At 69.9% G+C, this 112,953-nt stretch carries 106 protein-coding genes and 1 riboswitch (1 of these 107 cut by a window edge); of the genes, 66 read left to right on the top strand and 40 right to left on the bottom strand.

Features of this window, described 5'->3' with window-relative positions:
- Positions 1–679 precede the first annotated feature (679 nt).
- The 3 genes from ACLQ2O_RS32465 to ACLQ2O_RS32475 form a co-directional block, all read right to left on the bottom strand.
- Positions 680–985: a type II toxin-antitoxin system PemK/MazF family toxin gene (locus ACLQ2O_RS32465; RefSeq protein ID WP_425839256.1), complete on the bottom strand. Its 306-nt coding sequence runs from the start codon at positions 983–985 to the stop codon at positions 680–682.
- Positions 985–1,221 carry a ribbon-helix-helix domain-containing protein gene (locus ACLQ2O_RS32470; RefSeq protein ID WP_425839259.1) on the bottom strand — a complete coding sequence of 79 codons (237 nt, stop codon included), beginning with the start codon at positions 1,219–1,221 and terminating at the stop codon, positions 985–987. The genes ACLQ2O_RS32465 and ACLQ2O_RS32470 overlap by 1 nt, the downstream gene beginning before the upstream one ends.
- A gap of 75 nt (positions 1,222–1,296) precedes the next feature.
- Complete coding sequence (locus tag ACLQ2O_RS32475; RefSeq protein WP_425839262.1) at positions 1,297–1,965, bottom strand: LON peptidase substrate-binding domain-containing protein; 669 nt, start codon at positions 1,963–1,965, stop codon at positions 1,297–1,299.
- 79 nt (positions 1,966–2,044) lie between these two features.
- On the opposite strand from ACLQ2O_RS32475, the gene hisD reads away from it, so the two are divergent.
- The 5 genes from hisD to ACLQ2O_RS32500 all read left to right on the top strand — a co-directional run bounded on the left by hisD (position 2,045) and on the right by ACLQ2O_RS32500 (position 7,329).
- Entirely contained in the window at positions 2,045–3,436 is a 1,392-nt protein-coding gene (gene hisD, locus ACLQ2O_RS32480; protein WP_425839265.1) for a histidinol dehydrogenase, read from the top strand.
- Entirely contained in the window at positions 3,436–4,554 is a 1,119-nt protein-coding gene (locus tag ACLQ2O_RS32485; protein WP_425839268.1) for a histidinol-phosphate transaminase, read from the top strand. The genes hisD and ACLQ2O_RS32485 overlap by 1 nt, the downstream gene beginning before the upstream one ends.
- Entirely contained in the window at positions 4,551–5,150 is a 600-nt protein-coding gene (hisB, locus tag ACLQ2O_RS32490; protein WP_425839271.1) for an imidazoleglycerol-phosphate dehydratase HisB, read from the top strand. Before ACLQ2O_RS32485 ends, hisB begins: the two co-directional genes overlap by 4 nt.
- Positions 5,147–5,788, top strand: coding sequence for an imidazole glycerol phosphate synthase subunit HisH (hisH, locus tag ACLQ2O_RS32495; RefSeq protein WP_425839274.1), 642 nt, complete (start codon positions 5,147–5,149; stop codon positions 5,786–5,788). Before hisB ends, hisH begins: the two co-directional genes overlap by 4 nt.
- 143 nt (positions 5,789–5,931) lie before the next feature.
- Positions 5,932–7,329: an alkaline phosphatase PhoX gene (locus tag ACLQ2O_RS32500; RefSeq protein WP_425839277.1), complete on the top strand. Its 1,398-nt coding sequence runs from the start codon at positions 5,932–5,934 to the stop codon at positions 7,327–7,329.
- On the opposite strand, the gene ACLQ2O_RS32505 is transcribed toward ACLQ2O_RS32500, so the two are convergent.
- The 10 genes from ACLQ2O_RS32505 to ACLQ2O_RS32550 form a co-directional block, all read right to left on the bottom strand.
- Complete coding sequence (locus ACLQ2O_RS32505; RefSeq protein ID WP_425839280.1) at positions 7,301–7,945, bottom strand: lysoplasmalogenase family protein; 645 nt, start codon at positions 7,943–7,945, stop codon at positions 7,301–7,303. The genes ACLQ2O_RS32500 and ACLQ2O_RS32505 overlap by 29 nt on opposite strands.
- Positions 7,946–8,072: 127 nt before the next feature.
- Complete coding sequence (locus tag ACLQ2O_RS32510) at positions 8,073–9,311, bottom strand: ATP-grasp domain-containing protein (RefSeq protein WP_425839282.1); 1,239 nt, start codon at positions 9,309–9,311, stop codon at positions 8,073–8,075.
- A gap of 12 nt (positions 9,312–9,323) precedes the next feature.
- Complete coding sequence (locus ACLQ2O_RS32515) at positions 9,324–10,604, bottom strand: MFS transporter (protein WP_425839284.1); 1,281 nt, start codon at positions 10,602–10,604, stop codon at positions 9,324–9,326.
- A complete protein-coding gene (locus tag ACLQ2O_RS32520) occupies positions 10,601–11,866 on the bottom strand; it encodes an ATP-grasp domain-containing protein (protein WP_425839287.1) in 1,266 nt (421 codons plus the stop codon). The genes ACLQ2O_RS32515 and ACLQ2O_RS32520 overlap by 4 nt, the downstream gene beginning before the upstream one ends.
- A 1-nt stretch (position 11,867) precedes the next feature.
- Entirely contained in the window at positions 11,868–12,245 is a 378-nt protein-coding gene (locus tag ACLQ2O_RS32525; protein ID WP_425839290.1) for a hypothetical protein, read from the bottom strand.
- Positions 12,242–14,632: an FAD-dependent oxidoreductase gene (locus ACLQ2O_RS32530; RefSeq protein ID WP_425839292.1), complete on the bottom strand. Its 2,391-nt coding sequence runs from the start codon at positions 14,630–14,632 to the stop codon at positions 12,242–12,244. Before ACLQ2O_RS32530 ends, ACLQ2O_RS32525 begins: the two co-directional genes overlap by 4 nt.
- 3 nt (positions 14,633–14,635) lie before the next feature.
- Entirely contained in the window at positions 14,636–15,988 is a 1,353-nt protein-coding gene (locus ACLQ2O_RS32535) for a class I tRNA ligase family protein (RefSeq protein ID WP_425839294.1), read from the bottom strand.
- On the bottom strand, positions 15,981–16,328 hold the full coding sequence (locus tag ACLQ2O_RS32540) for a cupin domain-containing protein (RefSeq protein WP_425839297.1): 348 nt from the start codon (positions 16,326–16,328) through the stop codon (positions 15,981–15,983). The genes ACLQ2O_RS32535 and ACLQ2O_RS32540 overlap by 8 nt, the downstream gene beginning before the upstream one ends.
- A gap of 313 nt (positions 16,329–16,641) precedes the next feature.
- Entirely contained in the window at positions 16,642–17,052 is a 411-nt protein-coding gene (locus tag ACLQ2O_RS32545) for a ferritin-like domain-containing protein (protein WP_425839299.1), read from the bottom strand.
- A complete protein-coding gene (locus ACLQ2O_RS32550) occupies positions 17,049–17,600 on the bottom strand; it encodes a cell division protein FtsK (protein ID WP_425839302.1) in 552 nt (183 codons plus the stop codon). The genes ACLQ2O_RS32545 and ACLQ2O_RS32550 overlap by 4 nt, the downstream gene beginning before the upstream one ends.
- Positions 17,601–17,733: 133 nt before the next feature.
- On the opposite strand from ACLQ2O_RS32550, the gene rimP reads away from it, so the two are divergent.
- The 6 genes from rimP to truB all read left to right on the top strand — a co-directional run bounded on the left by rimP (position 17,734) and on the right by truB (position 24,510).
- A complete protein-coding gene (gene rimP, locus ACLQ2O_RS32555; protein WP_425839305.1) occupies positions 17,734–18,288 on the top strand; it encodes a ribosome maturation factor RimP in 555 nt (184 codons plus the stop codon).
- Positions 18,288–19,280: a transcription termination factor NusA gene (gene nusA / locus ACLQ2O_RS32560; RefSeq protein ID WP_425839308.1), complete on the top strand. Its 993-nt coding sequence runs from the start codon at positions 18,288–18,290 to the stop codon at positions 19,278–19,280. Before rimP ends, nusA begins: the two co-directional genes overlap by 1 nt.
- 44 nt (positions 19,281–19,324) lie before the next feature.
- Positions 19,325–19,603: a YlxR family protein gene (locus ACLQ2O_RS32565; protein WP_425839311.1), complete on the top strand. Its 279-nt coding sequence runs from the start codon at positions 19,325–19,327 to the stop codon at positions 19,601–19,603.
- Between the two features lie 197 nt (positions 19,604–19,800).
- Positions 19,801–23,067, top strand: a complete 3,267-nt coding sequence (infB, locus tag ACLQ2O_RS32570; RefSeq protein WP_425839313.1) for a translation initiation factor IF-2 — start codon at positions 19,801–19,803, stop codon at positions 23,065–23,067.
- Positions 23,068–23,186: 119 nt separating this feature from the next.
- Positions 23,187–23,624, top strand: a complete 438-nt coding sequence (gene rbfA / locus ACLQ2O_RS32575; protein WP_425839315.1) for a 30S ribosome-binding factor RbfA — start codon at positions 23,187–23,189, stop codon at positions 23,622–23,624.
- Positions 23,605–24,510, top strand: a complete 906-nt coding sequence (truB, locus tag ACLQ2O_RS32580; RefSeq protein ID WP_425839318.1) for a tRNA pseudouridine(55) synthase TruB — start codon at positions 23,605–23,607, stop codon at positions 24,508–24,510. The genes rbfA and truB overlap by 20 nt, the downstream gene beginning before the upstream one ends.
- Before the next feature lie 251 nt (positions 24,511–24,761).
- Here the strand turns inward: truB and ACLQ2O_RS32585 are convergent, their stop codons facing one another.
- Positions 24,762–25,076: a PEP-utilizing enzyme gene (locus tag ACLQ2O_RS32585; protein ID WP_425839321.1), complete on the bottom strand. Its 315-nt coding sequence runs from the start codon at positions 25,074–25,076 to the stop codon at positions 24,762–24,764.
- A 58-nt stretch (positions 25,077–25,134) separates the two neighbouring features.
- Between ACLQ2O_RS32585 and ACLQ2O_RS32590 the strand changes: the two genes are divergently transcribed.
- The 3 genes from ACLQ2O_RS32590 to ACLQ2O_RS32600 are packed head-to-tail and all read left to right on the top strand — an operon-like array spanning position 25,135 to position 27,068.
- Positions 25,135–25,554 carry a hypothetical protein gene (locus ACLQ2O_RS32590; protein WP_425839323.1) on the top strand — a complete coding sequence of 140 codons (420 nt, stop codon included), beginning with the start codon at positions 25,135–25,137 and terminating at the stop codon, positions 25,552–25,554.
- A complete protein-coding gene (locus ACLQ2O_RS32595) occupies positions 25,551–26,174 on the top strand; it encodes a transcriptional regulator (RefSeq protein ID WP_425839326.1) in 624 nt (207 codons plus the stop codon). Before ACLQ2O_RS32590 ends, ACLQ2O_RS32595 begins: the two co-directional genes overlap by 4 nt.
- Before the next feature lie 9 nt (positions 26,175–26,183).
- A complete protein-coding gene (locus tag ACLQ2O_RS32600; protein ID WP_425839328.1) occupies positions 26,184–27,068 on the top strand; it encodes an NAD-dependent protein deacetylase in 885 nt (294 codons plus the stop codon).
- Between the two features lie 123 nt (positions 27,069–27,191).
- On the opposite strand, the gene ACLQ2O_RS32605 is transcribed toward ACLQ2O_RS32600, so the two are convergent.
- Positions 27,192–28,235 carry an SGNH/GDSL hydrolase family protein gene (locus ACLQ2O_RS32605; protein ID WP_425839331.1) on the bottom strand — a complete coding sequence of 348 codons (1,044 nt, stop codon included), beginning with the start codon at positions 28,233–28,235 and terminating at the stop codon, positions 27,192–27,194.
- A gap of 117 nt (positions 28,236–28,352) precedes the next feature.
- On the opposite strand from ACLQ2O_RS32605, the gene ACLQ2O_RS32610 reads away from it, so the two are divergent.
- The 6 genes from ACLQ2O_RS32610 (at position 28,353) to ACLQ2O_RS32635 (ending at position 37,269) form a co-directional block, all read left to right on the top strand.
- Positions 28,353–29,336 (top strand): bifunctional riboflavin kinase/FAD synthetase, encoded by a 984-nt coding sequence (locus ACLQ2O_RS32610; RefSeq protein ID WP_425839334.1) that lies wholly within the window; start codon positions 28,353–28,355, stop codon positions 29,334–29,336.
- Positions 29,337–29,453: 117 nt separating this feature from the next.
- Entirely contained in the window at positions 29,454–29,726 is a 273-nt protein-coding gene (gene rpsO, locus ACLQ2O_RS32615; RefSeq protein WP_425839337.1) for a 30S ribosomal protein S15, read from the top strand.
- Between the two features lie 273 nt (positions 29,727–29,999).
- Entirely contained in the window at positions 30,000–32,234 is a 2,235-nt protein-coding gene (locus tag ACLQ2O_RS32620; protein ID WP_425839340.1) for a polyribonucleotide nucleotidyltransferase, read from the top strand.
- A gap of 20 nt (positions 32,235–32,254) precedes the next feature.
- Positions 32,255–33,544, top strand: a complete 1,290-nt coding sequence (locus tag ACLQ2O_RS32625; RefSeq protein WP_425839343.1) for a M16 family metallopeptidase — start codon at positions 32,255–32,257, stop codon at positions 33,542–33,544.
- Between the two features lie 139 nt (positions 33,545–33,683).
- Positions 33,684–35,429, top strand: coding sequence for an ATP-binding cassette domain-containing protein (locus tag ACLQ2O_RS32630; RefSeq protein WP_425839346.1), 1,746 nt, complete (start codon positions 33,684–33,686; stop codon positions 35,427–35,429).
- Positions 35,430–35,664: 235 nt separating this feature from the next.
- Positions 35,665–37,269, top strand: a complete 1,605-nt coding sequence (locus ACLQ2O_RS32635) for an ABC transporter substrate-binding protein (protein ID WP_425839349.1) — start codon at positions 35,665–35,667, stop codon at positions 37,267–37,269.
- A gap of 38 nt (positions 37,270–37,307) precedes the next feature.
- Here the strand turns inward: ACLQ2O_RS32635 and ACLQ2O_RS32640 are convergent, their stop codons facing one another.
- Complete coding sequence (locus tag ACLQ2O_RS32640) at positions 37,308–38,504, bottom strand: RNA-guided endonuclease InsQ/TnpB family protein (protein ID WP_425839352.1); 1,197 nt, start codon at positions 38,502–38,504, stop codon at positions 37,308–37,310.
- Between the two features lie 56 nt (positions 38,505–38,560).
- Here ACLQ2O_RS32640 and ACLQ2O_RS32645 point away from each other — a divergent pair, with 56 nt between their 5' ends.
- From ACLQ2O_RS32645 to ACLQ2O_RS32680, 8 genes are all read left to right on the top strand, one after another.
- Positions 38,561–39,487 (top strand): ABC transporter permease, encoded by a 927-nt coding sequence (locus ACLQ2O_RS32645; protein WP_425839355.1) that lies wholly within the window; start codon positions 38,561–38,563, stop codon positions 39,485–39,487.
- Positions 39,480–40,373, top strand: a complete 894-nt coding sequence (locus tag ACLQ2O_RS32650; RefSeq protein ID WP_425839358.1) for an ABC transporter permease — start codon at positions 39,480–39,482, stop codon at positions 40,371–40,373. Before ACLQ2O_RS32645 ends, ACLQ2O_RS32650 begins: the two co-directional genes overlap by 8 nt.
- A gap of 184 nt (positions 40,374–40,557) precedes the next feature.
- Positions 40,558–41,553, top strand: a complete 996-nt coding sequence (locus tag ACLQ2O_RS32655; protein WP_425839361.1) for an ABC transporter ATP-binding protein — start codon at positions 40,558–40,560, stop codon at positions 41,551–41,553.
- Positions 41,554–41,668: 115 nt separating this feature from the next.
- A complete protein-coding gene (locus ACLQ2O_RS32660; protein ID WP_425839363.1) occupies positions 41,669–42,676 on the top strand; it encodes an ABC transporter ATP-binding protein in 1,008 nt (335 codons plus the stop codon).
- A gap of 5 nt (positions 42,677–42,681) precedes the next feature.
- Positions 42,682–43,128: a GNAT family N-acetyltransferase gene (locus ACLQ2O_RS32665; RefSeq protein WP_425839366.1), complete on the top strand. Its 447-nt coding sequence runs from the start codon at positions 42,682–42,684 to the stop codon at positions 43,126–43,128.
- Between the two features lie 621 nt (positions 43,129–43,749).
- Complete coding sequence (gene dapB, locus ACLQ2O_RS32670; RefSeq protein WP_425840161.1) at positions 43,750–44,496, top strand: 4-hydroxy-tetrahydrodipicolinate reductase; 747 nt, start codon at positions 43,750–43,752, stop codon at positions 44,494–44,496.
- Between the two features lie 190 nt (positions 44,497–44,686).
- The gene (locus tag ACLQ2O_RS32675; protein ID WP_425839369.1) at positions 44,687–45,127 is read left to right on the top strand and encodes a hypothetical protein; all 441 of its coding nucleotides are present in this window, start codon (positions 44,687–44,689) and stop codon (positions 45,125–45,127) included.
- A gap of 464 nt (positions 45,128–45,591) precedes the next feature.
- Positions 45,592–48,021 carry an ATP-binding protein gene (locus ACLQ2O_RS32680; protein WP_425839371.1) on the top strand — a complete coding sequence of 810 codons (2,430 nt, stop codon included), beginning with the start codon at positions 45,592–45,594 and terminating at the stop codon, positions 48,019–48,021.
- Positions 48,022–48,584: 563 nt separating this feature from the next.
- Here the strand turns inward: ACLQ2O_RS32680 and ACLQ2O_RS32685 are convergent.
- Positions 48,585–50,306 carry an alpha/beta hydrolase gene (locus tag ACLQ2O_RS32685; protein ID WP_425839374.1) on the bottom strand — a complete coding sequence of 574 codons (1,722 nt, stop codon included), beginning with the start codon at positions 50,304–50,306 and terminating at the stop codon, positions 48,585–48,587.
- 93 nt (positions 50,307–50,399) lie between these two features.
- Positions 50,400–51,026, bottom strand: a complete 627-nt coding sequence (locus tag ACLQ2O_RS32690) for a TetR/AcrR family transcriptional regulator (RefSeq protein ID WP_425839377.1) — start codon at positions 51,024–51,026, stop codon at positions 50,400–50,402.
- Between the two features lie 56 nt (positions 51,027–51,082).
- Between ACLQ2O_RS32690 and ACLQ2O_RS32695 the strand changes: the two genes are divergently transcribed.
- Genes ACLQ2O_RS32695 through ACLQ2O_RS32705 form a run of 3 tightly spaced genes read left to right on the top strand, consistent with a single transcriptional unit; the run spans position 51,083 to position 52,963 of the window.
- On the top strand, positions 51,083–51,373 hold the full coding sequence (locus tag ACLQ2O_RS32695) for an antibiotic biosynthesis monooxygenase (protein ID WP_425839379.1): 291 nt from the start codon (positions 51,083–51,085) through the stop codon (positions 51,371–51,373).
- A gap of 20 nt (positions 51,374–51,393) precedes the next feature.
- On the top strand, positions 51,394–52,380 hold the full coding sequence (locus ACLQ2O_RS32700; protein WP_425839382.1) for a VOC family protein: 987 nt from the start codon (positions 51,394–51,396) through the stop codon (positions 52,378–52,380).
- 31 nt (positions 52,381–52,411) lie between these two features.
- On the top strand, positions 52,412–52,963 hold the full coding sequence (locus ACLQ2O_RS32705; RefSeq protein WP_425839385.1) for a DinB family protein: 552 nt from the start codon (positions 52,412–52,414) through the stop codon (positions 52,961–52,963).
- Here the strand turns inward: ACLQ2O_RS32705 and ACLQ2O_RS32710 are convergent.
- The gene (locus ACLQ2O_RS32710) at positions 52,893–53,786 is read right to left on the bottom strand and encodes an alpha/beta fold hydrolase (RefSeq protein ID WP_425839388.1); all 894 of its coding nucleotides are present in this window, start codon (positions 53,784–53,786) and stop codon (positions 52,893–52,895) included. The two genes, ACLQ2O_RS32705 and ACLQ2O_RS32710, sit on opposite strands and share 71 nt — an antisense overlap.
- Positions 53,787–53,796: 10 nt before the next feature.
- Positions 53,797–54,183, bottom strand: coding sequence for a cupin domain-containing protein (locus tag ACLQ2O_RS32715; protein ID WP_425839391.1), 387 nt, complete (start codon positions 54,181–54,183; stop codon positions 53,797–53,799).
- Between the two features lie 52 nt (positions 54,184–54,235).
- Between ACLQ2O_RS32715 and ACLQ2O_RS32720 the strand changes: the two genes are divergently transcribed.
- Entirely contained in the window at positions 54,236–55,222 is a 987-nt protein-coding gene (locus ACLQ2O_RS32720) for a GlxA family transcriptional regulator (protein ID WP_425839394.1), read from the top strand.
- Positions 55,223–55,266: 44 nt separating this feature from the next.
- Positions 55,267–56,271, top strand: a complete 1,005-nt coding sequence (locus ACLQ2O_RS32725) for a phosphotransferase family protein (RefSeq protein WP_425839396.1) — start codon at positions 55,267–55,269, stop codon at positions 56,269–56,271.
- On the opposite strand, the gene ACLQ2O_RS32730 is transcribed toward ACLQ2O_RS32725, so the two are convergent.
- Together ACLQ2O_RS32730 and ACLQ2O_RS32735 are read right to left on the bottom strand one after the other, a co-directional pair.
- Positions 56,268–56,882 (bottom strand): GNAT family N-acetyltransferase, encoded by a 615-nt coding sequence (locus tag ACLQ2O_RS32730; RefSeq protein WP_425839399.1) that lies wholly within the window; start codon positions 56,880–56,882, stop codon positions 56,268–56,270. The genes ACLQ2O_RS32725 and ACLQ2O_RS32730 overlap by 4 nt on opposite strands.
- Positions 56,883–56,964: 82 nt before the next feature.
- Entirely contained in the window at positions 56,965–58,182 is a 1,218-nt protein-coding gene (locus ACLQ2O_RS32735) for a DUF418 domain-containing protein (protein ID WP_425839402.1), read from the bottom strand.
- Positions 58,183–58,369: 187 nt separating this feature from the next.
- On the opposite strand from ACLQ2O_RS32735, the gene paaA reads away from it, so the two are divergent.
- From paaA to ACLQ2O_RS32770, 7 genes are all read left to right on the top strand, one after another.
- Complete coding sequence (gene paaA, locus ACLQ2O_RS32740; RefSeq protein WP_425839405.1) at positions 58,370–59,293, top strand: 1,2-phenylacetyl-CoA epoxidase subunit PaaA; 924 nt, start codon at positions 58,370–58,372, stop codon at positions 59,291–59,293.
- Positions 59,290–59,568: a 1,2-phenylacetyl-CoA epoxidase subunit PaaB gene (paaB, locus tag ACLQ2O_RS32745; protein ID WP_184794187.1), complete on the top strand. Its 279-nt coding sequence runs from the start codon at positions 59,290–59,292 to the stop codon at positions 59,566–59,568. The genes paaA and paaB overlap by 4 nt, the downstream gene beginning before the upstream one ends.
- A complete protein-coding gene (gene paaC / locus ACLQ2O_RS32750; protein WP_425839409.1) occupies positions 59,565–60,305 on the top strand; it encodes a 1,2-phenylacetyl-CoA epoxidase subunit PaaC in 741 nt (246 codons plus the stop codon). The genes paaB and paaC overlap by 4 nt, the downstream gene beginning before the upstream one ends.
- Positions 60,299–60,778, top strand: coding sequence for a 1,2-phenylacetyl-CoA epoxidase subunit PaaD (gene paaD / locus ACLQ2O_RS32755; RefSeq protein WP_425839412.1), 480 nt, complete (start codon positions 60,299–60,301; stop codon positions 60,776–60,778). The genes paaC and paaD overlap by 7 nt, the downstream gene beginning before the upstream one ends.
- 26 nt (positions 60,779–60,804) lie before the next feature.
- Positions 60,805–61,890, top strand: a complete 1,086-nt coding sequence (gene paaE / locus ACLQ2O_RS32760; RefSeq protein ID WP_425839415.1) for a 1,2-phenylacetyl-CoA epoxidase subunit PaaE — start codon at positions 60,805–60,807, stop codon at positions 61,888–61,890.
- Positions 61,891–62,027: 137 nt separating this feature from the next.
- A complete protein-coding gene (locus tag ACLQ2O_RS32765) occupies positions 62,028–62,834 on the top strand; it encodes a metal-dependent hydrolase (RefSeq protein ID WP_425839418.1) in 807 nt (268 codons plus the stop codon).
- On the top strand, positions 62,831–63,550 hold the full coding sequence (locus ACLQ2O_RS32770) for a leucine-rich repeat domain-containing protein (protein WP_425839421.1): 720 nt from the start codon (positions 62,831–62,833) through the stop codon (positions 63,548–63,550). Before ACLQ2O_RS32765 ends, ACLQ2O_RS32770 begins: the two co-directional genes overlap by 4 nt.
- Here ACLQ2O_RS32770 and ACLQ2O_RS32775 read toward each other — a convergent pair.
- Both ACLQ2O_RS32775 and ACLQ2O_RS32780 read right to left on the bottom strand, forming a co-directional pair.
- Positions 63,547–64,077 (bottom strand): hypothetical protein, encoded by a 531-nt coding sequence (locus tag ACLQ2O_RS32775; protein ID WP_425839424.1) that lies wholly within the window; start codon positions 64,075–64,077, stop codon positions 63,547–63,549. The genes ACLQ2O_RS32770 and ACLQ2O_RS32775 overlap by 4 nt on opposite strands.
- Before the next feature lie 140 nt (positions 64,078–64,217).
- On the bottom strand, positions 64,218–65,405 hold the full coding sequence (locus ACLQ2O_RS32780) for a hypothetical protein (protein WP_425839427.1): 1,188 nt from the start codon (positions 65,403–65,405) through the stop codon (positions 64,218–64,220).
- Between the two features lie 349 nt (positions 65,406–65,754).
- Here ACLQ2O_RS32780 and dapA point away from each other — a divergent pair, with 349 nt between their 5' ends.
- The 3 genes from dapA to ACLQ2O_RS32795 all read left to right on the top strand — a co-directional run bounded on the left by dapA (position 65,755) and on the right by ACLQ2O_RS32795 (position 69,491).
- The gene (gene dapA, locus ACLQ2O_RS32785; RefSeq protein WP_425839430.1) at positions 65,755–66,669 is read left to right on the top strand and encodes a 4-hydroxy-tetrahydrodipicolinate synthase; all 915 of its coding nucleotides are present in this window, start codon (positions 65,755–65,757) and stop codon (positions 66,667–66,669) included.
- Positions 66,666–68,360, top strand: coding sequence for a ribonuclease J (locus ACLQ2O_RS32790; RefSeq protein ID WP_425839432.1), 1,695 nt, complete (start codon positions 66,666–66,668; stop codon positions 68,358–68,360). The genes dapA and ACLQ2O_RS32790 overlap by 4 nt, the downstream gene beginning before the upstream one ends.
- A 99-nt stretch (positions 68,361–68,459) precedes the next feature.
- Positions 68,460–69,491, top strand: coding sequence for a LacI family DNA-binding transcriptional regulator (locus ACLQ2O_RS32795; protein ID WP_425839435.1), 1,032 nt, complete (start codon positions 68,460–68,462; stop codon positions 69,489–69,491).
- 123 nt (positions 69,492–69,614) lie between these two features.
- On the opposite strand, the gene ACLQ2O_RS32800 is transcribed toward ACLQ2O_RS32795, so the two are convergent.
- Positions 69,615–70,697 (bottom strand): fatty acid desaturase family protein, encoded by a 1,083-nt coding sequence (locus ACLQ2O_RS32800; protein WP_425839438.1) that lies wholly within the window; start codon positions 70,695–70,697, stop codon positions 69,615–69,617.
- A 114-nt stretch (positions 70,698–70,811) separates the two neighbouring features.
- The gene (locus ACLQ2O_RS32805; protein WP_425839441.1) at positions 70,812–71,513 is read right to left on the bottom strand and encodes a GAF domain-containing protein; all 702 of its coding nucleotides are present in this window, start codon (positions 71,511–71,513) and stop codon (positions 70,812–70,814) included.
- A 135-nt stretch (positions 71,514–71,648) separates the two neighbouring features.
- Here ACLQ2O_RS32805 and ACLQ2O_RS32810 point away from each other — a divergent pair, with 135 nt between their 5' ends.
- Positions 71,649–73,181, top strand: coding sequence for an alkaline phosphatase D family protein (locus ACLQ2O_RS32810; RefSeq protein ID WP_425839444.1), 1,533 nt, complete (start codon positions 71,649–71,651; stop codon positions 73,179–73,181).
- Between the two features lie 47 nt (positions 73,182–73,228).
- Positions 73,229–75,280, top strand: a complete 2,052-nt coding sequence (locus tag ACLQ2O_RS32815) for a prolyl oligopeptidase family serine peptidase (RefSeq protein WP_425839447.1) — start codon at positions 73,229–73,231, stop codon at positions 75,278–75,280.
- Positions 75,281–75,369: 89 nt separating this feature from the next.
- On the opposite strand, the gene ACLQ2O_RS32820 is transcribed toward ACLQ2O_RS32815, so the two are convergent.
- Positions 75,370–76,734: an aminotransferase class V-fold PLP-dependent enzyme gene (locus ACLQ2O_RS32820; protein WP_425839450.1), complete on the bottom strand. Its 1,365-nt coding sequence runs from the start codon at positions 76,732–76,734 to the stop codon at positions 75,370–75,372.
- A 15-nt stretch (positions 76,735–76,749) separates the two neighbouring features.
- Positions 76,750–76,863: riboswitch (SAM riboswitch) on the bottom strand.
- Between the two features lie 285 nt (positions 76,864–77,148).
- On the opposite strand from ACLQ2O_RS32820, the gene ACLQ2O_RS32825 reads away from it, so the two are divergent.
- Entirely contained in the window at positions 77,149–77,916 is a 768-nt protein-coding gene (locus ACLQ2O_RS32825) for a DUF4184 family protein (protein WP_425839453.1), read from the top strand.
- On the opposite strand, the gene ACLQ2O_RS32830 is transcribed toward ACLQ2O_RS32825, so the two are convergent.
- A complete protein-coding gene (locus ACLQ2O_RS32830) occupies positions 77,917–79,017 on the bottom strand; it encodes a hypothetical protein (RefSeq protein WP_425839455.1) in 1,101 nt (366 codons plus the stop codon).
- Positions 79,018–79,427: 410 nt separating this feature from the next.
- On the opposite strand from ACLQ2O_RS32830, the gene ACLQ2O_RS32835 reads away from it, so the two are divergent.
- From ACLQ2O_RS32835 to ACLQ2O_RS32845, 3 genes are all read left to right on the top strand, one after another.
- Entirely contained in the window at positions 79,428–81,875 is a 2,448-nt protein-coding gene (locus ACLQ2O_RS32835) for a DNA translocase FtsK 4TM domain-containing protein (protein WP_425840164.1), read from the top strand.
- 2 nt (positions 81,876–81,877) lie between these two features.
- Positions 81,878–82,648 carry a hypothetical protein gene (locus ACLQ2O_RS32840; protein ID WP_425839457.1) on the top strand — a complete coding sequence of 257 codons (771 nt, stop codon included), beginning with the start codon at positions 81,878–81,880 and terminating at the stop codon, positions 82,646–82,648.
- 87 nt (positions 82,649–82,735) lie between these two features.
- A complete protein-coding gene (locus ACLQ2O_RS32845; protein ID WP_425839460.1) occupies positions 82,736–83,494 on the top strand; it encodes a RodZ domain-containing protein in 759 nt (252 codons plus the stop codon).
- Between the two features lie 41 nt (positions 83,495–83,535).
- Here the strand turns inward: ACLQ2O_RS32845 and ACLQ2O_RS32850 are convergent, their stop codons facing one another.
- Positions 83,536–83,667, bottom strand: a complete 132-nt coding sequence (locus ACLQ2O_RS32850) for a hypothetical protein (RefSeq protein WP_425839463.1) — start codon at positions 83,665–83,667, stop codon at positions 83,536–83,538.
- Between the two features lie 1,029 nt (positions 83,668–84,696).
- Here ACLQ2O_RS32850 and ACLQ2O_RS32855 point away from each other — a divergent pair.
- The 5 genes from ACLQ2O_RS32855 (at position 84,697) to ACLQ2O_RS32875 (ending at position 89,295) form a co-directional block, all read left to right on the top strand.
- Positions 84,697–85,830 carry a phosphotransferase gene (locus ACLQ2O_RS32855; protein ID WP_425839465.1) on the top strand — a complete coding sequence of 378 codons (1,134 nt, stop codon included), beginning with the start codon at positions 84,697–84,699 and terminating at the stop codon, positions 85,828–85,830.
- Positions 85,831–85,912: 82 nt separating this feature from the next.
- The gene (locus ACLQ2O_RS32860) at positions 85,913–87,619 is read left to right on the top strand and encodes a MiaB/RimO family radical SAM methylthiotransferase (protein ID WP_425839468.1); all 1,707 of its coding nucleotides are present in this window, start codon (positions 85,913–85,915) and stop codon (positions 87,617–87,619) included.
- A complete protein-coding gene (gene pgsA / locus ACLQ2O_RS32865) occupies positions 87,616–88,239 on the top strand; it encodes a CDP-diacylglycerol--glycerol-3-phosphate 3-phosphatidyltransferase (RefSeq protein ID WP_425839471.1) in 624 nt (207 codons plus the stop codon). The genes ACLQ2O_RS32860 and pgsA overlap by 4 nt, the downstream gene beginning before the upstream one ends.
- 152 nt (positions 88,240–88,391) lie before the next feature.
- Complete coding sequence (locus ACLQ2O_RS32870; protein ID WP_425839473.1) at positions 88,392–88,847, top strand: CinA family protein; 456 nt, start codon at positions 88,392–88,394, stop codon at positions 88,845–88,847.
- A gap of 163 nt (positions 88,848–89,010) precedes the next feature.
- Entirely contained in the window at positions 89,011–89,295 is a 285-nt protein-coding gene (locus ACLQ2O_RS32875; protein WP_184794210.1) for a helix-turn-helix domain-containing protein, read from the top strand.
- 8 nt (positions 89,296–89,303) lie between these two features.
- Here ACLQ2O_RS32875 and ACLQ2O_RS32880 read toward each other — a convergent pair whose 3' ends face one another.
- The 3 genes from ACLQ2O_RS32880 to ACLQ2O_RS32890 all read right to left on the bottom strand — a co-directional run bounded on the left by ACLQ2O_RS32880 (position 89,304) and on the right by ACLQ2O_RS32890 (position 95,264).
- Positions 89,304–89,804, bottom strand: coding sequence for a hypothetical protein (locus ACLQ2O_RS32880; protein WP_425839476.1), 501 nt, complete (start codon positions 89,802–89,804; stop codon positions 89,304–89,306).
- 92 nt (positions 89,805–89,896) lie between these two features.
- Positions 89,897–90,682 carry an Fpg/Nei family DNA glycosylase gene (locus tag ACLQ2O_RS32885; RefSeq protein ID WP_425839479.1) on the bottom strand — a complete coding sequence of 262 codons (786 nt, stop codon included), beginning with the start codon at positions 90,680–90,682 and terminating at the stop codon, positions 89,897–89,899.
- A 10-nt stretch (positions 90,683–90,692) separates the two neighbouring features.
- Positions 90,693–95,264: an ATP-dependent helicase gene (locus ACLQ2O_RS32890; protein WP_425839481.1), complete on the bottom strand. Its 4,572-nt coding sequence runs from the start codon at positions 95,262–95,264 to the stop codon at positions 90,693–90,695.
- Between the two features lie 91 nt (positions 95,265–95,355).
- Between ACLQ2O_RS32890 and ACLQ2O_RS32895 the strand changes: the two genes are divergently transcribed.
- Together ACLQ2O_RS32895 and ACLQ2O_RS32900 are read left to right on the top strand one after the other, a co-directional pair.
- Positions 95,356–96,420 (top strand): LppM family (lipo)protein, encoded by a 1,065-nt coding sequence (locus ACLQ2O_RS32895; RefSeq protein ID WP_425839483.1) that lies wholly within the window; start codon positions 95,356–95,358, stop codon positions 96,418–96,420.
- A complete protein-coding gene (locus ACLQ2O_RS32900; RefSeq protein ID WP_425839486.1) occupies positions 96,417–96,611 on the top strand; it encodes a DUF3046 domain-containing protein in 195 nt (64 codons plus the stop codon). The genes ACLQ2O_RS32895 and ACLQ2O_RS32900 overlap by 4 nt, the downstream gene beginning before the upstream one ends.
- A 77-nt stretch (positions 96,612–96,688) precedes the next feature.
- Here the strand turns inward: ACLQ2O_RS32900 and ACLQ2O_RS32905 are convergent, their stop codons facing one another.
- Positions 96,689–97,255 (bottom strand): GrpB family protein, encoded by a 567-nt coding sequence (locus tag ACLQ2O_RS32905; protein WP_425839489.1) that lies wholly within the window; start codon positions 97,253–97,255, stop codon positions 96,689–96,691.
- Positions 97,256–97,305: 50 nt separating this feature from the next.
- Positions 97,306–98,097, bottom strand: a complete 792-nt coding sequence (locus ACLQ2O_RS32910; RefSeq protein WP_425839491.1) for a hypothetical protein — start codon at positions 98,095–98,097, stop codon at positions 97,306–97,308.
- 243 nt (positions 98,098–98,340) lie between these two features.
- Between ACLQ2O_RS32910 and recA the strand changes: the two genes are divergently transcribed.
- A complete protein-coding gene (gene recA / locus ACLQ2O_RS32915; RefSeq protein ID WP_425839494.1) occupies positions 98,341–99,414 on the top strand; it encodes a recombinase RecA in 1,074 nt (357 codons plus the stop codon).
- Between the two features lie 1,543 nt (positions 99,415–100,957).
- Positions 100,958–101,452: a regulatory protein RecX gene (locus tag ACLQ2O_RS32920; RefSeq protein WP_425839497.1), complete on the top strand. Its 495-nt coding sequence runs from the start codon at positions 100,958–100,960 to the stop codon at positions 101,450–101,452.
- A gap of 95 nt (positions 101,453–101,547) precedes the next feature.
- On the opposite strand, the gene ACLQ2O_RS32925 is transcribed toward ACLQ2O_RS32920, so the two are convergent.
- Positions 101,548–101,895, bottom strand: a complete 348-nt coding sequence (locus ACLQ2O_RS32925) for a hypothetical protein (protein ID WP_425839499.1) — start codon at positions 101,893–101,895, stop codon at positions 101,548–101,550.
- Between the two features lie 347 nt (positions 101,896–102,242).
- Here ACLQ2O_RS32925 and ACLQ2O_RS32930 point away from each other — a divergent pair, with 347 nt between their 5' ends.
- The 6 genes from ACLQ2O_RS32930 (at position 102,243) to ACLQ2O_RS32955 (ending at position 107,447) form a co-directional block, all read left to right on the top strand.
- Positions 102,243–102,737 (top strand): NUDIX domain-containing protein, encoded by a 495-nt coding sequence (locus ACLQ2O_RS32930; RefSeq protein WP_425839502.1) that lies wholly within the window; start codon positions 102,243–102,245, stop codon positions 102,735–102,737.
- 213 nt (positions 102,738–102,950) lie between these two features.
- Positions 102,951–103,523, top strand: coding sequence for an Rv0909 family putative TA system antitoxin (locus tag ACLQ2O_RS32935; RefSeq protein WP_425839505.1), 573 nt, complete (start codon positions 102,951–102,953; stop codon positions 103,521–103,523).
- 192 nt (positions 103,524–103,715) lie between these two features.
- On the top strand, positions 103,716–104,210 hold the full coding sequence (locus ACLQ2O_RS32940) for a hypothetical protein (protein ID WP_425839508.1): 495 nt from the start codon (positions 103,716–103,718) through the stop codon (positions 104,208–104,210).
- A 401-nt stretch (positions 104,211–104,611) separates the two neighbouring features.
- Positions 104,612–106,423 (top strand): ribonuclease Y, encoded by a 1,812-nt coding sequence (gene rny / locus ACLQ2O_RS32945; protein WP_425839511.1) that lies wholly within the window; start codon positions 104,612–104,614, stop codon positions 106,421–106,423.
- Between the two features lie 100 nt (positions 106,424–106,523).
- Positions 106,524–107,015 (top strand): GNAT family N-acetyltransferase, encoded by a 492-nt coding sequence (locus ACLQ2O_RS32950; protein WP_425839514.1) that lies wholly within the window; start codon positions 106,524–106,526, stop codon positions 107,013–107,015.
- Between the two features lie 57 nt (positions 107,016–107,072).
- Positions 107,073–107,447 (top strand): nuclear transport factor 2 family protein, encoded by a 375-nt coding sequence (locus ACLQ2O_RS32955; RefSeq protein ID WP_425839516.1) that lies wholly within the window; start codon positions 107,073–107,075, stop codon positions 107,445–107,447.
- 12 nt (positions 107,448–107,459) lie between these two features.
- On the opposite strand, the gene ACLQ2O_RS32960 is transcribed toward ACLQ2O_RS32955, so the two are convergent.
- Positions 107,460–107,762, bottom strand: a complete 303-nt coding sequence (locus ACLQ2O_RS32960; RefSeq protein ID WP_425839519.1) for a DUF6458 family protein — start codon at positions 107,760–107,762, stop codon at positions 107,460–107,462.
- Between the two features lie 176 nt (positions 107,763–107,938).
- Positions 107,939–108,850: a LysR family transcriptional regulator gene (locus tag ACLQ2O_RS32965; protein ID WP_425839522.1), complete on the bottom strand. Its 912-nt coding sequence runs from the start codon at positions 108,848–108,850 to the stop codon at positions 107,939–107,941.
- 70 nt (positions 108,851–108,920) lie between these two features.
- Here ACLQ2O_RS32965 and ACLQ2O_RS32970 point away from each other — a divergent pair, with 70 nt between their 5' ends.
- Positions 108,921–109,646: an SDR family oxidoreductase gene (locus ACLQ2O_RS32970; protein WP_425839525.1), complete on the top strand. Its 726-nt coding sequence runs from the start codon at positions 108,921–108,923 to the stop codon at positions 109,644–109,646.
- A gap of 145 nt (positions 109,647–109,791) precedes the next feature.
- Here the strand turns inward: ACLQ2O_RS32970 and ACLQ2O_RS32975 are convergent, their stop codons facing one another.
- The 3 genes from ACLQ2O_RS32975 to ACLQ2O_RS32985 form a co-directional block, all read right to left on the bottom strand.
- Positions 109,792–110,955 (bottom strand): acyl-CoA dehydrogenase family protein, encoded by a 1,164-nt coding sequence (locus ACLQ2O_RS32975; protein WP_425839528.1) that lies wholly within the window; start codon positions 110,953–110,955, stop codon positions 109,792–109,794.
- A 93-nt stretch (positions 110,956–111,048) separates the two neighbouring features.
- Positions 111,049–111,624, bottom strand: coding sequence for a DUF1707 SHOCT-like domain-containing protein (locus tag ACLQ2O_RS32980; RefSeq protein WP_425839530.1), 576 nt, complete (start codon positions 111,622–111,624; stop codon positions 111,049–111,051).
- Between the two features lie 41 nt (positions 111,625–111,665).
- Positions 111,666–112,244, bottom strand: coding sequence for a DUF1707 SHOCT-like domain-containing protein (locus ACLQ2O_RS32985; protein ID WP_425839533.1), 579 nt, complete (start codon positions 112,242–112,244; stop codon positions 111,666–111,668).
- Positions 112,245–112,350: 106 nt separating this feature from the next.
- On the opposite strand from ACLQ2O_RS32985, the gene dxr reads away from it, so the two are divergent.
- Positions 112,351–112,953: the 5' portion of a 1-deoxy-D-xylulose-5-phosphate reductoisomerase gene (gene dxr / locus ACLQ2O_RS32990; RefSeq protein ID WP_425839536.1), read on the top strand. The gene runs 624 nt beyond the window's last position; the window shows 603 of its 1,227 coding nt (coding positions 1–603); the start codon lies at positions 112,351–112,353; its stop codon lies beyond the right edge, outside the window.

Raw genomic sequence — 112,953 nt, forward strand, 5'->3', positions numbered from 1 at the left:
CCACCACCACGCGGGCACCACCACGCGGGCACCACCACGCGGGCACCACCACGCGGGCACCACCACGCGGGCACCACCACGCGGGCACCACCGGGTGGGCACCAGCACGACTGCTTCGTTGTTTGACGACTGATGCGGTACATCGCGTTAGTCGTCGAACAGGGAAGCAGTGGAGGGAACAGACGAGGTCGTGGGGCTTGGGTGGAGAGGGTTTACCGGGGGCTCGAGGTTGGTGAGTCGGTCGGGGGAGTCAGGTGGCTTCCTGGGTGACCCGCGTGAAAGGTTCACCGCGGCGAGGTGGATGGGGGTCGTGCGAGGTCTGCGCGGCGGTGGTGGCTCGGGGGCGAGCGGGGAATCAGCGCGGGTTCAGGCCGGGGCCGGGTGGGGACTGGCCGACCAGCTCGTGAGCGCGGTTCTTGTACTCCTTGCGGCCGGTGTGTCACCGGAGATCTCCATCGGCGCGGAGTTCGGCCGGGGTCACACGGGAATCAGCGCGGGGTCGGACCGGGGTCGCGCGGCCGCCAGGCGGCGCATGGGGAATCTAGCGCCGGTTCACGCGGGGATTCAGCGTGGGGTTCAGCCCAGTAGGCGCGGGGATTCAGCGTGGGGTTCCGGCCCAGTAGGTGCGGGGATTCAGCGTGGGGTTCGGGCCCAGTAGGCGCGGGGGGTCAGCGTGGGCTCACAGGAGTTCCAGGTCGAAGGCCAGGGTGATGGCTTCGGCCAGCGACGGTTCCTGGTCGGGGAGGACGTAGCCGATCAGACGGCCCAGTTGGGCTTTGGGGATGGTTTGGATGTTGTCGCAGCTGATGGCGCTGGGGTGGTCGAGGCCGTTCTGGGGGCCGACCAGGATTTCGGTGGACAGGCCGCGGATGGTGCTGGTGATGGGGGCGACCGTCACGTTGGTGAGGCGGGGGCGGATCAGTTCGCGGGTGAGGACCACTACGGGGCGGGGCTTGTCGAGGCGGGCGATGTGGATGGGGCGCATCAGTCGAGGTCGGTGAGCACGGTTCCGGCGGCGGTGGCGGCCAGGCCGTCGAGGTCGGAGGGTTCGCCGTGCTCGGCGAGTAGGGCGAGGTCGCGGACGGCCAGCTCGCGGCGGCGTTCGCGTTCCATCGCGCGGGCCACGACCGAGGCGCGGGAGGGTGCTTTGTGGTCGTCGACGAGGCGGTCCATGAAGTCCACCAACTCGTCGGGCAGGCGTACGGTGATCTGTTTACTCATACCAAGAGCATACCGAGGTGGGATTCAACTCACCAGCCGTCGGCGCGCGGACCGAACCCGTCTGGGGGAGGCAGGTCAGTTCGGGTTCATCGTGGACCAGGACATCTCGGTGTCCGGGAGCGATGGGATGGCCTTCATCGCGATCAGCTCGGCGTCGAGGAGGCCGATCAGCTGGGCGAGGCGGGTGGTGGTGTCGGGGGCCTCGAGCAGCTTCTGGCGTTCGGGGGTGAGCAGGGTGGTGGCGGCCGACATCAGGTACGACAGGGTGCTGGGGTCGTCGGGGAGCGAGCCGATGTGCAGGCCGGGGCGGGAGATCTCGGTGACGGCGGCGGCGTAGCGGCGGAAGCGTTCGACGGCGATCGTCGCCGTACCGAGCGGGTCGTCGCCGAGCTCCTCGTCGAGCCACTCGACGTCGGCGACCAGGTAGTCGCCGCCGCTGTCCAGCTCGTCGACCTTGAAGCGGCGGTTGCCGGTCAGCGTGACCTCGACCGGGCCGTCGTCGGCGGGGTCGAGGGTGATCTCGGAGATGGTGGCCGCGCAGCCGGTGCCGTACAGCGAACGGAAGACCCGGTCGCCCAGCTCGTACCCGTCCCGGACCGCGATCGCGCCGCAGGCCATCTCGCCGCCGTTCTCGACCAGGTCGCGGATCACCGAACGCCCCTGGGCGTCCGTGATCGGCAGTGGGAGCACCAGCCCCGGAAAGATCACCGTCTCGACGGTGAGCAGCGGCAGCCGAGAGTCCATGAGGTCGAGCCTAGGGCAACCATCCACAGGTTGTACGCCGAGCCACGGCACAACTGGTGGGACCACTAGACTGGGGTCCATGATTCGCCGCGTCGACCTGCGGGGCCGAGTGGCGGCCGGAGAGCTCAACGATCTCCCTGCCGAAGTTCACGCCCTGGTGCCCCGAGCCGTGTTCGACGTCGAGAAGGCTCTCGACGTCGTCCGACCGATCTGTCTGGACGTCCGGCATCGTGGTCTCGAGGCGATCAGGGAGTACGGCGAGAAGTTCGACCAGGTCCGCGTCGAGGACGTGCGGGTGCCGGCCGACGCGCTGAAGACCGCGCTGGAAGGACTCGACCCGACCGTGCGGCTCGCCTTCGAGGAGTCGATCCGTCGCGTGCGCGAGGTCAGCCAGGACGAGCTCGGCGGCGACGTCGCGTCCGAGCCCGCGCCGGGTGGGCGGGTCACGCAGCGGCTCGTTCCGGTGCAGCGCGTCGGGCTGTACGTGCCGGGCGGGCGTGCCCCGCTGGCGTCCAGCGTCGTGATGAACGTCGTACCGGCTCAGGTCGCCGGCGTGCCGTCGCTGGCTGTGGCGTCGCCGCCGCAGAAGGAGTTCGGTGGGTTGCCGCACCCGACGGTGCTCGCGGTCTGCGCGATGCTCGGGATCGACGAGGTGTACGCGATGGGCGGCGCGCAGGCGATCGCCGGGTTCGCGTACGGCTTCGGTGCTGGTGTCACGGGGTGCCGGAAGGTCAACCTGATCACGGGTCCGGGCAACATCTACGTCGTTGCCGCGAAGCGGTTCCTGCTCGGGCAGGTCGGGATCGACTCCGAGGCCGGCCCGACCGAGATCGCCGTACTGGCCGATGGCACGGCCGACCCTGTGCACGTCGCCGCGGACCTGATCAGTCAGGCCGAGCACGACCCGATGGCGGCCAGCGTGCTGGTGACGCCGAGTGAGTCGCTGGCGGCCGCGGTCGCAGCCGAACTGCCGAGGCAGGTTGCCACGACCAAGCACGCGGAGCGGGTGACCGAGGCGCTGGGTGGGCAGCAGTCCGCCATCGTCCTGGTCGACGACCTCGACCAGGGGACTGCCCTGGTGGACGCGTACGCCGCTGAGCACTTGGAGATCCAGACCGAGGACGCCGAGGAGCGGGCCGGGCTGATCAACAACGCCGGTGCGATCTTCGTTGGTGGGTGGTCGCCGGTTTCGCTGGGTGACTACTGCGCCGGGTCGAACCACGTGCTGCCCACCGCGGGCTGCGCGTGCCACTCGTCCGGTCTGTCGGTGCGCAGTTTCCTGAAGGCGATGCACGTCGTCAACTACACGCGTGACGCGTTGCAGGAGGTTGCCGGACACGTTGTCGCACTGGCGAACGCCGAGGACCTGCCCGCCCACGGTGCCGCGGTGTCCGCACGCTTCCCTGAGACTGCGGCCCCCGCATCCGCGATGGACGTCGCCGGGACCGCGCAGTCTGCGGGGGACAGCTGATGGCGCGCTTCGACGGGCTGCCGTTGCGTGAAGAGCTCAAGGCGTTCGAACCGTACGGCGCGCCGCAGCTCGACGTGCCGTTCCTGCTCAACGTCAACGAAAACCCGTACCCGCCGAGCGACGCGGTCGTCGCGGACATCACCGCGTCGGTCGCCGAGGCCGCGCGCGGGCTGAACCGCTATCCCGACCGCGACTTCCTGGCCCTGCGTGCCGACCTGGCCGCGTACCTGGGTCGCGAGTCCGGCGCCCGGCTGACCGCCGAGCAGATCTGGGCGGCCAACGGGTCCAACGAGGTCATGCTGCATCTCCTTCAGGCCTTCGGCGGGCCCGGCCGGACGGCGCTGTCGTTCGCGCCGACGTACTCGATGTACCCGGAGTACGCCCGCGACACCAACACCGGCTGGGTGGTCGGCCGGCGGTCGCACGACTTCACGCTCGACCAGAGCAAGGCGCTGGCCGCGATCTCGCGGCACCGCCCGTCGGTCGTGCTGCTCGCCTCACCGAACAACCCGACCGGTACGGCGCTGCCGATCCAGCTGGTCGAAGCCGTGGCCGGCCGGACGGCGTCGATCGGGGCCGTCCTGGTCGTCGACGAGGCGTACGCCGAGTTCCGCCGCGCCGGGACGCCGAGTGCGACCAGCCTGCTCCCGTCGTACCCGAACCTGGCCGTCGCCCGGACCACCTCGAAGGCGTTCGCGCTGGCGGGTGCCCGGGTCGGTTACCTTGCCGCGAGCAAGCAACTGGTCGACGCGCTGCGGATCGTCCGGCTGCCGTACCACCTGTCCGCGGTGACCCAGGCGGTCGCGCGGGCAGCGCTGCGGCACTCCGACGAGCTGCTCGGCCGCGTCGACCAACTGCGCGTCGAGCGGGACGAGACGGTCGACTGGCTACGGGCGCAGGGCCTCAAAGCGGTCGACTCGGACGCGAACTTCGTCCTGTTCGGGACGTTCGCCGACCGGCACGCGGTCTGGCAGGCGCTGCTCGACGACGGCGTACTGATCCGTGAGACCGGCCCGGACGGCTGGCTGCGGGTCTCGATCGGCGCCGGTGGCGAGATGGCCGCGTTCCGCGCGTCCCTGGAGAAGGTGCTCAAGTCCGACATCGGAAGGCAAACATGAGCCGCACTGCCCGTATCGACCGGGAGACCAGTGAGTCGAAGGTGCTGGTCGAGCTCGACCTCGACGGCACCGGCCGGGCCGACATCTCCACCGGGGTCGGCTTCTACGACCACATGCTCAATGCGCTGGCCAAGCACGCGCTGCTCGACCTGCACGTGAACACGGTCGGCGACCTGGAGATCGACGCGCACCACACCGTCGAGGACACCGCGATCGGCATCGGCCAGGCGCTCAAGGAAGCGCTCGGTGACAAGAAGGGCATCCGCCGGTTCGGTGACGCGACCGTGCCGCTCGACGAGGCGCTCGTGCACTGCACGGTCGACCTGTCCGGCCGGCCGTACTGCGTGCACACCGGCGAGCCCGACGGCCAGGTCTACGCGATCATTGGCGGCGACTACGCCGGATCGCTGACTCAGCACGTGTTCGAGACGCTCGCGTTCAACGCCGCGATCTGCATCCACGTTCGCGTGCTGTCCGGGCGCGACCCGCACCACATCGTCGAGGCGCAGTTCAAGGCCTTCGCGCGAGCGCTGCGCGACGCGGCCGAGCACGACCCGCGGCAGCCGGGAATCCCATCCACCAAAGGCGCCCTGTGAGCAAGAAGGTCGTCCTGCTGGACTACGGATCGGGCAACATCCGGTCCGGTGAGCGGGCGCTGCAGCGCGTCGGTGCGGACGTCACCGTCACGGCCGACTACCAGCAGGCCCTCGATGCGGACGGCCTGCTGGTCCCCGGCGTCGGCGCGTTCGAAGCCTGTATGACGGGCCTGAGGGCGGTCCGCGGTGACGTCGTCGTGGACCGGCGGCTGACCGGCGGCCGCCCGGTGCTCGGGATCTGCGTCGGTCTGCAGATCCTGTTCGCCAAGGGTATCGAGCACGGCGTCGAGACCGAGGGCTGCGAGCAGTGGCCCGGCACGGTCGAGCGCCTCCGGCCGCACGCCGGCGAGCCGGTTCCGCACATGGGGTGGAACACGGTCGACGTCCCGGACGGCAGCACGCTGTTCGAGGGGATCGACAAGGAGCGCTTCTACTTCGTGCACTCGTACGGCGTCCGCGAGTGGGCGCTCACGGACACGCGGGAGTCCGTCACCCCGAAGGTCACCTGGACGTCGTACGGCGAGGACCGGTTCGTCGCCGCGGTCGAGAACGGGCCGCTGACGGCGACCCAGTTCCACCCGGAGAAGTCCGGCGACGCCGGCGCCGAGCTCCTGGCCAACTGGGTCCGCTCGCTCTGATCCCAGCGCGGGCGAAGCGTCGCCCGGAGGCGGCGGAACCGGTCGTCACCGTGAGTTCCTGACACTCGTTCTCTTGAAGTTTGGTTGTTGTTTACCGTACGTTCACTGGCGACAACTGCTTGTACTCACAAGGAGGATCCGCCGTGTCCGTAGACAATCCCCTGTCCAGGCGTCAGTTCGTCGCGCGAGCGGCCGCGGCCGGTGTTGCGGTCAGTGTGGCGGGGTCGGTGGAGGCGTTGTTCACCGCCGAACCTGCCCTCGGCACCTCGGGTCCGAAGATCGGGTACGGGCCGCTGATCGAGGACCCGTTGGGCATGCTCGACCTGCCTCGCGGGTTCAAGTACCAGATCCTGTCGCGGGAGGGCACCAAGCGGCCCGACGGCGGAACGATCCCGAGCCGGTTCGACGGGATGGGCGCGTTCCCGGACCGGCACGGCGGGTCGCGGCTGGTGCGCAACCACGAGTGCTACCCGGACGCCCCGATCCCGGTGAAGGGCCCGGCCGAGCGCACCTACGACCCGGGCGCGGGCGGCGGCAACAGCACGCTGATCGTGGACCGGCACAACCACACGACCAAGGAGTTCGTCGCCCTCGGCGGTACGGCGATCAACTGCTCCGGCGGCAAGACCCCGTGGCGCACCTGGCTGACGTGCGAGGAGACCGAGGACAAGGCCGGCACCCGCGGCTACACCAAGGACCACGGCTTCATCTTCGAGGTCGACCCGTACGACGACCGCCGCAACCGCAACCCCGTCCCGCTGAAGGCGATGGGCCGGTTCCAGCACGAGGCGGTCGCGATCGACCCGTCGACCGGCATCGTCTACGAGACCGAGGACGCGTTCGTCGCGCCGCTCGGCGGGTTCTACCGGTTCCTGCCGAACCGGCCGCGTGGCGGCTGGGGCAGCCTGCGCGCCGGTGGTGAGCTGCAGGCGATGCACATCCCGGACCTGCCGGACCTGTCCGTCGTCCAGGAGGCGGGCACCGAGTTCCGCAACGTGCAGTGGGTGAAGGTGCCCGACCCGCTGGCCACCACCGAGTCGGTGCGCGCGCAGGACTACGCCAAGCCGATCACCGGCGGGTACAAGCTCGAAGGCGCCTGGTGGGGTGAGCGGGACCGCTGCGCGTACTTCGTGTCGTCGTTCGCGCGGACCGACCTCGGGCCGAAGGTCGACCACGACGGGCAGGTCTGGAAGTACGACCCGCGCCGCAGGACGCTGCGGCTCGAGGTGATCTTCACCCGGCCGGCGCCCGGGTCGGACAACCCCGAGTTCGATGCTCCGGACAACATCACGATGTCGCCGTACGGCGGGCTGATGATGTGCGAGGACGGGATCGGCGACCAGCACATGCTCGGCACGACCGAGGACGGCGAGGTCTTCAAGTTCGCCAAGAACCGGGTCAACAACGGGACGCCGGAGGAGCCGGCCTTCGGGGAGCTGACCGGGGTCGGGTTCTCGGCCGACGGGCGGACGATGTTCTTCAACATCTACGACCCGGGCATCACCTACGCGATCACCGGGCCGTGGCGCCGTAGGCGCTAGTCGTCGAGCGCTGACGCGTGACGCCGGAGGTCAGCAGGTACTGGCCTCCGGCGTACGTCGCCATCGTGAGCGCGCTCCGGCCCGGGAAGTCGTGCCCGGCCAGCCGGAGCGCGATCAGCGCGTCCGAGACCAGGAACAGCGCGCCGCCGGCGCCGCTGCGCGGGTTGTGCCAGCGGGACACGACAGCCGTTGCCGTGAGCAACAAGGCGTACGCCGCGACCGGAACGCGCTGGGAGCCGAGGCCGCGGGACAGGACCGCGACCAGGGCGGCCCAGAGGGCGCCGTACGCCGCGACGACGCGCCAGGAACGCTGGGTGGACTCGGGCAGCATGAGCGCGAGGTAGCAGGCGTGGGCGGCGGCGAAGGCGGCGATGCCTGCTGACTGCAGCTCGGTCTCCAGCAACAGATCGCCGGCCGCCGAGGCCAGCAGTGCGCCCTGGAGCAGCGGTGGGGCCTCGCGGGTGCGGGACCAGGCGAGCAGGAGCGGCATGAGGGTGGCCTTGCTGGCTTGCCGAAGGATCTTCACGTCGAGGGCGACGGCGGCGACGTGGACGACGGAGGCGGCGCAGTAGGCGAAGAGGCCTCGTCGGGTGCTCACCAGATGGCTCAGGCTCATGCGAGCGAGTGTGCCGACCTGAGGTGAACAGCTGTGGACCGCTGCTGGGCCCGGGCGAATGCCCAGGCCCAGCAGCGTGGGAATCAGCGGATCGACTGGGGGGTCAAGGCTGATCCCGCGTCAGGTCCTACGGGGCGTCGATGACGATCGCGGCCTCCATCTCCAGCACGCGGCGGTAGTCGTCGTCGAGGGTCTGCGGGTCGCTGTGGATCAGGATCACCCAGGCCAGGCAGGTGAACAGGTCGACGGTCTCGGGGACAACCGCGTCCGGTTCGTGCAGGATCGACATCCAGTGGAACGACTTCAGGCTCGGGGCGTCGTCGAACACCTCGCGGTTGCGGAAGTACCCGTCCCGGTACGCCGAGACGAAGATCCCCCGCAGGTGCTGCACCAGGTCGAACCCGTCGCGCACCTCGCCGCGCACCCGGTGCGCGACCGTCCGCTTGATGTGGTTGTCACCCGTCGCCAGCTCGCTGACCATCTGGTGCCCACCACCGGCCGGCCGCGCCGCGACCTCGATCAGCCGCGGCCCGTCCGCGGTCATCATCACCTCGGCGTGCCCGCACCCGGTCCGGATGCCGACCGCGTCGAGCACCTGCTGCGTGTACGGCCAGAGCGCCTGGACCTCCGGGTCGTCCTCGGCGAGGAAGTCGATCCGGTGGTAGATGCCGATCTTGTCGCCGCGGCTGATCTTGGTGTAGCGGCAGACGTCGACCAGCGAGTGCTTGCCGTCGACGGTGTAGCTGTCGACCAGGTACTCGGTGCCTTCGGCGTACTCCTGGATCAGGACGGCGTCGTTGACCAGGCCCATCTTGTTGGTCCGCCCGAGCACCCGGTCGAACCGCTCGCGCCAGTCGCCGTCCTCGAACACGACGTACACCTCGTCACCGGCGGCGCTCTTCGGCGGCTTGATCACCAGCCGGCGGCCGAGCAGGTCGTTCTCCTTCAGCCAGCGCTCGGCCTCGACCGGGTCGGCGGTCCGGATCTGGCGCAGCCGGGGGACACCCGCGACGCGCAGCGCCTCGGCCATCTCCCACTTGTCACGCCGCGCGGACGCCAGCTCCGGCACGTTGCCGGTACCCGGGACCAGGATCTCGATCAGTTGGTCGGCCAGCTCGACCCCACTCTCGGCACCGGGGATCAGGTACTCCGGCTCGTACTGCCGAAGCTCCTCGGCCAGCGCGGCCACGTCGCCGGTGAAGTGGTGCACGTGCTCGAAGTCGTCCGGGTGCCAGCTCGTCGTGTACGCCGGCGGCGGCTCGAGCCCGCTCAGGACGGCGACCGGGATCTGCCCGGCCTCCTTGAAGGCGGCAGGGTATTCCTGCCCGGTGGACAACGGGTCCACGATGATCGTGTATTTGGACATCAAGTTCTCCTACTACGAGGTCTCGCTCGGCAGCGGCTCGGTGGCCGGGGTCATGTCCACTACTGGCTCGTTCACCGCGATGGGCTTGCCGGGCATCCCGATGGCGGCCAGGACGATCCCGATCAGGCCCGCGAGCCCGCACCACAGCCACACGTCGGTCCCGGAGTTGTTCCAGACCCACACGCCGAGGAACGGGCCGAGCGCGGAGCCCAGGCCGAACATGGCGTGTGCGGACCCGACGTACCGGCCGAGCAGCTTTGGTGGCGCGGCCATGCCCGGGTAGGCGAACATGGTCGGGCCCGCGATGATCTCGGCCAGCGTCCACAGCAGCGTGCCGATCACGAAGATCGCCACCCCGCCGGGCAGCGCGTAGAACGCCAGGCCGCCGCCGAGCAGGACGAAGCCCGCGATCACGACCAGCTTGGGCGCCCAGTGCTGGACCACCTTGGTCACCAGCAGCTCGCAGGTGATCACGATGAACCCGTTCAGCGCGACGACCGCGCTGAACCACCAGGTCGACAACCCGTCGGCCTTCATGTGCAGTGGCAGCACCGCGAGGTACTGCATGTAGATCGCGGCGTTGATGAACATGCAGACCAGGAACAGCACGTACTTGTAGTCCCGCAGCACGCTCAGGTAGTTGCCCGCAGCAACAGACTCGGCGGGTGCGTCCTGGACGGTCTCGTCGGCAGCGGCAGCGCCCCGCCGCTTCGGCAGCGCGATGATCGCGACCGCCGCGTAGGCCAGCGCGGCCAGGGCCTCGCCGATGAACAGCAGGTCCCACGAGATCGCGACCAGCGCCGCGCCGACCAGCGGTGCGGCGGTGGCGCCGACGTTCATCGTCAACCGGTAGACCGCGAAGATCATCACCTGGCGGTGCTTCGGGGTCAGCTCGGTCAGCAGCGCCGCCGAGGCGGGCCGGTAGAACTGCCCGACCGCACCGGCCAGCGCCACCACGATCAGGACGGCCGTGTAGCTCGGCACGTAGGCGATCGCCAGCACGAACCCGGCCATGCCGAACATGCTGATCAGTACGGCGGCCCGCGGCCCGATCTTGTCCGACAGCGAGCCGCCGATGATCAGACCGACGACCGTGCCGCCGCCGTACACGCCCAGCGCCGTACCGGCCTGGACGTCGGTGAAGCCCTTCGACGTGGTCAGGAACAGCACCAGGAAGACCTGCAGGAACCAGCCGAGCTTGTTGACGAAGTTGCCGATCAGCAGCGCTTTGACCGCGACGGGCGCTTCCCGGATGGTCACCCAGATTCCGGTGTCCTCCGTGGTTTCGGTCATGACGCTGCCTCCTCCGGCTTCTTGACCTTGCCCGACCAGCGCAGGGCCTTCTCGGCCGCGTCGAGCCCGGCGCGGCAGTCGTCCATCGACGTCGCCACCACCGTCACGTAGGCGATCCGGCCCCACAGCGTGCCTTCCGGCGGGGGACTGGTGGTCTGGCCGGCCTCCATCAGCGGGACCAGTTGGTCGATGGTGGCCGGCAGGTCGACCTCCTCGAAGGAGACCGAGTCCAGCACGGTGTCGTTCTCGTCGACGTAGAAGAACCGCACGCCGCCGACCATCGTCCGGTCCGGCACGAGCTCCGGTGAACGTCCGGTCGCGACCGCGGCCGCGGCCAGGCCCGGGTCGGCGCCGGTCGCCTGCAGGCCGAGGTACGGGATCATGTCGCCGCCGATCCGGGCGTTGATCTCGATCACCTTCGGGCCGTCGGCGGTCATCATGATCTCGGTGTGCGTGATCCCGTCGGTGAACTCGATCGCGGCGTGCGCGTCGGCCAGCACCTGGAACAGGTGCTCGTCGGCCAGCAACGGGTCGGCCGCGTCGACGTAGTGCCCGATCTCCTCGGCGTACGGCGGGTAGCCGATCTCCTTGCGGGCCAGGCAGAACGGCGCCACCTGCCCCTGGAAGACGGCCGCGTCGATGCTGATCTCGTAACCGTCGGCGAACTCCTCGACCAGCACCTTGACGTCGTAGTGCGGCGCCTCCGGCACGGTCGTGTCGTGGGCGAAGGCCCAGTTCTCCTTCAGCTCGTCGGCCGAGTTCACCTTCACCACGCCGAGGCTGGCGGCCAGCGCGCGGGGCTTGAGGATCACCGGGTAGCCGAGCTTGTCGGCGGTGGCGAGCGCGTCGTCGACGGTGTCGACCAGCACGGACTCCGGCTGCGGGACGCCCTGGGCGGCGAGCGCCGTCCGGGTCAGGTGCTTGTCGCGGCAACGGTTGATCATCGCGACGTCACCACCCGGCAGGCCGAGCGCGGCGGCGACGTGCGCCGTCTGCAGGATCCGGGCCTCGTCCCAGCAGAGCACGCCGTCGATCGGCAGCTCGGCGTTCAGCTTCTGCGCGGCGGCGACCAGGGCCTCGGCGTCGAGCGTGCTCTCCAGCACGGTCCAGGCCTCGAGGTACTCCTTCTCCCAGGTCGGCTCCGCGCTCAGGAACATGTGGATCCGGTACTGCGGCGCGACCGAGCGCAGGATGTACTCCCGGAACAGGCGCATTCCGGTCGCCACCACGAGCAGGTGCGGGCGTTCGGTGGTGGGGTTCATCTCAGGCCTCCCGGACCGGAGCAGGGATCTGCTCGATGTAGGTGACACCGCTGCTGCCGTCGCCGCGGCGGAAGTGGTCGGCGATCCGGATGTTGCCCCGGGCATCGAACTCGGGAACGCTCAGGCACTCGCCGCTGACCACCTCGCCGGCCGCGGTGAGCAGGCAGTAGGCGGCCCGGATCGAGCCGTCGTCCTGCAGGTGACCGACGAGCCGGCCGCTGCGCAGCGTGCCGCCGGCGTAGAACTCGGCCCAGACCAGGTCGTTGTCGCGGTGGTACTGCCCGTACGGCGCGCCGCCGGCCGGGTCGTCGACCACCAGCCGGAACCAGACGCCGTCGACGTCCGGGACCACCGGGTGCTCGGAAGCGGCGGCGGTCACCACTGCACCGCGCACAGCTCGTCGGAGATCGGGTAGATCTCCCGGTCGAACATCGAGTTCAGCACGATCGCGGCGCGGACCGGCAGCTGGGTCAGGCCGGCGTTGGTCAGGCCGTGGCTGTAGCGGCTGGCGTTGAACGAGTAGATCCGGTGGCCGTTCATGCCCTTCCAGCGCACCGAGTAGTCCGGCTCGACCAGCATCTCGCCGTCGTCGTCGTAGTCGATCCGCTCGCGCAGGTCGTCGCTGAACGGCGCCTGCACGTGCTCGCGGCCGGCGGCGACCACGACGTGCCGTACGTCGTGGTGCTCCGGGGTGACCGTGGTGGAGCAGTTCAGCCGCAGCATTCCGTCGGCGAGCAGCTCGGACGACAGGACGTCGCGACCCGGCAGCAGCGTCACGGGGAACCGGCCCAGCGTCAGCAGGCCGTCGTAGTTGCCCTGGTAGAGCGCCCGGAGCCCGCCCGGGGTGATCGCGTCGCCGCTGTAGCGGGAGTCGACGATCATCTCGCGGCGCTTGCTGCGGTTCAGGCCCTGCAGGAACTCGATGTGCGACGGGCGGTACAGCTCGTTGGCCATCGGGGAGTCGTCGATGCTGCGGAACCACTGGTTGCGGCCGAGCCACCGGATGTCGGTGAAGCCGGAGCCGAGCAGGCGCAGCACGCACTCCAGACCGGTCTGGCCGCCGCCGACGACCGCGACCGGGTCGGCCTTGTGCGGCTCCAGGTCGGGCATCCGGACGCCGAGCTCGTCGGCGATGAACGCGCGGCCGGACGGCAGGTTGCGCACGTAGTCCGGCCAGACCGGCCGGGTGCCCAGGCCGAGGACCAGGTGCTCGGAGACCGCGACCGGCGTACCGTCGACGGACACCTCGAAGCCGTCGCCGGTGATCGCGATCGAGTCCACCCGCGAGCTGAAGTTCACCACGCCGAGGCGCTCGGTGGCCCAGGCCAGGTAGCGCTCGTACTCGATCCGGGGGAGCGAGTCGAACTGGGAGTTGATCAGCGCGTAGAGCCGACCGGACGTGACCAGGTAGTTCAGGAACGTCAGTTCGTGCCGGGGGTCGACCAGTGACACCAGGTCCTTCATCCATCCGGTCTGCATCCGGACGCCCGGGTAGAGCAGCGGCGTGTGCCAGCCGGCCACCGGCCGGGAGTCGAACAGGGCCAGCTTCTCCGTGGTGACGTTCTTGTAGAGGGCGGCCAGCGACAGGTTCGACGGCCCGGCTCCGATCCCGATCGTGTGGTACCGGGTCAGGCTGGTCGTCGGCGTGCTGCGTCTGGTGCCTGGTTCCATGATGGTCATGCGCTTGTTCTCCGTCCGCGAAGTGGTGGTGCGCGTGTTCTTTCCGGTGCCGAGCAGCGTGTTCGCTGCCGTCCGGCTAGCGGCCAGCGCGGTTTTCACGCTGCCGCCGGACCCACCGGTGAAGGTGAAGAGCCGATGGGTGCTGCCGAGGACCGACCAGAGGGTCAGTACCGGCGGATCGGCGTAGCAGTCGGCGTTCGTGACCGTGTGCGCGGTCACCGAGAGCCGAAGGTGTGGCAGCCGCTCACCCGCGAGCCGGACGGCCTGGGCCGTCAGGTCGTGGAGCGGTGCGCTGCTGCCGGGAGGGACGGACCAGCGGTGCGTGTCGACGCCCAGCAGCAGACCGCCGTCTGCCGTCGGGCGCCCGTACAGGTCGCTGGTCTCGTCGACGAACATGGTCGGGAGGGCTCCCGCCACGCGGTGCACGGCGACCTGGATCGCCTTCGTCCGGTACTGGTCGGCCGGCAAGGCATTGCCGGTGAGCAGTCCGGGCGTCCACGGGCCGGCTGCCACCACGACGGCGTCGTACCGGTCACTGCCGCTGGGTGTGCGACAGGTGACCGAGCCGTCGGGGTGAGGAACCAGCCCGAGCACAGGGCCGGTGACGACCCTGCTGTTCTCGGAGCGGGCCAGCTGGTCGATCACCAGGGCCCGCAGTTGGTCGGGCCGGATGAAGCCGGCCCGCTTCTCCAGTACGCCGACCGTCCCGTCGGGGAGCCCGTGCCAGCCGAGGCGGCGCAGCGTGCTCCCGTCGACGAGCTCGGTGGACCCGGGGTGCACGTGCTCCACCTCGGCGACGGCGTCCTCCAGCCCGTCGTACCCGGTCATCAGGTACGTCGAACCGGTCTCGGTGTAGCCGGCCTGGTCCAGCAGGCCGGGGGTCTCGAACAGCTCGGCCAGGCTCTCGACAGCGAGCCGGCGCTGCTCCGGGTGGGTCTCGAAGCCCCGGACCCCGCCGCCGGACGCGGCGGTCGCGTCCGGTCCCGGTACGCCGGTGACGAGGTCGACCTCGACCGCCGGGTACGAGCGGAGGCGCCAAGCGAGCAACGTGCCGGCGATCCCGGCTCCGATCACGCAGATCCGCATCGGTTACTCGCCTGTCCCGGTCAGCGCCGTCAGCAGGTGACCGGTGTCCCGGACGCCTCCTTCGAGCAGACCGATCAGGCTGCGCGCGGCCAGCGCCGGGTCGAATCCCGCCGGGCGCAGAGCGGCCTCACCACGGGCCAGCTCGCGCTCGGCCAGCGTCGGGTCGAGCGTTTGCGGAGCATCCACTCCGTCGGCCAGCAATGGTTTCACCCGGTCGGCGAAGGCCTGAAAAGAATGCCAGGTGAAATCGCTGCGATACCGGTCCGGGCGGTCCCAGGCGAGATACAAACGAACGATTGACGGGTCTTCCTTGTGCAGCAGTTCGTTCGCCCAGACGGCGTGATTGCGGCTGGTCGAGAACTTCGCGCCGTCGAGCGTGTAGAACTCGTTCACGACTAGACCGGAAAGCGGCAGCTCGGTCATTCCGCAGGCCGCCCACAGGGCCTGCCAGTAGACGGCGTACCAGTACGCGTTGTCGAGACCGAGGAAGTGCCACAGCGAGTCCACCCGGCCCAGCGCGGCCAGGTACCCGGGCAGGTCGGTGGCGCTCGGGTCGACGGCCCGGGCGATGTTCGCGAGGTCGGTCAGCGCGACCTCGGTGTACGGCCCGATCCGCAGACCGGTCAGCGACCGGTCGCCCTCGATGCCCCAGTTGGTCGGGTATGCCAGCGCGATCTCGGGCAGGCCGGCCGCCAGCTGCCGCCCGATCAGAGCCCGTACGGCGGGAGGCAGCTGGGCGCGCAGCCAGACGTCGGTGAGCTGCTCGCGGTAGTCCTCCATCCGCAGCACAGGCACCATCGCCCGGAACGGGCGCGGCACGCCACCGCAGCGGCCGCAGACCGGATCGACCATGGTGTCGACGTGGGTGAAGCCACCGCACACCTCGCAGGCGCCTCCGGCGGCCGGCGAGTGGCAGTCGCCGCAGAGGCCGTTCAGGTAGGACTCGTGCAGGGTGCGACCGCAGTCCGCGCAGGCGTACAGGGTGACGTCGCGCAGTGCCGCCGCGCCGCTCGTGACCAGGTGGTTCATCAGGTCGCGGATGACCGGCGCGTGCTCGTCGGACAGCGGGTCGCTGAAGCGGTCGTAGCCGATGCGCGCCTGCTGGTAGGTCTCCTGCATCCCGGCCCGGAAGTCGGCCATCATCACGCCGACCTCGACGCCCTCCAGCTCGGCCCGGGTCAGGACGTAGTTCTGGTGCACGTCCAGACCGCTGGTGACGACGACTCGCTCGCCGCGGGCCCGCGCGGCCCGGGCGGCGATGTCTGCCGCGAGGTAGGGACCGGAGAGATGGCCGACGTGCAGCGGGCCGTTCACGGTCGGTTGGGGAAAGGTGAAGACGGTGACCGGATCAGTCATGGTCGGCCGTCACAGGATGCCAGTAAGCACTGAAGACGGTCAGTACTTCGTCAGCTGACCTGTTCTGTACGACATGGGCTTCTTTGGTGTCCAGGAGGAACGCGTTGCCGTGGCTGACCTCGGTCTCGGTGCCGCCGACCAGGACGTGCGCCGTACCGGCCACGACGATCGACAGTTCGAGCTCGGGGTGCTGGTCGATCGGGCTCTCGTCGCCCGGAGGCACGGAGTACCACATCGCCTGGAAAGGCATCGTGGACCCGAGGCCGTACTGCTCCCACCGGACCACGCGAAGATCGTTCACGAAAAGGCTCTCGCCGGTGACCAGATCGAATGTACGCATGCTTCACTACCCTCCGTAGCCGCGTGTGCGCGCGGCTCGAGAAGTGTGCGGAAATGAAGGTACGGACAAGACGCGTATTCAGCCTTGGATGAGCACCCGAGCAGCACGCGGCGGCGTACGGCGTAGGTGAAACCCGGCGACCCCCCAGTCTCCGTGGCCGAAAATATAGGGAAGGTCACGCTCGGAGTAAAGGGGAGTACGCAACGAATTCCCCAAAAGGCGTAACCGCACCGGAAATCATTCGTTGCGCACTCGCTCCGACCGCATTCCGTGCTGGTTCAGGCACGGAAAGCGATCGGTTGGTTGAACCTGGTCAGACCTGCCCGGGGAACGCCGCCGGCTTGCCGCCCCAGGACAGCTGCTCACGCGACGTCGCGATCAGTGCCTGGATGGCGAAGGTCCTCGTCCGGTCCTGCTCGGCGGTCTCGACCAGGTCGCCGTACACGGCGGCCAGCCGGCGCTCGAGGCCGAGGATCAGGGCCGACGCGGTGGCCGCGCTGGTGACCGGCTGGGGCAGGTCGTACGCCGGTTCGGCCGCGGCCGGGGTCTGGCCGCTCTCGATCAGCAGCTCGGTCAGCTGGTCGCGCCGGGACCGGTGCCGCTCGTACAGAGTGGTCGCCGCGGTGAACCGGGCACCGCTGAGTTTCCCGCCGGCCACGCCCACGCCGTACAGGGCAGCGTGCTCACCGGCGATCGCCGCCTGCAGAGCTTCCAGCTCGGTCACGTACTGGCCTTCTTCTTGGGAGTCAGGGTGGCAGCGAGCTGGCTTTCGGAGGCGGCGATCATCGCCAGCACCCGCGCGGCCTCGCCGCTGAGCTTGCCGGCCGCGGTGGCATGAGCGACGGACAGCTTCTGCTCCCACGCCGCCAGATCAGCCAGTACGGCGGCCGAAGCCTTCGGCAGCGGTGGGAGCTTGCCGGGCTGCGGCGGCTCGGTGCCGGCGAGCTCCTTCAGCTTGGCGGAGTGCGCGGCGTGGCTCTGGACGGCGACGGCCAACTGACCGCGCAACGCGGGCAGCGTCTGACCCGCCGAGCTGACACGCAGAGCCAGCTGTGCGATCTGGGTGCCCGCGGCGGTCAGGGCGGTCACGGTCTGCGGGTCGGTGCTCGGCGCGGGCGGCTGCACCGAGCCGTCCGGGCCCTCCGAAGCTCCCGGCGTACCGGTGGCCGGCTTGTCGTCGTCGCACCCGCTGACCAGCACGGCGGCACCCGCTACCGCCGCGACGGTCCGCAGGGCAGCACGGCGCGACAGGGGGAAGGAGGCTGCGGGCATGGCCGAAACCTTATCGGCTCCGCGGCTGCGTCGAGCCGTTGGTCAGGACAACGTCGTGGGCCGGATAAGGTGGGCTACTGCCCTGCGGATCGGGGCAGAACGGGTGCACAACTGGAGAGAGGCAGGTTTACCTGTGAGCCGAAAGACTGACCACACGGACACCACGAGCCTCGAGAACTTTCTCCGGCCGATCGTCGCGCAGTTCGGCTGCGACCTGGAGGACGCCGAGATCGCCCAGGCCGGGAAGCGCCGCCTGTTGCGGGTGCTGATCGACCGCGACGGCGGGATCAGCCTGGACGACGTCGCCGAGGTCACTCGCGCGATCTCCAAGGCGCTGGACGCCGACGACATCATGGGCGGCGGCGCCTACACGATGGAGGTCTCCAGCCCCGGGGTCGACCGGCCGCTCACGCAGCCGCGGCACTGGCGGCGCAACCTGACCCGCCTGGTCGCGGTCACGATGATCAGCGGTGACAAGGTCACCGGCCGGATCACCACGGTCTCCGACGAGACCGCCGAGCTCGACGTCAAGGGCCGGACCCGCACGGTGACGTTCGCCGACGTGGCCAAGGCCAAGATCCAGATCGAGTTCAACCGTCCGGCCACCAAGGACGACGACGAAGAAACCCCCGACGAGAACGTTGAAGACGACGCCGGCGCTGCTGACGGCACGGTGGAGGAGAACTGATGGACATCGACATGGCCGTCCTGCGCTCGCTGGAGCGGGAGAAGGACATCGCCTTCGACGTCGTGGTGGAGGCGATCGAGCAGGCCCTGCTGGTCGCGTACCACAAGACCGAGGGCGCCCAGCAGCACGCCCGTGCGGAGCTGGACCGCAAGAGCGGGCACGTCACGGTGACGGCCCGCGAGATGGACGACGAGGGCAACCTGGTCCGCGAGTTCGACGACACCCCGGCCGACTTCGGCCGGATCGCGGCGACCACCGCCAAGCAGGTGATCCTGCAGCGGCTGCGCGACGCCGAGGACGAGGTGCGCTACGGCGAGTTCTCCGGCAAGGAGGGCGACATCGTGTCCGGCATCGTCCAGCAGGGCCGCGACCCGCGGTCGGTGATGGTCGACCTGGGCAAGATCGAGGCCGTGCTGCCGGCCCCGGAGCAGGTGCCGGGGGAGAAGTACGAGCACGGCTCGCGGCTGCGGGTCTACGTGGTCGGGGTCCGCAAGGGCTTCAAGGGCCCGCAGATCACGGTCTCGCGCACGCACCCGAACCTGGTCAAGAAGCTGTTCGCGCTGGAGGTGCCGGAGATCGCCGACGGCACCGTCGAGATCACCGCGATCGCCCGCGAGGCCGGCCACCGGACCAAGATCGCGGTCCGCACGCTGAACCCCTCGGTCAACGGCAAGGGCGCCTGCATCGGCCCGATGGGCCAGCGGGTGCGCAACATCATGCACGAGCTGCACGGCGAGAAGATCGACATCATCGACCACAGCGACGACCCGGCGACCTTCGTCGGGAATGCGCTGTCGCCGGCGCAGGTTTCCTCGGTGGAGGTCGTCGACGCCGCGGCACGCGCCGCGCGGGTCGTCGTACCGGACTACCAGCTGTCGCTGGCGATCGGCAAGGAAGGGCAGAACGCCCGCCTGGCCGCCCGGCTCACCGGGTGGCGGATCGACATCCGGCCGGATACCGATGTGACTCGTGGGGACGAGAAGGTAGACTGACTTCTCGGTCGGTCGACTGAGTCGTCACCACACCCTGAGGAACTGTGACAGAAACCGCGGACGCGCGCCCTGAGAAGGTTCGGGAGCGTACCTGCATCGGGTGTCGGAAACGGGACAGTCCGACCGGCTTGCTGCGGATGACGGTGTCCGGAGGACGTGTCCTCCCGGATCCCGCGCATCGAGCACCTGGCCGTGGGGCGCACCTGCACCCGGTGACCGGGTGCCTCGACCTCGCCGAGCGGCGCAAAGCGTTTCCGAGGGCCTTCCGGGTCCAGGGGCCGCTTGACCTGAGTCTGTTGCGGGCACAGGTCGAGAAGCAGTAGCACCACCGAGCAGCACCAAGTGCGGCCACCAGGGCCGCCCACGGCAACCGCCGTGACGACATGAAGGCGGGTCATCGACTCATGACTACTCGATGAGTGTCCAAAAGTGATGGATACACAGCGATGAGTGCACTGCGATGAGCATGTACGTCAACTAACGGTCCGCGCCCCCAAGGCTCGGACCCAGAGGGAGAGTAGTGGCAAAGGTCCGGGTCTACGAGCTCGCGAAAGAGCTCGGAGTTACCAGCAAGGTCGTACTGACCAGGCTGAACGACATGGGAGAGTTCGTCCGATCGGCATCCTCGACGATCGAGGCCCCCGTGGTCCGTAGGTTGGCGGAGGAGTTCGAGAAGAACCCGCCGAAGAAGCGCGCGGCCAAGAAGGCCGCCGCCAGCACGTCCGCTGCGCCGCAGGCGACCGCTCCGGTCACCCCGGCGGAGTCCGCCGCGCCGAAGGCAACCCCTGCCCCCGCGGCACCCGCCGAGCGCCCCAGCGCGCCGGCCGCCGAGGCCGCTCCGGCCCCGGCAGCACCGAAGGCTCCCGAGGTCTCCGCCCCCGCGGCGGAAGCTCCGGCTGCTCCGGTCACCGAGGCTCCGGCCAAGGAGACCAGCGCACCCGCCGCGGCCAGTGCCACCCCGGCACCGGCTCGTCCGGGCCCGCGTCCTGGCCCCCGGCCAGGTCCGCGTACCGAGGCTCCGGCCGCTCCGGCGACCACCGAGCCGGCTTTCGAGGCTCCGGCCGCGCAGGCCGCTGCCCCGGTGGCTCCGGCCGCTCCGGTCGAGGTTCCGGCCGCGTCGGAGGCTCCGGCTTCGTCCGGCCAGCCGACGCAGGAGCCGGCCGCCGAGGCTCCGGCTGCTCGTGCGCCGCGTGAGGACTCCCGTCCGGCACCGCGTCCCGGTACGCCGGGCGCCGGTCCGCGTCCGGGTTCGTCCCCGCGTCCGGGTGGTTCCGACCGTCCGGGTGGCTCCGACCGTCCGGGCTCGAGCTCCGCGCCGCGTCCCGGTGGTGCTCCCCGTCCGGGTGGCGCCCCGCGTCCCGGTGGCGGTCGTCCGGGTGGACCCGCGGCCGGTGGACCTGGTGGTCCCCGTCCGGGTGCTCCGCGTCCGGGCAACAACCCGTTCAGCTCGACCCAGGGCATGCAGCGCGGTGGCGCCCGTCCGGGTCAGGGTGGTGGCGGTTCGCAGGCACCGGCAGGCGCGAGCCCGGCCGGCATGCCCCCGCGTCCGCCGCAGGCCCGCAGCGGCGGCGGTAACGACCGTCCGCGCTCGGGCGGCGTACCGGGTGCTCCCCGGCCGAACCCGGCGATGATGCCGAAGTCGTCCGCAGGCACCTTCACCGGTCGCCCGTCCGCTCCGGCGGGTGGCGGCGGTGGCGGTCGCGGTCGCCCCGGTGGCGGCGGCGGTCCGGGTGGACCGGGTGCCGGTCCGCGCAGTGGCGGCGGTGGCGGTGGCGGCGGTTTCCGTCCCGGTGGTGGCCCGAGCGGTCCCCCCGGTGGTGGCGGCGGTCGTCCGGGCCCGGGCAACCGGGGCCGTGGCGGAACACAGGGTGCCTTCGGGCGTCCGGGTGGTCCGGCCCGTCGTGGTCGCAAGTCCAAGCGCGCGAAGCGCCAGGAGTTCGACAACATGCAGGCTCCGGCCGTCGGCGGCGTGCGCGTCCGTCACGGTGGTGGCGAGGTCGTCAAGCTCGCCCGTGGTGCCTCGCTGACGGACTTCGCCGAGAAGGTCGGCGCGGATCCGGCGTCGCTGGTGCAGGTGCTGTTCCACCTCGGTGAGATGGTGACCGCGACCCAGTCGGTCAACGAGGAAACCCTGCAGATGCTCGGCACCGAGCTCGAGTACGACGTGCAGATCGTGTCCCCGGAAGACGAGGACCGCGAGCTGCTGCAGTCGTTCGACATCGACTTCGGCACCAACGAGGGCGACGAGACCGACCTGGTCAAGCGGCCGCCGGTCGTGACCGTGATGGGTCACGTCGACCACGGTAAGACCAAGCTGCTGGACGCCGTCCGCTCGGCGAACGTCGTCGCCAAGGAGGCCGGTGGCATCACCCAGCACATCGGTGCCTACCAGGTGACCACCGAGGTCGACGGCGTCGAGCGCGCCATCACCTTCGTCGACACCCCGGGTCACGAGGCGTTCACCGCCATGCGTGCTCGTGGTGCGCAGGCCACCGACATCGTCATCCTGGTGGTCGCGGCCGACGACGGCGTGATGCCGCAGACGATCGAGGCGCTGAACCACGCCCGCGCGGCCGGTGTGCCGATCGTGGTCGCGGTCAACAAGATCGACGTCCCCGCGGCGGACCCGACCAAGGTGCGCGGTCAGCTGACCGAGTACGGCCTGGTCCCCGAGGAGTACGGCGGCGACACGATGTTCGTCGACGTCTCGGCGAAGTCCCGGATCAACATCGACGGGCTGCTCGAGAGTGTCGTGCTGACCGCGGACGCGGCGCTCGACCTGCGGGCCAACCCGAACATGCCGGCCCAGGGCATCGCGATCGAGGCGAACCTCGACAAGGGCCGTGGTCCGGTGGCGACCGTGCTGGTGCAGCGCGGAACGCTGCGGGTCGGCGACTCGATGGTGGCCGGTCCGGCGTACGGCCGGGTCCGGTTGATGCTGGACGAGCACGGCAACGCGGTCGAGGAGGCCACGCCGGCGCGTCCGGTCCTGGTCCTCGGTCTGACCGCCGTACCGGGCGCCGGCGACAAGTTCCTTGTCGTCGACGACGACCGGATGGCTCGCCAGATCGCTGAGAAGCGTGAGGCACGGGCTCGTGCGGCGGCCAACGCCAAGCGGCGCGCACGTCGTACCCTCGAGGACTTCATGGCCTCGATGGAGAAGGGCGAGACGCAGGAACTGCTGCTCATCCTGAAGGGCGACGTGTCCGGTTCGGTCGAGGCGCTGGAAGACGCCCTGGTCCGGATCGAGATCGACGACGAGGTCAACCTGCGCGTCATCGACCGTGGCGTCGGTGCGATCAACGAGAACGACGTCAACCTGGCCATGGCCTCCGACGCCGTCATCATCGGCTTCAACGTGCGGCCGGCGGGCAAGGCCGGCGACGTGGCCGAGCGCGAGGGTGTCGACATCCGGTACTACTCGGTGATCTACTCCGCGATCGACGACATCGAGGCGGCCCTGAAGGGCATGCTCAAGCCGATCTACGAAGAGGTCGTGCTGGGCCAGGCGGAGATCCGCGAGATCTTCCGCTCCTCGAAGGTCGGAAACATCGCCGGTTGCTGGGTGACCAGTGGGCTGGTCCGCCGGAACGGCAAGATCCGGTTGATCCGCGACGGTGCGGTGATCGTCGAGAACGGCGAGCTGTCGTCGCTGAAGAGGTTCAAGGACGACGCGTCCGAGGTCCGCGAGGGCTTCGAGTGTGGTCTGACGGTGAACAACTTCAACGACATCAAGATCGGCGACATCGTCGAGTCGTTCGAGCTGCGGGAGAAGCCCCGCAGCTGACAAAGGGCCGTACGCCGGGATCCATCGATCCCGGCGGCAGGTTCGCGGAGTAACGTCCGGAGCGGCGGTGTCACAGCCGCCGCTCCGGACGTTACGCATGAATGAGGGAGTGAGCCCGGATGGGTGAAGCAAGGGCGAAGCAGTTGGCCGACCGGATCCAGGTCCTGGTCGCGGAACTGCTCGAGCGCCGGGTCAAGGACCCGCGGCTGGGCTTCGTGACCGTGACGGACGCCAAGCTGACCGCCGACCTCGGCGAGGCCAGCGTCTTCTACACCGTGTACGGCGACGAGCAGGCGCGCGCCGCCACGGCGGCCGCGCTGGAGTCGGCCCGCGGGCTGATCCGCAGCGAGGTCGGCAAGGCCCTGGGCCTGCGCCGGGCGCCGAGCCTGGCGTTCTACCTCGACGCGATCCCGGAGACGGCGGGCCAGATCGAGGAGCTGCTGGCCAAGGCCCGGCAGGCCGACGCCGAGGTGGCCAAGGCGGCCGCGGGCGCCAAGCCGGCCGGCGACGCCGACCCGTACAAGCGCCGCGAGGACGATGACGACGACGACGAGTGAACCGATCGTTGCCGACGGCATCGTTGTCGTCGACAAGCCGGCCGGGCTGACCTCGCACACCGTGGTCGCCCGCGTCCGGCGGCTGGCCGGCACCCGCAAGGTCGGGCACGCCGGCACGCTCGACCCGATGGCGACCGGCGTCCTGGTCGTCGGGGTCAACCGGGCGACCCGGTTGCTCGGGCACCTGCAGCTGGCCGACAAGTCGTACGACGCGACGGTGCTGCTCGGGGCGACCACGACGACCGACGACCGGGAGGGCTCGCTGGAGACCACCGCCACGCCTGAGGCGCTGGCGACGGTGACCGACGAGGCGATCGCCGCGGCGGTCGAGGACTACCGCGGGGAGATCTCGCAGATCCCGTCGAAGGTGTCGGCGATCAAGGTCGACGGCAAACGCGCCTACGAACGGGTCCGGGCCGGCGAGGAGGTCGAGCTCAAGGCCCGCACGGTGACGATCAGCCGGTACGACGTACTGGAGATCCGCCGGACCGAGCAGGGCATCGAGATCGACATCTCGGTCGACTGCTCGAGCGGGACGTACATCCGGGCCCTGGCGCGTGACCTCGGCGCGCAGCTGGGCGTCGGGGGACACCTGACGGCCTTGCGGCGGACCCGGGTGGGCGCGTTCGCGATGGCGTCGGCCCACACGCTCGAGGAGCTGGGCGAGGAGTTCGTGCTGCTGCCGATCGCGGACGTGGCGGCGGAGACGTTCCCGCGTTTCGACGCGGACGCCGACCAGGAAGTGGCCATCCGTACCGGGCGGCCGCTCGCCGGTCTCAAGCTGACCGACGGCGAGACGGCGATGTTCGCGCCGGACGGCACGTTCCTGGCGCTGTACGCGCCGCACGGCCCGCTGGCCAAGCCGAGCGCGGTTTTCGTCGGCTGAACGCAGGGCCGTCCTCGTCCGTCCCCGCGGGGCCGGTCGCGCGGGGCCGGTCCCTGCCGGTCCGCTCCCCGTACGTCCGGTCCGGTCCCCCGTACCCGTACGCCCGGCCCGGGTCCCCGCCCGTCCGCCCGGGCCCACCCCGCGGACGCCTTGACCGATGACTGCTCCCTTGTTGCACGACTGCTTCGATGTATCGCGGCAGTCGTGCAACAAGGGAGCAGTCGTGAAAGGGGGCCAGGTGTGGAGGAGGCTCAGCAGTTGGCCACGGTTCCGGCTGTGCCGTCGACCGTGGTGGGGGTGCCGTCGACGAGGACGCTCATTGCCTCGGCGACGCCGACGACCGCGGGGATCCGCTGTTCCCGGGCGACGATGGCCGCGTGGGAGAGCGGACCGCCGATCTCGGTGACGACGGCCGCGACGACGCCGAACAGGGGAGTCCAGGCCGGGTCGGTGAACCGGCAGATGAGGACGTCGCCGCGGCGCACGCGGTCGAAGTCGTCGGGGCCTCGGACGATCCGGGCGGGGCCGGACGCCGTACCGGCACTGGCAGGTCTTCCATGCAGCACTGGACACACCTTTCAACAGAATATTGACAACAGTCTGTTGATGATGGACCGTTCGGGGGTGCAAAGCAACGATCAGGCCGACGCCTCTCGGGAACGTCACGCTCGGCAGCAACTCCTTGACCTGGGCGCTGACGAGTTGGACCGGCGCCCGTGGCAGCCAGGACCGGTGCCGCCGTCGGCGGTTGATCTGATCCAGTTCTTCCTGTGGAAGGGCCACGACAAGGAGGCCGCGCTGGCCGCGCTGCAGTTGCTGTCGGCGGCGCGGGCGGAGATCGATCAACTGGAGACGGGGCTGCTGTTCGCGGCGCGGGGGCTGGGGCTGACGTGGGTGCAGATGGCACAGGCACAGGGGCTGAACTCGCCGCAGGCCTCGCAGCAGCGGCTGGACCGGCTGCTGGCGCGCACCGACCAGCCGTCGGGCCGGCCGTCCGACCAGCTGCCGGGTCAGCTCGGCCGGGTACGGCGGGACGAGTCATGAGCAGCTCGTCGTCGCCTGAGCTGCTGACGCTGCACGCCGTACGGCTGAAGGGGATGGGGGACGAGCAGACCGTCGCCGCCAGGTTCGCGCTCGATCGGGCAGTGGCGCGGGAGCTGCTGCTCGACTATCAGGCCTACGGCTGGGTGACGTGGAGCGAGTTCGCCGGGGCCGGGGGCTGGTCGCTCACACCGGCGGGGCGGGCGGAGAACGAGCGACGGCTGGCGGTCGAGCGCCAGGAGGCGGGCGACGCCGTACTGCGGGAGGTTTACCAGGAGTTCCTGCCGCTCAACGCGCGGCTGCAGCAGGCGTGCACGGACTGGCAATTGCGGCCGTCGCAGGACGATCCGATGGCGTTCAACGACCACACCGATCCGGCCTGGGACGCGCGGGTGCTGAAGACGCTGACGGCGCTGAGTCTGCGGCTCGACGAGCTGGTGGCGCGGCTGGCCGGCGTACTGGAGCGGCTGGGTGGGTACGACCTGCGGTTCGCGGACGCGCTGGGTCGGGTGCCGCGCGACAACACCTGGGTGGACGGATCGGGCAAGGACTCCTGCCACACGGTCTGGTTCGAGCTGCACGAGGATCTGATCGCCACGCTCGGGGTCGAGCGCGGTCAGTAGGCTGGAGGGGTGCGTTCCCGACCTACGTTGAGCTGGACCCCCGGTCCTGAGGTGCTGGCGCTCGCGCCCGGTACGGCGGATCTCGCGCCGGTGATCGACGCGGTGGCGGCCGGCGGTGCCGTCGTACTGTCCGGAGCGGGGATCTCGACCGAGTCGGGCATCCCGGACTACCGCGGTGCGACCGGCAGTCTGCGGACGCACACACCGATGACGTACGGCGACTTCGTCGGCAGCGAGGCCGGCCGCCGGCGGTACTGGGCGCGCAGCCACCTCGGCTGGCGCACCATCGCGCGGGCCGATCCGAACGCCGGGCACCGCGCGGTCGCGACGCTGCAGGCGCGCGGCTACCTGAGTGGCGTGATCACCCAGAACGTCGACGGCCTGCACCAGGCGGCCGGCGCGCGCGACGTGATCGAGCTGCACGGAAACCTGGATCGCGTGATCTGCCTGGCCTGCCGCGACACGAGCGCACGCGAGGAGCTCGACCGCCGCTTTCGCGCGGCCAACCCGGACTTCGAGGGCGAGGCGCTGCGGATCAACCCCGACGGCGACGTCGACCTGCCGGAGGAGACGGTCCGCGAGTTCCACCTCGTCCCGTGCCGCAACTGCGGCTCCCCGCTGCTGAAGCCGGACGTCGTCTTCTTCGGCGAGAACGTCCCGAAACCGCGCGTCGACCGCTGCTACCAGCAGATCGACCAGGCCGAGTCGATGCTCGTCCTCGGCTCGTCCCTCACCGTGATGTCGGGCTTCCGCTTCGTCCGGTACGCCGCCAAGGCCGGCAAGCCGGTCCTGATCATCAACCACGGCATCACCCGGGGAGACCCGCTGGCCACCCACCGGATCGACCTCCCGCTGGGCCAGGCGCTCACCGAGCTCAGCGCCGCGCTCGGCTGAACCGGCGGGCCGGGTGCCGCGCGGGCCTGCTCGGCCGCGAGCGCGGGGCCGGACACGAAAGCGCCGGGCCGGCCCACGCGTGAAGTGGGTCGGCCCGGCGTCCGCCGTACGGATTGGAAAGGGTCAGCGTTGCGCGCCGGTCCGTAGGCGGTTCAGGGAGGCCTGGTAGGCCTGTGGCAGGGGAGTGTTCTGGGCCTTGGTGCTGAGTTCGCGGGCCTGCCGCGCGAACCGGGCCTGCTCGTCGGCCGTCACCGTCGCCGGTGTGCCGGACAGCAACTTGTAGGTCAGCAGCGCGACGCCGGCCTGACCTTCGAACCGCGGGTGGTAGTTGAACGCCCGCAGCAGGTTGAGGTCCTTGCCCTGGATCCAGGCCTGGCCGTCGGGGGCGCAGGCGTCGTGGCCGGTGGACGGTCCGAAGGTGTCGAGGTACTGCGCGCCGGCCGCCTTGGCCGCGCCCTCGACCGCTTTGTTGAGCGCCTGCTCGATCGAGTACAGGTAGCCGTAGTCGCCGTCGGCGAACGGCAGGATCGCGGGGCAGGTGCCCTTCTCCGGCGCGATCTTCGGGTAGCCGATCAGTACCACGGTCGCCTTCGGCGCCTTCACCTTGACCGCCTTGACGACCGCGGTGATCCGGGTCTGCGTCTTGGTGATGTCCGCCTTCAGCGTGTCGACCCCGTCGACGGTGAAGTGCTGCTTGCAGGGCGCGCCCGTGGTGTCGCTGTCGCGCAGCTTCGGGCAGGTGTCGATGATCCGGCCGAAGACACCGAAGTCGTTGCCGCCGATCCCGACCGTGACCAGGTCGGTGTCCGGGGTCAGCGCGTCGAACTGCGGCGCGGCCACACCCAGCGGCGTGCTCTGCGGCGTGGTCATGTGGGTGGTGTCGGCGCCGCCGCAGCTGACGTCGGTGAAGCGGTAGATGTGCAGCATCGCGGCGAGCTGCTTGGGGTAGTTGCTGGTCGAGCGCAGGCAGCCCAGCGAGAGCAGCTCCGGCAGCGGCACCAGCGGTGCGGAGGTGTAGGAGTCGCCGAGCGCGACGTACTTGCTGTACGACGCCTTCGGGGCGACCGGGGACCGGTCCGGTGCGGCGGCCTGGGCCGGGCCGGCGACGGACACCGCGCCGATCGTGGCCAGCGCGGTGAACGCGGCGACTGCACGGGAAAGCTTCACGTGACCTCCGGAGAAGTGGCAGTGCGGCCCACAGTAAGTTGAGTCACTGGCCGATTACAAGGGGTGACCGGGGACCTGGTGCACCAGGCCCGGACCTTTCGTGGAATCCTTCTGCCTATGCGTGTCTGGCACGGTTTGGACGAGGTGGGCCCTGACTACGGTCCGTCGGTCGTCACCATCGGCAACTTCGACGGCGTGCACCGCGGCCACCAGGAGGTGCTGGCGCACGCCCGTGCGCGGGCCGAGCAGCTCGGTGGCCTGCCGGTGGTCGCGCTCACCTTCAACCCGCACCCGATGGCCGTGCTGCGCCCCGACAAGGCGCCGGCGACGATCAGCGAGCCGGAGGAGCGGGCCCGGCTGCTCTGCGACGCCGGTGCCGACGCGGTGCTGATCCTGCCGTTCGACAAGGAGACGTCGAACTGGTCCCCGCAGGAGTTCATCGACCGTGTCCTGGTCGGCACCCTGCACGTGAAGGCCGTCGTGGTCGGCGAGAACTTCCGCTTCGGCCACAAGGCCGCCGGGCACGTCGACACCCTGGTCGAGGCGGGCGCCGCGGCCGGGTTCGAGGTCGAGGGCCTCGCGCTGCGCGGTGAGGACCAGCCGTGGTCGTCGACGTACATCCGGGAGCTGATCGCGGCCGGTGACGTCGAGAAGGTCGCCGTCGCGCTCGGTCGCCCGCTGCGGGTCACCGGCACGGTGATCGAGGGCGACAAGCGGGGCCGCGAGCTCGGCTACCCGACGGCGAACATCCCGGCCGAGTCCGGTTCCGCGATCCCGCTCGACGGCGTGTACGCCGGGTGGCTGCGCGTGCTCGACCCGGCGCCGGGCACTCCGGCGTACGACGCGGCGTTTCCGGCCGCGATCAGCGTCGGCAGCAACCCGACGTTCGACGGGATCGACCGGCGGGTGGAGTCGTACGTGCTGGACCGTGACGACCTGGAGCTGTACGGGTCCCGGGTCGCGGTGGACTTCGTCGCCCGGCTGCGCGGCTCGCAGATCCGGTTCGACACGATCGAGGCGCTGCTGGTCCAGATGAAGACCGACGTGGACCAGGCGCGGCGGCTGCTGACCGGGGACACCCCGGTCGCTCCGGGTGATTAGGGCGGCCTGTCCACAGGCTGATACCCTGGCTGCTGCCGTCTGAACGGCCGCGGATCGAGAGTGCCCGGGTGACCTAAGCCCCGGTGCGCCGCGCAACGGACATCGAGAGGATCAATAGTGTCGTCTGCCAATCCTGAGGCGAAGAAGAAGATCATCGGCGAGTACGCCCTGACCGAGGGCGACACCGGTTCCCCCGAGGTCCAGGTCGCGCTGCTCACGCACCGCATCGCCGACCTGACCGAGCACCTGAAGGAGCACAAGCACGACCACCACAGCCGTCGTGGTCTGCTGCTCCTGGTCGGTCAGCGCCGCCGGCTGCTGAACTACCTGGCGAAGAAGGACATCAGCCGTTACCGCTCCCTGATCGAGCGGCTCGGTCTGCGCCGATGACGTCGTGAGAAGCGGCCACCGCACCCTGGTGGCCGCTTCTCGCGTATCCATGCCCCGGCCGGAACCGGCTTGGCGTGGCACAACTGAAGAGCTAAAACGACAACGAGACGACGCGACCCGCGTACCGGGACGACGACCGGTCCTCGGTAGTGGCTTTCGGGACGACAACGACCCGCGAGCCTCGATCGAAGACCGGCACACCCCCGGAGCCCGCGCCTCACGTCGTCTCAAGTGAGAGAGGGGTATCCCGTGTCGGGATCCACCAACGCGCCCATGGAGGGCGCACAGTACGCCGAAGCCGTGATCGACAACGGCAGCTTCGGCACCCGCACCATCCGCTTCGAGACGGGCCGTCTGGCCCAGCAGGCCGCCGGCTCCGCCGCCGCCTACCTCGACGGCGACACGATGGTGCTCTCGGCCACCACGGCCAGCAAGAAGCCCAAGGAGCAGTTCGACTTCTTCCCGTTGACGGTGGACGTCGAGGAGCGGATGTACGCCGCCGGCCGCATCCCGGGCTCGTTCTTCCGTCGTGAGGGTCGTCCCTCCGAGGAGGCCATCCTGACCTGCCGGCTGATCGACCGCCCGCTGCGGCCGTCGTTCGTGTCCGGCCTGCGCAACGAGATCCAGGTCGTCATCACGGTCCTGGCGCTCAACCCGGACAAGCTGTACGACGTACTGGCGATCAACGCCGCGTCGATGTCCACCCAGATCGCCGGGCTGCCGTTCTCGGGCCCGATCGGCGCCACCCGCGTCGCGCTGATCGACAAGCAGTGGGTCGCGTTCCCGACCCACACCGAGCTCGCGGACGCCGTGTTCGACATGGTGGTCGCGGGTCGTGTCACCGACACCGGTGACGTCGCGATCATGATGGTCGAGGCCGAGTCCACCCCGGGCACCTTCGACGCCGTTGCCGCCGGCAAGCAGGCGCCGACCGAGGAGATCGTGGCCGAGGGCCTCGAGGCCTCGAAGGGCTTCATCAAGACCCTGGTCGAGGCGCAGTCGGCGCTGGCCGCCGCCGCGTCCAAGCCGACCGGCGAGTTCCCGGTCTTCCCGGACTACCAGGACGACGCGTTCGCGGCCGTCGAGGCCGAGGCGACCGAGGAGCTGACCCAGGCCCTCGCGATCACCGGCAAGCACGACCGCGACGACGCCACCGACGCCGTCAAGGCCGCCGTGGTCGCCAAGCTGGCCGAGTCCTTCGAGGGCCGCGAGAAGGAGCTGTCCGCAGCGTTCCGCTCGCTCACCAAGAAGCTCGTCCGCAACCGCGTGCTGACCGAGAAGATCCGGATGGACGGTCGCGGTCTGGCCGACATCCGCCCGCTCAAGGCGCAGGTCAAGGTGCTGCCGCGCGTGCACGGGTCGGCCATCTTCGAGCGCGGCGAGACCCAGATCATGGGTGTCACCACGCTGAACATGCTCCGGATGGAGCAGCAGCTCGACACGCTCTCCCCGGAGACGCGCAAGCGCTACATGCACAACTACAACTTCCCGCCGTACTCGACCGGTGAGACCGGCCGGGTGGGTTCGCCGAAGCGTCGCGAGATCGGTCACGGCGCGCTCGCCGAGCGTGCCCTGGTCCCGGTGCTGCCGTCGCGCGAGGACTTCCCGTACGCGCTGCGCCAGGTCTCCGAGGCGCTCGGCTCGAACGGCTCGACCTCGATGGGTTCGGTCTGCGCCTCGACGCTGTCGCTGCTGTCGGCCGGTGTGCCGCTGAAGGCGCCGGTCGCGGGCATCGCGATGGGCCTCATCTCCGGTGAGGTCAACGGCGAGATCGAGTACGTCGCGCTGACCGACATCCTGGGCGCGGAGGACGCGTTCGGCGACATGGACTTCAAGGTCGCCGGTACCAAGGACTTCGTCACCGCCCTGCAGCTGGACACCAAGCTGGACGGCATCCCGGCCAGCGTCCTGGCCGGTGCGCTGACCCAGGCCAAGGAAGCCCGCCTGACCATCCTGGACGTGATGTCGAAGGCCATCGACGCGCCGGGTGAGATGAGCGAGTTCGCGCCGCGGGTCATCTCCGTGAAGGTCCCTGTGGACAAGATCGGAGAGGTCATCGGCCCGAAGGGCAAGATGATCAACCAGATCACCGACGAGACCGGCGCCGACATCTCCATCGAGGACGACGGCACGGTGTACATCGGTGCGACGGACGGCCCCTCGGCCGACGCGGCGCGCGCGATGATCAACGCGATCGCCAACCCGACCATGCCGGAGAAGGGCGAGCGCTACCTGGGCACGGTCGTGAAGACGACCAACTTCGGGGCGTTCATCAGCCTGCTGCCGGGCAAGGACGGTCTGCTGCACATCTCGAAGCTGCGTCCGCTGGCCGGTGGCAAGCGGGTCGAGGCGGTCGAGGACCTGCTGTCGGTCGGCCAGAAGCTGCAGGTCGAGATCGCCGAGATCGACGACCGGGGCAAGCTGTCGCTGATCCCGGTCATCGAGGGCGAAGACGGCGACAAGGCCGACGAGAAGGCCGACGACACCGAGGCCGCTGCCGCCGAGTGAGTCGAGCTACCACTAGCACGTTGCTGAGCCCGGAGGAGGGCGGTCCCGTCAAACGGACCGTCCTGCCCTCCGGGCTCCGCGTGCTCTCCCAGTCCGTGCCGGGCTTCCGCTCGGTCACTTTCGGCGTGTGGGTCGGGGTCGGTTCGCGCGACGAACCGGTGCACCTGTCCGGCGCCACGCACTTCCTCGAGCACCTGCTGTTCAAGGGCACCGAGCGCCGCGACGCGCTGGAGATCTCCGCGTCGCTGGACGCCGTCGGCGGCGAGATGAACGCCTTCACCGGCAAGGAGTACACCTGCTACTACGCGCGGGTGCTGGACTCCGACCTCCCGCTGGCCGTCGACGTGATCTGCGACATGATCACCTCGGCGACGCTGACCCCGGAGGACGTGGAGTCCGAGCGTGACGTGATCGACGAGGAGATCGCGATGCACGCCGACGAGACGTCCGACCACATCCACGACCTGTTCGCCGAGCAGCTGTGGGGGCCGACCCCGCTCGGCCGCTCCATCACCGGTACGCCGGAGTCGGTGGCCGGGCTGACCCGCCGTCAGGTGATCGGTTGGTACCGGCGCCGCTACCGTCCCGAGAACATCGTCGTCTCGGTGGCCGGCAACGTCGAGCACGCCGACGTCGTTCGCCTTGTCCGCAAGGCGTTCGAGCGGCACTGGGCCACCGGCGAGGCCGAGCCCGCGCCGGTCCGGGTCGGATCGGGGCGCAGGCTTCCGACGTACGGGGGAGTGCAGGTTCACCACCGCGACGTCGAGCAGGCGCACCTGGTGCTCGGGATGCCGGGGCTGGTGCGCAACGACGAGCGGCGCTACGTCGCCGGCGTGCTGCACGGGATCGTCGGCGGCGGGATGTCGTCGCGGCTGTTCCAGGAGGTCCGCGAGAAGCGCGGCCTGGCGTACTCGGTGTTCACCTTCGGTTCGGCGTACGCGGACTCGGGCATGGTCGGGGTCTACGCGGGCTGCCTGCCGAAGAAGGCGCCGGAGGTGCTCGAGGTGGTCCGGGCCGAGCTGAGCACGCTCGCGGCCGGTGACATCACGCCCGACGAGCTGCTCCGCGGCAAGGGCCAGATGCGCGGCTCGGTCGTGATGGGCATGGAGGACACCGGCGCCAAGATGACCCGGATCGCCAAGGCCGAGCTCGTGTACGGCGAACTGCCGACCGTCGACGAGATCCTCGACCGGATCGACGCGGTCACGCTGGACGACGTGCACCAGCTCGCCACCGAGCTGTACGCCGGTACTCCGGCCCTCACGGTGATGGGCCCGTACGACGAGGACACTCGCCAGTTCGACCTCTGAGTGGCGTATCGTCGCCGGCGATACGTCACTCGTTATCTGCCTCTGGATTCGCTGAACAGAATCACATCGCACTTAGCGGCCTTCGTGTCCCCGCCGGTTCGCCGGCTGGGACTTCGGCCTGCGATGAAAGAGGACCTGCATGTCCGGCCTGTCGACCCGTGAAGCCCTCCGGGACTCCGTCCGTACTGCCACCGAGTCGCTGAGCGACGCCGCGCGGTGGGCGCGCGGCTGGCTGGTGGTGTCGGCGGTTCTCCTGCTGGCGCAGGCCGCGTTGCCCGCGGCGCAGGTGGTGTTCCTGGAACGGTTGGTCGACGGGCTGTCGGCCGGACGGCCCTCGTGGGGCTCGTTGGCCGGGCTGACGGCGGTCGTCGGCGGGATGTACCCGCTCGGGCAGATCGGGCTGGCGGCGACGCAACGCATGGGTCTGCGGCTCCGGCTGCGGTACCGCGTGGACCTGGCGCACGCCGCCGCGCGGCTGGCGCCGAGCCGGTTGGCCCGGGCCGATGTGACGACGGACCTGGAAGCCGCCCAGGCGGCCACCGCGGTGATGGACGTGGTGGCGGGCCGGACCCTGCAGGTGCTCGGAGCCGGCGTGACCTCGGTGGTGCTGTGTGCCGTGGTGTGGGAGATCAACCCGGTGTCGGGTCTTCTGATCCTGGCCGCGCTGGTGCCGACCGTGCTGGCGTTCACCGGCATCTCGCGGATGGAGGCGCGCGGGTGGCCGGTGGTCGCCGCGGCGGACCGGCGGGCGGCGTACGCGACCGAGCAGCTCGTCCAGCAACGGTCGGGGACCGAACTGGCGGTGCTGGGCACGGGCGGGAAAGTCGCGGAATTGATCGCCGGCCGACGCACCGAGGCGACCAAGGTGCTGGACCGGATGATCGGCTCGGCGATGCTGTGGGAGTTCGCGGCAGCACTGGCGACCGCCGCCCTCTTCGGTGGAGCGCTCGTCGCACTCGTGCGGGGCGGAGCCTCAGGAGCCGGTACGGCGGCCGCCGTCGCCGGGACGATCTCGGGGCTGAACGCGATTCGCCTGTGTGGGTACGCGTTCGGCACGATCATCACGGCGACGCCGCAGGTCCGGATCTACCGCCGCTTCGTCGCCTCGGTCCCGCCGGCCGAGCCGCAGGTGGTCGTGCGGTCGGTGGAATCGATCGAGCTCGAAGGTGTCGGCTACACCTATCCCGGTGCCGACCGGCCGGCGCTGCATGACGTCTCGATCCACGCTGAGCGCGGCGAGATGATCGCGCTGGTCGGGGTCAACGGCGCGGGCAAGACAACCGCGGTCGGCGCGCTGGTCGGCATGCTGAAGCCGTCGTCGGGGCGTGTGCTGATCGACGGACAGGATGCCGCCGCACTCACCGAGAGCGAACGGCTCGGGCACTTCGGCCTGCTGGTGCAGGAGTTCGGGAAGTTCGAGTTCAGCCTGCGTGACGTCGTCGCGCTCGGCGCGCCCGGTCCGGTCACCGACGACGCCGTACGGCGTGCGCTGGTCTCGGGCGAGGCCGATGCCTTCACCAGCCGGCTTTCGGGTCTGGACGCCCAGCTCGGCCAGCAGTGGGGTGGGACCGGAATCTCCGGCGGCCAGTGGCAGCGGCTCGCGCTGGCCAGGATCTACCTGCGCGACGCCGGCGTCTGGATCCTCGACGAGCCGACGTCGGCGATCGACGCCGAGGCCGAGCGGGAGATCTTCTCCGAACTGCGCCGTACCCGGCACGAGCGGATCACCGTCGTGGTGTCCCACCGGGCCTGGACGCTGCGCGCGATGGACCGGATCTACGTGCTCGACGACGGCGCCGTGGTCCAGCAGGGCCGGTACGACGAGCTGCTCGCGGCGGCCGACGGACGGTTCGCGCGGATGTTTCGGGACCAGATGAGAAAGTGAGCTGTGGTCTGATGACTTGGGCCCTTCGGCCGGGCTAAGGTCGAGGTGGACGCCTGGGACTGTACCGGGTGCTCTGAGGTCTTGTCGTCTGTTCCGCTAAGTAACGCGTTTGTTACGCGCATGATTTTTGTTGCTGACAACGTTGACATGCGCAGTAACGACCAGCCAACATGGCGACCACATCCGCCCGCCCTAGCGGCCCTCCGCCGAGGAAGTTGGTTCGACCGTGCGACGTGTGACTGGTGTTGTGGGGGTGTCGCTGGGGCTCGCCCTGGTGCTCGGTGCCTGCGGTGACGGAGGCAGCGGCAGCGGGGACGGCGCGGGAGGCGGGGCCAAGAGCGCGGTGATCGCGATCGCCGCCGACCCGCTGGAGTACATCAACCCGCTGAACGAGAACGGCAGCCCGGGGATCCAGGTCGCCCAGGCGATGTTCGCGCCGCTGGTGGCCACCGACCCGGGCACCGGCAAGACCGTCAACGTGCTTGCCGACTCGGTCACGCCGGACAAGGCCAGCCAGACCTGGACGGTCAAGCTGAAGCCGGGCAACACGTTCCAGAACGGCCAGAAGCTGACCGCCAAGGACTACGTCGACAGCTGGAACCTGACCGCCCAGGGCTCGACGGCCTGGAAGAACAACGGGTTCTTCTCCAAGGTCGAGGGCTACGAGGCGCTGAACCCGCCGACGCCGGACGGCGCGACCCCGAAGCCGACCTCGGTCAAGACGCTCAGCGGGCTGAAGCTGGTCGACGAGCTGACCTTCTCGGTGAAGCTCAAGGTGCCGTTCTCCCAGTTCGGCCTGACCCTGCAGTACCTCGGCCTGGCGCCGCTGCCGGAGGAGGTCCGCAAGGACCCCGACGCCTACAAGCGCAAGCCGATCGGCAACGGCCCGTTCAAGCTGGACGGCGCCTGGAACCCCGGTGACGACATCAAGCTGGTCAAGTGGGACGGCTACAAGGGCCCGAGCGCGCCCGAGGCCGATGCGCTGACCTACCGGTTCATCCCGAACGCCGACACGGCGTACAACGAGTTCCTGGCCGGCACGGTCGACTTCGTCGACGTTCCGCCGACCAAGGTGAAGACCTTCAAGACCGACGCCCCCGACGGCTGGGTGACGGCCGAGAGCTCCGGCGCCAACTACCTGACCATCCCGGCCTGGGACGCGCGGTTCAAGAACCCCAAGCTGCGGCACGCGATCTCGATGGCGATCGACCGCAAGGCGATGGCCGACCTGGTCGGCCTGTCGACGCCGTCCAGCGGCCTGATCGCCCCGGACATCAACGGCTACCGGGCCGACGCCTGCAAGTACTGCGGGTTCGACGCGACCGCCGCCAAGCAGCTGCTCCAGGAGGCCGGCGGCTTCTCCGGCCCGCTGAACATCAACTACAACACCACCTCCGCGACCGGCCAGATCTTCGCCGAGGCGATCGGCAACATGCTGCGCCAGAACCTCGGCCTGGAGGTGAAGTACACCGGCAAGCAGGGCTCGGAGATCACCACGCTGGCCGACACCCGTAAGCTCGACGGGCTGCGCTTCTCCGGCTGGGGCCACGACTACCCGTCGATCGAGGACTACCTGACGCCGATGTTCAAGTCGTCGGGTGACGCCAACTTCGCCGGCTACGCCAACCCCGCGCTCGACGCCGTACTGGCCAAGGGCGACGCCGAGCCGGACCAGGACAAAGCGGTCAAGCTCTACCAGCAGGCCGAGGACATCGCGCTCGAGGACCTGCCGCTGATCCCCTTGTACGCCAAGCAGAACGCCTACCTGCACTCGGCCAAGATCGAGCCCCGGGTGTCGAAGTACACCGGCGTCCAGGCGCTCTACTCCACGTTCAATTGACATCGTCCCCGCCCGTGACCGGCCGAGGATTCCAACTACTACACGAAGGTAGTGTGTTGAGGTTCACGCTTCGACGAGACCCTGGTGGGCGTCTCTCGGCATGCGCTGACGGCCTGTCCGGCCGCGATGTTGACGGCCGCGTTCACATCAGCGTTGGCCTGATGGCCACAGGCTACGCACCGGAAGACCGCTTGGCTCTTGCGGTTCTCCGGTGCGCGATGCCTGCAGACACCGCAGGTTTGCGACGTGTACGCAGGATTGACCTTCTCGACTCGTCCGGCAGCCTTGTGTTCCAGACGGCGGACCAAGGCGCCCCAGCCGTTGGCCAGGATGCTGCGGTTGAGTCCCGCCTTGGCGCGACGACGGTTGGGCAGGTAGGCGCCTGGCCGACCGGGGTCGGGTTTGGGCTTGGGACGCCGCGTCATGACGGCGATGCGCAGGTCCTCCACCCGGATGACGTCGAATCGTCGCGCGAGGGTGGTACTCGTCTTCTCGACCCAATCCTTGCGACGATCAGCAGCCCGGACGTGCAGCTGGGCGATCGCAGCCCTCACCAGCCGAGACCGTTGGGAGCCGCGTACGCAACGGGCCAAGCGGCGTTGCAGGAACTTGAGCCGTTTCTGCTCGCGTTTCGACAGCCCCGGGCACGTCAGCAGCTCACCAGTGGACAGCGCAGCGGATACCGTCACCCCGCGGTCCACTCCGACGACCTCACCTGTGCCAGGTCCGGGGACCGGCGGCGGGATGGCGGCGACCGCGATGTGCCAGCGACCCCCGCGATCAAGCGTTACGCGGTAGGACTTCGCTGCGGGAACGGCGCGGGACAGGCGGAAGCGGACCCAGCCGACCTTCGGGACATTCACTGCTCCCCATCTACGGTTCTGCTTGACGATCCGCGACGACTGTTGGCCGACGATGCGGAACCCCTCGCGGATGCCCGCTTTGCGCCATGTGGGTCGCCGGCGAGTCCCCGTGTAGAAGGTGATGATCGCCTGACGGAGATCGCGCAGTGCTTGTTGCTGGACGGTCTGCGACCCGGACCGCAACCAGTCGAATGCGGCCCGCGCCTCGGTCAGCTGCCGGCATTGCTCGACGTAGCCCGGCGTCGCTCCTTTGTCGCGCGTCCACATCGACCATTGTTCGAGTGCCAGGTTCCACACATATCTGGCGTGGGCGCACTGTTCCAGCAACGCGGCGTGCTGCGTTGGAGTCGGGTACATCCGGAACCTGGACATGACCTCCATTCGATCAGGTGGGACCGACAGTTCTCCGTTCCAGAAGGGAGAGCCAAGTGACCCGGTTCGTCCTGCGCCGCGTGCTGGCGGCCGTGCCGATCGGTCTGATCGTCACGCTGGGGGTCTTCGCGCTCGTGTTCGCGATGCCCGGTGACCCCCTGCGTGAGCTGGCCGGTGACAAGCCCATTCCCGCCGCGGTGCTGGCGGCCAAGCGGGCCCAGTTCCACCTCGACGAGCCGTTCGTCGTGCAGTACCTGCTGTCGATGAAGGACATCTTCACCGGCCACTTCGGGACGACGTTCGCCGGTGCCGACATCGCCGACCAGCTCAGGCTGCGGATCCCCGTCACGCTCAAGCTGGCCACGATGAGCCTGGCGCTGCAGTGGATCGCGGGCCTGCTGTTCGGCCTGTACGCCGGCTTCCGGCGCAACGGGCTGGTCGACCGGATGCTGCTGCTGTCCACGCTGGTCGTGCTCGCCGTACCGGGTCTGGTGCTGTACTTCGCCGGGCAGTACATCTTCGGCGTCGAGCTGAAGTGGCTGCCGGTCTCCGGGGCCGCCGACGGCTGGCCGACGGCGTACCTGCTGCCGGCCGTCTGCATCGCGATCAGCGGATTCGCCGGGATGGCGCGACTGACCCGGACGTCGATCGTCGACACCGCGAACGCCGACTTCGTGAAGACCGCCCGGGCCAAGGGCCTGGGGGAGCAGCGGATCCTGTGGCGGCACGTGCTGCCGAACGCGTTCCTGCCGGTGGTCACGCTGATGGGCATCGACTTCGCCGGGATCTTCGCCGGCGCGGTGCTGGCCGAGTCGATCTTCAACCTGCCGGGGCTGGGGCAGTTCATGTTCTCGGCGATCCGGTTCAAGGAAGGTGGCGTGGTGGTGCTGCTGTCCACGCTGGCCTTCGTCATGTTCATCGTCATCAACCTGATCGTCGACATCGTGTACGGCGCGATCGATCCGAGGGTGCGCAATGTCTGAGGCCCAGCAGGTCTTCGGGACCGAGACGGCCGACCTCGAAGGCCGCACGCTGTCCAACACCGAGCTGCTCCGCGCGCTGCTGCGCAAGCCGCAGTTCGTGCTCTGCACGCTGCTGGTGCTGACGTTCTTCGTGATGGCCGCGTTCCCGAAGCTGTTCACGTCGGTCGACCCGCGCTTCTGCGAGCTCGGCAAGACCCAGCACGGCCGCGAGCCGGGGCACCCGTTCGGCTTCGACATCCAGGGCTGCGACTACTTCGCGAACGTGATCTACGGCGCGCGGCCGTCGGTGCTGGTCAGCCTGGTCGCCGGCATCGGCGGGTTCGTGGTGGCCGGCGTCCTCGGGCTGCTCGCGGGGTACTTTCCGGGCGCCGTCGACACGGTGATCTCGCGGGTGGCCGACGTACTGTTCGCGCTGCCCGGCCTGATCGCGCTGATCGTGATCCTGAACTCGGTGCCGAACCGGAGCATCTGGATCATCGTCGCGATCATCCTGGTCACCGGCTGGCCGCAGGGCATGCGGGTGATGCGGTCGACGGTCTTCTCGGTCCGCAATCGCGAGTACGTGCTGGCGGCGCGGTCGGTCGGCGTTCCACCGTTACGGATCCTGCGCAAACACGTGTTCCCGAACGCGATGGCGCCGCTGCTGGCGATGACCACGCTGGGCATCGGCGGACTGGTGGGGCTCGAGGCCGTGCTCACGTTCCTCGGGGTCGGGCTGCAACCGCCGTCGATCTCCTGGGGTTCGCAGTTCGGCGTCGCGGCGGCGTACCGCGACACTCCCCACCTGTTCCTCTGGCCGGCGCTGTTCATCTCGACGATGACGATCTCGTTCATGATCATCGGCGACTCGATCCGCGACGCCCTCGATCCGAAGTTGATGAGATGAGGGGAGTGTGGGTGGGTGTCGAACTCGGCTGTGTTTTTTGGCGTCGACTTCGTCGCCGCGGGTTTTGGGGCTTTTTCGCCCGCTCTTCCCTCGTCGGTCGGTCGCTGCGCTCCCTCCCTCCTCAGTCCAGAGCGGGCGGCCCCAAAACCTTTGTGGTGCTCCTTGAACCAGCCTGGGAGGGTCGATGACCACCGGTGAGGTGTTGTTGCGGGTCGACGACTTGAGTGTTGAGTTCGACACTCCGAACGGGACCGTGCGGGCGGTTGACGGGGTGTCTTGGGAGGTGCATGCGGGGGAGACCTTGGCGATTCTCGGGGAGTCGGGGTCGGGGAAGTCGGTGTCCACGCAGGCGTTGACCGGGATTTTGGAGATGCCGCCGGGGCGGATCGTGTCCGGGTCGGCGAAGTACCGCGGTGAGGATCTGATCGCGATGTCGGTGAAGGAGCGCCGCAGGATCGTCGGTGACCGGATCACGATGGTGTTCCAGGACTCGTTGTCGGCGCTCAACCCGGTGCAGTCGGTCGGGAAGCAGATCGCCGAGTGCTACCGGGTGCACCGCGGGATGTCCAAGAGCGACGCGATGAAGCGGGCCGCGCAGATGCTCGACCAGGTGCGGATCCCGGCCGCGGCCAAGCGGGTGAACGACTACCCGCACGAGTTCTCCGGCGGCATGCGGCAGCGCGTGATGCTCGCGATGGCGCTCGCGCTCGACCCCGACGTACTGATCGCGGACGAGCCGACGACGGCGCTCGATGTCACCGTGCAGGCGCAGATCCTGGAGCTGATCGCGGAGCTGCAGGCCGAGCGGGACATGGGCGTCGTACTGATCACCCACGACCTCGGCGTGGTCGCGGACGTTGCCGACAACGTCGTGGTGATGTACGCCGGCCACGTGGTCGAGCGGGCCGCGACCGCTGCCGCGCTGGAGCAGCCGATGCACCCGTACACCGAAGGCCTGCTCGGCTCGATGCCGTCGGCGGACCTGAAGGGCCAGGAGCTGCCGACGATTCCCGGGACGCCGCCGTCGTTGCGGGCGATCCCGTCCGGGTGCGCGTTCCGCACCCGGTGCAAGATCGCGATCGACGAGTGCGCCCACGAGGTCCCACCGCTGCTGACCGTCGCGCCGGGCCGCGATGCGGCCTGCATCCGCCGTACCGTGTTGAAGGAGGCCGTCGGATGACTCTGCTATCTCCTCGCCTCCGGCTCGGCGGATCATGGGGCTTCAACTCCCGGTCTTCCCTCGTCGCTCCGGTCGCTTCGCTCCCTCCACTCCTCAGTCCAGACCGGGAGGCCCCATGACCGACGAGTTGCTCGTGGCAACCAATCTGGTGAAGCACTACGACATCAGTCCGGCGTTGTCGTTCGGCGCCAAGACCGTGGTTCGCGCGGTCGACGGCGTGGATCTCGTGCTGCGCAAGGGCGAGTCGCTCGGCATCGTCGGGGAGTCCGGCTGCGGGAAGTCGACGCTGGTCCGGCTGCTCGCGGCCCTGGAGAAGCCGACCGACGGCGAGCTCCTGTACGACGGTGTCGACGTCGCCGGGCTGAAGGGCCGCGCGCTGCGGCGCTGGCGGCGCAACGTCCAGGTCGTCTTCCAGGACCCGTACTCGAGCCTGAACCCGCGGATGCGCGTCGGCGAGATCGTCGCCGAGCCGCTGGAGGTCCACCCGGACGTGTCGCGGGGAACGGACATCCGCAAGCGCGTGCGCGAACTGCTGGAGCTGGTCGGGCTGCGGGCCGAGGACGAGACGAAGTTCCCGCACCAGTTCTCCGGTGGCCAGCGGCAACGGATCGGGATCGCGCGGGCGATCGCGCTGAACCCCGACGTGCTGCTCTGCGACGAACCGGTGTCGGCACTCGACCTTTCCGTGCAGGCGCAGGTGGTCAACTTGCTGATGCGGCTGCAGCGTGAGCTGGGGCTGAGCATCATCTTCGTCGCGCACGACCTGTCGGTGGTCCGGCACGTGTCCGACCGCGTGGCCGTGATGTACCTCGGCAAGGTGGCGGAGCTCGGGCAGCACCACGAGGTGTACGACGTACCGGCGCACCCTTACACGCAAGCGCTGCTGTCGGCCGAGCCCGGTCTGGCCCGGGCCGGTGGGCGCCGGCGGATCGTGCTCGCAGGCGACCCGCCGTCGCCGGTGTCGCCGCCGTCCGGGTGCCGGTTCCACACGCGATGCCTGCAGGCCGAGGCGAAGTGCTCGGTCGACGTACCGGAGCTTCGGGTGATCGAGTCGGGTCAGCAGGTGGCCTGCCACTTCGCCGAAAAAGCGCAAGCGGCTTTCGCCGCAGGCGTGGCATCCTGACCCGCGTGCAGACCCGCGTCCTGATCGAGCCGCGGCCCCGGGACGACCTGGGGCTGGTGCTGCTGCTCGACCTGGCGCTGAAGGAACTCTTCACGCGGTACCCGGCGAGCAGGTCGCACCCGGTCGACCCGGCCACGTCGTTCTTGGTTGCCGACCACAAGGGTGACGCGATCGGCTGCATCGGACTGATGCCGGTGGTCGCCGGGGTCGGCGAGATCAAGCGCATGTACGTGCGGCCGGACCAACGCGGCCAGGGCATCGCGCGCCGGCTGATCGGCTCGGCCGAGGCCCTGGCCCGGCACCGTGGCGCGACCACGCTCCGGCTGGCCACCGGCAGTCGCCAGCCCGAGGCCATCAGCTTGTACGAGTCGCTGAGCTACCGCCCTGCTCCGGCGTACGGGAAGTACGTGCACGAGCCCACGGCGCTGTGCTACGCCAAGTCGCTGAACTAGCCGCGTACGCCGGCCCGTAGCCGGATCATCCCGCCGGCCCGCGCTGCCTCGCAAGACCTCCGCGCCCGCACGACGTCCGCTCCGCACGGCTCCGGCTCCTCGTGTCTCCGTACGACGCCTGCGCCACCGGGCCGTACGACGTCCGCGCCTCCACGCGGGCGGGGTTCCGCACCTCCGCGCCCCGGCGCCACCCGCGCGACGTGTGCGCCTCCGCGCGGGAGGTCCGCGCCTCCGCAGCTTTCGGCGTTAACCCACGGGCTTGTGGGTTCTCGGGTTGTCTGACGGCGGTGAACCCACAAGCTCTTGGGTTAACCCTCGAAGTGCGGAGTGGACAGGTGCACGGAGTGGGCGAGGTGTGTGTAGAGCGGCCGGGGTGTGTAGAGCGGGTGCGTGGAGGGGCGGGGTGTGTGGAACGGTGCGCGGAGGGGCGTGGTGTGTGGAACGGGTGCGCAGAGCGGGCGGAACCGGCTGGGGGCGGTCGGGTGGGTGGGAGTACCTGCGAGCTGGTGCTCCGAGAGTGGTGCGGAAGGCGTGCGGGGCATGGGTGTGTGGCGGGGGTGGACGGGGCTGGTGGCGGCGAATGAGATCCTTGCCCGGACGACTGGTGTGGAAAGGGTGCGGATGATCAAGGTCGGGGTGTTGGGGGCCAAGGGCAAGATGGGCGCCCAGACGTGTCTGGCGGTCGAGGACGCGGACGGGGTCGAGTTGGTGGCCCGGCTCGATCAGGGGGACGACCTGGAGGAGCTGGCGAAGGCCGGCGCCCAGGTGGTGGTCGACTTCACCCGGCCCGAGGTCGTGATGGACAACCTGGCCTGGTGCATCGAGCACGGGATCAGCGCCGTCGTCGGGACGACGGGCTTCGACGACGAGCGGCTCGCCACGCTGCACGGGCAGCTGGAGAAGAGCCCCGGCACCGGCGTGCTGATCGCCGCGAACTTCTCGATCGGCGCGGTGCTGATGATGCAGTTCGCCGCGAAGGCCGCCAGGTACTACGAGTCGGTCGAGATCGTCGAGCTGCACCACCCGGACAAGGTCGACGCGCCATCGGGCACAGCACGCCGTACGGCGGAACTGATCGCCGCGGCCCGGCGCGAGGCCGGAGCAGGTCCGATCCCGGACGCGACCACGACCGGGCTCGACGGCGCCCGCGGGGCCGACGTCGAGGGCATCCGGGTGCACGGGATCCGGCTGCGCGGGCTGGTCGCGCACCAGGAGGTCCTGCTCGGTGACGTCGGCGAGACGCTGACGATCCGGCACGACTCGATGCACCGGGAGTCGTTCATGGCCGGCGTCCTGCTCGGCGTCCGGCGGATCGTCGGCACCCCGGGGCTGACGGTCGGTCTCGAGCACTTCCTCGAGCTCGACTGAGTCGCCGCCGATGACAACCCCTCGACGGATGGCGCCCCGGTGACCGCCAGGCGCGGTGCCCCGGCCACCCGCCGATCGGAAGACCTTCCGGTGACCGCCGAGCGCGGTGCTTCGGCGACCGCCGATCGGAAGGCCTTCCGGTGACCGCCGAGCGCGGTGCTTCGGCGACCGCCGATCGGACGGTGCCCCGATGACCGCCAAGCGCGCGGTGATCGTGATCGCGGTCGTGTTCGTCGCGTACGCCGTGTTGCTCGGCTGGCGCGGCGTGCTGCTGATCGGCACCGGCGACCCGGTCGCGATCGGGCTCGGCATCGCGGTGCTGGTGATCCCGCTGGTCGGGCTGTACCTGGTCTGGCGCGAGCTGCAGTTCGGCCGTCGTACGGAGGCGTTGGCGCAGGAGCTCGACCTCGAAGGCGGACTGCCGGTGGACGACCTGCCGCGGCGCCCGTCCGGGCGGGTCGAACGCTCGGCCGCCGACGCCGCCTTCGCGCAGTACCAGGCCGAGGTCGAGGCGGCGCCGGAGGACTGGCGAGCGTGGTTCCGCCTGTCGACGGCGTACGACGCAGCCGGCGATCGACGCAGGGCAAGGGCCGCGATGCGGACAGCTATCGCCCGTCATGACCTCACCTGACCGGAGCACCACAAAGGTCATGGGGCCTCCCGGTCTGGACTGAGGAGAGAGGGAGCCTGGTCGTGGGGCCTCCCGTCCTGGACTGAGGAGTGGAGGGAGCGAAGCGACCGGAGCGGCGAGGGAAGGACGGGAGTTTCAGCCCCGCGACCCGTCGTGCCGGAGGCGCGACCAACAGGCACAGCGACCGAACGACGAGGGAAGACCGGGAGACAAAGCCCCATGACCCGCCGAGCCGGAGGCGAGGCCAAAAGCACAGAACAAGTGAGTGTTTGAACTCAGCGGTATCTGGGAGTTGGCTGGGAACTGGCTGTAGTGGGCGACAACCTGGGCGGGATGCGGCTATTTTCAGGGGGTGCGCGGTAACCGCCGCGTACGGGTCGGAGACTGGGTGGAGCCGTCCTGTGCCGTCTGACGGGTCTCGCCGCGGCTCGGACGACGTTCGTTCCACGGGTTTCGGTGATCTGTTGCGTCGGCACCGGCGAGAGGCCGGGTTGTCGCAGGAGGGGCTGGCCGAGCTCGCGGGGGTGAGCGTCGACGCGATCGCGGCCCTCGAAAGAGGTCGTCGCCGGGCGCCCAGGCCGCACACGCTCAGGCTGCTCGGAGACGCTCTCGCACTCGGCGCGCCCGACCGGGCCCAGCTCGCGGCCGCTGCCCGGCGCGACGGCGACAGCCCGCGCTCGACGCTGCGGCCCCCGCCGGTCCCGGCGAACCAGCTGATCGGACGCTCCACCGAGCTGACCGAGACCGGTCGCCTGGTCGGGGAGCGCGTCACCCGCCTGCTCACGCTGAGCGGTCCGGGCGGTGTCGGCAAGACGCAGCTCGCGCTCGCGCTGACGGGTGGGATCGGGCACAAGTTCGAGGACGGCGTGTGCTGGGTCGCGCTGGCGCCGACCGCCGATCCGGCGGCTGTCGCGTCGACGCTGGCGACCGCGACCGGGCTGCACCCGCTCGACGGCGCGCGGCTGGTCGACGAGGTCGCCGAGCTGATCGGGCGGCGCAAGATCCTGCTCGTGCTGGACAACTGCGAGCACGTGGTGGCCAACGCGGCCCAGCTCTGCGGCGTACTGCTGGAGTCCTGCCCGAACCTGTCGATCCTCGCGACCAGTCGCGAGCTGCTCCGCGTGCCCGGCGAGAGCGTGTACGTCGTACCGCCGCTGGCCGTGCCGGAGCTGGAGCAGCAGCCCGACGCGTCGCCGGCGGTCCGGCTGTTCGTCGACCGGGCCACCGCGCGCGGCAACGCGCCGCGGGAGCAGATCGAGCAGGTCGCCCGCGTCGTCCGTCGGCTGGAGGGCATGCCGCTCGCGATCGAGCTGGCCGCGGCCCGGACCAACGTGCTGACCGTCGAGGAGCTGGCGACCGAGCTGGAGATGTCGTTCGGCATCCTGGCCGGCGGCGCCAGTACGGCGGGACCGCGCCAGCAGTCGCTGGAGGGCGCGATCGGCTGGAGCCACGACCTGCTGACCGGGCCGGAGCGTGAGCTGTTCGCCGAGCTGTCGGTGTTCGTCGGTGGCTGGACGCTCAACGCGGCCGCTGCCGTGCTGACCGGTACGACGACGCCGGGTCCGCGCGAGCGCGCCGAGACGCTCGACCTGATCAGCCGCCTGGTCGACAAGTCGCTGATCCGGGTCAGTCGCGAGGGCGGGATCGGGCGGTACGACATGCTCGCGGTGATCCGCGAGTTCGCCGCCGACCGGCTCGCGGCGAGCGGGCGGGCCGAGGAGATCGCCCGCAATCACGCGACGTTCTACCTCAGCCTCGCCGAGGAGGCCGAGACCCATCTGCGTGGTGCGAACCAGGGTTCGTGGCTCGACCGCCTCGAAGGCGAGCTGGACAACCTGCGCGCCGCGATGAACTGGGCGCTGCGGACGGAGTCGAGCACGGAGGCGATCCGCCTGGCCGGTGGGCTGTGGCTGTTCTGCTACCTGCGCGGCCACTACGCCGAAGGCAGCGGCTGGCTCGAACGCGCACTCGCCCTGGTCGACAGTGAGCCCGAGCTGCAGGCCGCGAAGGCGAAGGCGGAGCTCGGCGCGGGCATGCTCGCGTTCCTCCAGTGCGAGTACGACGTCGCGACCACGCGGCTGGAGTCGTCGCTCGCGCAGTACAAGAAGCTCGACGACACCGCCGGTACTGCGCTGGTGATGCAGCGGCTCGGCGGGGTCGCGCGCGAGCGCGGCGACTACATGACGGCCGAGAACCTGCACTGCCAGAGCTACGACCTGTTCGAGAGCCTCGGCGACCGGGCCGGGATGGCCTGGGCGCACAACCAGCTCGGCTTCGTCGCCTGGCTGCGAGGCGACCTCGAGATCGCCGCCCGGCGGTGCAAGCGGGCGCGCGACAGCTTCCGTACGGTCGGCGACGGCGAGGGACTGGCCTGGTCGCTGATCAGCCTCGGCACGATCGCCCAGTACGGCGGCGAGCTGGCCGAGGCCGAGGAACTGCTGCAGGAGAGCCTGGCGCTGTCGCAACGGCTCGGGTACCGCGAGGGCGTGGCGTGGTCGCTCAACCAGCTCGGGATCGTGGAACGGCGGCGCGGGCTGACCGAGCGCGCGGTGCACCTGCTCGACGAGAGCCTGGCCGAGCACCGGGACCTGGGGGACCGGTGGCGGTCCGCGAGCGTGCTGGAGGAGCTGGCGACGGTGGCGCAGCAGCGCGAGCGGACGGAGTACGCCGCGTTCCTGCTCGGTGCGGCCGACGGGATCCGTGAGGTGATCGGCGCGCCGATCCCGGAGATCGAGAAGGCCGACCGCGCGGCGACGCGACGCGCGATCGAGGAGACGCTGGACCGACGGGCCTTCCGGGCCGCCTGGTCCGCGGGGCGGGCGACGCCGCTGTCCGCGGTGGCTGATGGGTACCCGGGGCCTGCTGCGGCGCCGGATCGATCCAGCCGGTTGTAGCTTCGGCGGGTCGTCGGGCCGGGTGTAGATCGGCGGTTCGGTGTACGGGCGGGCCGGGTCCGGCGGTCGTCGTACCGGCGGGTCGGCGTACGGAAAGACCGGGCCGGCTGGTGCGTCCACCAGGGCGCACCACCCGGGCCGGTGGGTCGGAGACGACCGCCCCGCCGTCTCCGACACCTGGCCTCGCGAGGCACCACGACCTGGGGGATCGAAGGTACCCCGCGAGGGATCACAGCCGGGACGGCGTGCGTCGACGGGTCCCGGCCGGCTGTGTTCTGTCTGACCCCCCAGGCAGTCCCCCCACCTCACAGCCGGCCGAAGCCTCGTCGGCGTTGGCCCCCTCCCGTCGAGCCCTCCCCGGTCGACGTTCGGTTCTCCCGCGCTGACTCAAGGTTGTCCTGGTCACGCTGTGTCGCACAGGGACGTAACCCTGACATCGCCCTGACAAACCGGTCCTGACAACGAAGGTCCTCCGCGGATTTCGCGGAAAGTGATGGAAATGTGGCGGTCGGTGCCCGGAATTTCGCCAAAATCAGGTTAATTTCCCCGGGAAAGCGACCGGATCAGTGCAGGTATCCGGAAACTCCGCGGGTGAAACGGGCGATGCGGTGCAGCGGTGTCCCTTCCGCGCCTTCCGGCGGCGGAGCCATCGTCGGCCCGGGCAGCCCTTCGCCCTGACAGGTGGTGTCCTTGGCCGGTGCGCGGCCGGAGCCGAGCCAGGCGTCGACGAGCTTGTCCGCGCACTTGTTCACGCCGCCGTAGATGCCGTGGTCGCCTTCGTTGGCAATCGTGATCAGCCGCGAACCGGCGTACCGGCGGTGGGCGGACTGCGCCAGCGACAGGTTCGTCGCCGGGTCGTGGACCGACTGGACCATCAGCGTCGTCGGCAGCCCGGCGCCGGTCGGGGTCGGCAGCGTGCGCTGCGGGCGATCCCAGGACAGGCAGGGGTTCTCGTTCATGCCCCAACCGAGCAGCGGGTAGTGCGGGCCGAGCCGTGCGGACAGTACGTCGCCGTACTCGCGGCCCTGCGGCCACGCGGTGTCGTTGCACGTCACGGCGGTGAAGGTCGCCTCCTGCGCGTCGTCCGCGAACGGCCGGCCGAACACGCGGCCGAACGGGCTCAGGCCGATCGCCGGTTTCGTCGCGCGCTGGACGAGCTGGTGCTGGCGCTCGACCGACAGCGCGTCGACCTTGCGCTGCGCGGCCCGCGGGCCGCCGGTGCTCTGGGCCTTGGACAGGTCGCGGAGAAATGCGAGGTCGGTGGCGAGGCTGAAGAAATCCACCTTTGTATACATGTCCCCGACCACGATGTTGTCGAGGGTGTTCTGGTCGTAGCTGATCTTGACCGAACCGTCGAGGTATTCCTCGACCGCCGGCCTTTTCTTCAGGTCCGCCCGCAGCTTCTCGTAGGTACGGATCACCAGTCGCGGAGTGTTACCGAGCTTCAGTTCGCCGTCGTACTTGGCGGCCCACGGCGCGAAGTCCTCGCGGAAGCGGCGCTCGAAGGCCTGCGGCTGCGCCTCGAAGGTGTCGATCCACGGGCGGGTGAAGTCGGTGTTCGAGTCGAGCACGAAACGGCCGACGTGCTCGGGGAAGAAGGTCTGGTAGTACGCGCCGAGCCAGGTGCCGGCCGAGTAGCCGACGTAGTCGATCTTCGCGAACCCGAGCAGGTGCCGGATCAGGTCCATGTCCTGCACGGTCTGCGCGGTGTCGACGTACGGGAGCAGGCCGCGGGACTGCTGGTCGCAGTACGGGCGGGTGAGCTCGGTGGCCTCGGCGATCAGGTCCAGGTTCGCGGGGTCGCGGTCGCGGGCGTCCATCGTGTAGCCGGGCGCGCCTTCGCAGCTGACGTTGGCGCTGTCGCCGGTGCCGCGCGGGTCGAAGCCGACGGCCAGGTGATCCTTGGCGAGCGCGGCGCGGCTGGCCAGGAACGGCGCCATGCCGAGGCCGGCGCCACCTGGGCCGCCGGGGTTGCCGAAGACGACGCGGCTCGGCTTGCCGTTGGCCGGCGCGACCTTGCTGACGGCGATCTGGAGGTCGTCGGCCTTCTTGCCCTGGCTCCACCAGTCGCGCGGCGCGGTGATCTTCGCGCACTGGACGCGGAGCGCGGGGTCGCCACAGGTCTTCCAGGCGGGCTTCTGGTCGAGGTAGCGGTTCGCGACGTAGCCGGGTCTCTTCACCACCGGTGCCGGCTCGACGGCGGCGGTCGCGCCGGAGCCAGGAACGACGAGCAGGGCGGGAACACTGATACCGAGGCCGAGCGTGGCCAGGGTACGGAACTTCATACATCCTCCATGCGTGACGGGACCGTCGCAATCTGTCACGTCAGGTGTCCGCGGCCGAACACCACCCCCGGCTCGTCGGGGGATCGCTGTCTGCTAGGTGCAGAGCTGGGGCTTCAGTACGTCGTACGCCCAGTCGGCGAACTGTTGCGCGGTCCAGCCGCGGTTGGTGACGAGCAGGAGGTAGAGCTCGGTGCTCAGTACGGCGTACAGGACGTCGGTGGCGTGCTCGGTGGTGACGTCCCGGCGGGCGCCGGGTTTGCCGAGCAGGCTTTGGGCGGCGGTGGTCTGGACCGTCAGGCGGGGATCGGCGTTCGGCCAGAGCTCGGCGACCCCCGCGTCCGCGGCGGCGGCCGCCTCCAGCATCTTCATGATCGGGGCGACTCTGGTGAGAACCTCGGTGGTGCCGTCGATGTGGGCGCGCAGGTGCTGCTCGGCGGTCCCAGTGGCGAGCGCCTGCCGGAACCAGGGGCGGTCCATCGTCGCGACCGGTTCGTCGTCGCCGGCGATCGAGCGGTCGACCACCTGCTTCAGCACGGTCTGCTTGTTGCCGAACCCGTAGTAGATCGTCTGTACGGCGACGCCGGCGGCCGCGGCGATGTCCTGCAGCGCGGTCGCGCCGTACCCGTCCCTGACGAACAGCTCGGCGGCCGCGTCGAGCACCTTCGCGCGGGTGATCCGCGACTTCTCGGCGCGGCCGTCGGGCTTCTTGACCTGGCTCATGTTTGTAGTCTATCTCTAGAGTTAGTTTCTAGATTTCAACTACAAGGAGATTCTTCATGAGTGTGTTGCGACTGACCCGGCTGACCGTGGATCCGGCGCAGGCCGACGAGATGCTGACCCTGCGGGCGGCGCTGATCGAGGCCGTACGGCGGACGACCGACGGGCTGACCGACACGCGACTGGCGCGGGTCGACGAGGAGACCTGGCTGGATGTGTGGCGGTGGGAGTCCGGAGCTGCGCTGGACGAGGTGACCTCCTGGGCGCCGGGCACGCCCGAGGCCAAGGCGGCGTTCGCGGTGGTGAAGGACGCCCAGGTCGAGCGCTACGACCTGGTGGACGAGCGGTAGGACTGGTTGAGTTGTTCGCCATGGTGGACAACTCACGCTCGTCCGAGTCCGGCCTCGTCGAGCGGGCGCGGTTGGTGGTGGAGGCGCTGGAGCGGGACGACGTCGAGGCCGTCGCTGCCGCGCGGTCGGCGCGGCTCGCGGACTGGGACCCTGGGCCTTGGATGCGCGAGGTCTGGGCGGTGCGCATGCAGGCGACGGCCGGCTCGGGCCGTCGCCTGGTCGCGGGGTGGAAGGTGCACGACCGGCTGGTGCGCTTTCAGGTCGAGGGTGACCGTGGTCAGGCGTTCGTGACCGTGCTGCTGGATGCGGACGGGTTGTTCGGGCTGAACGTCGCGGCGGAGCTTCGCGACGGGACCTTCGGGATCTGCATCGGGTGCGCCAAGGGACAGCACGACGAGCTGCGGGCCTTCTGGGAACGACTGGTCGACGCGCCGCTCAGCTTCGGCGACGGGTTCGGGCGGGCGCCGCGGTGGCCGGATCCGGCGTACCCGCAGCAGTTGCACCTTGACGTCGTCGTACCGGATCTGGAGGCGGCCGAGGCCGACGTACTGGCTCATGGCGCGACCAAGCTTCGCGACTCGGGGGAGTTTCGGGTGTACGCCGATCCGGCGGGCCATCCGTTCTGCCTTTATCCCGGTCGAGATCGGGAGCTGGTGCGGGTGGTGTTCGACTGCCCGGATCCTTCGGTGCTGGCGGATTTCTGGGCGGGGATGCTGGAGATGCCCGAGCGGGTTGAGGAATCGGCTGACCGGGTGGTGATCTCTCGGTCGGACGGGCGGTTGCCGATGATCGCGTTGCAGCGGGTGGAGGGCTATCAGGCACCGCGGTGGCCGGATCCGGAGTACCCGTCGCAGCTGCATCTCGACGTGTTCTTCGACGATCGCGAGGAGCGGGAGCGGCTCGCCTTGCGGTTGGGTGCGGTGAAGTTGCCGCCGGAGGGTGGGAGTTGCCCGGTGTATGTCGATCCGGCCGGGCATCCGTTCTGTCTTTGTATGGCGGGGGAGTAGTTCTGTCGGTGGTGGGTTCTAGGGTCGGAGGATGGGATCTGGTGAGCTTCTGATCGGGCAGTTGGAGTTCTACTGGGACGTGCACCTGCGGCCCCGGCTCGTCGGGTTGAGCGACGAGGAGTACCTGTGGGAACCGGCCCAGCCGAGCTGGTCGGTACGACGCGGTGCCGGCGGGCAGATCGTGTTCGACATCTCGGATCCGGTGCCGGACCCGCCGCCGGTGACGACGATCGCGTGGCGGCTCGTGCACATCGCGGTCGGGTGCTTCGCGATCCGCGCGAACGCGTTCTTCAACGACGGGACGACGCCGGCGGACGCGGACATGTTCGATCCGCGGCAGATGCCGGCCGACCTCCCGCTGACCGCTTCAGCCGCGCTCGACTTCCTGGATCACTGGTACGCGCGGTGGCACGACGGCATCCGCTCGCTCGACGAGGAAGGTCTCGCGCGACCGCTCGGCCCCAAGGGCGGCCCGTACGCTGACGACTCCATGCTCGGTCTGATCACGCACATCAACCGCGAGACGATCCACCACGGCGCCGAGATCTCGTTGCTGAGGGATCTGTACCGCGCCCGCGGCTGAGCTCGGCGAAGACCGCCCGCTGAACGACGTCCGACGGGTCGTGCCCACCGTCGTACTCGTGCCCGATCGCGCCGGGGAGGTTGGCCAGCAACCATTCGGTGTGCTCGATGCTGCTGTTCTCGTCGTCCGCGCCGTACCAGACCGACACCGGGGCTTCGATCGCACCGAGGTCGAAACCCCACGGGCGGATGAGCGCGAGGTCGTCGTCGATCCACCCGTCGATGCCGTCGATAAGGCTCGCGTGCAGGCGTTGGTGCCGGCCGTTGTCGTCACCGGCTCCCGCGCTGTGGTGGGCCGCGGCGAGGGCGCCTTCGGCGGGGACGGGCTGATCGGCCAGCGATGCAATGACTTCGGCGCCTCGGTGTGCGAGGTGCTTCCGTAGGTGCTCCTCGCCTTGGCGGGCATCGTTGGCCCAGTCCAGGTCCAGGTCGTCGAGCGGGCCGATACCGGCGACCGTGCTGCAGAACGTGATTCGCTCGGGAAGCAGCGCCGCGCAGGCCAGCGCGTGGGGCGCGCCGCCCGAGAAGCCGGTGACGGCGAACTGGTCCCAGCCCTCGGCGTCGGCCAGCGCCTGTACGTCGTACGCGATGTCGGCAACCGACCGCCCGGGGCGGCGGCCCGAGCCGTAGCCGGGGCGGCCGGGCAACAGCACCCGCAGGCCAGAATCGTTGATCGCGGCAACTACATCCGGCCGCTCCCAGCGGGTCCCCGGCGTGCCGTGCAACGAGACCACCGGCACGCCGCCGGCCTCGCCGTACAGGCAGTACTGGATGGTTCGCTCGTCGACGGTGAGTTCGTGGGTCTTCGGCGGGGTCCAGGTCACGGGTCCATTGTCAGGTGAGTGGGATTCCCGTGTGTGTTCGGATGTGCTCGGGGATCGGCTCGTGGTGATCGCCGGTGGTCGGGATGCCGGCGGGTTCGATCACGACGATCGACGCGCCGCCGTCGGAGTACGGGCGGTGCTCGACGCCCCGCGGTACGACGAAGACCGAGCCGGGGGAGAGCGTCACGGACCGCTCGGCGGGATCGCGGATCGCGATGCCCAGCTCGCCGTCGAGGACCAGGAACAGCTCGTCGGTGGTCTCGTGCAGATGCCAGATGTAGGAGCCGGCCACCTTCGTCACGCGCACGTCGTAGTCGTTCACCCGAGCGGCGATCCGTGGACTCCAGAGCTCGTCGAAGGTCTTCAGGACGGCGTGCAGGTCGACTGGTTCGTTCATGCGTCCAGCCTCACCGGTACGACGAACGTCCGGTGAGTGCTAGAAATGGCACGTGCCGAAAGAATCCTCGCAAGGTCTGACCGGTCGAACCGCTCACCGGGTTGTGGTGATCGTCGACGCGGGCTCCAATCCGTTCGAGCTGGGTGTTGCGACCGAGCTGTTCGGATTGCGCCGGCCTGAGCTCGACGTGCCCTGGTACGAACTGGCGCTCTGTACGCCGGCGCCTGAGGTGGCGATGCATCTGGGGTTCTTCACGTTGAGCGGTGTCGGCGACCTGAGTGAGGTCGACACCGCCGACACGGTCATCGTCCCGAACCGTCCGGACCCCGAGGAGCCGGTTTCGCCTGCGGTGATCGACGCCGTACGACGTGCTGCCGCGCGCGGCGCTCGGCTGGTCAGCTTCTGCACCGGTGCGTTCACGCTGGCGGCGGCCGGCGTACTCGACGGTCGACGGGCGACCACGCACTGGCGGTGGGCAGCATCGTTCGAGCGGATGTTTCCTGCGGTCGATCTCCAGCCCGACGTCCTCTTCGTTGCCGATGGCAACGTCTACACGGCAGCCGGCAGCGCGGCGGCACTCGACCTCGGCCTGCACCTGATCCGCACCGACCACGGCGCCGAGATCGCGAACGCCGTCAGCCGGCGCCTCGTCTTCACCGCCCACCGCGACGGCGGCCAACGCCAGTTCATCGACCAGCCCGTCCCGGCCGTCGCCGACACGTCCCTGGCGCCGCTCCTGGCCTGGGCCCGCGCCCACCTAGCGGACCCTCTGACCGTCACCGACCTGGCCGACCAAGCGGCGATCAGCCCCGCCACCCTCCACCGCCGCTTCCAGTCCGAACTGGGCACCACCCCACTCGCCTGGCTCACCACCGAACGAGTAGCCCTGGCCTGCCGCCTCCTCGAACGCGGCGAACCAGCCCTGTCCCGCATCGCCCGCCACTCCGGCCTGGGCACCGCCACCAACCTCCGCCTCCAACTCAAACGCACCACGGGGCTGACCCCGACGACGTACAGGCGCCGCTTCACGCTCACCTGAAAATCAGCTGGCGCCGTGCGTGCGGTGCGGGGTTGGCTGGGGTGATGGATGCCTGGGGGAACCTTCGAGCCGACCTGGAGTGGCGCACCGGTGAACCGGTGCTGGCCTTCGAGCCGGCCGCCAGTGGTTCCGGTGGGATCAAGGGGATCGTTCGGACGGCTGGCGATCAGTACTTCGTGAAGGCTGTCCCGCTGGATTCCCCGTGGCTTGCGGACTGCCGCGTCGAGGCGGCCGACCGCAGCCCGCAGTCGCCTCGCCTGCGGTGGACTGCTGAGTACGCCGACCACTTCGTCCTCGTCTTCGACGTCGCGCCGGGGCACGAGCCGGCTGAGCCCTGGATGGAGGATGAATTACGCCGAGCGCTCGCCGCGACGGATCACCTCGAGGCGACGTACTGGCCTGAGGCAGGCGGCGATGCGGCCGGGAATGTCGCAGGATCTGAGGCCGCGGCGGCCGGCAGAGGTGTTGGTGGTGTTGACGCATCGATTGGCGGGGTGGTGTCGTCGCCGGCCTCGGGTGCCGGTGGGGTCGGGCTGCCGTCGGTTGTTGAGCGGATGCGGGGGCGGTGCAGTACCTGGCGGGAGTTAGAGCTGTACGGCGTACGGGGTGAGTTGGACGTCGAGCAGTTGAGCGGTTGGGAGCGGGCGAACCTTCGGCGGCTTGCTGAAGTGGAAGGGGAGTGGGAACGGCTGGTGGTGGGAGATGCGTTGCTGCACTTCGATCTTCGGCACGACAACCTGCGGATCGACGGCCGCCGGGTGTGGGTGCTCGACTGGGGGCGGGCGTGCTTCGGGCCGGACTGGGTTGATGCGGTGTGTTTGCTGCTGGAGTCGTCGATCGGATCGTTGGATGCCGATGCGCTGTTCCGGGAGACGCGACGGGGTGCAGCGGCTGATCCGGCGGCTGTTGACGCGTTTCTGGTCGCGTTGGCGTCGTACTGGCGGCACGTGGGGAGTCAGCCGGCTGACGAAGCCAGTGCGTGGATTCGGCCTCGGCAGGTGCGCTCTGGGGAAGCGACCGTCGGGTGGTTGCGGAGGCGGTGGGGTTAGGGCGTGTCGTCGGTGCCGGGGGACGCGTGGAGACGGACCTGCTTGATGCGGACCGAGGCGTCGCCGTACAGGTCGAGTTCGCGGTGGGCGCCGTCGGGGGCCCAGCCGGAGTCGGTGTAGAAGGCTCGGAGGACGTCGTCGGTGGCGTTCACCCAGACGGTGACGCGGGTGAAGCCGTCGGCGCGGGCGGTGTCGACGACCGCGTTCAGGAGCCGGGAGCCGTGGCCGGCGCGGGTGGCTTCCGGGTTGACCGCCAACTCGGCGACGAGGGCGTCGTGGCGGGCGTCGCCGTCGGGGTCGTCCGACGGGGTGATCGCGGCGAAGCCGACGACGTCGCGGCCGTCGAGGGCGACCAGTACGCGGTTGCGGGCCTCGCCCGGCGACAGGAGGGCGGCGCGCCACTGGGCGGCGAACTGGGACGGGTTCAGGTCGAGCAGTACGTCGGCCGGCAGCAGGCCGTCGTACGCGCGACGCCAGGCCGCCACCTGCACCTCGCCGATCGCGTTCGCCTCCGCCGGCAGAGCCAGCCGCACGCTGGTCTCCGCGATGGGGGACTCGCCGTGCATGTCCGTCAGGCTCTCAGGCTCCGGTACGCCGAACTCGCTGCTCATGGGCTCCATCCTCGCAAAGCAGCAGAACGCGGCAGTCGGCAGGACACCTCTTGCTGAGGTGTCCTGCCGACTACTACTGACTTCAGCGGTTGTAGACCAGGCGGCGGAGGAGGGTTTCGGCCGGGCCTCGGTAGTTGTGCTGCTTCATGGTGTAGGCGGCGACGACCGAGATGGTCCAGACGGCGACGGCGCAGGCGGCGGTGATGAAGGCGGGGGTGCCGAAGCGTTCGCCGAGGTGGAGGCCGTACGGCGCCAGCAGGAGCGTCCAGCAGATCGACTGGAACAGGTAGCCGCTCATCGAGCGCTGGCCCAGGGCGGAGATCGCCGTGAGGGGCGTGCCGAGCTGGTCGGCACGGCGGGTCTTCAGGAGCTTGGCGACGATCAGGCCGAACAGGGCCACGTAGCCGGGTCCGCCGAACTGGCCGCTGACCTGCGCCAGCATCTCGAACGCGCTCACCGCGGCGTGGTCGACGTGCAGCCAGCCGGCGCCGACCAGGCCGAGCGGCAGGCCGCCCAGGACGGTGATGGCGAGGCCGGTGACCGCGACGCGGGTCAGCAGGGTCTTGTGGGCTTCCGGGTGCTCCAGGATCTGCTGGCGGGCGGCCCACATGCCCAGCCAGACGACCACGATGAGGCCGGTGACGAACGCGGTGTGCGCCGGGTACTCGTGCAGCCGGTCGACCAGTGCGGAGGCCCAGCTGTCAGCGGCCAGCGACGGGTTCGGGCTGTTGGTGATGCCGACGGCCGGACCGGAGCTGCCCAGCGCGGCGAACAGGGCACGCGCACCGGCGCCGACGACGTACACGAGCTGCAAGGCCCAGATGACCAGGACGATCCGATGGAACTTGTCGCCGCGGTTGAGCAGCACCAGCGTGCAGGCGATGCCGATGATGCCGTACGCGCCGAGGAAGTCGCCGAAGTACAGCAGCGTCGCGTGGACCACGCCGAAGCCGATCATCCACAGGTGCCGCTTGAGCAGGATCGAACGCACGACGCCCACCGAAGCGCCGGAGTTCCGCTGCCGCCGGGCGAGCTGGACCAGCCCGTACCCGAACATCACGCCGAAGACCGGGTAGGCCCGGGCGTCGACCAGGGTCAGCTTGAGCAGGTTGAAGATCCGCTCGAGGCCGTGCGGGTTGCCGCTCACGCCGGGGGCGCCGGCGTAGGCGAAGTTGGCGGCGTTGGCCAGGGCGATCAGCAGCAGCATCGCGCCACGGATCAGGTCGGGGGCGAGTGCGCGTTCCCGCCCGGTGACGGGGCCGCGGTGATCGACGGCCGGGGGAGTCGCTGTGTGTGCCACGGCGGGTGGTCCTCTCAGGAAACTGTGCAAGCTCTGAACTGTTACCTGAATCCTGCCGCCGCCGGCCGCCCGCCCCCAGCGGCCTGAGCCCCCTGTCGAGGTGGTGCTACCACCACCCTGTCCGCTCTTGTGACACTTTCCGTCCGAAGTGGCAAAGAAGTGTCACAACTGGGCTATGCTGACCGGCATGGACAGCTTCCAGGCCACCATCGACGCCGACGGCCGGATCGAGCCGCGGGACGCGATGCCAGAGGGGTACCGCAAGACCCTGATCCGGCAGATCGCGCAGCACGCGCACTCCGAGATCATCGGCATGCAGCCCGAAGGCAACTGGATCAGCCGCGCGCCCTCGCTGCGCCGCAAGGCGATCCTGATGGCCAAGGTCCAGGACGAGGCCGGCCACGGCCTCTACCTGTACGCCGCCGCCGAGACGCTCGGCGTCGACCGGGCCGACCTGCTCGACCTGCTGCACTCCGGCAAGCAGAAGTACTCCAGCATCTTCAACTACCCGACGCTGACCTGGGCCGACATCGGCGCGATCGGCTGGCTGGTCGACGGCGCCGCGATCGTCAACCAGGTCCCGCTGTGCCGCTGCTCGTACGGGCCGTACGCGCGGGCGATGGTCCGGGTCTGCAAGGAGGAGTCGTTCCACCAGCGACAGGGGTTCGAGATCCTGCACACGCTGTGCAACGGCACCGACGGCCAGAAGGCGATGGCCCAGGACGCCCTGGACCGCTGGTGGTGGCCGAGCCTGATGATGTTCGGCCCGCCGGACGCCAATTCGACGCACTCCGAGCAGTCGATGGCCTGGGGGATCAAGCGGCACGGCAACGACGAGCTGCGGCAGCGGTTCGTCGACATGACCGTGCCGCAGGCCGACGTCCTGGGGCTGCGGGTTCCCGACGACGGACTGACCCTCGATGAGGAGACCGGCCGCTACAGCTTCACCCAGCCGGACTTCGCCGAGCTGTACGAAGTTGTCAAGGGCAACGGTCCGTGCAACCAGGAGCGGCTGGCCCACCGGGTCAAGGCGCACGAGGACGGTGCCTGGGTCCGCGAGGCCGCGGCGGCGTACGCGGAGAAGAAGAGCGTGAAGGAGACGGCCGCATGATCGAGCCGCTGTGGGAGGTCTTCGTCCGGTCGCGCCGCGGCCTGTCGCACACGCACGTCGGCAGCCTGCACGCGCCCGACGCGACGATGGCGCTGCGCAACGCCCGCGACGTCTACACCCGCCGCCAGGAGGGCGTCTCGATCTGGGTCGTGCCCGCCGCCGACATCACCGCGTCCAGCCCGGACGAGAAGGACGAGTTCTTCGACCCGGCGGGTGACAAGGTCTACCGGCACCCGACGTTCTACACGGTCCCGGAAGGCGTCGATCACCTGTGAGCGACCTCTTCACCTACGCTCTCAGGCTCGGCGACGACGCTCTGATCGCGGCGCAGCGCACCGCCGAGTGGATCGCGGCCGCCCCGCAGCTCGAGGAGGACGTTGCCCTCGGCAACATCGGGCTGGACCAGCTCGGGCAGGCCCGCTCGTTGCTCCAGTACGCCGCCGAGGTGGAGGGCGCGGGCCGGTCCGAGGACGACCTGGCCTACTTCCGTGACGAGCGCGACTTCCTCAACCTGCAGCTCTGCGAGCTCCCGAACGGCGACTTCGCGCACGCGATGGCGCGGCTGCTGTACTTCGCGACGTACCAGCACCTGCTGTACGCCGAGCTGCTCACGTCGGCCGACGAGACGCTGGCGGGAGTCGCGGGCAAGGCCGTCAAGGAGGTCGCCTACCACGTCGACCACGCGACCCAGTGGGTGCTGCGGCTCGGCGACGGGACCGAGGAGAGCCACCGGCGGATGCAGGCGGGCCTGGACGCGCTCTGGCCGTACACGGCCGAGATGTTCACCTCCGACGCGCTGGTCCAGCGGCTCGGCGTCGCTGTCGATCCGGCCGCGCTGGAAGAGGAATGGGTACGCCGGGTCAACGCGGTGATCGACGAGTCGACCTGCGAGCGGCCGACCTCGTCGTACCAGCACTCCGGTGGCCGCGACGGCAAGCACACCGAGCACCTGGGCTACCTGCTCGCCGAGCTGCAGCACGTTGCGCGCTCGCACCCGGGGGCGACATGGTGACCGACACCGCGATCTGGGACGCCGTCGGCGAGGTCGCCGACCCCGAGGTGCCGGTGCTGACGATCGCGGACCTCGGCGTCCTGCGCGACGTCCGGCACGACGGCGACGAGGTGGTCGTGACGATCACCCCGACGTACTCGGGCTGCCCGGCGATGGACCTGATCCGGCACGAGGTCGAGCTGACGCTGGACTCGCTGCACCTGAAGGGCCGCGTCGAGACCGTGCTGTCGCCGGCCTGGACGACGGACTGGATGAGCGACGCGGGCAAGGCGAAGCTGACCGAGTACGGGATCGCGCCGCCGACCGGGACGCGTGCCGTCGGTGGACCGGTCTCGCTGTCGCTGACGATTCGGTGCCCGTTGTGCGGATCGCCGGACACGTCCGAGCTGAGCCGCTTCGGGTCCACGTCCTGCAAGTCGCTGTGGCGGTGCAACTCCTGCCGCGAGCCCTTCGATCACTTCAAAGACCTTTGAAAAACAAGCAGAGCAAGGCGATTTAGATGAGTACTGTGCCGACCCGCCGTCGCGCGACCTTCCACCCGTTGACCGTCAAGGCGATCGACGCGATCACCGACGACTCGGTCGCGATCACCTTCGACGTCCCGGCCGACCTGGCGACCGAGTACGAGTTCACCGCCGGCCAGCACCTGACCGTACGGCGGACCGGCGAGGACGTCCGGCGCAGCTACTCGATCTGCTCGCCGGCCGGGTCCGGCGTGCTGCGGATCGGTGTCAAGAAGATCCCGGGCGGCGACTTCTCGTCGTACGCCGCTGAAGTGCTGAAGCCCGGCGACACCATCGAGGTGATGACGCCGCTCGGCCGGTTCGGGACGACGCTCGACGCGGTGCACGACAAGCACTACGCGTTCGTCGCCGCGGGCAGTGGGATCACGCCGGTGCTGTCGCTGGTCGCCACGATCCTGCGGGTCGAGCCGCTGAGCCGCGTGACCTTGCTGTACGGCAACCGGACCGCGGGCTCGGTGATGTTCGCCGACGAGCTGGCCGACCTCAAGGACCGGTACGCCGAACGCCTGCACCTGGTGCACGTCCTGTCGCGCGAGTCGACCGAGGTCGAGCTGTTCAGCGGCCGGATCGACAGCGACCGGTTGCGCCGGATGCTCGAGACGATCCTGCCGGCGAAGACCGTCGACGAGTGGTTCCTCTGCGGGCCGTACGCGATGGTCGTCGGCGCGCAGGAGCTGCTGCTGGAGCAGGGCGTCGCGCGCGAGCAGGTGCACGCCGAGCTGTTCCACGTCGGCGACCAGGCGCCGGTCGCGCGGGTCGAGCAGACCGTGGTCGACGAGGACGCTGCCGAGGTGACGGTGATCCTCGACGGGCGGCGGTCGACGTTCCCGCTCGGCGAGCACGCGAAGGCGGTGCTCGACGCGACGCTCGCCGTACGGTCGGACGCGCCGTTCGCCTGCAAGGGCGGCGTGTGCGGGACGTGCCGCGCGAAGGTTGTCGACGGCACGGTACGGATGGACACCAACTGGGCGCTGGAGCCGGACGAGATCCGGGCCGGGTACGTGCTCACGTGCCAGTCGCACCCGACGTCGGCGAAGGTCACACTGGACTTCGACGCCTAGGGCGCCGCGGCGAAGCTTCGCCGCGGACGACTTCGACGGCGTACGTCCGCAGCGGACACTCGCGTTGCGCTGCCGGGTTCTGTCGGTGGCCGCTGAAAGAATCGGCGGCTCACGACAGATGGGGGTGGGGCGCCGTGATGGGGCGTTCGCATGCGTTGTCCGGCTGGTGCGCGGGACTGGTGGTCGCGCCGTTGGTGGGGCTGACGTCGGTCGCCGAGGTGGTGCCGTTCGCCGCCGCGACCGCGGGGTACGCGCTGCTGCCCGACCTCGACCATCCGGGCGCGAGCGCGTCCCGGCTGCTCGGACCGCTGACCGGTTTCGTGTCGGGTGTGATCCGGGCGTTCTCCGCGTTGCTCTACTCGCTGACCAAGGGACCGCGCGACGAGGACAGCACGGGTCAGCACCGGCACTTCAGCCACACGGTCGTCGCGGCCGTCCTGCTCGGCTTCGCGACGTCGAGCGCGGGCGCGGCCGGGGGATGGCGCACGGTGCTGGCGATCGCGTTGCTCGGGCTGATCCTTACGGCCGACGTACTGGGTGACTGGATCCTGCTGGTCGTGATCGCGGCCGGCGGCTGGACGATCATCGGCGGCTGGCTGCCCGGTACGTCGGCGGTCGAGGCGCTCCGCGGCGGCCTGGACGGCATCGGCAGCTGGATCGGCGTGGCCGTTGCCCTCGGCATGTTCGTTCACTGCCTCGGCGACAGCCTCACCCGCTCCGGCTGCCCGTGGCTGTGGCCGCTGCCGATCCGCGGCGAGACCTGGTACGAGATCCGCCTGCCGAAGCTGCTGCGCTTCCGGACGAACGGGCCGGTCGAGAACCTCCTGATCGCCCCGGCCCTCGTCGTCGGCTCGGTCCTCCTGCTGCCGGGCGCTCTCGCCATCGCCACCGACCTCGCCGCGAGAATCTGGTCGACCACCTCGGTCTGGATCGCCGGCGGATGAGCCGCACGGTCAACCTCGGCGGCACGGGCCTCACCGAAGTCCCGCGGTTGCAAGCCGGCCTGCGCGAGCTCTACCTGCACGACAACCAGCTGACCTGGCTGCCCGACTGGCTCGGCGACTTCCCCGAGCTGCGCATCCTCGACCTCAGCCACCAGCCGCTCGAAGCGCTGCCGGAGTCGTTGGGCCGGTTGACGAGTCTGGAGTTCCTGTACGTCAGCGACCTCGCCATCGACGCGCTGCCGGATGCGCTGGGCGAGCTGAGCTCGCTGCGCTACCTCGGGGCGACCGACAACAACCTGTCCGTCCTGCCGGAGTCACTCGGCCGACTCACGCAGTTGGTGGAGCTGCGCTTGTACGGCAATCAGCTCACCGCACTGCCGGAGTCGCTCGGCGGGCTGCACTCCCTGCGCGAGCTGCACCTCGATCGCAACCCGCTGACCGGAGTGCCGGAGACCTTCGACCAGCTGAACGAGCTGCGCGTGCTGAGTCTGCGGGGTGCGGCGCTGACGGACTTCCCGGTGGCGCTGAGCCGGTTGCCCCGGCTGCGGCAGCTCGATCTCCGGGCCAACCGGATCACCTGGTTGCCCGACCTGGCACCGGAGGCGTTTCCGGCGCTGGAGAAGCTCGACCTTCGCTGGCTCGACCTACCGGTCGTGCCCGAGTGGGTGCACGCGCTCGAGCAGCGAGGATGCCTGGTGTACCGGACGGCGGCCTAGCTTCCGTCGTGCGGGCGGTGGTCCGTGTCCTGGGCGCGGCCGAGCAGGTACGACGGGGCGCCCCCGGCTTCCAGCGAGGTGGCGAAGCGCTGCTGGTTGCGGGTGGTGGGGAGTGCTTCCAGGAGGATCAGCGCGACGGCCAGCACGGCTCCGAGCAGCACCACCCAGAAGCTGTCGACGACGAAGGCCAGTGCGATCGAGAGCAGCAGGGCCGCCTCGCAGACCGCGAACCGGACGAACGTCGACGAGGTGAAGCGCCGCCACGACTCGGCCTCCACGTCGGCCGGCCGGCCGCCGTACGCGAGCGGAACGGTTCGGAAGCCGAGCACCTCGCAGAACGAGTACGCCGCGGCGGCGAGGGCGACCACGACCAGCAGCGCCCACGCGGAGGGGAACGGCCCGAACCCGTCCTCGGCGAGCACCAGCCAGAGCACGAGCACGATCAGCGGGATACCCAGCAGCATCGCGCGGAAGACGAGCATCAGCGAATTGGCCTGGGGACGGGGTGCGTTCAGCGGGTTCGACACGGGAGAACGCTAGCTGCTCGGGGTGCCCCGCGAAGGGGAGAAGCCCAGCGGCTCGTGGTGCGACCTTGGGGACGGACGCACCACGAGCCGGCGTGCTCGCGGTTGGCTGTCGCGGGAAGGGGGGCAGCCACCTGCGAGGGTCAGGCCGCGGCGGGGACCGCCGGGGCGTCGGGGGCGACGAGCGTGGGCAGGGCGGCGTCGAAGCGGGCCATGAAGTTCCGGCTCGGCAGGATGCGCCGCTGGTTGCGCGCGTCGGTGGCCAGGTCGGCACCCCACTCGCTGGAGTGCAGGCGCTGGTTGGGCGTGCCGTGGTGCCCGACCGAGGTGAAGCCGCAGTCACCGATGTTGTACGATATCTCGCCGAACTGCCGGATCTGCCGGCGGTTCAGGTTGGCGCCCTTGGCGTGACCGAGGAAGTAGCCGCTGAACGAGTCGGCCATCAGTTCGATCCGCCGGGTCGCCTCCGGTGTCGTCAGACCGGCCTCGTCCAGGCCGTTGGCGAACTGGACCTGGTGACCGAACTCGTGCGCCAGCACGGCCTGCGGCGCGACCTTGCCGAGCTGGATCCAGTCGAAGCCCTGCAGTACGCCGTCGCCCATCACGATCGTCCGGGGCAGCGCCGCGATCGCCGGATTCGGGTCGCCGACGGGGTTGAAGGCGAAGGCGTTCGCGCTGATCACCGGAAGGTTCGGGCCGAACCGCGCGACCAGACTCCGGTACCAGTCGACGTACTGCTGCGAGAACTGCTCCGCCGTCGCCTGGTCGGTGTCGAACAACTGCCGGTACGTCTTCACCAAGGCGGCCTTGTCGCCCATGATCGAGCTGTGCATCGGCACCATCTGAACCTTCCGGGCGTCGATGTCCCAGAAGCCCTTCAGATCCTTGAACGTCTTGGTCAGCCGCTGGGTGTACTCGCCGTGCAGCCCGTAGCTCGGGTGCCGGTCGGGCACGTTGACCATGCTGGCGTAGCCGGGCATGTTGGTCAGGATCGAGGCGAGCAGCATCAGCAGGTCGTTCGTGGTCCAGCCGGTGAGCTGGGCGTTGAGCCAGTTGCTGAACGGTGTCGCCGCGCACTCGTACTCGTCCGGGTTGATGGCGCCGAGAACGGCTGCCTGCACCGGTGACAGCTCGATGCCGAGCTCGTCGGCCCTCGCCTCGGCGGCATCCAGCACCTGCGGCGTCACGAACGCGCGGACGTCTTCGATCGTCGGAGCAGCGACTGGTTGCGGGGCGGCGACCGGCGCGGCCTCGGCCGCGGGCACCGACAGCATCGCGGCGGTCAGGCCAACGGTCGCGGCCAGGGCGGGCCAGATCAGGAACTTCTTCATGACACTCCTCGAGAAGTCGCCGGGCGGACCGGCTCCAGGGGGACTGGCCACAGCGTCGCACCGGGTGGCCCTCGCGTCGCCGGATCGGCCCTGGCGGAATCCGGCATGGCAGAAAGCTGACGCTGACAGGCCTGTGCCGCCGAAAACCCCTGCCTGATCGACAGAACGTAGTGATTCGGTGACACTGGGTACGGACAGAAACTTTTTCTGATTTTCTCCCTCGAAGCTGTAACGACTGCGGGGCCCGGCCCGATAGGACGAGTGAGCCTGGTGGCTGCCCGGACCCCCGAGCGGACAGCCGCCAGGCCTACTCATTTCCTGAGGCGCTCGGAGCGGTAATCTGACCCCCATGTCCTCAAGCCCACTTCCTGCGTCTTCGGCGCCGCCTTTCGGCCGGCTGACCACGGCGATGATCACCCCGTTCCGGCCGGACGGCTCGCTCGACGTCGAGGCCGCGCAGAAGGTCGCCGGGTACCTCGCCGACCAGGGCAACGACGCACTGATCGTCAACGGCACCACCGGCGAAGCACCGACCACCTCCGACGCCGAGAAGGACCAGCTGGTCCGCGCCGTCGTCGAGGCTGTCGGTGACCGCGCGCAGGTGATCGCCGGGGTCGGGACCAACGACACCGCGCACACGATCGAGCTGGCCAAGGCCGCCGAAGCCGCCGGCGCGCACGGGCTGCTCGTCGTCACGCCGTACTACAACAAGCCCCCGCAGGAAGGCCTGAAGGCGCACTTCACCGCGGTCGCCGACGCGACCGGCCTGCCGAACCTGCTGTACGACATCCCCGGCCGCGCCGGGGTCGAGGTGAAGACCGAGACGCTGATCGCGCTGGCCGACCACCCGCGGATCGTCGCGGTCAAGGACGCCAAGGGCGACGTCGCCGCGGCCACCAAGGTGCTCGCGAACACCGACCTGGCCTACTACTGCGGCGCCGACGAGCTCAACCTGGCCTGGCTGTCGATCGGTGCGGCCGGCATCGCCAGCGTCGTCGCGCACGCCGCGAGCCCGCAGTACCGGCAGTTGATCGACGCCGTCGTCGCACAGGACCTGGTCACCGCCCGCGAGATCGACCGGAGCCTGATCCCGGCGGTCGAGGCGATCATGACCCGCACCCAGGGCGCGATCATGGTGAAGGCGGCGCTCAAGCTGCTCGGCGTGATCGAGCACTCCGTCGTACGGCTTCCGCTGGTGGAGGCCACCCCCGCGCAGGTCGATGCGCTGACCACAGATCTCAAGACGTCAGGACTGGTTGCATGAGCCATCCCCACCCCGACCTGTCCGCCCCGAAGCCACTGGCCCCCGGCGCCCTGCGGGTGATCCCGCTCGGCGGCCTCGGCGAGGTCGGCCGCAACATGACCGTCTTCGAGTACGACGGCAAGCTGCTGATCGTCGACTGCGGCGTGCTGTTCCCGGACGAGAACCAGCCCGGTGTCGACCTGATCCTCCCGGACTTCCAGCCGATCCGGGAGCGTTTGGACGACATCGTGGCGGTCGTCCTGACGCACGGGCACGAGGACCACATCGGCGGCCTGCCGTACCTGCTGCGCGAGCGTGGCGACATCCCGGTGCTCGGCTCCCAGCTGACCCTGGCGCTGCTCGACGGCAAGCTCAAGGAGCACCGGCACCGCAACGTGCCGCAGCAGACCGTCGCCGAGGGCGAGACGGTCCGGCTCGGGCCGTTCGAGTGCGAGTTCGTCGCGGTCAACCACTCGATCCCGGACGCGCTCGCGGTGGCGATCCGGACGCCGGCCGGCCTGGTCCTGCACACCGGTGACTTCAAGATGGACCAGCTGCCGCTGGACAACCGGATCACCGACCTGAACGCGTTCGCCCGCCTCGGCGACGAGGGCGTCGACCTGTTCTGCGTCGACTCCACGAACTCCGAGGTGCCCGGGTTCACCACCCACGAGCGCGACATCGCGCCGGTGCTCGACCGCGTCTTCACCAACGCGCGGAGCCAGCGCATCATCGTGGCCTGCTTCGCCAGCCACGTGCACCGCGTCCAGCAGGTGATGGACGCGGCGGTCAAGCACCGCCGCAAGGTCGCGTACGTCGGCCGCTCGATGGTCCGCAACATGGCCGTCGCTCGGGACCTGGGCTTCCTGAAGGTGCCCGGCGACACCCTGATCGACATGCGCGAGCTGGACAACTACCCGCCGGAGCAGGTCGTACTGGTCTCCACCGGTTCGCAGGGCGAGCCGATGTCGGCGCTGTCGCGGATCGCGGCCAACGACCACCACGTGGTGCACATCCAGCCCGGCGACACCGTCGTACTGGCCTCGTCGCTGATCCCCGGCAACGAGAACTCGGTCTACCGGGTGATCAACGGCCTGACCCGGCACGGCGCGAACGTGATCCACAAGGGCAACGCGCTGGTGCACGTGTCCGGGCACGCCTCGGCCGGCGAGCTGCTCTACTGCTACAACATCGTCAAGCCGCGCAACGTGATGCCGGTGCACGGCGAGATCCGGCACCTGCACGCGAACGCGGAGCTGGCACGGCAGACCGGCGTACCGGCCGAGAACGTCGTGGTCGTCGAGGACGGCGTGGTCGTCGACCTGGTCGAGGGCAGGGCGGTCGTCGCGGGCAAGGTGGAGTGCGGGTACGTGTTCGTCGACGGGTCGACCGTCGGCGACATCACCGAGACCTCGCTGAAGGACCGGCGGATCCTCGGCGACGAGGGTTTCATCTCGGTGATCGCCGTGATGGACTCCGTCACCGGCAAACTGACCGCGGGACCGGAGATCCAGGCCCGTGGGTTCGCCGAGGACGACACCGTCTTCGACGACCTGAAGCCGAAGATCGAGGCGGAGATCGAGAAGGCGATCGGGAGCGGGGTGGACGACATGTACCAGCTGCAGCAGGTGATCCGCCGCGTGGTCGGCAAGTGGGTCAGCGACACGCACCGTCGCCGGCCGATGATCATTCCCGTTGTCGTGGAGAGCTGACGCTTTATGGGAGGGGTGGGCCGTGAGTGAGCGAAGCGAACGAACCAACCAGCAGAGCAGTAAATACTCACAGGCGCCCGCAGCGAAGCGAGGACGCCTGTGAGTATCACCGGTGTCAATGGAGCCGGGCAGCGCCGGCCCACCATGAAAGAGGTCGCGGCCCGGGCGGGGGTGGCGCTGAAGACCGTCTCCCGGGTGGTGAACGAGGAGCCGAACGTCAGCCCCGAGCTGACCGCGAAGGTCCAGGCCGCGATCAAGGACCTGAACTACACGCCGAACGAGTCGGCCCGGATGCTGCGCCGCGGCCGGACCGGCACGATCGCCGTGGTGATCCGCGACATCGGCGACCCGTTCTTCGCCTCGCTCGGCCGGGCGGTCGAGTTGTGGGCCCGTTCCAGCGGCTCGGTCGTGATGATCGGCCTGACCGACGAGGACCCCGAGCGTGAGCGGGACGTCTGCCTGGAGTTCGTCGCCCGGCGCCCGGACGCGCTGATCATGGCGCCGATCGGGGAGACCCAGGAGTACCTGGCCCCGCACGTCGACGCCGGAATGGCGGTCGTCACGATCGACCGGCCCGCGCACGGCATCGAGGCGGACGCCGTCCTCGCGGACAACGCCGGCGGGATCGACCAGGCGATCGACCACCTGATCCGCCAGGGTCACCGCCGGATCGCGTACCTCGGCGACGACGAGCGGATTTTCACCGCCCGCGAACGCGTCGTGGCCTACCGCGCCGCGATGGCCCGGCACCGGATCGAGGTCGACGAGGACCTGGTCCACCTGTCCGAGCCGACCACCGAGGGCATCGGGATCACGCTGTCCGCCGTACTGGATCGTCCGGAGCCGGCGACCGCGCTGCTGTCGGCGAACAACATGACCACCGCCGAGGTCCTGCGCGGCATGGCCGGGCGCCGCGACCGGGTGGCTCTGGTGTCCTTCGACGACCTGGCTCTGGGCGACCTGTTGAGCCCTGGCCTCACCGCTGTCGCCCAGTCCGCCGACGTGATGGCCCGGACGGCGATCCAGCTCATGACGGAGCGTCTCCCCGAGCCGCACCGTCCCGGCCGGACTGTTCGGGTGCCGGTGAAGCTGACGATTCGTGGGTCGGGGGAGATCCCGCCCGCCAGCTGAGCGCGGTCAGCGCACCGGCCGCGCAGAGGGCCGCCGTCCAGCCAAACGGCACGGGAAGGGCCGCGGCCGATGATGCGCTGGCCGCGGCCCTTCCGTTGCTGACGAGCTAGTGGGAGCTCCCGCCTAGCTGGCAGCGGGTGCGCGCATGGCCGCCGACAGCGGGCACTGGAACGGGTCCCGGGCGCGCAGGCCGACGTTGTTGAGGTAGTCGATGACGATCCCGTAGGACTCGAAGAAGCCGACCTCGGTGTACTTCACCTTGTGCTTGGCGCAGTACTCGCGGACGATCGGCCGGACGTGCCGCAGGGTCGGTCGCGGCATGCTCGGGAACAGGTGGTGCTCGATCTGGTAGTTCAGGCCGCCCATCAGGAAGTCGACGACGACCCCGCCGCGGATGTTGCGCGACATCAGCACCTGGCGGCGCAGGAAGTCGAGCTTCATGGTGGCCGGGACCAGCGGCATGCCCTTGTGGTTCGGGGCGAACGACGCGCCGAGCATGACGCCGAACAAGGCGAGCTGCAGGCCGAGGAAGGCCGCGGCCTTGCCGGGCGGGAGCAGCAGGAACAGGACGGCGACGTAGCCGGCCAGCCGGGTCACGACCATCGCGGCCTCGATCCGCTGGAGCTTGGTCGCGTCGCGCCGGATCAGGTGCTGGAGGCCGGCGACGTGCAGGCTCAGGCCTTCCAGGGTCAGCAGCGGGAAGAACAGCCAGCCCTGCCGGTCGCCGAGCCACTTGATCAGACCGGTCCGGCTCGCGACGTGGTCGGGGGTGAAGGCGACCACGCCGATGGCGATGTCGGGGTCCTTGCCGATCTGGTTCGGCGCGTTGTGGTGCTTGCTGTGCTTGCCGCGCCACCAGTCGATGCTCATCCCGGCCAGGCCACCGGCCAGGATCCGGGCGGTCCAGTCGTTCCAGGCCGCGGAGTCGAAGATCTGCCGGTGCGCGCTGTCGTGGCTGAGGAAGGCGACCTGGGTCAGCACCATGGCCAGCGCACCGGCCATCAGCAGCTGGAACCAGGAGTTGCCGAGCAGGATGAATCCGGTGACGATCCCGCCCAGTGAGAGCAGCACGAGCCCGATCCGGGTCCAGTAGTACCCGTACCGTCGCTTCAGCAGTCCGAGGTCGCGGACCGTGTGGGACAGGTCGGTGTAAAGACTGGTGAACCGCTGTTGCGGTCTCGAATCGTCAATGACGGTCTGCGACAAAGAAAACGCCTCGTTCCCTGGAGTGCATCGGTCGATGCGCTACCGGGTCCGGGGCAGCGCCACGAGTAAGTGGCTGTATGGCTCAACGGAACCACGCCCCGAGGCGACACGCAACTAATGGGCCAGCAGTGTGGACGTTCTCAGTGATCCTTCCAACACTCCCTGTGCGACCGTGGTCAGGCCCTGACCGGTGCCGCGGGCGTACGAGCGCATCGCCGTGAAGGCGGCGGACAGGGTCAGGCCGGCCCGTTCGGCGAGCATCCCCTTGGCCTGCTCGATCTGGACACGGCTGTCCAGGGCGTGCTGGAGCTGGCTGGTCAGCTCGACGTACCCACGCATCTCGCGCTCGTGCAGAAGGCCGATGGTGGCCATGTCGGCGAGCGCCTGGCCCAGCGCTGCATCCTGCTGGCCGAGCGGCGCGGGGTCGCAGCGGTAGAGATTCATCACACCGATCACCTGGCCGCGCAGCCGCAGCGGCAGGGCGTGGGCCGACAGGTAGCCACCGGAGCTGGCGAGCTCCGGCCAGCGGCTGATGTCGGCGTCGATCACCGCCTGCCCGGTCCTGAAGCACTCCAGGCAGGGCCCTTCTTCGTGCTGCTGCTCGACCAGTTCGAGGATCTCGGCCCGGTCGTCCGACGAGGCCATCACGTGCAGTACGCCGTGGTCGTCGGCCAGCATCAGCCCGGCGGCGTCGACCGCGAGCAGCTCGACGCTGGCCTCGGCCAGGATGCCCAGGAAGTCGACCAGGTCGAACTCGTCGACGAGGGTGTCGGCGAGGAGGACGAAGACCTGCGCGAGACGGCGTTCCCTGCTCATGCGCTGATCGTCCCTTCCTCGGTCGGTGCCTCCATCATCGGGTGCACCACAAGCCCCGGACCAGCGTGCCTGAGTTGTCAGTCAGTTCGCCTCGCGGTCACGCGGCGGTCACCCGCGAGGAGCACCTTCGGACCCATGAACCTGAGCCGCCGCCAGCTCTTGGCCGTCACCTCCGTGGCGGGCGCTTCGCTCGCCGTACCGGGTGTCGCTTCCGCCGCCGTACCGTCCGTCGTCCGCCGCGACCGCCCGGCCCTGCCGTCGGGCCTGATGAGCGGGGACGTGACCGCGAACTCCGCCGTCGTCTGGTCGCGCACCGACCGCCGCTCGCGCCTCGTCGTCGACCTGACCAGCAACGGCCGGTTCGACCGGGCGATCCGCCTGCGCGGTCCGGTCACCGGCCCGGACGACGACTTCACCGCCCAGCTGCCGCTGAAGGGGCTGCGGCCGGGCCAGCGCTACGACTACCGGGTGTCGTTCGAGGACGCTTACGGCCGCCGCGGCGAGAGCCTCGAGGGATCCTTCAGTACGCCGGGCCGCAACCGCGGCGTCAGCTTCGTCTGGACCGGCGACACCGTCGGCCAGGGCTGGGGCATCAACCCGGACCTCGGCGGCATGATCGCCTACCGCGCGATGCACCGGACCAACCCGGACTTCTTCCTGCACTCCGGCGACAACATCTACGCCGACGGACCGATCGCGGCGTCGGTGACGGTTGCCGACGGCACCGTGTGGAAGAACGTGGTGACCGAGGAGGTCTCCAAGGTCGCCGAGACGCTCGCGGAGTACCGCGGCCGGTACAAGTACAACCTGCTCGACCACAACGTCCGCGACCTGTACGCCGACGTACCGATCGTCAGCCAGTGGGACGACCACGAGACCGTCAACAACTGGTACCCCGGCGAGATCCTGACCGACCCGCAGTACACCGAGAAGCGGGTCGACGTGCTCGCCGCGCGGGCGAAGAAGGCGTTCCTGGAGTACCTGCCGATCGCGCACCAGGGCGGCAAGGAACGGGTCTACCGCAAGGTCAGCTACGGCCCGCTGCTCGACGTGTTCTGCCTCGACATGCGGACCTACCGCGGCGCGAACCCGGCGCCGGGTGTCACCGGTCCGGTCGCGATGCTGGGCGCCGAGCAGGCCGCCTGGCTGGTCCGCGAGGTCGCGTCGTCGAAGGCCGCGTGGAAGGTGATCGCGAGCGACATGCCGCTCGGCGTACTGGTTCCGGACGGCGACCTGATCGAGGCCGTCGCGAACGGCGTCGCCGGTGCGCCCGGTGGCCGTGAGCACGAGATCGCCTGGGTGCTCAGCCAGTTCAAGCGCCGCAAGGTGAAGAACACGATCTGGCTGACCGCGGACGTGCACTACTGCGCCGCCCACCGCTACGACCCGTCGAAGGCCGCGTTCACCGACTTCGACCCGTTCTGGGAGATCGTCGCCGGGCCGGTCAACGCCGGCACCTTCGGGCCGAACCCGCTCGACCCGACGTTCGGGCCGCAGCTGGAGTTCGTCAAGGCGGCCGACTTCCCGAACCAGCCGCCGAGCGGAGGCAACCAGTTCTTCGGGCACGTCGAGATCGACCCGCGCAGCGAGGTCTTCACGGTGTCGCTGCGGGACCTGCACGGCACGGTGCTCTGGCGCAAGGACCTGCCGCCTGCCCGTCGGCACTAGGGAAAACCGTCGTCGTCGCGGTCCGGCTCCGAGCTAGGTTGGTGCGCATGACCGCCGCTTACCCAACGAGCCGCCGCGACGACGTCGTCGACACCTTGCACGGCCACCAGGTCGCCGATCCGTACCGCTGGCTGGAGGACCCCGACTCCGCCGACACCAAGGACTGGGTGACGCGGCAGAACGCGCTCACGCGGGCCGAGCTCTCGTCGTACGGCGAACGCGCGTGGTTCCAGGAGACGCTGACCGCGATCCTGGCCCGGCCGCGGGCCGGCGTCCCGGTGCGCAAGGCCGGCTGGTACTTCGTCGGCCGCAACGACGGCACCCAGGCCCAGGACGTCGTGTACGTCGCGGAGTCGCTCGACGAGCTGCTCGCCGGCGGTCGGGTGCTGATCGACCCGAACACGCTGTCCGAGGACGGCACGGACTCGCTCGGCAGCTTCACGGTCAGCCCGGACGGCAAGTACTTCGCGTACGGCATCAACGAGAGCGGCAGCGACTGGATGACGTTCCGGCTGCTCGACATCGCCACCGGCTCGCCGGTCGACGACGTGGTCGGCGAGGCGAAGTTCAGCGAGGCGACCTGGCTGCCGGACTCCTCGGCGTACCTGTACGTGCATTACCCCTCGGGTGGTCGCAGCGAGGGGACCGAGACGCGTGCGCTCGGTGCGGGCGAGCTCAAGCTGCACCGGGTCGGTACGCCGCAGAGCGAGGACGAGCTGGTCCTGCGGCTGCCGAACGAGCGGCTGTACTTCGACGTGGACGTCACCGAGGACGACCGGTACGTCGTACTGCACATCTTCGAGGGCACCGACCCGCGGAGCCGGCTGTGGCTCTACCCGCTGGTGGACGGCGGGCTCGGTGAGCCGGTGAAGGTGATCGACGAGTTCGCCGACGAGGCGCTGTTCGTGCGGATGTCCGGCGACCGGCTGATCCTGCGGACCGATCGCGACGCGCCACGCGGGCGGGTGGTCTCGAGCGACCTGTCCGGATCGTTTGTGGACGTGATCCCGGAGAGCGCGGCGACGCTGGTCGAGGTGCGCGGCACGGCCGGCGGCCTCGTCACGGTGTCGCTGGTCGACGCGCAGCCGGTCGTCACCCTGTACGACGTCGACGGCGGCAACGCGCGGGTCGTCGAGGTCGGTGCTGGTGGGCTGGTGGGTCTGCAGGCTTCCGTGAAATCTGATGAGGTGTTCGTCGGCTTCTCGACTTCTGTTGAGCCGACTGTTGCCTATGTCGTGGTCGACGGCGCTGTGCGCGCACTGCCCGAGCTGGTCCCGGCGGGTGCGTCGTACACGCCGCCCTCTGTGGTGGTCGAGCGGCGGGTCGAGCCCGGCCGTTCGGTGCCCTACTACGTGATCAGCCGCAGTGACCTGCCCTTGGATGCGCCGCGGCCCACGCTGCAGTGGGGGTACGGCGGCTTCCGCATCCCGGTCTTCGCCGACTACCGGCCGGGCTGGCCCGCGTGGCTGGCTGCTGGGGGAGTGCTCGTGGTCACCAACCTGCGGGGCGGTGGCGAGTTCGGCAGCGAGTGGCACGACGCCGGGCGGCTGGCGAACAAGCAGAACGTCTTCGACGACTTCATCGCGGTCGCCGAGCACCTGGTTGCTGACGGCGTGACCACACCGGCGCAGCTGGCGATCCACGGCCGCAGCAACGGTGGCCTGCTGGTCGGAGCGGTGATGGCGCAGCGGCCTGACCTCTTCGCTGTCGCACTGCCTGGCGTCGGCGTACTGGACATGCTGCGGTTCCACCTCTTCACCGTGGGAGCAGGCTGGGCGTCGGACTACGGTCTGCCCGACGACCCGGCCCAGTTCGAGGACCTGCTGGCCTACTCACCACTGCACAACCTGCACGACGGTACGGCGTACCCGGCGACGCTCGTGGTCACCGGTGACCACGACGACCGGGTGGTGCCGCTGCACAGCCACAAGTTCATCGCCGCGCTGCAGCACGCGCAGGCGGGGGACGCTCCGGTGCTGAGCAGGATCGAGGTCGACACCGGCCACGGGTTCGGGAAACCCGCCGCCATGGTCGCCTCCGAGTGGGCCGACCTGCTGGCGTTCGCCGCTCACCACACAGGTCTTTCGCCGGAGCTGTAGCACTCACCAACCCGTTGGCTGGGTCGCCTTGGACGGCCTCGCCGAGCGGTGGGTCGGCCTTCGTCGGCGGGTTGGTGAGTGGTGGAGGTTCACCAGATCCGGGGAGCCTCGAGGTCGCGCGGGTCGTCGGCCGGCTGGCAGCCGTGGGCCGACTCCTCGTACTGGTGCTTCGAGCCCTGCGTGGCCAGCGTGCGGACCGCGTTGACGAGGCGGTCGACGTGCTCGCGGGTCGTGCCGAGGCCGAGGCTCGCCCGGACCGCCGTAGCGTGCTCGGGGGAGTCCTGCAGCAGGTGGCCGACCAGCGGGTGCGCGCAGAACTTGCCGTCGCGGACGCCGATGCCGTACTCGGCCGAGAGCGCCGCGCTCGTGAGGGTGGAGCTGATCCCGGCAACGGTGAAGCAGACAGTGCCGACGCGGTCGGCGTCCGCACCGAAGATGTCGTACGTCGTGACGCCGTCGATCTGGGCCAGGCCGGTGCGGAGCCGGGCGAGCAGGCTGCGCTCGTGCTGCTCGATCGCCTCACGGTGCCGGCTGATCGCGGCGCACGCGGCGGCCAGGGCGATCGCGCCGATGACGTTGGGGGAGCCGCCCTCGTGGCGGGCCGGGCCCTCGTTCCAGACGGTGGCGTCGGCGGTGACGGAGGAGGTCGCGCCACCGCCGTAAAGGTAGGGGGCGGCGGCGTTGAGCCAGTCGGCCCGGCCGATCAGCGCGCCGGCGCCGTACGGGGCGTAGAGCTTGTGGCCGGACAGGGCGACCCAGTCGACGTCCAGCTGCTCGATGTTCACCTCACGGTGCGGGGCGAGCTGGGCGGCGTCCAGACAGATCCGGGCGCCGTGGGCGCGGGCCACGGCGGTCAGCTCGGCGATCGGGAAGATCTCACCGGTCACGTTGCTCGCGCCGGTCACGACGACCAGCCGCGGGCCCTCCGGCGCCTGGCGGAGCGCGTCGGCGACAGCGGTGACCGCACCGGTGCTGCTCGTCGGGGCCGCGAGGCGGATGGTCCGCTCGGCCGGCCAGGGGAGCAGGGCCGCGTGGTGCTCGGACTCGAAGACGATCACGGTCGCGTCGGCGGGCAGCGCCTTGGCGAGCAGGTTGAGCGCGTCGGTGGTCTGCCGGGTGAAGACCACCTGGTCGTCCTCGCGGGCGCCGACGAACGAGTGCACCTCGGCGCGGGCCCGCTCGTACCACTGGGTGGTGATCCGGGAGGCGTACCCGTTGCCGCGGTGCACCGACGCGTACGACGGCAGCGCGGCCTCGACGGCACGGCGTACCGACTCCAGGCACGGGGCGCTGGCGCCGTGGTCGAAGTTCGCGTAGTCGGTGACCCGGCCGTCGGCCAGCGGGACCAGGAGGTCGGCGCCGACGGTGGCGGGGATGCTGCCGGTGGTGAGCCGGGTGACAGCGGCCCGCTGGGCGGTGCTGGTGGCCGGCTCGAGGATGGAGAGGATCGACATGTTGCTGCTCCCGGAAGTCCGCACTTGCCGAACGGGGTGTCCGCACGGCCTGGTCCTCACCCGGGGCACCCCACCGCGGTGGAGGGTTGCCGTCCAGCTAGCCGGGGCTTGTCGCTGGCTCTCATGACCTGCCCACGACGGTAAGCAACGGACCGGTGGATGCGCTAGCAGCTATCTCGCTGTTTGAGATTCCGTGCCACCTGCTGAGACGAGCTTGATGAGGTGCGCTCAGGACGGGCGGATCTGATCGGCGAGTCCGCCCGGCACTGCGGGCACGCGACCTGGCGCGCGAGCACCTGGACGGGGTCACGGGGCTTGATCGGGCGGGGCCGGGCGCTGATCGGTGGGAGCGGGCGCCCCTCGCTGACCGGCCCGGTCGGTTGCTTTGAGCCCCTAAGCACCTACGCTGCGGCGGTGCCCTTCCCGCTGGCCCACCCGGCCGCCGTCCTCCCGCTGCTGCGGCGTCCCTTCGTGGCCTCGGCCCTGGTGGCCGGGGCGCTCGCGCCCGACCTGCTCTACATCGGCCCGCTCTACACGCTCGCGACCCGCTACATCCACGGGAACTTCACGCTGACCCTCACGCACGAGCTCAGCTCGGCGTTCTGGCTGGACCCGCTGCTGGCGCTCCTTGCCCTGCTGGTCTACCAGCTGATCCTGAAGCGCCCCCTGATCGCCCTGGCCCCGCCGTCCCTGGCCGGCCGCCTCCCTGCCGGTGAACGCCCCAGCCTCCTGTGGATCGTCATCTCGGTCTTCGTAGGAGGCCTGACGCACGTGGCGTGGGACTCCTTCACCCACGGGGACGGCTACCTGGTCCAGCACTGGTCGTTCCTGAGCTCGGCGATCACTCCGGCGTGGGACGTCAACCGGGTCCTCCAGTACGTCAGCAGCATCGGCGGCGTACTCGCCATCGCCGTCTACCTCTACTTCTGGTGGCGCCGCACGACCGCTGAGCCAGTCACTGGCGGCTTGAGCACGGGCATCCGGTACGGCGTACTCGCAGCTGCCTGCCTACTGGCGTTGGCCTTCGCCGTCATCACGGTATGTCGTGCTGCCGCCGATTCCGACGAGCTGGTCGGTGAGGCCGTCGTACGGTTTGCGCTCACCGGTCTGGCCTCGGGCGCTGTCGCGGCGCTGGCCATCTACGTGCTCGTCTGGCAGGCGCTCCGGCTTCGCCGTACCTGATCAGGTCCGGGCGCCGAGCAGTTGCACCTTGTCCCGGCCGTAGCGGTCCCTCGGCAGTGCCATCTCGCACGTCCCCGTACCGATGCTGCAGCGGATGATGCCGACCGCGGTGTCCTCGCCGGAGTCGACCACCATCAGCAGGTGGTTGTCGTCCTCGGCCACGGCCATCACGAACTGGGCGCCGACCCACTGCCGCCGTACCTGCCCGGTGGTCGCGTCCAGCGCCGCGGTGAAGGCTTCGGCCCCACCGTCGCGGAAGCCTTCGCTCGCCACCACGGTCCGGTCGTCCGGCGTGAACCCGTCCAGCGAGTACTTGCACGTCAGGAATCTCCGCTTGCCACTCTCGAGCTCGGTGACCGCGCTGCAGAACGTCTGGGCCGCACCACTGACGAAGTCGGCCGCCGCGGTGCCTGCGGTGTTGAGCCCCTCGAACCCGTGGACGGTCTTCACCGCTGTCACCTGGCCGGACCTGGAGTCCCAGCGGTAGTAGGTCTCCGGCGCCGGGTACCCCTTGCCCTCGGCACTGAAGTAGACGAGGTCCCCGCGGACAGCCAGCACCGCGGTGCGCCCGTACTCGGGTCGCTTCAGCGACCGCTGGACCAGCTCGGTGTCCCGTGAGTCGACCCAGTAGACCGCGCTCTGGCCGGCCACGGCGTACGCGGCGAGGTCCTCCTCGGCCGATGCCACCAAGTTGGTCACGCCGGCCACTCGACCAGGGCTGAACGCCTCGGCGTACGGCTCGACCCGCCTGAGCTCGCTCGTCACGTCCCCGGTGGAGAGGACCGCGAGCAGTCCGCCGCCGAAGCGCACGACCTGCTCGATCGGCTGCTTGCCCGGCACCGTCGCGACGGGTCCTGTCCCTCCGCGGACGACCCGGTCGACCATGAAGGCCATCTGCGGGAGCTGGCCTTGGGGGAGCTTGGCGAGGTCGACCTTCACCTGGGGCTGGGCGGCGCTCGGGGCCGGCGCTCCACTCAGCGGGCCGGCCGCGCTCACGCTCTCCTGCGGAACCTTCCGGACCGCCAGCGTGGCGCCGGTCGTCACGGCAGCAACGGTCAGTCCGGCGACCAGCATGATCAGCCGGACGCGTACGTTCTTCACCTCGGCACTCCCACCTTCGTTACGACCCCCGCGTGGTCGGATGCCGCCCGGGCCCGTTTGGTTCGTCGACGGTCGACTTTCGCGCGTGATCCGGGCCCGCCGCAGGACGCTACACCGGTGGGTGGTCACGCTGTGACGCGACGGAAGGGGCAGCGTGATCGGCGTGTGACACGTGTGACTCGAGTGGTCCTCGGGGTAGCCTGCTGAGCATGGCGACCCGCACGTCTTCCCCGGCGCGGGCGCAGAAGTCGGCAGCCAAGCGCCCGAGTACGGCGCGTTCGGCGGCCGGTGGACGCTCCCGTCCGTCAGGCGCCCAGAAGCGTGGGCAGAGCGCGAAGCGCGGTGGTAGCACCGCCGCGCGGACCAGCACGCCCAAATCCGGTGCGGGAGCGGGGCCGTTCGCGGCCGCGATGATCGCCGTCGGACGCGGTCTGGTGAAGCTGTGGCTCGGCTTCGCCCACCTGCTCGGCAGCATCGTCCGCGGCGTCGGCAACGGCGCCCGCGACCTCGACCCCGCGCACCGCCGCGACGGCGCCGGCCTCGGCCTGATCGGGCTGGCCGTGATCGTCGCGGCCGCGATCTGGTGGACGCTGCCCGGCGCGGTCGGCGACGGGATCCGTACGGTCGTCAGCGGCAGCGTCGGCATGCTCGGCTGGGCCGTCCCGCTGATGCTGCTGTTCATCGCGCTGCGCACCCTGCGGCACCCGGACCGCAACGGCCCGGCCGGTCGCCAGGTGATCGGCTGGACGGCGATCTCGCTCGGCATCCTCGGCCTGGTCCACATCGCCCACGGCATCCCGCGGCCGAGCGTCGAGGGTGACCCGCCCCTGCAGGACGCCGGCGGCGCGATCGGGTACGTCGTCTCATCGCTGCTGTCCGACCTGCTGACGTCGTACGTCGCCTCGCCGCTGCTGGTGCTGCTCGCGATCTTCGGCGCGCTGGTCGTCACCGGGACACCGATCTACGCCATCCCGCTGCGCGTCCGCGCCGCGTTCGACGTACTGCTCGGCCGGACCGAGATCCCCGCCGACGCGCCGTCCGCGCAGGCGCCCACCGACGACACTGTCCGCCTGACCCGCAAGGAGCGCCGCGCCAAGGCCGCGCTCGACGACGACGGCGACCCGACGATCAAGCCGTACGACTCGCCGGTGCTGGAGGGTCGCGAGATCTCCAAGCGCGGCCGCAAGGCCAAGCCGCCGGTCGAGGAGGACCCGTACGACGTCGAGGGGGACGCCGACGGCTCCGACCCGATCGCCGCGTCCACCGCCGCTGCCTCGGCCGGTTCGGCCTCCGCTTCGGCTTCGGGCAAGTCCGGCAAGGGCGACTCCGCGCCGGAACCGCCGCCGCACACGCCGCTGCCGCAGCGCGTCGAGCAGCTCAGCCTGTCCGGCGACATCACCTACACGCTGCCCGACGGCCAGATGCTGAAGCCCGGTTCGGTGCACAAGGCCCGGACCAAGGCCTCCGACGCGGTCGTCGACCGGCTGACCGAGGTGTTCGACCAGTTCGGCATCGACGCCCAGGTCACCGGCTACACCCGCGGCCCGACGGTCACCCGGTACGAGGTCGAGCTCGGCTCGGCGGTGAAGGTCGAGAAGGTCACCGCGCTGTCGAAGAACATCGCCTACGCGGTCGCCTCGGCCGACGTACGGATCCTGTCGCCGATCCCGGGCAAGTCCGCGATCGGTATCGAGATCCCGAACACCGACAAGGAGATCGTCAGCCTCGGCGACGTGATCCGCTCGGCCAGCGCGCGCAACGACCACCACCCGATGGTGGCCGGCCTCGGCAAGGACGTCGAGGGCGGCTTCGTGGTCGCGAACATGGCTAAGATGCCGCACCTGCTGGTCGCGGGCGCGACCGGCTCCGGCAAGTCGGTGTTCGTGAACTCGCTGATCACCTCGGTCCTGATGCGGGCCACGCCGGACGAGGTACGGATGATCCTGGTCGACCCCAAGCGGGTCGAGCTGAACAGCTACGAGGGCATCCCGCACCTGATCACGCCGATCATCACCAACGCCAAGAAGGCCGCCGAGGCGCTGCAGTGGGTCGTCCGCGAGATGGACATGCGGTACGACGACCTCGCGGCGTTCGGCTTCCGGCACGTCGACGACTTCAACAAGGCGGTCCGCGGCGGCAAGGTCAAGCCGCCGCCGGGCAGCGAGCGCGTCCTCACGCCGTACCCGTACCTGCTGGTGATCGTCGACGAGCTGGCCGACCTAATGATGGTCGCCCCGCGCGACGTCGAGGACTCGATCGTCCGGATCACCCAGCTGGCCCGCGCGGCCGGTATCCACCTGGTGCTGGCGACCCAGCGCCCCTCGGTGGATGTCGTCACCGGTCTGATCAAGGCCAACGTGCCGTCCCGGCTGGCCTTCGCGACCTCGTCGCTGGCCGACAGCCGGGTCATCCTGGACCAGCCCGGCGCCGAGAAGCTGGTCGGCCAGGGCGACGGCCTGTTCCTGCCGATGGGCGCGAGCAAGCCGATGCGTATCCAGGGCGCGTGGGTCACCGAGAACGAGATCCACGCGGTCGTCGAGCACTGCAAGGAGCAGCTGCAGCCGACGTACCGCGAGGACGTCACGGCCGTCGCCGGTCCGAGCAAGGACCTGGACGACGAGATCGGTGACGACCTCGACCTGGTCGTGCAGGCCGCCGAGCTGATCGTGTCCACCCAGTTCGGTTCCACGTCGATGCTGCAGCGCAAGCTCCGGGTCGGTTTCGCCAAAGCGGGCCGTCTGATGGACATCCTGGAGAGCCGGGGAGTGGTCGGGCCGAGCGAGGGCTCCAAGGCCCGAGACGTCCTGGTCAAACCCGATGACCTAGAGGACTTCGTCGCCACCCTGCGAGGAGAGTGACCGTGCCGGCCCAGACCACCATTCCCCGTGAGCCGTCCGACCCCACCCCCACCGCCGCCCCGGTCCCGGAAGTCACCATGAACACCCAGTCAGGCAACACCCCCGTCCGGGTCCGCAACGAGACCCCTGTCGACGCCGAGGCTCCGGTGCGGGACGTCCGCGTCGAGGAGCAGGGCGACGTCTCGGCGTACGAGGGTGACCCGCCGGTGTACGACGGGCAGTTCGACGTCGCGGACTTCGACGCCGAGCCCGACGAGGTGCTGCAGGAGTTCACCGTCCGCTCCTCGCAGAAGGTGCACGGCGGCCTCGCCGTCGGCGCCGCGCTGGTCGCGGTCGGATTCGCCACGTCGGCGTCGACCTCGCCGACCGGTGTGCTGCGCTGGTTCGCCGCGGCCGCCTTCGCGACGCTCGCCGTGATCTCCGCCCGCGCCCTGACGGTGGGGGACATGCTGGTCGCCGACCGCGTCGGGATCCGCCTGCGGATCGGCGACGAGTGGATCGGCACCCGCTGGGAGGAGATCGAGGAGGTCACCGTCCTGCGCCGCCGGCACCCGCTCGACGACGGCCGGATCGCGGTCCACCTGCTCGACCCTGGACCGATGCTGGCGGCGATGCCCTCCGCGACGCGCAGGACCACGGATGCGAACAGACGCCTCACCGGGACCTCGCTCGCGGTACCGTTCGGGTTGACGGCACGGCCGTCGAACGGGGAAGTGGTACAGGCACTGCACATGCTGGCGGACGCGAGATGTCCGGTCAGGGAACAAATCTGACTCTGCCGTGACCCCGTCGGGCCGAGGCCGTTGACTTGATGTCGGCGGATCGGTGAAGCACACGGGTGGTGGAGAGGCGGTGGGGACGTGACCATCGGCAGCGAGCTCACGGCGGCCCGCGAACGGGCGAACCTGTCGGTCGAGCAGCTGAGCGCGGCCACCCGGATCAGAACAGGTCTGCTGGTCGCGATGGAGGCCGACGACTTCTCCCGCTGCGGCGGAAACTTCTACGCCCGCGGCCACATCCGCTCGATCGCCCGCGTGGTCAAGGCCGACCCGGCCCCGCTGCTGGCGGCCTTCGACGAGGCCTACCCACCCAGCGAACCCGACCGCGCCCGCCGCGACGAACGCATCGAGCCCCGCAAACCCCGCCTGCACCCGGTCCGCCCCCGCTGGGCCGTCGTCGTCGGCGCGATCCTTGTCGGCCTGATGGGCTGGGGCATGGTCCGCCTCTTCACCCTCCCCAGCGACGTAGAGGCCAACGCCTCCCGCAGCGCCAGCCCCACCCCCGCGGTGACCACCCCCGCCCCCAAACCCACGGCGACCAAGCCACCGCCCCCCAAGCCCACCACCCCCGCCAAGCCCAAACCGGCCCCGAAGGTCGTCGTAGTCCTCAAGTCCACCGGCGAAGGCACCTACGTAACCCTCCGCAACTACTACGGCGAAGTCCTCTTCCAGGGCCTCCTGGGCACCGGCTCCACCCAGACAGTCACCTACCCCGGCTCCATCCGAGTCTCCGCCGGCGCCCTCAAAAACCTCACCATCACCATCAACGGCCAAAAAGCCACCCCCGCCAGCAAACGCTTCACCATCACCCCCACGGGCGCCATCCAAAAAGCCCCGTAACAGACCGCTCAGCCCCACCGCCCCACCCGAGCCCGACCAACTCACCCACGGCCCTGCACGATCCAGCCGGACCCACCCCGCGGGAAGACGTTCTCACCGCCAGTCACGACCTTGTCGTCGGCGCGGCCGTCGACGAAGAACCGGCCGAGCCAGACTGGCTCGCTCGGCTCCACGCCCCCGCGAGAGAGTTGCAGCGGCTCGCACGTCGGCTCCACGGCCCCGCGCGAGCTCGGCCAGCTAACCCCCGGATCCGACCGCCTCACCGATCTGCTTGTACGACGGCCGCGCAGACGCGCTGCCCACCGGCAGCCCGCCCCAGCCCCAGTCCGGCAGCCGCGAGGCCACCCCTGACCGGCCCCCTGTACGACACCCACCCGGGCACCCGGTGGCCCGGCCCTGCCCGTGCGACGCCATCAGGCGCACCGCCCATCGATCTGCCCGTACGACGACCGTGCGACTGAAACCACCCACACGGCGCGGGCCCAACCCGGCCTGCGTCGTACAGCGACCGAGCTGATGCATTCACTCGGCCGGTCGAGTACGGCGCCCGAGCGGCACGCTAGGCACCCAACCCTCCCCGTGCAACGCCGAGCGGGCGAACCAACCGAGACCTGCTCGTACGACGACCGAGGGGCACCCCACCGAATCCTGCCTGTGCGACGACCGAGGGACACCCCTACCGACTTATGCCGGTACGACGACCGAGCGGGTCCACCACCGAGCGGGCCTGCACCGTAGGACGCTCAGTGGACGCACCAGCCAGCTGACCTGCGCCAGCGCCCCGGGCGGGTGCACTCACCGACCTGCTCATTGGCCTCTAGGGGGCACCATCCTCGACCTGCTCAAACCAGCTCGGTGCGCACCGACCGCGCCGATGGAGACAGTCGTGTGCAGCCGTCGCCGACATCATCCGCGGGTGCGGCACGCAGGGATCTGTTCCGGAGGAGCGCGCTCTGCATCCCCTCGCCGAAGGTTCGCCGGCATCAGATGCGGTGAACAAATATGTCGCACCAACCAGCCAACGTCTGCGACGGTCGAGTGCTACGTCCGCGCGGGATGGTGGAACCGCTCTGACCGAGCCGGCGGACCCTGTCCGCCGACAAGCCGTGTCAAGCCGGAACCCGGAACCCGGGGTCGGACGGATGGCTGCGTGGGCTGTTCTGGAGCTCAATCAAAGGATCCCGTGTGAACGAGAAGCCGACATGACCTCGTCCGACGCGCGCTCTAGTTCCAGCTCGGCGTCCCACGCAGGCGCACAGCCTGGCGTCGGCCCCAATCCGGTCGACCTCGAGCGGGACTTCGGGCTCAGCGTCTCCTCCCTGGTCGCGCATCCAGGTGGGTTCGAGAGCGAGGGCTGGGTCGCCGACGGGACTTGGTTCGTCAAGGTCTGGCGGCAAGAGCTCTCACCGGCGGCACCCGATCCTGTGCCAGGCAGGTTGGGGATACTTCACGAGCTCCGGAAGCTCGGCCTCCCCGTCCCTGCGCCCGTGCCGACGCTCTCCGGAAGTCTGCACGCGATCTGGAACGCGCGCCCGTACGCCGTCTTCCCGTACATCGACGGCCGTCCCGCCGCCGACACCGATTGGCGCCAGTCGGCTCGCGCCCTTCGACAAGTCCACGACGCCGTCCCACCTTCCGCACTCCGCGAGATGGACAAGGCCACCTCAAGTTCCGACGCGCCGCCAGCTTCCGACCTGGGCCCGACAGCGGCCCCGGGCCCGGCCTCTGCGCTGGGCCCGGCCTCCGCGCTGGGCCCGGCCTCCGCGCTGGGCCCGGCCTCCGCGCTGGGACGGGCCTCCGGCCTGGGGGAGCACCAAGACGCGAACGCGGTCCTCGCGCTGCCGGTTGGCGGCTTTGACGAATCTGATGTGCACCAGTTGGCCGTGCGGCTGGATCATCCTTGGATCGCGGATCGCAGCGACGAGCTGGCTGCGGCGATCGATCGCCTGGACGATGCCGTTCGGCGAGCGGAGCGGCGTCCTGCTCGTCGCGTCCTGTGTCACACCGACTTCACCTCGCTCAATCTGATCGTGGACAGCGACGACCGGATCGCCGCGATTCTCGACTGGGACCAGGCGGTTCTGGCTCCGCGCGAGCACGATCTGTGGATCGCGGCGGAGACTCGCCACCTGGAGGGTTACCTCACCGAGTACGGCGCTCAGGATCTGAACATCGACCAGCTCGAGTACGCCCTCCTCTCGCGGGCCCTGCGCGACCTGACGGCCCGCGTCCTGGGCGACGTCGACCGCCCGGGCGTACAGACCTGGGGCTTCGATCGCCTGGCCAGGCTCGTCGACGACCTCGCGCGGTTCCGGCCGTTCTGCACCGGCTTCTGACCGGCGGGCTACCACTCGGATCCACGCTCGATCGAGGTGGTTGGTTAGGGGCGTTGGGGTCGCAGCAGTCATACTCGGGGTGATGACTACGAACCCCACGACTGTCGCCCTGGTCACGCTGGGCTGTGCTCGTAATGATGTGGACTCCGAGGAACTGGCCGGTCGGTTGGAAGCCGGCGGGTTCCGGTTGGTGGAGGACGCGTCCGAGGCGGACACCGTGGTGGTGAACACCTGCGGATTCGTCGAGGCCGCCAAGAAGGACTCGGTCGACACGCTGCTCGCCGCCTCCGACTACAAGGACTCGGGCCGCACGCAAGCGGTCGTCGCGGTCGGGTGCCTGGCTGAGCGGTACGGCGAGCAGTTGGCCGAGGCGCTGCCGGAGACCGACGCGGTACTCGGCTTCGACGACTACGCGGACATCTCCGACAAGCTGCGCTCGATCCTGTCCGGGACCAAGCACCAGTCGCACGTCCCGCGCGACCGCCGGAAGCTGCTGCCGCTCGCACCGGCCGACCGTGCCGGAGCCCACGGCGTCGCAGTCCCCGGCCACGGCGACGCGGCGGCCGACAACGGCACCCCGGCCGACGGCGACGCGGCGCGCGACAACGGCAACGCGGTGTCGGCTCATGTCGCCGCGGGAGCACACGGCTCGCACATCCCCACCTCCTTGAAGCCGACGAACGGCAACGCAGCAGCGGATGTCGAGGCACTGGCCTCGGGCGCGACGGCCGAGCTGAAGGGCCGAGCGGTCAAGCCGTCCGATCCCTCCGAGCTGACCATCGACGCACCGGACCTGATGAGCGCGCCGGCCAGTGGCCCGCGTGTCATGCGCCGGCGGCTGGACGGCGGCCCGATGGCGCCGCTGAAGCTGGCGTCGGGCTGCGACCGGCGCTGTGCTTTCTGCGCGATCCCGGCGTTCCGCGGCGCGTTCGTGTCGCGGCGCCCGACCGAGGTGCTCGGCGAAGCCCACTGGCTCGCCGAGAACGGGGTTCGCGAGGTCTTCCTGGTCTCCGAGAACTCGACCTCGTACGGCAAGGACCTGGGCGATCTGCGGCTGCTGGAGACGCTCGTCGGCGAGATCGCGGCCGTGCCGGGTCTGACGCGGGTCCGTGTTTCGTACTTGCAGCCGGCCGAGATGCGCCCGACGCTGATCAGCGCGATGGCCTCGACGCCCGGCGTAGTGCCGTACTTCGATCTGTCGTTCCAGCACGCTTCCGGCCCGTTGCTGCGCCGGATGCGCCGGTTCGGCGACGCGGAGCGGTTCCTCGAGCTGATCGACCAGGTCCGCGCCCAGGCGCCGACCGCGGGCATTCGGAGCAACGTGATCGTCGGGTTCCCGGGGGAGACCGAGGAGGACGTGGACATTCTCTGCGACTTCCTTTCCCGCGCCGGGCTCGACGCGATCGGGGTGTTCGGGTACTCCGACGAGGACGGCACCGAGGCCGAGACCTACGACGGCAAGCTGGACGAGGACACGATCGCGGCCCGGCTGGACCGGGTCACCCGGCTGGCCGAGGACCTGACCTCGGCCAGCGCCGAGGCACGGGTCGGTGAGACGCTCGAGGTCCTCGTCGAGTCGCTGGACGGTGACACCGCCGAAGGCCGCGCTGCCCACCAGGGCCCCGAGGTCGACGGGTCCACCACGCTGACTGGTCTGCCCGACGGTTTGGCGCTCGGAGATCTCGTCGTCGCCACCGTGGTGGCGAGCGAAGGCGTCGACCTCGTCGCGGAGTACGCCGCGCACGTGCAGCCCCAGGAAGTCGTCCAGGCAGCTAACCTGACCGCGTGACGAACCCGCCGACGAATCCGGTGCCGCACGCTGCCACCGGTCCGATCAGCGCGCCGAGCGCCTGGAACGTGGCGAACGCGCTGACGGTGCTGCGGCTCGTCCTGGTCCCGCTGTTCGTCTGGCTGCTGCTGCGCGACGGTGGTGCCGACGACGGGAACCGGCTGCTGGCGACGGCCGCCTTCGTGGTCGCGATCGTCACCGACCGGTTCGACGGCGACATCGCACGCCGCTGGAACATGGTCACCAACTTCGGCAAGATCGCCGACCCGATCGCCGACAAGGCGCTCACCGGGGCCGCGTTCATCGGGCTGTCCGTGCTCGGCGACCTGCCGTGGTGGGTCACCATCGTGGTGATGGTCCGTGAGTGGGGGGTGACCGCGCTCCGGTTCTGGGTGATCCGGCACGGTGTGATGCCGGCCAGCCGCGGCGGCAAGCTGAAGACGGTCCTGCAGGCGATCGCACTCGGTCTCTACCTCCTTCCCTGGCACTCGGTGGCGGTCGTGCACTGGATCGCCGTGGCGTTCATGGCCGCAGCCGTGATCGTGACGATCGTGACCGGCCTCGACTACGTCGGCCGCGCGCTCCGCCTTCGCGCGGCTGCCAAACGCCCGCTTCCATGACTCCGGCCGACACGCCCGGCGCGGCAGGTGGCGCAAACACGCCGCCCTCGGGCCCGAACGGCTCAGCGCCCGCGTCCGACTCATTCCCGGCCGCCGGCCGGCACACCGCCTCGCGGGTACCCAGCGGCCTCGACGCCGCTCTCGCGGACTTCGTGGAGCTCCTGAAGACACGCGAAGCCACCGTCGCCACCGCCGAGTCTCTGACCGGCGGCCTGGTCGGCGCCACGCTGACCGACGTACCGGGTATCTCGGCCGTCTACCGCGGCGGCGTGATCGTCTACGCCACCGATCTGAAGGCGACCCTCGCAGGCGTCCCGGAGGACCTGCTGGCCGCTGTCGGGCCTGTGCACGCCGACACGGCCCGTGCGCTGGCGGCGGGTGTCCGGGAGCGGCTGGGGGCCACCTACGGCCTTGCCGCGACCGGTGTGGCCGGACCGGATCCGCAGGACGGGATCGAGGCCGGCACGGTGTACGTCGCGGCGGCCGGACCGCACAAGGTCGCGGTCCGCAAGCTGTCGCTGAGTGGGGACCGGGCCACCATCCGCTGGGGCAGTGTCGAGGCGGTCCTGCGGCTCGGGGCCGAGTTGATGACGGAAGATCCTGGCTGATCGGGGTGTTGAGACCAGCATGGGCAGAGGTAGGGCAGACTGGAGCGGCGCACCGAAGCTGGACGTTGCGAACGGTAGTGACCCGGCAACGGGTACCGTTGGTTCCCACGGTCGAGCTACGGTGCGAGTAGATTCGGTCCGACAGGCGGAAGGGAGAAACCTCATGGTGCTGGTTCGTGGCCTGCTGGGCGACGTACTGCGGCGTAAGCGGCTGCGCCAGGGGCGCACTCTGCGCGAGGTGTCCGCCGAGGCCCGGGTGAGCCTGGGCTACCTCTCCGAAGTGGAGCGCGGTCAGAAGGAAGCCTCGAGCGAGCTGCTGGCAGCGATCTGCACGGCCCTCGACGTCCCGCTCTCGATGATCTTCGCCGAGGTGAGCGAGGACCTGGCCCGCGAAGAGGCTCTGGTGCTGGCACATACGACGATCGAGCCCGAGGTCGTCGCGGCCTGATCCGGTCGTCATGACTCGCCACCCGCTTTCGCGGCGCGGCGAGTGTTGTACTGGCTGACCGCGTACGTCGTCTTCGTGACCGGCGCCGGTACGTCGGTTGGTGGTCGCCGCAGGAGATCCGTCCTGAGCAGCAGTTGAGCCGGGATCGGTGCGGCGCCGTCGCGCCGGAAGAGCCGGTTGACGGTCGGCAGGTACGTCGTCGTCAGCGGGAAGTAGATCAACTCGATGCGCTCGGCACCGGGATAGAAGCTGTTCGGTTCGTCGCAGTCGTGAAGCCGATGCCCGTCCTGGACGGCCAACGCCAGCGGCTCCAGCAGTGCGAGCCCCGCCGAGGCGTCGCGGCCGAACACCATGAACTCCGGATGTTCGCGCAGGCACAGACCGATCGTCGAGGTCACCGGCCACTCCGGCCTGGAGTCGTGCTCGACGGTCCAGCCGTCGCGGCGGACCACCTGCAGCACCTGCGGCGCGTAGGCCTCGTCCGGGCGCCGAAAACAGATCTCCGTCATGACCTTCTCCTCTCCGAGTCGAACATGTGTTCGATCTCGTCTCGTCAGAGAAGATATCCGTTTCCGGTGCGGTCGCCGGGGTTGTCCACAGGTCAGTTCTCGGGCTGGCAGCGCGGGCACCAATAGCTGACGCGCGCCCGCGGTGGTTCACCGATCGGAGCTGTCAGGACAGGCGTCCGGCAGCGTCGGCACGGCTTCCCAGGGCGCTCGAAGACCCAACTGCGCTGACCCGGCCGATCCACTCCGGTGGTGACTTGGGCCGCGTGGACGAGGTTCGCCTTCATCAGCCGCCGGCTCAGGTCGACCACGGCTCCGAGGTCGACCGTCGACACCGGACGCCAAGGATGCAGCCCGAGGAGGAAGCAAACCTCGGTGCGGTAGAAGTTCCCGATCCCGGCCAGGTTCCGCTGGTCGAGCAGGGCCTCGCTGATCGTTCGCTCGGGATCAGCCGCGAGGTTGGCCAGGGCAACCGTCCGGTCGAAGGACGGCGACAGCAGATCAGGCCCGAGATGCCCGACCACCGTCTCCTCGGCTGAGGTCGCGACGAGTTCCAGCACCGGCAACCGATACCCCACAGCGGTCCACGCGTCGGTCTCCAGCACGGCGCGCACCTGGAAGTCCGGCCCGCCCTTCCACTTCTCGCCAGGTCGGTACAGATGCCAGCTGCCCTCCATCCGGAAGTGGCTGTGGATGGTTGTCCCTTCCGACAGCCGCATCAGCAGATGCTTGCCGCGAGGCACAACCTCGACAAGGGTCCGGCCGCTCAAGTCGGTCGTCGCGAGCGTCGGTACGCGGAAGTCGGTCTTGGTCAGCACCTTCCCGGCCAAGGCCTGGTCGAGCCGTTTCGTCGCGCGCCAGACAGTGTCTCCCTCGGGCATGGCAGCGCCCTCAGACGCGGAGCCGCAGCCCGCGCGGCGTCGCGTGGAAGCCCGCCTTCGCCAGTGCGTCTCCGAAGGCTGTGTGCCGAACCTGCTCGCCGTCCGCGGTCTCGACGCTCAGCTTGCCAAGATGCCCGTCCCTGATCGCGAGAGCCAGCGCATCGACGGCCGGCTGCAGCAGTTCGGGATCCTCGGTGAAGCTCAGTACCGTCCTTCCACCACGCTCGACGTACACGATCAGCTTCCCGTCGACGAGCATGACCAGCGCACCGGCCTTCCGGCCCGGCCGATGCCCGCCGGCGTTCTCGCGCTCAGGCCAAGGCAACGCAGCGCCGTACGGGTTCGCAGGATCCGACGCAGCCAGTACGACGGCCCGCGCCGCCGAATCCTCCCGCCCGCCGCCAGGCGCGCCGTCAGCCAAGGCCCGCAGCCGGTCGACAGCTCCAGGAAGCGCGAACTGCGCCGCTCCCAGCCCCGCCACGAAGTACCCACGCCGACATCGCCCGGACTCCTCGAAGGCGCTCAAAACCTTGTACACGGCCGCGAACCCGCCCGGAGTCCGCTCGGTGATCACCGAGCCGCGCGTGACGATCCCGTAGCGATCCAGGAGCGTCTCTGCCGCAGCGTGCGCCCGACGCGTCGTGTCATCGTTGCGCTCCGGCAGCAACGACCATCGCCCACCAGCCGTCGGTGGACCGCTGCGTGCAGGCATCGCCGGCCGCCCAGGCCGCGGCGCTCGCCCGGGCCGCGCACGCGGCGTCGCCCGTCGGGTCCGATGACTGCCGCGGCCGCCGCCGACCAAGGACCGCACCGGAGCCAACGTGTCGTTGGTCAGGTACCCGGCCCAGACGAGATCCCAGAGCACCCCGACCAGCGTCTCGTCGTCGACCACGCCGCTTGCCGCTCCGACCGCATCGCTCAACTGACGGAAGAAGAACGCGCCGCCCCCGGCCAACGCGTCCAGCACCGCCTGATGCGTTTCGCCGACCTCGAGCGTGGGATCCGGATCCGGCAAGGTCAGGTCGCAGTTGTCCGCCAGATGCAGCGAGACCCACCCGTCCGTCCCCGGCAACGAACCGGACCCCGCCCAGATCACCTCACCGGTCGCGGTCAGCTCGTCCAGCATCGACGGCTGATATCCAGGCACTCGCGCGGGCAGCACGATCGACTCCAGCGCTGACCCAGGCACGGCACATCCCGCCAGCTGCTCGATCGCACCGAGCAGTACGTCGTACCCACGCCCGCGGCTGCTCGTGATGCCCTGCCAGGCAGGCAGGAACCGTGCCAACGCGGCGGGCTCGACCGGCTCGACTTCCTTGCGCAGCGCGGCCAACGACCGCCGCCGCAGCATCCGAAGGATCTCGCTGTCGCACCACTCCATCGCGATGCCGCCAGGCAGGAACTCGCCCTCGACCACGCGACCGGCTGCACCGAGCCGCCGCAGCGCGTCCGTCACCACTGCAACTCCCGTGCCCAGGTGCGTCGCCAGATCCACGGCCCGGAAGGGCCCGTGCGTTCGGGCATAGCGCGACACGAGATCGCCCAGCGGATCCGCGACGGACTCGGCATGCGCCTCGGCCACGCCAGGAGGCACCGGTACGCCGAGCGCATCGCGCAGTCGAGCAACATCCTCGACGACAGCCCACCGGTGCTCACCCGCGATCCGAACCCGGACCACTCGCCGAGCCGCCGCCAACTCCGTCAGCCACGCCTCGGCATCCGACCCGTCGACACAACGCTGCCCGGCCTCGTGAACCGACAACGGCCCGACCAGCCGCAGTACGTCGAACAGCCCTTCCGCATTGCGCGCGCGCCGATCCTCCGCCAGCCGCTGCAACTCGGCCTCGGTCCGCAGCACGACCTCGGCGTCGAGCAGCTCGCGCAACTCGGTTCGGCCGAGCAGCTCGGACAGCAGACTCTGATCGAGCGCCAGCGCGGCAGCCCGCTTCTCCGCCAGCGGCGCGTCACCCTCGTACATGAAGGCGCCCACGTAACCGAACAGGAGGGACTTCGCGAACGGAGACGCCTCGGGCGTCTCCACCTCGACCACGGAGATTCGCCGCTCACCGATCCCGGTCAGCAGATCCTTCAGCGCGTTGAGGTCGTAGACGTCTTGCAGCACCTCGCGCAGCGTCTCCAGCACGATCGGGAACGAACCGTACTTGCTGGCGACGCTGAGCAGCTGCGCCGACCGCTGGCGCTGCTGCCACAACGGCGACCGCTTCCCCGGATTACGCCGGGGGAGCAGCAGAGCTCGCGCCGCACACTCGCGGAAGCGTGCCGCGAACAAGGCTGACCCACCGACCTCGGCGGTCACCAGGTCCTCGATCTCGGCCGGGTCGAACAGCACCAGCTCGGCCCCCGGCGGCGGCTCGTCGGTCTCCGGCAGCCGCAGCACGATCCCGTCGTCACCCGAGACCGACTGCGCGTCCATCCCGTACCGCTCGCGCAGGCGCGCGGCGATCGCGAGCGCCCACGGTCCGTGCACCTGCCCGCCGTACGGCGAATGGATGCAGACCCGCCAGTCGCCCAGCTCGTCGCGGAACCGCTCCACCACGATCGTCACGTCGTCCGGCACCCGGCTGGTCGCTTCGCGCTGCTCGCCGAGGTACGCGACCAGGTTGTTCGCCGCGTACTCGTCGAGGCCGGCGTCGCGGGCGCGTTTGATCGCCTTGGCCGGCGACAGGGCCGCCATCGTCCGCACGAACGCGCCGGTCGCGGCGCCGAGCTCGGCCGGTCGCCCGACCGCGTCGCCCTTCCAGAACGGCAGCCGTCCGGGCTGACCCGGCGCAGGGGAGACCAGCACGCGGTCGTGGGTGATGTCCTCGATCCGCCAGCTGGAGGCACCGAGCGTGAACACGTCGCCGACGCGCGACTCGTAGACCATCTCCTCGTCCAGCTCGCCGACCCGGTGGTTGGTCGACTCGCCGACCAGGAAGACGCCGAACAGGCCGCGGTCCGGGATCGTGCCGCCGCTGGTCACCGCGAGTCGTTGCGCACCCGGCCGGCCGGAGATCTCTCCGCTGACCCGGTCGAACACGATCCGCGGCCGCAGCTCGGCGAACTCGTCCGACGGGTACCGCCCCGACAGCATGTCCAGCACGCCGTCGTACGCCGAACGCGGCAGCGTCGCGAACGGCGCGCACCGCCGTACGAGGGTGTAGAGCTCGTCCACGTCGATCGTGTCGAGCGCGACGATGGACACGATCTGCTGGGCGAGCACGTCGAGCGGGTTGGCCGGGATGTGCAGGCTCTCGATCAGCCCGTCGCGCATCCGCTGCACCACGACGGCCGTGTCGACCAGGTCGCCACGGAACTTCGGGAACAGCACACCGCGGGACGTCGCACCGACCTGGTGACCGGCGCGCCCGACGCGCTGCAGCCCGCTGGCGACCGACGGCGGCGCCTCGACCTGGATCACCAGGTCGACCGCGCCCATGTCGATGCCCAGCTCCAGGCTGCTCGTCGCGACCACGCACGGCAGTCGTCCGGACTTCAGGTCGGCCTCGATCAGCGCGCGTTGCTCCTTGCTCACCGAGCCGTGGTGCGCCCGCGCGATCAGCGGCGGCGCGGCCAAGGACGCTCCGGACTGAGCCATCACCTGCGCGGGCGAACCGGCGTCCGCCAGCTCCAGCTCGGCACGCTCGGCAGCGATCTCGTTGAGCCGGGCGGTGAGCCGCTCGGCCAGACGGCGTGAGTTCGAGAAGACGATCGTCGAGCGGTGCGTGGAGATCAGGTCGAAGACGTGCTCCTCGACGTGCGGCCAGATCGACGCGTGCCGCGGCGGACCGGCGGCCGAGCCCGACGTCTCGATCTCGGTGCTCGCCAGCTCGGCCATGTCCTCGACCGGTACGACGACGCTCAGGTCCCACTGCTTGGTGAACTTGGGCTGGACCACGGTCACCGGCCGCTCGCCGCCGAGGAACCGGGCGACCTCCTCGACCGGCCGGACCGTCGCCGACAGCCCGATCCGCTGGGCGGGCTTCGGCAGCAGCGCGTCCAGCCGCTCCAGCGTGAGCGCCATGTGCGCGCCGCGCTTGGTCCCGGCGACGGCGTGCACCTCGTCGACGATGATCGTCTCGACGCCACGCAGCGACTCCCGCGCCTGCGACGTCATCATCAGGAACAGCGACTCGGGTGTCGTGATCAGTACGTCGGAGGGCCGGCGCGCGAACCGCTGCCGCTCATTGGCCGGGGTGTCCCCGGACCGCACCGCGACTTCGACGTCGACCGGCGCCTCACCGAGTCGGCGCGCGGTCTCCCGGATGCCGATCAGCGGTGCGCGCAGGTTGCGCTCGACGTCGACCGCCAGGGCCTTCAGCGGCGAGACGTAGAGCACCCGGCAGCGCAGCTTGGGGTCGTCGGGCGGGGGAGTGGTGGCCAGCCGATCCAGTGCCCACAGGAAGGCGGCCAGCGTCTTGCCCGAACCGGTGGGCGCGACGACCAGCGCGTCCCGGCCCGCGGTGATCGCGTCCCACGCCTCGAGCTGGGCCGGGGTGGCCGCTTCGAAGACGTCGCCGAACCACGCCCGGGTCGCGGGCGAGAAGCGGCTCAACGTGGTGGACTTCTGCACGCCCTCCATCTTGCCGGGTCCCTCCGACAGTTTCCGGTCCGGCGGCCGGAGGACCCCCGCCCGGCGCGTTCTGTCCCCCTGGTCTGGAATGATCGGCGTCATGAAGAACCGCTTGCGCATGGCGCTCGTCATCGTGGCGTGCCTGGTCGGCCTGACCGGGTGCGTGAACCTCGATGCGGACCTGAAGGTGAACTCGGACGAGACGGTCTCAGGCACCATGAAGATCGGTGTCGACAAGCAGCTGGTCGAGTCCAGCGGCCAGTCGCTCGACGCCATCCGCAAGCAGGTCGACGAGCAGATCAAGAAGACCGCGACCGCCGGCGTCACCTGCAAGCCGTACGAGGACGACAAGTACGTCGGCTCCGACTGCAACTTCGACAACGTCCCGTTCAGCGACATGGGCACGTCGACGGCCAGCGGCGTCGGCTTCACCAAGGACGGCGACAAGTTCGTCGTCAGCGTGAAGGACACCAGCCTGGGCGCGCAGATCCCGGACAGCGTGCAGCCGGTGATCAACTTCAAGATCACGATGCCTGGCAAGATCCTCGAGCACGACGACGGCGCGCAGATCAGCGGCCGGACGGCGACGTACGACAGCCTGGACAAGCTCGGCAAGGTCTCGCTGACCTCCGAGGCCGGCAGTGCGTTCCCGGTCTGGGCGATCATCCTGATCGTCGTGCTGGTGCTCCTGGCCGCGGCCGCGGTGGTGTTCTTCATCCTGCGTGGGCGTAAGAAGCAGCAGCAGTTCCCGGGCGGCGGCCAGTACGGGCAGTACCCGGGCCAGCCTCAGCCTGGTCAGTGGGGACCGCAGGGTCCGCAGTACGGCGGTCCGCAGGGTCCTGGTGGCCAGTACGGTCAGCAGCCCGGTCCGTACGGTCAGCCTGGTCAGCAGGGCCCGCAGTACGGGCCGCCTGGCCAGCAGTACCCGGGCCAGCCGCAGTACCCAGGTCAGCCGCAGCAGGGTCAGCCCGGTCAGTGGGGTGGCGGCCAGCAGCCTCCGCCGCAGCAGGGTGGGCCGGGCTGGGGTCAGCCGCCGCAGCAGCAGCCTCCGCAGCAGGGCGGCCGGAACCAGCCCCCGCAGCAGGGTCAGCAGCCTCCGCAGCAAGGCCAGCCTCCGCAGCAAGGTGGTTGGGGTGGACCGCCGCAGGATGACGGGCGGGCATGAGGCTTACTGAGTTCTGGGATCGGATGGACCACGCGCTCGGCGCGTCGTACTCGAGGACCTGGGCCGAGACCCAGGTGATCAGCGGTCTCGGCGGGCGCACGGTCGCCGAGGCACTCGCCGAGGGCGAGCACGCCAAGACTGTCTGGCGGGCCGTCTGGGCCCACCTCCAGCTACCACCCAGCGAACGCTGACAACTCTGGCGGGCGGCAAAGCTAGCTGCTCGCCAGAGTCGTTTCCGGCTCGGGCACCGACGTAGTACTGCGATCCGCTACGGCGTCCAGCTGGTCCGGGCCGCCCACTCCTCGGCCGGGAGATAGATCAGGTCGCACACGGGATCCTTGAGGTCGGCGTAGTCGCCCACGTTGTCGAAGGGGAGCGCCGCGGCCCGCTGCTTGAAGTTGCCGTACGCCGCCGCGGTGTCCGGGTGAGCCCGCAGGTAGTCGCGGAAGAGCAGCGCGTACCGCTGGTTGGCGTGGCCGTCTACGCGGATGTGCAGGTTCACGCGGCGGCGGTACATCGGCTCGACGACCAGCCGCTTGACCCACTGCAGCTCCTCGGCAGGCAGGCCGGGCACCGGGTGGTCACGGCGGGGCGGCCTGAGCTCCCAGTCGGCGGCGACCAGGAGCTGGGCGGCGTCGTCGAGCTGCGGCTCGCCGGCGACCGTGGCCTGGATGTCGAGCACGTCCTTGGACGCCAGACCGGGCACGGCGGTCGAGCCGATGTGGTCGATGCGAGTCACGGTGTCGCCGACGATCCGGCGTACGGCCTCGGCCGTCTTCTCGAACTGCGCTGCCCAGCTGGGGTCCGGGCGGACGATGGTGATCGACGAGCTCATGTGCTGATCATTCCAGTACGGGCTGTGCTCGCACAGGTGTTGCCGAGGCGCTAGACCGGCTTGACGCGGAACGAGCTGTCGATGAGCAGGTCCGCGGCGGCGTACGCGGCCTTCTTGATGCCCTTGCGCTCGTCGAAGAAGCCGCCGACCAGACCGACCGCCGGAAGCTTGCCGATGGCCCGTGCACCAAGGCTGCCGCGCGGGCGGTCCTCGAAGACCTCGCCGAGTCCGCCGAACAGTTTGGAGATCCGCCACACGAGCCGGACACCCTGGCGAAGGCCGCGCTCCTCCGACTCGTCGCCGAGCCCCAGTTGCTTGGCGACGTCCTGCCCTGCCTCGGTCGGGTCGTCGTACCGGAGTACGTCGTCCGGCGTGATTGGCCGGCTGGTCAGGACCCGAGCGATCACCGCCGTACGGTCCGCGTGCGCCTCCACGCCGTACTCACGACAGACGGCACCGATCACCATCGCCTGCACGGTGGCACCGAGGGTGTCCTTGATCGGCAGGGCGTCCGCGGCCGCGCCGCTGAGCCGGGGGAGTCCGGCGATCACCGCGGCGAACCCACCGAGCCGGTCGACCCACCAGTCGCAGCGGGTGGCCAGCGGGAGCGTCGGCCACTCGGCGTGCCCGGGCACCTTCATCCGGAGCAACCGGTCGATGGCCAGAATGAGCGCCTTCTCGGCCAGGTTGGGTTGCTCCTGGGCGGAGTACTCGGTCAGGATGCTGCGGATGCCGAACGGGTCCTGGGTGCGCAGCGCGTCGAGCACCGAGTCGAGGCCGAACTCGACCCGGCTGAGCGCGAGGACGACGGCGGAGTCGGGGACGTCCGGACGGTCGGTCACGCTCGTCAGCGTAGGCGCAGCCGGGTTCTCGGGGGATGTCGGCGTGTCAGTTGTGGTTCGAACACGTGTTCGGGTTAGTTTGTGCCGTACGGGATTCGCCGGACGAGGTCCGGGTTGTCCACAGATCCAGGACGGCTCCGGAAATTGTCGGTGGAAACCCATACCTTCTCTGACGACAACGAAATTCCTCCGGGCGGCTGGGACAGCGGCCCGAAACGACTAGATGGGTCAGGTGGCAGTCAGATGGCTGGTGCAGCAGCGAGTGCGGAGCGGGCCGCGGCGGATCGCGAGAAGGCGCTGGCGACCGCGCTGACGCAGATCGAGCGGCAGTGCGGCAAGGGTTCCGTGATGCGGCTCGGTGAACAGAACAGGCCGCCGATCGAGGTCATCCCGACCGGGTCGATCGCGCTCGACGTCGCACTCGGGATCGGGGGCCTGCCGCGCGGTCGCGTGGTGGAGATCTACGGTCCGGAGTCGTCGGGTAAGACGACCGTCGCGCTGCACGCCGTCGCCAACGCCCAGAAGGCCGGCGGGATCGCCGCCTTCATCGACGCGGAGCACGCGCTCGACCCGGACTACGCGGCCAAGCTCGGCGTGGACACCGATGCCCTGCTGATCTCCCAGCCGGACTCCGGTGAGCAGGCGCTGGAGATCGCCGACATGCTGATCCGCTCCGGCGCGATCGATATCGTCGTGATCGACTCGGTGGCCGCGCTGGTGCCGCGCGCCGAAATCGAGGGCGAGATGGGTGACAGCCACGTCGGTCTGCAGGCCCGGCTGATGAGCCAGGCGCTGCGCAAGATGACCGGCGCGGTCAGCGGGACCAACACCACCGCGATCTTCATCAACCAGCTGCGCGAGAAGATCGGCGTGATGTTCGGCTCCCCGGAGACCACGACCGGTGGTAAGGCGCTGAAGTTCTACGCGTCGGTCCGCCTGGACGTCCGCCGGATCGAGTCGCTGAAGGACGGTACCGACTTCGTCGGCAACCGAACCCGGGTCAAGGTCGTGAAGAACAAGGTGGCCCCGCCGTTCAAGCAGGCCGAGTTCGACATCATCTACGGCCAGGGCATCAGCCGCGAGGGCAGCCTGCTGGACCTCGGGGTCGAGCAGGGCTTCGTCCGCAAGGCCGGCGCCTGGTTCACCTACGAGAGCGACCAGCTCGGGCAGGGCCGGGAGAACGCGCGCAACTTCCTGCGCGACAACCCCGACCTGGCCAACGAGCTGGAGAAGAAGATCAAGGAGAAGATGGGCATCGGCCAGGAGAAGATCGCCGCCGACGCCACGCCGCCGGTCGAGGTCGATGTCGACTTCTGATCCCCAGCCCGCGACCGGCCTGACCCAGGCCGAGCGACTGGCGTTGGCCCGCCGGCTCCTCGCCGACGGGCCAACCGGCTCCACCCTCTGGACCCCCGACGGTGCCGGCAGCACCGCGGGGGCCTCCAGCCCTCCGGCGTCATCGCCCGCGCCGGAACCGGAAGCGGCGTCTCGGGCAGAGACACCGCCCACCGAGGCCCAGTCCGCTGAGCCTTCGGTGGGCAGCCAATCGTCGGCTGACCCGACGGACTCGGGCCCGTCTGGCACCGCGCCGGCGAAGAGTCGTCGCAAGCCTTCCGCCGTGCGGCGAACAACTGACGACGACGATGGCGACGGCGACGATGGCGACGGCGACGCCTGGCCGTCCTCGCCTGGGCGGCGCTCCGGCGCGGTCTCCGGCATCCGCGGGGCTGCACCCGAGCTCCCCGATCCGTGGGACACGCTCGATGACGAAGCCCGCCGCAAGAAGTCCCGGCGTGATGCCGCGCCCGAAGAGCCGGACCCGTGGGACTCTCTGGACGCCGGTACGACGTCCGGCGGTGGGACGACCTCCGACGAGCCGGATCCGTGGGATGCGCTGGAGACCAGTTCCACCAAGCCTGCAAAGACTGCAGGCGAGGCGGACCCCTGGGACCAGTTGGAAGCCAAAGGCCGTGCCAAACCCAGCAGTCGTCGGGGTACGCCCTCGCGAGATGTCGACGCGCGCGACGACGCGGACGATTTGGCTGACGCCGGAAGCCCTGCCGCTGCACGTGGGCGCGGACGTGCGAAAGCCGGTCCGCGGACGAAGCGGCGAGCAGCCGACTCAGATTTGAGCGCATCCTCGGGCAAGCCGGGCGGGCGTGGTTCTGCTGGCGACCCGAGCGTGGATGGTTCCGCCGCGGTGCTTCGCATGCGTGGTTCTTCTGATGCGCTGAGCGTGGATGGTTCGGCTGTCGCGCTGGGCGCGGATGGTTCTGCTGCGGTGCTCGGTGTGCGTGGTTCTTCTGATGCGCCGAGCGCGGATGGTTCGGCTGTCGTGCCGAGCGCGGACGGTATCGCCGCGGTGCTCGGCGCTGCCGATGCACCGAGCGCGGATGGGTCCACTGTCGCGCCGAGGGTGCGTGGTTCTGGCGAGCTCAGCGCAGATGGTTCGGCGGCAGTGCCGGGTGCGGGTGCCTCCGCCGGTGAGCCGAGTGCGGCTGAGTCTGGGGCGAATCCAAGTGCGAGTGCGTGGGCCGCTCGACGTGAGCGGGCTGCCGGTGGACGGCCGGGCGCTGGGGCGGCGGATGACGAAGACAACGGTCAGCCTGCGGACGGCCCGTTGGCGCGACGTGGGAGCAGTTCTTCGCGCTCGAGCTCGAAGTCCGCGATGTCGGCCGCGGGCCGTGATTCGGGCGAGGATTCAGGTGGTCGTTCAGGTGGGCGTTCGAGCGGTGGTGGACGTACTGGGCGGAGGCCGAACCGGGGGTACGGGGGGCGGCCGCGACGTGGCGGGCGTGATGGTGATGAGCCGGGAGCGCCGGCGGACCCCGCGTTGGATCGCACTGCCGATCCGCATCAGGTGGCACGGACGATCCTGCTGGACAAGCTCTCCGGGCAGCCGCGGACACGTGCCGAGCTGGCCGACGTACTCGCTGATCGGGAGATCGCCGACGAGGTGGCGGACGAGGTGCTCGATCGCTTTACCGAGGTCGGGCTGATCAACGACGCTGCGTTTGCCACCGCGTGGGTCGAGTCCAGGCATCGAGGGCGAGGACTCGGCAAGCGGGCGCTGGCTCAGGAGCTCCGCCGTCGCGGGGTTGACGACGAACTGGCCCGCGACGCCTTGGAAGAGCTCGACTCGAGCCAGGAGGAAGAGACCGCGCGCGAACTGGTGCGGAAGAAGCTCCGCTCAATGCGTTCCCTCGACCGGCAGGTCGCCATGCGCCGGCTCATCGGCATGCTCGCGCGCAAGGGGTACCCCGGCGGGCTGGCCATGACCGTCGTCAAGCAAGAACTGGCTGCCTCCGACGAAGAACTCCCGCTGCTCAACGATTCAGGGCTCGAGGCCGAGTAGCTGCATCGGGGCAGCCGCTGGCAGCTCGCGCTCGGGTACGTCGAGGCGCCGCCGCCCGAGGGGTGGGAGACCTGCTGACCTCAAGCCCTGCCAGGTCAGCCGACCTCGTCGCTCCAGCGCGGGAGGGGTGCCCGAGCAGGTCCGCACAACATCGTGTCGATGATGTGCGCGTCGACCTCGCGTTCGCGATCACCGATGTCCCCGCCCGAACCCTCGCAGGGCGAGGATCTCTTGGGCAACGGCAACGGCAACGGCAACGGCAACGGCAACGGCAACGGCAACGGGCAACCGCGACGGCAGCGGTAACCGCAACCGCACGGCGACGGCAGCGCAACCGCGACGGCGACGGCAGCGCAACCGCGACGGGCAACCGCGACGGCAGCGGCAACCGCAACCGCAACGCACGGCAGCGGCAGCGGCAGCGATCCGGCGGTCGCGACCACCGCGAGCTCCTAGCCGGAACGGCCCTACTGGTACAGCGGTCGCGGATGGACCAGTCGTTGGCCGAGCGGCCTGGTGGGATCAGCTGGTCCGCAGGCGGCAACTACTTGCTCGGGGTTGAAGGCGCCGCGGGCAACAACTTGTTCCGGGCTCATGCAGGAGGAGGAGAACCGCGGCGAGGTTGTCCTCGGGCTGTGGGATGAGGCAGCACCTTGGTTGTTGCCTGCCGCCCGCTTTTGGGGGAGGACGGGGTGCTGTGGGCAGGACTTCTGCAGCAGTTCGGCGGCCGCTGCAGCGTCGGGCAGGGTCGCCTCGCCGGAGGGGGCCGGCGGGGCAGCAGACTGGGGGGATGGGATATGTGGGGTCTTACACGTGGCAACTGCGGCAGCGGGTGGGGAGTGGGTTGTTGCTGATGCCGGGGGCTCAAGTGGTGGTGGTTGAGGAGGGGGAGCGGATCTTGTTCCAGCGACGGCAGGATTCGGGGCTGTGGGAGATTCCGGCGGGGGCGGCGGAGCCGGGGTCGAGTTTTCGGGGGACTGCGGCGCGGGAGTTGTTCGAGGAGTCGGGGTTGCGGGTGCGGGAGGAGGATTTGGTGCCGTTCGCATCGTTGTCCGAGCCGGAGGTGCACGAGATCACGTATCCGAACGGTGATCGGATGCACTGTTTCGCGTTGTGCTTCGAGGCTCGGGTCTGGGAAGGGGAGCTGCGGGCGGAGCCGGAGGAGGTGAGTGAGGCTGGGTTCTGGGCGGTGGATGAGCCGCCGGGGGAGTTGCAGCCGCAGACCGAGGTGGTGCTGGGGCTCTACCGGACTTACCTGGGGAATGGGCAGTTCCAGGCGCGATGAGCGCTGGATGGGGCGATTTTTCGCGGTTTCGGGCGGAATTTCGGGGGTTGTGGGGTGATGGAGGGGCGGGTTGCAATGCGGGGGGTGGACGGCGAGGGATGTTGACGGGTGTCGGTGACGGGTGTGTCATCCGAAGGAGAGACCGGCTTGGCGCCGGTCGTAGGCTGGGATTTTTCGTTGAGATCCGCCCCTGACACCTCTTTGGAGGGTGCAATGAACGATTTCCAGGAACAGGCGAAGAACTGGCTCCGGAACGTCGTCAAGCAGAACCCGGACAAGATCAAGGCAGGTGTGGAGAAGGCCGGCGACCTGATCGACAAGCAGACCGGCGGGAAGTACGCGGAAAAGGTCGACTCGGTCCAGCAGAAGGTCGGCACGTACGTCGACTCGCAGGGGCGCGGGCCTGCGGGCGACCAGACCGGAGGCGCTGCGAGCGGACCGGCGACGGGCGAAGGCCCGAGCGGTCAGGCTGAGGGGCAGCCGCCGACCGGGCCGGACGACGGTGCGCCGGATGCGGCGACACAGACACCGGGCGCGCAGGTGCCCGACTCGGGTGACTCCAGCGCGGCTGGGACCAAGGCGGGAGATGCCAGCGGGACCGACTCAAATGCGACCGGCTCCGGTGCGAGCGGGAGCGAGGGCTCCGCGGACGGCGGAGTCGTCGGCGGGCAGACGCCTGATGTGAATGACAGCGACGCTCGCTCAGCCGGTTCGGGCACCGAGGGTGCTGAGACCGGCGGTACGGCGACCGGTACGTCGGACGGCGGGTTGCCCGGGCCGAGATAGCCGACGGCTCGGTATGCCGCCGGTGCTTCGCACTCGGCGGGACTGTGACTCCGCACCCCGGTCCACGGATGGCGTTCGCGCCTCCGGGCCCGGGGTTCCGGCGTTTGTGCTCACCCCGCGGCCGCGGCACGCCATGTGTCGCGGAGAGTAGTCGGGCGAATCTAGAATGTGACTCCTGGCAAGGGGGTCGGCATGGGGAGACGGCGACGGGGGCGTGGTGGGAGACCGCCGTTTCAGGCATGGGGGCTGCTGCTCGGCGTGCTGGTCCTGTGGATGGCGGCCGAACAGTACTGGTCCGAGGCGCTCGTCATCGGCGCCATTCTGGGGTTCTACGGTACGGCGGTCCGCCTGACGCGATGCCGGGTCGGGACTACGGCGCACAGGCCGTGCGGCTGGATCGTCCGCGGGATCGTGGGGACCTGCCGCTACCACGTCGGCTACAAGCGCGGTCTGCCGCGCCTGGTCCGCGGTGCCGGCTTCGCTGGATTGCCGACTTTTATGTGGCCGCGCGACAAGTTCGGCGGGCTGGTGGCGACCCGTGCCGAGCCTCAGCCGCGGAGTCCGGCGGTTGCCATGGCATCGGCCAAGGAGCGGCGGTCAGGGTACGACCGGCTGATGGTAGTGCTGGCGATGGGTGGGTTCGCCGTGGCTGTGGTCGGGGTGGTGCGCGACTTCGTCGCGGGGTGAACAGGGGCCGCGGTGAGGACGACCGTCGGTGGGAGTGTGTCCGTCTTGACCCTGTGGATAGGCGCGCTTAGCCTCGGAATCAGTAAGGGGACTGTCCACCCGGACGGTTGATGACACAGCAGAGGTCGGCCGGTTGGCCGAGGTCGGAACGTGCGCAGGCGCGGTCCGGGATACGAAACCAGAGCTCTTACGAGCTTGCCGGCGGTGGGCGCACAGCCTGTCGCCGCATAGGAACGGACCCGGCGCTCACCGGGGAGGAACGCCGGCGGTGCGCAGCCGACGGCGGAATCCCGGGTTGGCGCGTTCCGGCGTACCGTCTTCTGGCGTTCGGGCCGCTGTGTGGTGATCCCTTCGACAAGAGCTGGTCACGCCCGGGCGTGGCTCGATGAGGGGAGACGCCGATGCCGCAGCTTTCGGCCGGGCCGTACGCCGTGATCTCGTACGCCGCGACGTTGACGGCGACATCCGTCGGGCTGGTGGTCGTCGGTCTCCTCGTGGTCGGGTTGCTCGCCTGGATCGGGTGGACGCTGACCCGGCGCAAGGGCTCCGAAGCGGCCGCAGCGGAGGCGAACGCGAAGCTGGAGGCCGCCACGGCGATCGCCGAGGCGAAGTCGGTGGGCGACCGGATCCGGCGCGAGGCCGAGGACGAGGTCGCGGCTATCCGGACGCGTGCGAAGGAGTCCGAGCAGCGCAGCGAGGAAGTACGCCGGCAGGCCGAGCAGCAGGCCGAGGAGGTACGTCGCCAGGCCGAGGTACGCGCGAAGGAGATCGAGCAGCGTGGCGATGAGGCGCGTCGCCAGTCGGAGAACCGGGCCTCGGAGATCCGCCAGGAAGCTGAGCAGCGGGCGTCCGTCGTACGGCGGGACGCTGAGACCGAGGCGCAGTCGATCCGCGACGACCTGCGGGAGCAGCGGCTGGAGATGGAGCGGCGCGAGCACCGCCTGACCGAGCGCGAGGAGCGGCTCGACGAGCAGCAGCGCGGGATCGCCGATCAGCAGAACGAGCTCACCGGTCAGCTTGCCGAGCTCGACCGGCAGCGCGCCGAGATCCGTGACCTGGAGGACGAGCGGCGCCGGATCCTCGAAGGCGTCGCGAACCTGACCAGCGAGCAGGCCAAGGCCGAACTGGTCGCCGCGCTGGAGGCCGAGGCGAAGCGGCACGCGCACACGATCGTTCGCGACATCGAGCGCCAGGCCCAGGACGAGGGCGAGATCAAGGCCCGCAAGATCATCACCGGCGCGGTCCAGCGGCTCGCGTCGGAGCAGACCAGCGAGTCGGTCGTGTCGGTCGTGCACCTGCCCAGCGACGACATGAAGGGCCGGATCATCGGCCGCGAGGGCCGCAACATCAGGTCCTTCGAGCAGACCACCGGCGTCAACCTGATCATCGACGACACCCCCGAAGCGGTCCTGCTGTCCTGCTTCGACCCCGTACGGCGGGAGACCGCGCGGCTGACGCTGGACTCGCTGGTGCTGGACGGCCGGATCCACCCGAGCCGGATCGAGGAGATCTACGAGCGCAGCAAGGGCGAGGTCGCCGAGCTGTGCATGCGTGCGGCCGAGGACGCGATGGCCGAGGTCGGGATCACCGACCTGCACCCGGAGCTGGTGCGGACGATGGGACTACTGCGCTACCGGACGTCGTACGGGCAGAACGTGCTCAAGCACCTGATCGAGTCGGCACACATCGCTGGGATGATGGCCGCCGAGCTCGGGCTGGACCCGAAGCTGTGCAAGCGCGGCGCGTTCCTGCACGACATCGGCAAGGCGCTGACGCACGAGTCGGAGGGCAGCCACGCGATCGTCGGTGCCGACCTGGCCCGCAAGTACGGCGAGAACGACGACGTCGTGCACTGCATCGAGGCGCACCACAACGAGGTCGAGGTCCGGACCGTCGAGGCCGTGCTGACCCAGGCGGCGGACGCGGTCAGCGGTGGCCGGCCGGGCGCGCGGCGCGAGTCGCTGGAGGCGTACGTGCAGCGGCTCGAACGGCTGGAGGAGATCGCGATGCACCACGACGGCGTCGAGAAGGTGTTCGCGATGCAGGCCGGTCGCGAGATCCGCGTGATGGTGCTGCCGGACGCGGTCGACGACATCGCCGCTCAGGTGATGGCGCGCGACATCGCCAAGCAGGTCGAGGAAGAGCTCACCTACCCGGGCCAGATCCGCGTCACCGTCGTCCGCGAGTCCCGCGCGACGGAGGTCGCCAAGTAGTCGCTGTACGGCGCGGGCGAGCCGTGCTGGGTCTGCCGGCACGCGAGGGTGTTCCGGAAAACGGGCTGCGACTCCGGACCAGGGTGACTACGGTCGGGGCGTGCTCGAGATCAGACCCGCAACGCGTCAGGACGTCGACCGACTGGTCGATGCCGCCGGATCGCCTGCCCAGCGGGCGCATCTGGAGAGCCGGTGGGTGGAGCAGGAGCGCGGCGATGCGTTCCTGCTGGCGCACGACGAGAGCGGGATCGTCGGTCAGACCAGTTTGCTGCGGACGTCGAAGTACGCCGAGGTCGCGGCGGCTCATGACCCGGCTGAGATCAACGGGTTGCACGCCTACGTGCAGGGTGCCGGCGTTGGATCGGCGCTGATCGCGGCGGCTGAGGAACTTGCCGGCGCCTGGGGGCGCGGCGCGATCGGTCTCGCGGTGGGGTTGGACAATCCGGGGGCAACACGGTTGTACGCCCGGCTCGGTTATCAGCCCGCGCAGCTTCGCGTCATCGACGAGTGGACCGAGGTGGATGCCGACGGCACCGTTCTGGTCGCTCACCGGGACCCCTGCGACTACTTGCTGAAACCGTTGCCCCAGTAGCTTCTCTTCAGCCGCGTCCCCGGCGCATGCTGAAGCTGAGGGGAAGGGGTGGTCGCGATGACCGACCGGAATCGCGAGGTGCTGGAGGGGCTGTGGCCGAGCGACGGAGTGCTGAAGCTGTCGGCCGAGGACGAGCACACGCTGCGGGCCGAGGACTACGTGCTGGAGATGCCGCAGTCGGGTGAGCGCCTGGTGGGTCGGGACAAGATGCTGGCGCTGCAGTCGGAGTACCCGAACCCGCCGTCGATCGAGATCCAGCGGATCGTCGGCGAGGGCGACCACTTCGTGGTGCTGGGGCGTTCGGACTACGGCGGGGAGATCTTCTACGTCGCGAACGTCGTGGAGTTCCGCGACGGCCGGATCGCGCGGGAGACCCGCGTCTACGGGTCGCCGTTCGACCCGCCGGCCTGGCGAGCGCCGTACACGAGCTGAACCCGTACGGCGTCAGCGGTGCTCGGTCGGGCGCTCCTTGTACTCGGTCGGGGTGACGTCGATCTCGTGCTCGAGCGGGTACGAGTGCGGCTCGGTGCTGTACTGCTCCTCGACGCGCGGCTTGATGATCGCCGTGTCGTCGTGCTCGACGTGATTGCGGTTGGCGACCCGGTACGACAGCCACATGCCGGCCAGGCCGGCCAGCATAATGACGACGCCGACGACGGTGAAGTCGATCGGGCCCGAGGTGTCGCGGATCGCGAACGCGATGATCGCACCCGCGGTCACCAGCGTGATTCCGACGCCGATACGCATCCTGTGCCTCCGTCTCCTGGCCGCGGGCGGCCAATCACTTGGGCGGGGGATGGGGTGACGTTGCGTTGTCCTTGCTCACTCCCAGTACCCATCTAGTCCAGTTGGCATGCACAACCGGGCGGGAAGGTCCTGTCATCGACTCTACGGCGCGGCGACTGATCGGGTGCCGGCTTGTCTCACACCGCTTCCAGCTGACGTGCGATGGCAGCCGGAATGCGCAGACCGGTCGCCTGCGCGTTGGCGACGAACTGCGCCACCAGGACGTCGCCCCTTCCGGTCGTCAACGCGACGACCTCCCGCGACTGCGGCGGATCAAGCCGGTGCACAGTGCCCGCGAATCCGGCCGGGATACTGCTCACCGGTACGACGGCCGCTCCGAGCCCGGCCGCTGCCAAAGCCGGCGCTGACGTGATTTGCCGGGTGCGGATGACGACCTCGGGGAGCACCTGGTGCTCGGCCAGGAGTCCGTCGAGCCAGCCGGCCAGGCCGTGCGGACCGGCGTACTGGATGAGTGGGTAGCCGTGCAGCGCGCTGATCGGGACGGGGCCCGGCCTGCTGCCGAGGGGATCGCCGGTGGGGAAGACGACGACGAGCTCCTCGCTCGCGATCAGTTCGACGGCGCCGTCCCAGCGGGTGGGGCGCGGGCTGATCGCCAGGTCGATCTCGTCGCTGGTGATCATCGCGGCGAGGGCGTCGGCGCTGTTCTGCTCCTGCAGGGCCAGTCGCACGCGGGGATGACGGCGTCGCCAGCCGCGTAGCAGTGGTGCCAGCAGACCGGCGGTCATCGAACCCGCGCAGCCGATCCGTAGCTGCCCTTCGTCCAGGGCGCTGACCGCACGGCCGGCTCGCACCACGCGGTCGGCCGCCTCCAGAGCATCCTGAGCGTGCCGCAGGGCCTCTCGTCCGGCTGAGGTCGGGCGGATGCCGCGGGGGAGTCGTTCGAGCAGCGGAGAGCCCAGCTCTTGTTCCAGGACCGCGATCTGGTGGGAGAGCGCAGGTTGCGACAGGTGGAGCCGCGCTGCCGCGCTGGTGATCGACCCGGCCTCGACGGTGGCGACGAAGCACTCCAGGGCGCGCAGAGTTGGCATAGATGGAGTCTATGGGAGGGATCGAGAACTGGTCTTTGTCTGGATGGCTTGAGCTGGCCAGGCTGGAGGCATGACGACAACGGCAGAGCTCGAAGGCAAGCAGGTTGTGATCGTGGCGGGTGGTTCCGGTATCGGCCGGCAGTTGGCGCAGGATGCCGTCGATCAGGGCGCGCTGGTGACGATCACCGGGCGCAGCGCCGACGCGGTCCAGGCAGTGGCGGACACGATCGACGGCTCGGTGGCGACGGCGGTCGTTGACCTGGGCAACGAAGAGTCGATCGCCGGGCTGGCCACCGAACTCATGCGGCGCGACGTGGTGGTCGACCACCTGATCTCCCTGGCCAACGCGCCGGCGAAGGGGCCCGTGGAGAAGCTGGAGCGGGAGGCGATCATTCGTGCGTTCGACGCGAAGGTGATCGGTGCGCTGCTGCTGGTCAAGCACCTGCGGCCGGTGGGGTCCGTGACGCTGTTCTCCGGCGTCGTCGGCTGGCGGCCGAAGCCGGGGATGGCGGTGACGACGACAACGAACGGTGCAGTCGCGTTTCTTGCGCAGGCGCTGGCCGTCGAGCTGGCACCGGTCCGGGTCAACGCCGTCTCGCCGGGCATCGTCGACTCCGGAGCCTGGGACGGGATGGGCGCGGACCGCGACACGATGTTCGCCGGCGTGGCCGCGAAGAATCCGGCGCGGCGGATCGGCAGCCCACGGGACATTTCGCAGGCTGTCCTGAGCGCGATCACCAACCCGTTCCTGACCGGCACGGTCCTGCACCTCGACGGCGGCGCCCGCCTGGTCTGACTCCCCACCGGGCGGCTCCGCAGTCCCGCGACCGTCGGCTGCGCAGCCCCGCGACCGCAGGCTCCGCAGCGGCGCGACTGCCGGCCCCGCAGCCCCGCAGCCCCGCGGCTGCCGGGGCGCCGCCCAGGGGCTCAGCTCGGACGGCTCAGCGGAAGGCGGACTGCCCCGTCAGCGCCTGGCCGATCACCAGTTGGTGCACCTCGGACGTGCCCTCGTAGGTGAGCACCGACTCGAGGTTGTTGGCGTGCCGGAGCACCGGGTACTCCCCGCTGATCCCGTTCGCGGCCAGGATCGTGCGGCACTCGCGGGCGATCGCGATCGCCTCGCGGACGTTGTTGAGCTTGCCGACGCTGACCTGCTCGGGCCGCAGCGTGCCCTTCTCCTTCAGCCGGCCCAGGTGCACGGCGAGCAGGACGCCCTTGTTCAGCTCGACGGCCATGTCGGCCAGCTTCGCCTGCGTCAACTGGTACGCCGACAGCGGCTTGTCGAACACCTGCCGCTCACCGGCGTACGAGATGGCCGTCTCGAGACAGTCCCGGGCCGCGCCCATCGCGCCGAAGATGATCCCGAACCGGGCCTCGTTCAGGCACCCGAGCGGGCCCGACAGCCCGCGCGCCTCCGGGAGCATCGCCGACGCCGGCAGCCGGACGTCGGTCAGGATCAGCTCGGACGTCACCGACGCCCGCAACGACAGCTTGCCGGTGATCTCCGGCGCCGAGAACCCCGCCGTGTCAGTCGGTACGGCGAATCCGCGCACCCCGTCGTCGGTCCGCGCCCAGACCACCGCGACGTCGGCCACCGAGCCGTTGGTGATCCACATCTTCGACCCGTTCAGGATCCAGTCGTCGCCGTCACGCCGCGCGCTGGTCCGCATCCCGCCGGGGTTGGAGCCGAAGTCGGGCTCGGTGAGCCCGAAGCAGCCGATCGCCTCCCCGGCGGCCATCCGTGGCAGCCACTCGGTCTTCTGCTCCTCGCTGCCGTACTTCCAGATCGAGTACATCGCGAGCGATCCCTGCACCGACACCAGCGACCGCATCCCCGAGTCGGCCGCCTCGATCTCCAGGCAGGCCAGCCCGTACGCGACCGGCCCGAGCCCGGCGCACCCGTACCCGGTCAGGTGCATGCCGAGCAGCCCGAGCGCGCCGAGCTCCTTGGCCAGGTCGCGCGCGGGGATCGACGCCGACTCGAACCACTCGGGCAGCGACGGGCGGAGGCGCTCGTCGGCGAACCGGCGGGTGGTCGCCCGGATGGCGACCTCTTCCTCGGTGAGCAGCGAGTCCACATCGACGAGATCCAGCGAAACGGTCATAGCGCCAAAGTATCCGTAAGCGGGCCTGCTAGTCCCTGCGGTAAACCCCACAGCTGGCTGTGGGTTGCCTCACCTCGTGGGGTGTGGAAATCCTCACTTGCTGTAGAACGGCCACCACCAGCGCCGCTTGCGTGGGTGCCGAACGGTCACCGAGCTCCACTTCGCCGAACCGGTCACGACCAGCCGTACGCCGTCCTGCCCAGCCGGGCCGGTCTTGTTGTGGGCGGAGCTGCCGACGACGTCGATGTCGTCGAGGTTCACCACCCACCCCTGCGGCACGATGATGGTCATCGAGCTGTGCTTGAGCTCGGTCGCCACGTGCACCTGCGGCCGGCGTACGACGGCGTCGGTGAAGTCGAGCTTCACGCTGGAGTGCTCGGCGAGCGTTACCACCCGCTCGGGGACCTGCCACGCGCCTTCCCGCTTCTGTGCGCTGTGCTTCGCCCGGATGGTCAGCTCGGCCGCACCGGTGGGCTCGGCGGGGACCAGGTCCGCAGTCGCCGCGCGCAGCTCGATCTCGGTCTTGGCGGCGTAGATCTGCGTCAGCCGCTCGTCCAGCTCCTGGAAGTCGAGCCGGCCGTCCCCATGGGCTTCCTGCACCACCGAAGCGGCCTGCTCCCGGTCGCGGTCGGAGGCGCGACGGGCGGGCGGCGGCTGTTCCAGACTCATAAGGCCAAGGTATCGCCGCGAGCGGTCCGGCGTGCCAGGAGTCAGTGCGAGCGTCGTCCCCAGGACCGGGCGTGCCGGACGATGATCCGGCTGTGGGTCGCCCGCCCGGTCACGCGCAGCAGGACGCGGGCGGCCGTCGTACCGGGGGAGCGGGTGCGGTTGCGGACCGTTCCGTGCTTGACCTGGACGTCCTCGATGTCGACCAGCCAGCCCTCCGGGACGACCAGCACCACCGTGCCGTGCCGGGCGGTCGCGTCCACCTGGATCTCGGCGGTCTCGACGACCGCCGCGGTGAAGTCGAACTTGATCCGGCAGTGCACGGCCTCGGCGATGATCTGCCGCGGCACGCGCCACGCGCCGGTGCGCACCTGCGTCCGGTGCTCGGACCGGACGGTCAGGACCTCCCGAGCAGGTCCCTGTACGACGGGCAGCGGCACCAGGTCGGAGGTGATCGCCTTGAGCTCGAGCTGGGTCTTGGCCGAGTAGACGCGAGTGAGCCGCTCGTCCAGCTCCTCGACGTCCAGCCGGCCGTCGCCGTGCGCCTCCTGGACGATCGAGGCCGCTCGGTCCCGGTCCTGGTCGGTGGCGCGCAGACCTGGCTGAGGGTGCTCGAGACTCATGCCCAGCACGGTAGCCGCGGGGTGGGGCCACGGTGAACGACGAGTTGTCCACAGGACGTCGTACGGCGAATCGCTGGCGAGGGGCCCGACCTGAAACAATGGCCGGGTGAATCCGCGTACCGTCGTCATCCTCGGCTCGACCGGCTCCGTTGGCACCCAGGCTCTCGAGCTGATCGGGCGCAACCGTGACCGGTTCCGCGTGTGCGCGCTGTCGGCGGGCGGCGGCAACGTCGACCTGCTGGCGCGGCAGGCGCTGGAGTTCGAGGTCGACGTGGTCGGGGTCGCGAAGGCGACGGTGGCGCAGGACCTGCAGCTCGCGTTCTACGCCGAGGCGCAGCGCCGGGGGTACGCGCAGGGCGAGTTCAGGATCCCGAAGATCCTGACCGGGCCGGACGCGTCCAGCGAGCTCGCCGCGATGCCGTGCGACGTCGTGCTGAACGGCATCACCGGGTCGCTCGGGCTGCAGCCGACCCTGTCCGCACTCGACGCGGGCAACACGCTGGCCCTGGCCAACAAGGAGTCCCTCGTCATCGGCGGCCCGCTCGTCACGCGGCGGGTCAAGCCGGGCCAGATCGTGCCGGTCGACTCCGAGCACAGTGCGATCGCCCAGTGCCTGCGTGGCGGCAGTGCCGACGAGGTACGTCGGTTGGTGCTGACCGCGAGCGGTGGGCCGTTCCTGGGCCGGCCGCGGTCCGAGCTGGCCGAGGTG

Source organism: Kribbella sp. DT2 (genome assembly GCF_049844575.1).
Taxonomy (GTDB): domain Bacteria; phylum Actinomycetota; class Actinomycetes; order Propionibacteriales; family Kribbellaceae; genus Kribbella.

Excerpts from the sequence above, each read along its gene's own strand:
- ACLQ2O_RS32790 (WP_425839432.1), top strand. The coding sequence starts at position 66,666 with ATGAGCCATCCCCACCCCGACCTGTCCGCCCCGAAGCCACTGGCCCCC.
- ACLQ2O_RS32520 (WP_425839287.1), bottom strand. The coding sequence starts at position 11,866 with ATGAACCCCACCACCGAACGCCCGCACCTGCTCGTGGTGGCGACCGGA.
- ACLQ2O_RS32980 (WP_425839530.1), bottom strand. The coding sequence starts at position 111,624 with ATGAGTCTGGAACAGCCGCCGCCCGCCCGTCGCGCCTCCGACCGCGAC.
- ACLQ2O_RS32855 (WP_425839465.1), top strand. The coding sequence starts at position 84,697 with ATGACCTCGTCCGACGCGCGCTCTAGTTCCAGCTCGGCGTCCCACGCA.
- ACLQ2O_RS32940 (WP_425839508.1), top strand. The coding sequence starts at position 103,716 with ATGGGGAGACGGCGACGGGGGCGTGGTGGGAGACCGCCGTTTCAGGCA.
- ACLQ2O_RS32485 (WP_425839268.1), top strand. The coding sequence starts at position 3,436 with ATGGCGCGCTTCGACGGGCTGCCGTTGCGTGAAGAGCTCAAGGCGTTC.
- ACLQ2O_RS32815 (WP_425839447.1), top strand. The coding sequence starts at position 73,229 with ATGACCGCCGCTTACCCAACGAGCCGCCGCGACGACGTCGTCGACACC.
- ACLQ2O_RS32650 (WP_425839358.1), top strand. The coding sequence starts at position 39,480 with ATGTCTGAGGCCCAGCAGGTCTTCGGGACCGAGACGGCCGACCTCGAA.
- ACLQ2O_RS32895 (WP_425839483.1), top strand. The coding sequence starts at position 95,356 with ATGAAGAACCGCTTGCGCATGGCGCTCGTCATCGTGGCGTGCCTGGTC.
- ACLQ2O_RS32985 (WP_425839533.1), bottom strand. The coding sequence starts at position 112,244 with ATGAGTCTCGAGCACCCTCAGCCAGGTCTGCGCGCCACCGACCAGGAC.
- ACLQ2O_RS32695 (WP_425839379.1), top strand. The coding sequence starts at position 51,083 with ATGAGTGTGTTGCGACTGACCCGGCTGACCGTGGATCCGGCGCAGGCC.
- ACLQ2O_RS32510 (WP_425839282.1), bottom strand. The coding sequence starts at position 9,311 with ATGTCCAAATACACGATCATCGTGGACCCGTTGTCCACCGGGCAGGAA.
- paaD (WP_425839412.1), top strand. The coding sequence starts at position 60,299 with ATGGTGACCGACACCGCGATCTGGGACGCCGTCGGCGAGGTCGCCGAC.
- ACLQ2O_RS32935 (WP_425839505.1), top strand. The coding sequence starts at position 102,951 with ATGAACGATTTCCAGGAACAGGCGAAGAACTGGCTCCGGAACGTCGTC.
- ACLQ2O_RS32820 (WP_425839450.1), bottom strand. The coding sequence starts at position 76,734 with ATGTCGATCCTCTCCATCCTCGAGCCGGCCACCAGCACCGCCCAGCGG.
- ACLQ2O_RS32655 (WP_425839361.1), top strand. The coding sequence starts at position 40,558 with ATGACCACCGGTGAGGTGTTGTTGCGGGTCGACGACTTGAGTGTTGAG.
- ACLQ2O_RS32805 (WP_425839441.1), bottom strand. The coding sequence starts at position 71,513 with ATGAGCAGGGAACGCCGTCTCGCGCAGGTCTTCGTCCTCCTCGCCGAC.
- ACLQ2O_RS32885 (WP_425839479.1), bottom strand. The coding sequence starts at position 90,682 with ATGCCCGAGGGAGACACTGTCTGGCGCGCGACGAAACGGCTCGACCAG.
- ACLQ2O_RS32610 (WP_425839334.1), top strand. The coding sequence starts at position 28,353 with ATGCGTGTCTGGCACGGTTTGGACGAGGTGGGCCCTGACTACGGTCCG.
- rny (WP_425839511.1), top strand. The coding sequence starts at position 104,612 with ATGCCGCAGCTTTCGGCCGGGCCGTACGCCGTGATCTCGTACGCCGCG.
- paaA (WP_425839405.1), top strand. The coding sequence starts at position 58,370 with ATGGACAGCTTCCAGGCCACCATCGACGCCGACGGCCGGATCGAGCCG.
- ACLQ2O_RS32700 (WP_425839382.1), top strand. The coding sequence starts at position 51,394 with ATGGTGGACAACTCACGCTCGTCCGAGTCCGGCCTCGTCGAGCGGGCG.
- ACLQ2O_RS32875 (WP_184794210.1), top strand. The coding sequence starts at position 89,011 with ATGGTGCTGGTTCGTGGCCTGCTGGGCGACGTACTGCGGCGTAAGCGG.
- dapA (WP_425839430.1), top strand. The coding sequence starts at position 65,755 with ATGTCCTCAAGCCCACTTCCTGCGTCTTCGGCGCCGCCTTTCGGCCGG.
- hisB (WP_425839271.1), top strand. The coding sequence starts at position 4,551 with ATGAGCCGCACTGCCCGTATCGACCGGGAGACCAGTGAGTCGAAGGTG.
- ACLQ2O_RS32470 (WP_425839259.1), bottom strand. The coding sequence starts at position 1,221 with ATGAGTAAACAGATCACCGTACGCCTGCCCGACGAGTTGGTGGACTTC.
- ACLQ2O_RS32640 (WP_425839352.1), bottom strand. The coding sequence starts at position 38,504 with ATGTCCAGGTTCCGGATGTACCCGACTCCAACGCAGCACGCCGCGTTG.
- ACLQ2O_RS32515 (WP_425839284.1), bottom strand. The coding sequence starts at position 10,604 with ATGACCGAAACCACGGAGGACACCGGAATCTGGGTGACCATCCGGGAA.
- ACLQ2O_RS32975 (WP_425839528.1), bottom strand. The coding sequence starts at position 110,955 with ATGACCGTTTCGCTGGATCTCGTCGATGTGGACTCGCTGCTCACCGAG.
- rbfA (WP_425839315.1), top strand. The coding sequence starts at position 23,187 with ATGGGTGAAGCAAGGGCGAAGCAGTTGGCCGACCGGATCCAGGTCCTG.
- ACLQ2O_RS32905 (WP_425839489.1), bottom strand. The coding sequence starts at position 97,255 with ATGAGCTCGTCGATCACCATCGTCCGCCCGGACCCCAGCTGGGCAGCG.
- recA (WP_425839494.1), top strand. The coding sequence starts at position 98,341 with ATGGCTGGTGCAGCAGCGAGTGCGGAGCGGGCCGCGGCGGATCGCGAG.
- ACLQ2O_RS32930 (WP_425839502.1), top strand. The coding sequence starts at position 102,243 with ATGGGATATGTGGGGTCTTACACGTGGCAACTGCGGCAGCGGGTGGGG.
- ACLQ2O_RS32765 (WP_425839418.1), top strand. The coding sequence starts at position 62,028 with ATGGGGCGTTCGCATGCGTTGTCCGGCTGGTGCGCGGGACTGGTGGTC.
- ACLQ2O_RS32780 (WP_425839427.1), bottom strand. The coding sequence starts at position 65,405 with ATGAAGAAGTTCCTGATCTGGCCCGCCCTGGCCGCGACCGTTGGCCTG.
- ACLQ2O_RS32630 (WP_425839346.1), top strand. The coding sequence starts at position 33,684 with ATGTCCGGCCTGTCGACCCGTGAAGCCCTCCGGGACTCCGTCCGTACT.
- ACLQ2O_RS32705 (WP_425839385.1), top strand. The coding sequence starts at position 52,412 with ATGGGATCTGGTGAGCTTCTGATCGGGCAGTTGGAGTTCTACTGGGAC.
- ACLQ2O_RS32465 (WP_425839256.1), bottom strand. The coding sequence starts at position 985 with ATGCGCCCCATCCACATCGCCCGCCTCGACAAGCCCCGCCCCGTAGTG.
- ACLQ2O_RS32690 (WP_425839377.1), bottom strand. The coding sequence starts at position 51,026 with ATGAGCCAGGTCAAGAAGCCCGACGGCCGCGCCGAGAAGTCGCGGATC.
- ACLQ2O_RS32530 (WP_425839292.1), bottom strand. The coding sequence starts at position 14,632 with ATGCGGATCTGCGTGATCGGAGCCGGGATCGCCGGCACGTTGCTCGCT.
- nusA (WP_425839308.1), top strand. The coding sequence starts at position 18,288 with ATGGACATCGACATGGCCGTCCTGCGCTCGCTGGAGCGGGAGAAGGAC.
- ACLQ2O_RS32730 (WP_425839399.1), bottom strand. The coding sequence starts at position 56,882 with ATGAGCAGCGAGTTCGGCGTACCGGAGCCTGAGAGCCTGACGGACATG.
- ACLQ2O_RS32620 (WP_425839340.1), top strand. The coding sequence starts at position 30,000 with ATGGAGGGCGCACAGTACGCCGAAGCCGTGATCGACAACGGCAGCTTC.
- ACLQ2O_RS32505 (WP_425839280.1), bottom strand. The coding sequence starts at position 7,945 with ATGAGCCTGAGCCATCTGGTGAGCACCCGACGAGGCCTCTTCGCCTAC.
- ACLQ2O_RS32540 (WP_425839297.1), bottom strand. The coding sequence starts at position 16,328 with ATGCGTACATTCGATCTGGTCACCGGCGAGAGCCTTTTCGTGAACGAT.
- ACLQ2O_RS32835 (WP_425840164.1), top strand. The coding sequence starts at position 79,428 with ATGATCGCCGTCGGACGCGGTCTGGTGAAGCTGTGGCTCGGCTTCGCC.
- ACLQ2O_RS32900 (WP_425839486.1), top strand. The coding sequence starts at position 96,417 with ATGAGGCTTACTGAGTTCTGGGATCGGATGGACCACGCGCTCGGCGCG.
- ACLQ2O_RS32810 (WP_425839444.1), top strand. The coding sequence starts at position 71,649 with ATGAACCTGAGCCGCCGCCAGCTCTTGGCCGTCACCTCCGTGGCGGGC.
- ACLQ2O_RS32960 (WP_425839519.1), bottom strand. The coding sequence starts at position 107,762 with ATGCGTATCGGCGTCGGAATCACGCTGGTGACCGCGGGTGCGATCATC.
- ACLQ2O_RS32770 (WP_425839421.1), top strand. The coding sequence starts at position 62,831 with ATGAGCCGCACGGTCAACCTCGGCGGCACGGGCCTCACCGAAGTCCCG.
- ACLQ2O_RS32715 (WP_425839391.1), bottom strand. The coding sequence starts at position 54,183 with ATGAACGAACCAGTCGACCTGCACGCCGTCCTGAAGACCTTCGACGAG.
- ACLQ2O_RS32860 (WP_425839468.1), top strand. The coding sequence starts at position 85,913 with ATGACTACGAACCCCACGACTGTCGCCCTGGTCACGCTGGGCTGTGCT.
- ACLQ2O_RS32660 (WP_425839363.1), top strand. The coding sequence starts at position 41,669 with ATGACCGACGAGTTGCTCGTGGCAACCAATCTGGTGAAGCACTACGAC.
- ACLQ2O_RS32890 (WP_425839481.1), bottom strand. The coding sequence starts at position 95,264 with ATGGAGGGCGTGCAGAAGTCCACCACGTTGAGCCGCTTCTCGCCCGCG.
- ACLQ2O_RS32550 (WP_425839302.1), bottom strand. The coding sequence starts at position 17,600 with ATGCCCGCAGCCTCCTTCCCCCTGTCGCGCCGTGCTGCCCTGCGGACC.
- paaE (WP_425839415.1), top strand. The coding sequence starts at position 60,805 with ATGAGTACTGTGCCGACCCGCCGTCGCGCGACCTTCCACCCGTTGACC.
- ACLQ2O_RS32475 (WP_425839262.1), bottom strand. The coding sequence starts at position 1,965 with ATGGACTCTCGGCTGCCGCTGCTCACCGTCGAGACGGTGATCTTTCCG.
- ACLQ2O_RS32535 (WP_425839294.1), bottom strand. The coding sequence starts at position 15,988 with ATGACTGATCCGGTCACCGTCTTCACCTTTCCCCAACCGACCGTGAAC.
- ACLQ2O_RS32880 (WP_425839476.1), bottom strand. The coding sequence starts at position 89,804 with ATGACGGAGATCTGTTTTCGGCGCCCGGACGAGGCCTACGCGCCGCAG.
- dapB (WP_425840161.1), top strand. The coding sequence starts at position 43,750 with ATGATCAAGGTCGGGGTGTTGGGGGCCAAGGGCAAGATGGGCGCCCAG.
- ACLQ2O_RS32685 (WP_425839374.1), bottom strand. The coding sequence starts at position 50,306 with ATGAAGTTCCGTACCCTGGCCACGCTCGGCCTCGGTATCAGTGTTCCC.
- ACLQ2O_RS32970 (WP_425839525.1), top strand. The coding sequence starts at position 108,921 with ATGACGACAACGGCAGAGCTCGAAGGCAAGCAGGTTGTGATCGTGGCG.
- hisD (WP_425839265.1), top strand. The coding sequence starts at position 2,045 with ATGATTCGCCGCGTCGACCTGCGGGGCCGAGTGGCGGCCGGAGAGCTC.
- ACLQ2O_RS32675 (WP_425839369.1), top strand. The coding sequence starts at position 44,687 with ATGACCGCCAAGCGCGCGGTGATCGTGATCGCGGTCGTGTTCGTCGCG.
- ACLQ2O_RS32595 (WP_425839326.1), top strand. The coding sequence starts at position 25,551 with ATGAGCAGCTCGTCGTCGCCTGAGCTGCTGACGCTGCACGCCGTACGG.
- paaB (WP_184794187.1), top strand. The coding sequence starts at position 59,290 with ATGATCGAGCCGCTGTGGGAGGTCTTCGTCCGGTCGCGCCGCGGCCTG.
- ACLQ2O_RS32725 (WP_425839396.1), top strand. The coding sequence starts at position 55,267 with ATGGATGCCTGGGGGAACCTTCGAGCCGACCTGGAGTGGCGCACCGGT.
- truB (WP_425839318.1), top strand. The coding sequence starts at position 23,605 with ATGACGACGACGACGAGTGAACCGATCGTTGCCGACGGCATCGTTGTC.
- ACLQ2O_RS32955 (WP_425839516.1), top strand. The coding sequence starts at position 107,073 with ATGACCGACCGGAATCGCGAGGTGCTGGAGGGGCTGTGGCCGAGCGAC.
- ACLQ2O_RS32965 (WP_425839522.1), bottom strand. The coding sequence starts at position 108,850 with ATGCCAACTCTGCGCGCCCTGGAGTGCTTCGTCGCCACCGTCGAGGCC.